Origin of the sequence: Plantibacter sp. CFBP 8798 (assembly GCF_014841195.1) — a bacterium.
In the GTDB taxonomy this organism is placed as follows: Bacteria; Actinomycetota; Actinomycetes; order Actinomycetales; family Microbacteriaceae; genus Plantibacter; species Plantibacter auratus.
In genome coordinates this window covers 910,878-1,023,145 of sequence record NZ_JACYTS010000002.1, presented here as the reverse complement: position 1 = coordinate 1,023,145, position 112,268 = coordinate 910,878, and the positions used below count along the sequence as shown (strand labels likewise).

110 protein-coding genes, 1 tRNA gene and 2 riboswitches (2 of these 113 cut by a window edge) are annotated in these 112,268 nt (G+C 69.2%); of the genes, 65 read left to right on the top strand and 46 right to left on the bottom strand.

Annotated elements, in window-relative coordinates; translation table 11 throughout:
* On the bottom strand, positions 1-1,221 hold the 5' portion of the coding sequence (gndA, locus tag IFU30_RS11860; protein ID WP_079001993.1) for an NADP-dependent phosphogluconate dehydrogenase. 240 nt of this gene lie to the left of the window's left edge; 1,221 of the gene's 1,461 nt are visible here — the first part of the coding sequence; the start codon lies at positions 1,219-1,221; its stop codon lies off the left edge, out of view.
* A 266-nt stretch (positions 1,222-1,487) separates the two neighbouring features.
* Between gndA and IFU30_RS11855 the strand changes: the two genes are divergently transcribed.
* From IFU30_RS11855 to pth, 3 genes are all read left to right on the top strand, one after another.
* A complete protein-coding gene (locus IFU30_RS11855) occupies positions 1,488-1,991 on the top strand; it encodes a gluconokinase (RefSeq protein WP_229938709.1) in 504 nt (167 codons plus the stop codon).
* A gap of 174 nt (positions 1,992-2,165) precedes the next feature.
* Positions 2,166-2,774, top strand: a complete 609-nt coding sequence (locus tag IFU30_RS11850; RefSeq protein ID WP_079705465.1) for a 50S ribosomal protein L25/general stress protein Ctc — start codon at positions 2,166-2,168, stop codon at positions 2,772-2,774.
* A 128-nt stretch (positions 2,775-2,902) separates the two neighbouring features.
* Positions 2,903-3,484: an aminoacyl-tRNA hydrolase gene (pth, locus tag IFU30_RS11845; protein ID WP_159878155.1), complete on the top strand. Its 582-nt coding sequence runs from the start codon at positions 2,903-2,905 to the stop codon at positions 3,482-3,484.
* 7 nt (positions 3,485-3,491) lie between these two features.
* Here the strand turns inward: pth and IFU30_RS11840 are convergent, their stop codons facing one another.
* From IFU30_RS11840 to folP, 3 genes are all read right to left on the bottom strand, one after another.
* Positions 3,492-5,510 (bottom strand): DUF7933 domain-containing protein, encoded by a 2,019-nt coding sequence (locus IFU30_RS11840; RefSeq protein ID WP_192005282.1) that lies wholly within the window; start codon positions 5,508-5,510, stop codon positions 3,492-3,494.
* A gap of 112 nt (positions 5,511-5,622) precedes the next feature.
* Positions 5,623-6,375 (bottom strand): pyrimidine reductase family protein, encoded by a 753-nt coding sequence (locus IFU30_RS11835; protein ID WP_192005281.1) that lies wholly within the window; start codon positions 6,373-6,375, stop codon positions 5,623-5,625.
* A 22-nt stretch (positions 6,376-6,397) separates the two neighbouring features.
* Positions 6,398-7,330 carry a dihydropteroate synthase gene (gene folP, locus IFU30_RS11830; protein WP_192005280.1) on the bottom strand — a complete coding sequence of 311 codons (933 nt, stop codon included), beginning with the start codon at positions 7,328-7,330 and terminating at the stop codon, positions 6,398-6,400.
* Between the two features lie 124 nt (positions 7,331-7,454).
* Here folP and mfd point away from each other — a divergent pair, with 124 nt between their 5' ends.
* The 7 genes from mfd to eno all read left to right on the top strand — a co-directional run bounded on the left by mfd (position 7,455) and on the right by eno (position 18,184).
* The gene (mfd, locus tag IFU30_RS11825) at positions 7,455-11,066 is read left to right on the top strand and encodes a transcription-repair coupling factor (RefSeq protein WP_192005279.1); all 3,612 of its coding nucleotides are present in this window, start codon (positions 7,455-7,457) and stop codon (positions 11,064-11,066) included.
* Between the two features lie 86 nt (positions 11,067-11,152).
* On the top strand, positions 11,153-12,097 hold the full coding sequence (locus IFU30_RS11820) for an alpha/beta fold hydrolase (RefSeq protein WP_192005278.1): 945 nt from the start codon (positions 11,153-11,155) through the stop codon (positions 12,095-12,097).
* A gap of 77 nt (positions 12,098-12,174) precedes the next feature.
* Positions 12,175-13,626 carry an aldehyde dehydrogenase family protein gene (locus tag IFU30_RS11815; protein ID WP_192005277.1) on the top strand — a complete coding sequence of 484 codons (1,452 nt, stop codon included), beginning with the start codon at positions 12,175-12,177 and terminating at the stop codon, positions 13,624-13,626.
* Positions 13,623-14,291: a MazG family protein gene (locus tag IFU30_RS11810; RefSeq protein WP_229938703.1), complete on the top strand. Its 669-nt coding sequence runs from the start codon at positions 13,623-13,625 to the stop codon at positions 14,289-14,291. Before IFU30_RS11815 ends, IFU30_RS11810 begins: the two co-directional genes overlap by 4 nt.
* 60 nt (positions 14,292-14,351) lie before the next feature.
* Entirely contained in the window at positions 14,352-15,659 is a 1,308-nt protein-coding gene (gene hisS, locus IFU30_RS11805) for a histidine--tRNA ligase (RefSeq protein ID WP_192005276.1), read from the top strand.
* Between the two features lie 198 nt (positions 15,660-15,857).
* Positions 15,858-16,787 carry an endonuclease/exonuclease/phosphatase family protein gene (locus tag IFU30_RS11800; RefSeq protein ID WP_192005275.1) on the top strand — a complete coding sequence of 310 codons (930 nt, stop codon included), beginning with the start codon at positions 15,858-15,860 and terminating at the stop codon, positions 16,785-16,787.
* A gap of 116 nt (positions 16,788-16,903) precedes the next feature.
* A complete protein-coding gene (eno, locus tag IFU30_RS11795; protein WP_056007454.1) occupies positions 16,904-18,184 on the top strand; it encodes a phosphopyruvate hydratase in 1,281 nt (426 codons plus the stop codon).
* Here eno and IFU30_RS11790 read toward each other — a convergent pair.
* Positions 18,174-18,551, bottom strand: a complete 378-nt coding sequence (locus IFU30_RS11790; protein WP_192005274.1) for a hypothetical protein — start codon at positions 18,549-18,551, stop codon at positions 18,174-18,176. The two genes, eno and IFU30_RS11790, sit on opposite strands and share 11 nt — an antisense overlap.
* A gap of 34 nt (positions 18,552-18,585) precedes the next feature.
* Between IFU30_RS11790 and IFU30_RS11785 the strand changes: the two genes are divergently transcribed.
* The 11 genes from IFU30_RS11785 (at position 18,586) to IFU30_RS11735 (ending at position 26,375) form a co-directional block, all read left to right on the top strand.
* The gene (locus IFU30_RS11785; RefSeq protein ID WP_192005273.1) at positions 18,586-19,035 is read left to right on the top strand and encodes a septum formation initiator family protein; all 450 of its coding nucleotides are present in this window, start codon (positions 18,586-18,588) and stop codon (positions 19,033-19,035) included.
* Positions 19,036-19,073: 38 nt separating this feature from the next.
* The gene (locus tag IFU30_RS11780; protein ID WP_124768964.1) at positions 19,074-19,595 is read left to right on the top strand and encodes a DUF501 domain-containing protein; all 522 of its coding nucleotides are present in this window, start codon (positions 19,074-19,076) and stop codon (positions 19,593-19,595) included.
* A 101-nt stretch (positions 19,596-19,696) separates the two neighbouring features.
* The gene (locus tag IFU30_RS11775; protein ID WP_342450854.1) at positions 19,697-20,938 is read left to right on the top strand and encodes a S8 family serine peptidase; all 1,242 of its coding nucleotides are present in this window, start codon (positions 19,697-19,699) and stop codon (positions 20,936-20,938) included.
* Between the two features lie 66 nt (positions 20,939-21,004).
* Entirely contained in the window at positions 21,005-22,555 is a 1,551-nt protein-coding gene (locus IFU30_RS11770) for an FAD-dependent oxidoreductase (RefSeq protein ID WP_192005271.1), read from the top strand.
* Between the two features lie 102 nt (positions 22,556-22,657).
* Positions 22,658-22,731: transfer RNA gene (locus tag IFU30_RS11765), tRNA-Leu, on the top strand.
* Positions 22,707-22,955, top strand: coding sequence for a hypothetical protein (locus IFU30_RS11760; protein WP_192005270.1), 249 nt, complete (start codon positions 22,707-22,709; stop codon positions 22,953-22,955). The genes IFU30_RS11765 and IFU30_RS11760 overlap by 25 nt, the downstream gene beginning before the upstream one ends.
* A gap of 297 nt (positions 22,956-23,252) precedes the next feature.
* Positions 23,253-23,588, top strand: coding sequence for a hypothetical protein (locus IFU30_RS11755; RefSeq protein WP_192005269.1), 336 nt, complete (start codon positions 23,253-23,255; stop codon positions 23,586-23,588).
* An 8-nt stretch (positions 23,589-23,596) separates the two neighbouring features.
* Positions 23,597-24,826 carry an NRAMP family divalent metal transporter gene (locus tag IFU30_RS11750; RefSeq protein ID WP_192005268.1) on the top strand — a complete coding sequence of 410 codons (1,230 nt, stop codon included), beginning with the start codon at positions 23,597-23,599 and terminating at the stop codon, positions 24,824-24,826.
* Entirely contained in the window at positions 24,823-25,254 is a 432-nt protein-coding gene (locus tag IFU30_RS11745; RefSeq protein WP_249404755.1) for a hypothetical protein, read from the top strand. Before IFU30_RS11750 ends, IFU30_RS11745 begins: the two co-directional genes overlap by 4 nt.
* Positions 25,241-25,588: a PRC-barrel domain containing protein gene (locus tag IFU30_RS11740; protein ID WP_192005267.1), complete on the top strand. Its 348-nt coding sequence runs from the start codon at positions 25,241-25,243 to the stop codon at positions 25,586-25,588. Before IFU30_RS11745 ends, IFU30_RS11740 begins: the two co-directional genes overlap by 14 nt.
* A 166-nt stretch (positions 25,589-25,754) precedes the next feature.
* The gene (locus IFU30_RS11735; protein WP_249404754.1) at positions 25,755-26,375 is read left to right on the top strand and encodes a CinA family protein; all 621 of its coding nucleotides are present in this window, start codon (positions 25,755-25,757) and stop codon (positions 26,373-26,375) included.
* A 369-nt stretch (positions 26,376-26,744) separates the two neighbouring features.
* Here IFU30_RS11735 and IFU30_RS11730 read toward each other — a convergent pair whose 3' ends face one another.
* Entirely contained in the window at positions 26,745-27,524 is a 780-nt protein-coding gene (locus IFU30_RS11730) for a M23 family metallopeptidase (protein ID WP_192005266.1), read from the bottom strand.
* Positions 27,525-27,642: 118 nt separating this feature from the next.
* Here IFU30_RS11730 and IFU30_RS11725 point away from each other — a divergent pair, with 118 nt between their 5' ends.
* The 3 genes from IFU30_RS11725 (at position 27,643) to IFU30_RS11715 (ending at position 28,795) form a co-directional block, all read left to right on the top strand.
* Entirely contained in the window at positions 27,643-27,858 is a 216-nt protein-coding gene (locus IFU30_RS11725; RefSeq protein WP_064296464.1) for a histone-like nucleoid-structuring protein Lsr2, read from the top strand.
* A gap of 95 nt (positions 27,859-27,953) precedes the next feature.
* Positions 27,954-28,208, top strand: coding sequence for a hypothetical protein (locus IFU30_RS11720; RefSeq protein ID WP_138946673.1), 255 nt, complete (start codon positions 27,954-27,956; stop codon positions 28,206-28,208).
* A 275-nt stretch (positions 28,209-28,483) separates the two neighbouring features.
* A complete protein-coding gene (locus tag IFU30_RS11715; RefSeq protein ID WP_064296463.1) occupies positions 28,484-28,795 on the top strand; it encodes a rhodanese-like domain-containing protein in 312 nt (103 codons plus the stop codon).
* A 62-nt stretch (positions 28,796-28,857) separates the two neighbouring features.
* Here the strand turns inward: IFU30_RS11715 and IFU30_RS11710 are convergent, their stop codons facing one another.
* Positions 28,858-29,295 (bottom strand): hypothetical protein, encoded by a 438-nt coding sequence (locus IFU30_RS11710; RefSeq protein WP_192005265.1) that lies wholly within the window; start codon positions 29,293-29,295, stop codon positions 28,858-28,860.
* Between the two features lie 107 nt (positions 29,296-29,402).
* Positions 29,403-31,589, bottom strand: a complete 2,187-nt coding sequence (locus IFU30_RS11705; RefSeq protein ID WP_192005264.1) for a hypothetical protein — start codon at positions 31,587-31,589, stop codon at positions 29,403-29,405.
* 206 nt (positions 31,590-31,795) lie between these two features.
* Here IFU30_RS11705 and IFU30_RS11700 point away from each other — a divergent pair, with 206 nt between their 5' ends.
* From IFU30_RS11700 to IFU30_RS11675, 6 genes are all read left to right on the top strand, one after another.
* The gene (locus IFU30_RS11700; protein WP_192005263.1) at positions 31,796-32,425 is read left to right on the top strand and encodes a TetR/AcrR family transcriptional regulator; all 630 of its coding nucleotides are present in this window, start codon (positions 31,796-31,798) and stop codon (positions 32,423-32,425) included.
* Positions 32,422-33,678, top strand: coding sequence for an MFS transporter (locus IFU30_RS11695; RefSeq protein ID WP_192005262.1), 1,257 nt, complete (start codon positions 32,422-32,424; stop codon positions 33,676-33,678). The genes IFU30_RS11700 and IFU30_RS11695 overlap by 4 nt, the downstream gene beginning before the upstream one ends.
* Positions 33,678-34,922 (top strand): alanine racemase, encoded by a 1,245-nt coding sequence (locus tag IFU30_RS11690; protein WP_124768974.1) that lies wholly within the window; start codon positions 33,678-33,680, stop codon positions 34,920-34,922. The genes IFU30_RS11695 and IFU30_RS11690 overlap by 1 nt, the downstream gene beginning before the upstream one ends.
* Positions 34,922-36,232 carry a D-arabinono-1,4-lactone oxidase gene (locus tag IFU30_RS11685; protein ID WP_192005261.1) on the top strand — a complete coding sequence of 437 codons (1,311 nt, stop codon included), beginning with the start codon at positions 34,922-34,924 and terminating at the stop codon, positions 36,230-36,232. Before IFU30_RS11690 ends, IFU30_RS11685 begins: the two co-directional genes overlap by 1 nt.
* A 134-nt stretch (positions 36,233-36,366) precedes the next feature.
* Positions 36,367-36,933: a LemA family protein gene (locus tag IFU30_RS11680; protein ID WP_064296457.1), complete on the top strand. Its 567-nt coding sequence runs from the start codon at positions 36,367-36,369 to the stop codon at positions 36,931-36,933.
* A gap of 19 nt (positions 36,934-36,952) precedes the next feature.
* Positions 36,953-37,837, top strand: coding sequence for a M48 family metalloprotease (locus tag IFU30_RS11675; RefSeq protein WP_079002033.1), 885 nt, complete (start codon positions 36,953-36,955; stop codon positions 37,835-37,837).
* Positions 37,838-37,916: 79 nt separating this feature from the next.
* On the opposite strand, the gene IFU30_RS11670 is transcribed toward IFU30_RS11675, so the two are convergent.
* Entirely contained in the window at positions 37,917-39,416 is a 1,500-nt protein-coding gene (locus IFU30_RS11670) for a proline-rich domain-containing protein (protein ID WP_192005260.1), read from the bottom strand.
* Between the two features lie 38 nt (positions 39,417-39,454).
* Positions 39,455-40,795, bottom strand: a complete 1,341-nt coding sequence (locus IFU30_RS11665) for a DNA glycosylase AlkZ-like family protein (protein ID WP_192005259.1) — start codon at positions 40,793-40,795, stop codon at positions 39,455-39,457.
* Positions 40,796-40,906: 111 nt separating this feature from the next.
* On the opposite strand from IFU30_RS11665, the gene IFU30_RS11660 reads away from it, so the two are divergent.
* Both IFU30_RS11660 and ilvA read left to right on the top strand, forming a co-directional pair.
* A complete protein-coding gene (locus IFU30_RS11660) occupies positions 40,907-42,229 on the top strand; it encodes an AI-2E family transporter (protein ID WP_192005258.1) in 1,323 nt (440 codons plus the stop codon).
* Positions 42,226-43,482: a threonine ammonia-lyase gene (gene ilvA, locus IFU30_RS11655; protein ID WP_079705493.1), complete on the top strand. Its 1,257-nt coding sequence runs from the start codon at positions 42,226-42,228 to the stop codon at positions 43,480-43,482. The genes IFU30_RS11660 and ilvA overlap by 4 nt, the downstream gene beginning before the upstream one ends.
* A gap of 86 nt (positions 43,483-43,568) precedes the next feature.
* On the opposite strand, the gene greA is transcribed toward ilvA, so the two are convergent.
* Together greA and IFU30_RS11645 are read right to left on the bottom strand one after the other, a co-directional pair.
* Positions 43,569-44,060, bottom strand: a complete 492-nt coding sequence (gene greA / locus IFU30_RS11650) for a transcription elongation factor GreA (RefSeq protein ID WP_229938696.1) — start codon at positions 44,058-44,060, stop codon at positions 43,569-43,571.
* Positions 44,061-44,216: 156 nt separating this feature from the next.
* The gene (locus tag IFU30_RS11645) at positions 44,217-44,651 is read right to left on the bottom strand and encodes a DUF4307 domain-containing protein (RefSeq protein WP_159878183.1); all 435 of its coding nucleotides are present in this window, start codon (positions 44,649-44,651) and stop codon (positions 44,217-44,219) included.
* Between the two features lie 168 nt (positions 44,652-44,819).
* Between IFU30_RS11645 and mca the strand changes: the two genes are divergently transcribed.
* Both mca and IFU30_RS11635 read left to right on the top strand, forming a co-directional pair.
* Positions 44,820-45,695, top strand: coding sequence for a mycothiol conjugate amidase Mca (gene mca, locus IFU30_RS11640; protein WP_079706259.1), 876 nt, complete (start codon positions 44,820-44,822; stop codon positions 45,693-45,695).
* Positions 45,692-46,015 (top strand): hypothetical protein, encoded by a 324-nt coding sequence (locus IFU30_RS11635; protein ID WP_079705496.1) that lies wholly within the window; start codon positions 45,692-45,694, stop codon positions 46,013-46,015. Before mca ends, IFU30_RS11635 begins: the two co-directional genes overlap by 4 nt.
* A gap of 43 nt (positions 46,016-46,058) precedes the next feature.
* Here the strand turns inward: IFU30_RS11635 and trhA are convergent, their stop codons facing one another.
* Entirely contained in the window at positions 46,059-46,775 is a 717-nt protein-coding gene (gene trhA, locus IFU30_RS11630) for a PAQR family membrane homeostasis protein TrhA (protein WP_192005257.1), read from the bottom strand.
* Positions 46,776-46,848: 73 nt separating this feature from the next.
* Here trhA and IFU30_RS11625 point away from each other — a divergent pair, with 73 nt between their 5' ends.
* The 4 genes from IFU30_RS11625 to IFU30_RS11610 all read left to right on the top strand — a co-directional run bounded on the left by IFU30_RS11625 (position 46,849) and on the right by IFU30_RS11610 (position 51,104).
* Positions 46,849-47,631 carry an isoprenyl transferase gene (locus IFU30_RS11625; RefSeq protein ID WP_085510483.1) on the top strand — a complete coding sequence of 261 codons (783 nt, stop codon included), beginning with the start codon at positions 46,849-46,851 and terminating at the stop codon, positions 47,629-47,631.
* Entirely contained in the window at positions 47,628-48,794 is a 1,167-nt protein-coding gene (locus tag IFU30_RS11620) for an aminotransferase class V-fold PLP-dependent enzyme (protein WP_192005256.1), read from the top strand. The genes IFU30_RS11625 and IFU30_RS11620 overlap by 4 nt, the downstream gene beginning before the upstream one ends.
* 344 nt (positions 48,795-49,138) lie before the next feature.
* Positions 49,139-50,422 carry a PhoH family protein gene (locus IFU30_RS11615; protein ID WP_370282231.1) on the top strand — a complete coding sequence of 428 codons (1,284 nt, stop codon included), beginning with the start codon at positions 49,139-49,141 and terminating at the stop codon, positions 50,420-50,422.
* A gap of 100 nt (positions 50,423-50,522) precedes the next feature.
* Positions 50,523-51,104, top strand: coding sequence for a prepilin peptidase (locus IFU30_RS11610; protein WP_192005255.1), 582 nt, complete (start codon positions 50,523-50,525; stop codon positions 51,102-51,104).
* Positions 51,105-51,176: 72 nt separating this feature from the next.
* Here the strand turns inward: IFU30_RS11610 and IFU30_RS11605 are convergent, their stop codons facing one another.
* The 5 genes from IFU30_RS11605 to xseA form a co-directional block, all read right to left on the bottom strand.
* Positions 51,177-52,580: a class II fumarate hydratase gene (locus IFU30_RS11605; RefSeq protein ID WP_079705502.1), complete on the bottom strand. Its 1,404-nt coding sequence runs from the start codon at positions 52,578-52,580 to the stop codon at positions 51,177-51,179.
* A 62-nt stretch (positions 52,581-52,642) separates the two neighbouring features.
* The gene (locus tag IFU30_RS11600) at positions 52,643-53,284 is read right to left on the bottom strand and encodes a carbonic anhydrase (protein ID WP_192005254.1); all 642 of its coding nucleotides are present in this window, start codon (positions 53,282-53,284) and stop codon (positions 52,643-52,645) included.
* Positions 53,281-53,976: a DUF4245 domain-containing protein gene (locus tag IFU30_RS11595; RefSeq protein WP_192005253.1), complete on the bottom strand. Its 696-nt coding sequence runs from the start codon at positions 53,974-53,976 to the stop codon at positions 53,281-53,283. The genes IFU30_RS11600 and IFU30_RS11595 overlap by 4 nt, the downstream gene beginning before the upstream one ends.
* A complete protein-coding gene (locus tag IFU30_RS11590) occupies positions 53,973-54,209 on the bottom strand; it encodes an exodeoxyribonuclease VII small subunit (protein WP_064296575.1) in 237 nt (78 codons plus the stop codon). Before IFU30_RS11590 ends, IFU30_RS11595 begins: the two co-directional genes overlap by 4 nt.
* Positions 54,210-54,218: 9 nt before the next feature.
* Entirely contained in the window at positions 54,219-55,478 is a 1,260-nt protein-coding gene (gene xseA / locus IFU30_RS11585) for an exodeoxyribonuclease VII large subunit (RefSeq protein ID WP_192005252.1), read from the bottom strand.
* A 134-nt stretch (positions 55,479-55,612) separates the two neighbouring features.
* On the opposite strand from xseA, the gene IFU30_RS11580 reads away from it, so the two are divergent.
* Together IFU30_RS11580 and IFU30_RS11575 are read left to right on the top strand one after the other, a co-directional pair.
* Positions 55,613-56,644 carry a 4-hydroxy-3-methylbut-2-enyl diphosphate reductase gene (locus IFU30_RS11580; RefSeq protein WP_071261248.1) on the top strand — a complete coding sequence of 344 codons (1,032 nt, stop codon included), beginning with the start codon at positions 55,613-55,615 and terminating at the stop codon, positions 56,642-56,644.
* On the top strand, positions 56,641-57,249 hold the full coding sequence (locus IFU30_RS11575) for a DUF6264 family protein (protein WP_192005251.1): 609 nt from the start codon (positions 56,641-56,643) through the stop codon (positions 57,247-57,249). The genes IFU30_RS11580 and IFU30_RS11575 overlap by 4 nt, the downstream gene beginning before the upstream one ends.
* A 62-nt stretch (positions 57,250-57,311) precedes the next feature.
* On the opposite strand, the gene fbaA is transcribed toward IFU30_RS11575, so the two are convergent.
* The gene (gene fbaA / locus IFU30_RS11570; protein WP_085510491.1) at positions 57,312-58,337 is read right to left on the bottom strand and encodes a class II fructose-bisphosphate aldolase; all 1,026 of its coding nucleotides are present in this window, start codon (positions 58,335-58,337) and stop codon (positions 57,312-57,314) included.
* Between the two features lie 76 nt (positions 58,338-58,413).
* On the opposite strand from fbaA, the gene IFU30_RS11565 reads away from it, so the two are divergent.
* Both IFU30_RS11565 and glpX read left to right on the top strand, forming a co-directional pair.
* Positions 58,414-59,409: a fructose-bisphosphatase class II gene (locus IFU30_RS11565; protein ID WP_192005250.1), complete on the top strand. Its 996-nt coding sequence runs from the start codon at positions 58,414-58,416 to the stop codon at positions 59,407-59,409.
* Between the two features lie 50 nt (positions 59,410-59,459).
* Entirely contained in the window at positions 59,460-60,458 is a 999-nt protein-coding gene (gene glpX / locus IFU30_RS11560; RefSeq protein ID WP_064296437.1) for a class II fructose-bisphosphatase, read from the top strand.
* Positions 60,459-60,537: 79 nt separating this feature from the next.
* Here the strand turns inward: glpX and rmuC are convergent, their stop codons facing one another.
* Positions 60,538-61,917: a DNA recombination protein RmuC gene (rmuC, locus tag IFU30_RS11555; protein WP_192005249.1), complete on the bottom strand. Its 1,380-nt coding sequence runs from the start codon at positions 61,915-61,917 to the stop codon at positions 60,538-60,540.
* A gap of 58 nt (positions 61,918-61,975) precedes the next feature.
* A complete protein-coding gene (locus IFU30_RS11550; protein WP_064296572.1) occupies positions 61,976-62,557 on the bottom strand; it encodes an exonuclease domain-containing protein in 582 nt (193 codons plus the stop codon).
* 132 nt (positions 62,558-62,689) lie between these two features.
* Here IFU30_RS11550 and ychF point away from each other — a divergent pair, with 132 nt between their 5' ends.
* The gene (gene ychF, locus IFU30_RS11545) at positions 62,690-63,763 is read left to right on the top strand and encodes a redox-regulated ATPase YchF (RefSeq protein ID WP_124768990.1); all 1,074 of its coding nucleotides are present in this window, start codon (positions 62,690-62,692) and stop codon (positions 63,761-63,763) included.
* Positions 63,764-63,832: 69 nt separating this feature from the next.
* On the opposite strand, the gene IFU30_RS11540 is transcribed toward ychF, so the two are convergent.
* Positions 63,833-64,171 carry a hypothetical protein gene (locus tag IFU30_RS11540; RefSeq protein WP_191940772.1) on the bottom strand — a complete coding sequence of 113 codons (339 nt, stop codon included), beginning with the start codon at positions 64,169-64,171 and terminating at the stop codon, positions 63,833-63,835.
* A 135-nt stretch (positions 64,172-64,306) separates the two neighbouring features.
* On the opposite strand from IFU30_RS11540, the gene IFU30_RS11535 reads away from it, so the two are divergent.
* Complete coding sequence (locus tag IFU30_RS11535; RefSeq protein ID WP_191940773.1) at positions 64,307-64,588, top strand: type II toxin-antitoxin system RelE/ParE family toxin; 282 nt, start codon at positions 64,307-64,309, stop codon at positions 64,586-64,588.
* A complete protein-coding gene (locus IFU30_RS11530) occupies positions 64,575-64,892 on the top strand; it encodes a HigA family addiction module antitoxin (RefSeq protein WP_079705513.1) in 318 nt (105 codons plus the stop codon). The genes IFU30_RS11535 and IFU30_RS11530 overlap by 14 nt, the downstream gene beginning before the upstream one ends.
* A gap of 90 nt (positions 64,893-64,982) precedes the next feature.
* Here IFU30_RS11530 and IFU30_RS11525 read toward each other — a convergent pair whose 3' ends face one another.
* Positions 64,983-65,501: a hypothetical protein gene (locus tag IFU30_RS11525; protein WP_192005248.1), complete on the bottom strand. Its 519-nt coding sequence runs from the start codon at positions 65,499-65,501 to the stop codon at positions 64,983-64,985.
* A gap of 134 nt (positions 65,502-65,635) precedes the next feature.
* On the opposite strand from IFU30_RS11525, the gene IFU30_RS11520 reads away from it, so the two are divergent.
* Positions 65,636-66,805, top strand: coding sequence for a hypothetical protein (locus tag IFU30_RS11520; RefSeq protein WP_192005247.1), 1,170 nt, complete (start codon positions 65,636-65,638; stop codon positions 66,803-66,805).
* Positions 66,806-66,818: 13 nt separating this feature from the next.
* Here the strand turns inward: IFU30_RS11520 and IFU30_RS11515 are convergent, their stop codons facing one another.
* Together IFU30_RS11515 and IFU30_RS11510 are read right to left on the bottom strand one after the other, a co-directional pair.
* Positions 66,819-67,166, bottom strand: coding sequence for a LysR family transcriptional regulator (locus IFU30_RS11515; RefSeq protein ID WP_064296432.1), 348 nt, complete (start codon positions 67,164-67,166; stop codon positions 66,819-66,821).
* A gap of 46 nt (positions 67,167-67,212) precedes the next feature.
* On the bottom strand, positions 67,213-68,433 hold the full coding sequence (locus IFU30_RS11510; RefSeq protein ID WP_192005246.1) for an ice-binding family protein: 1,221 nt from the start codon (positions 68,431-68,433) through the stop codon (positions 67,213-67,215).
* A 209-nt stretch (positions 68,434-68,642) separates the two neighbouring features.
* On the opposite strand from IFU30_RS11510, the gene IFU30_RS11505 reads away from it, so the two are divergent.
* A complete protein-coding gene (locus IFU30_RS11505; RefSeq protein WP_192005245.1) occupies positions 68,643-70,298 on the top strand; it encodes an ABC-F family ATP-binding cassette domain-containing protein in 1,656 nt (551 codons plus the stop codon).
* Positions 70,299-70,314: 16 nt separating this feature from the next.
* On the opposite strand, the gene IFU30_RS11500 is transcribed toward IFU30_RS11505, so the two are convergent.
* The 8 genes from IFU30_RS11500 to IFU30_RS11465 form a co-directional block, all read right to left on the bottom strand.
* The gene (locus tag IFU30_RS11500; RefSeq protein ID WP_192005244.1) at positions 70,315-70,884 is read right to left on the bottom strand and encodes a carboxymuconolactone decarboxylase family protein; all 570 of its coding nucleotides are present in this window, start codon (positions 70,882-70,884) and stop codon (positions 70,315-70,317) included.
* Positions 70,885-71,102: 218 nt separating this feature from the next.
* A complete protein-coding gene (locus IFU30_RS11495) occupies positions 71,103-71,318 on the bottom strand; it encodes a hypothetical protein (protein ID WP_079705518.1) in 216 nt (71 codons plus the stop codon).
* 135 nt (positions 71,319-71,453) lie between these two features.
* Positions 71,454-71,654, bottom strand: a complete 201-nt coding sequence (locus tag IFU30_RS11490; RefSeq protein ID WP_064296429.1) for a hypothetical protein — start codon at positions 71,652-71,654, stop codon at positions 71,454-71,456.
* 108 nt (positions 71,655-71,762) lie between these two features.
* On the bottom strand, positions 71,763-72,905 hold the full coding sequence (locus tag IFU30_RS11485; RefSeq protein WP_192005243.1) for a cysteine desulfurase family protein: 1,143 nt from the start codon (positions 72,903-72,905) through the stop codon (positions 71,763-71,765).
* Between the two features lies 1 nt (position 72,906).
* Positions 72,907-73,758, bottom strand: a complete 852-nt coding sequence (gene nadC, locus IFU30_RS11480; protein ID WP_192005242.1) for a carboxylating nicotinate-nucleotide diphosphorylase — start codon at positions 73,756-73,758, stop codon at positions 72,907-72,909.
* Complete coding sequence (nadB, locus tag IFU30_RS11475; protein WP_192005241.1) at positions 73,752-75,377, bottom strand: L-aspartate oxidase; 1,626 nt, start codon at positions 75,375-75,377, stop codon at positions 73,752-73,754. Before nadB ends, nadC begins: the two co-directional genes overlap by 7 nt.
* 1 nt (position 75,378) lies before the next feature.
* The gene (gene nadA, locus IFU30_RS11470; protein ID WP_064296425.1) at positions 75,379-76,686 is read right to left on the bottom strand and encodes a quinolinate synthase NadA; all 1,308 of its coding nucleotides are present in this window, start codon (positions 76,684-76,686) and stop codon (positions 75,379-75,381) included.
* Entirely contained in the window at positions 76,683-77,465 is a 783-nt protein-coding gene (locus tag IFU30_RS11465) for an NUDIX hydrolase (protein ID WP_192005240.1), read from the bottom strand. Before IFU30_RS11465 ends, nadA begins: the two co-directional genes overlap by 4 nt.
* A gap of 151 nt (positions 77,466-77,616) precedes the next feature.
* Positions 77,617-77,702, top strand: a riboswitch (glycine riboswitch).
* Position 77,703: 1 nt separating this feature from the next.
* Positions 77,704-77,807, top strand: a riboswitch (glycine riboswitch).
* Positions 77,808-77,863: 56 nt separating this feature from the next.
* Between IFU30_RS11465 and gcvT the strand changes: the two genes are divergently transcribed.
* From gcvT to gcvP, 3 genes are read left to right on the top strand one after another with little or no spacing between them, the layout of a single operon-like run.
* On the top strand, positions 77,864-78,988 hold the full coding sequence (gene gcvT, locus IFU30_RS11460; protein ID WP_192005239.1) for a glycine cleavage system aminomethyltransferase GcvT: 1,125 nt from the start codon (positions 77,864-77,866) through the stop codon (positions 78,986-78,988).
* Positions 78,989-78,991: 3 nt separating this feature from the next.
* Complete coding sequence (gcvH, locus tag IFU30_RS11455; RefSeq protein WP_124769004.1) at positions 78,992-79,366, top strand: glycine cleavage system protein GcvH; 375 nt, start codon at positions 78,992-78,994, stop codon at positions 79,364-79,366.
* Positions 79,366-82,287 carry an aminomethyl-transferring glycine dehydrogenase gene (gene gcvP / locus IFU30_RS11450; protein WP_192005238.1) on the top strand — a complete coding sequence of 974 codons (2,922 nt, stop codon included), beginning with the start codon at positions 79,366-79,368 and terminating at the stop codon, positions 82,285-82,287. The genes gcvH and gcvP overlap by 1 nt, the downstream gene beginning before the upstream one ends.
* A 75-nt stretch (positions 82,288-82,362) precedes the next feature.
* On the opposite strand, the gene IFU30_RS11445 is transcribed toward gcvP, so the two are convergent.
* Positions 82,363-83,175, bottom strand: coding sequence for a CPBP family intramembrane glutamic endopeptidase (locus IFU30_RS11445; protein ID WP_342450853.1), 813 nt, complete (start codon positions 83,173-83,175; stop codon positions 82,363-82,365).
* 336 nt (positions 83,176-83,511) lie between these two features.
* Between IFU30_RS11445 and IFU30_RS11440 the strand changes: the two genes are divergently transcribed.
* From IFU30_RS11440 to IFU30_RS11425, 4 genes are all read left to right on the top strand, one after another.
* Positions 83,512-85,131, top strand: coding sequence for a peptide ABC transporter substrate-binding protein (locus tag IFU30_RS11440; RefSeq protein ID WP_240555714.1), 1,620 nt, complete (start codon positions 83,512-83,514; stop codon positions 85,129-85,131).
* Between the two features lie 75 nt (positions 85,132-85,206).
* A complete protein-coding gene (locus tag IFU30_RS11435; RefSeq protein WP_153303412.1) occupies positions 85,207-86,139 on the top strand; it encodes an ABC transporter permease in 933 nt (310 codons plus the stop codon).
* Between the two features lie 13 nt (positions 86,140-86,152).
* Positions 86,153-87,091 carry an ABC transporter permease gene (locus IFU30_RS11430; protein ID WP_192005235.1) on the top strand — a complete coding sequence of 313 codons (939 nt, stop codon included), beginning with the start codon at positions 86,153-86,155 and terminating at the stop codon, positions 87,089-87,091.
* Positions 87,088-88,839, top strand: coding sequence for a dipeptide ABC transporter ATP-binding protein (locus tag IFU30_RS11425; protein WP_079002093.1), 1,752 nt, complete (start codon positions 87,088-87,090; stop codon positions 88,837-88,839). The genes IFU30_RS11430 and IFU30_RS11425 overlap by 4 nt, the downstream gene beginning before the upstream one ends.
* A gap of 82 nt (positions 88,840-88,921) precedes the next feature.
* Here the strand turns inward: IFU30_RS11425 and IFU30_RS11420 are convergent, their stop codons facing one another.
* From IFU30_RS11420 to IFU30_RS11405, 4 genes are read right to left on the bottom strand one after another with little or no spacing between them, the layout of a single operon-like run.
* Positions 88,922-89,539: a hypothetical protein gene (locus IFU30_RS11420; RefSeq protein WP_192005234.1), complete on the bottom strand. Its 618-nt coding sequence runs from the start codon at positions 89,537-89,539 to the stop codon at positions 88,922-88,924.
* Between the two features lie 47 nt (positions 89,540-89,586).
* Positions 89,587-91,692, bottom strand: coding sequence for a dipeptide ABC transporter ATP-binding protein (locus IFU30_RS11415; RefSeq protein WP_192005233.1), 2,106 nt, complete (start codon positions 91,690-91,692; stop codon positions 89,587-89,589).
* Positions 91,685-92,608 (bottom strand): ABC transporter permease, encoded by a 924-nt coding sequence (locus IFU30_RS11410; protein WP_192005232.1) that lies wholly within the window; start codon positions 92,606-92,608, stop codon positions 91,685-91,687. Before IFU30_RS11410 ends, IFU30_RS11415 begins: the two co-directional genes overlap by 8 nt.
* Positions 92,609-92,612: 4 nt before the next feature.
* Positions 92,613-93,596, bottom strand: coding sequence for an ABC transporter permease (locus tag IFU30_RS11405; RefSeq protein WP_079705532.1), 984 nt, complete (start codon positions 93,594-93,596; stop codon positions 92,613-92,615).
* Between the two features lie 296 nt (positions 93,597-93,892).
* Between IFU30_RS11405 and IFU30_RS11400 the strand changes: the two genes are divergently transcribed.
* From IFU30_RS11400 to IFU30_RS11390, 3 genes are all read left to right on the top strand, one after another.
* Entirely contained in the window at positions 93,893-95,617 is a 1,725-nt protein-coding gene (locus IFU30_RS11400) for an ABC transporter family substrate-binding protein (protein WP_159878240.1), read from the top strand.
* 161 nt (positions 95,618-95,778) lie between these two features.
* Entirely contained in the window at positions 95,779-97,686 is a 1,908-nt protein-coding gene (typA, locus tag IFU30_RS11395; protein WP_056007297.1) for a translational GTPase TypA, read from the top strand.
* 71 nt (positions 97,687-97,757) lie between these two features.
* Complete coding sequence (locus IFU30_RS11390; protein WP_192005231.1) at positions 97,758-98,189, top strand: hypothetical protein; 432 nt, start codon at positions 97,758-97,760, stop codon at positions 98,187-98,189.
* A 53-nt stretch (positions 98,190-98,242) separates the two neighbouring features.
* Here IFU30_RS11390 and efeB read toward each other — a convergent pair whose 3' ends face one another.
* The 3 genes from efeB to efeU form a co-directional block, all read right to left on the bottom strand.
* Entirely contained in the window at positions 98,243-99,640 is a 1,398-nt protein-coding gene (gene efeB / locus IFU30_RS11385) for an iron uptake transporter deferrochelatase/peroxidase subunit (RefSeq protein ID WP_192005230.1), read from the bottom strand.
* Positions 99,641-99,753: 113 nt separating this feature from the next.
* A complete protein-coding gene (gene efeO / locus IFU30_RS11380) occupies positions 99,754-100,965 on the bottom strand; it encodes an iron uptake system protein EfeO (RefSeq protein ID WP_124769013.1) in 1,212 nt (403 codons plus the stop codon).
* Positions 100,966-101,020: 55 nt separating this feature from the next.
* On the bottom strand, positions 101,021-101,869 hold the full coding sequence (gene efeU, locus IFU30_RS11375; protein ID WP_192005229.1) for an iron uptake transporter permease EfeU: 849 nt from the start codon (positions 101,867-101,869) through the stop codon (positions 101,021-101,023).
* A gap of 203 nt (positions 101,870-102,072) precedes the next feature.
* Here efeU and IFU30_RS11370 point away from each other — a divergent pair, with 203 nt between their 5' ends.
* The 4 genes from IFU30_RS11370 to IFU30_RS11355 all read left to right on the top strand — a co-directional run bounded on the left by IFU30_RS11370 (position 102,073) and on the right by IFU30_RS11355 (position 105,534).
* Positions 102,073-102,606: a hypothetical protein gene (locus tag IFU30_RS11370; RefSeq protein ID WP_192005228.1), complete on the top strand. Its 534-nt coding sequence runs from the start codon at positions 102,073-102,075 to the stop codon at positions 102,604-102,606.
* A 39-nt stretch (positions 102,607-102,645) separates the two neighbouring features.
* Complete coding sequence (fdxA, locus tag IFU30_RS11365; protein ID WP_079705538.1) at positions 102,646-102,969, top strand: ferredoxin; 324 nt, start codon at positions 102,646-102,648, stop codon at positions 102,967-102,969.
* Positions 102,970-102,973: 4 nt separating this feature from the next.
* Positions 102,974-104,095 carry a succinyldiaminopimelate transaminase gene (gene dapC / locus IFU30_RS11360; protein ID WP_342450852.1) on the top strand — a complete coding sequence of 374 codons (1,122 nt, stop codon included), beginning with the start codon at positions 102,974-102,976 and terminating at the stop codon, positions 104,093-104,095.
* Between the two features lie 179 nt (positions 104,096-104,274).
* A complete protein-coding gene (locus IFU30_RS11355) occupies positions 104,275-105,534 on the top strand; it encodes a citrate synthase (protein WP_064296340.1) in 1,260 nt (419 codons plus the stop codon).
* A 105-nt stretch (positions 105,535-105,639) separates the two neighbouring features.
* Here IFU30_RS11355 and dapD read toward each other — a convergent pair whose 3' ends face one another.
* Complete coding sequence (gene dapD / locus IFU30_RS11350) at positions 105,640-106,617, bottom strand: 2,3,4,5-tetrahydropyridine-2,6-dicarboxylate N-succinyltransferase (protein ID WP_192005227.1); 978 nt, start codon at positions 106,615-106,617, stop codon at positions 105,640-105,642.
* Positions 106,618-106,668: 51 nt separating this feature from the next.
* On the opposite strand from dapD, the gene dapE reads away from it, so the two are divergent.
* From dapE to IFU30_RS11335, 3 genes are all read left to right on the top strand, one after another.
* A complete protein-coding gene (gene dapE, locus IFU30_RS11345; protein ID WP_086473657.1) occupies positions 106,669-107,766 on the top strand; it encodes a succinyl-diaminopimelate desuccinylase in 1,098 nt (365 codons plus the stop codon).
* On the top strand, positions 107,756-108,979 hold the full coding sequence (locus IFU30_RS11340; protein WP_249404753.1) for a hypothetical protein: 1,224 nt from the start codon (positions 107,756-107,758) through the stop codon (positions 108,977-108,979). Before dapE ends, IFU30_RS11340 begins: the two co-directional genes overlap by 11 nt.
* Positions 108,980-109,082: 103 nt before the next feature.
* Positions 109,083-109,256: a DUF3117 domain-containing protein gene (locus IFU30_RS11335; RefSeq protein ID WP_079002123.1), complete on the top strand. Its 174-nt coding sequence runs from the start codon at positions 109,083-109,085 to the stop codon at positions 109,254-109,256.
* Positions 109,257-109,348: 92 nt separating this feature from the next.
* Here IFU30_RS11335 and IFU30_RS11330 read toward each other — a convergent pair whose 3' ends face one another.
* Positions 109,349-109,981 (bottom strand): O-methyltransferase, encoded by a 633-nt coding sequence (locus tag IFU30_RS11330; RefSeq protein ID WP_064296167.1) that lies wholly within the window; start codon positions 109,979-109,981, stop codon positions 109,349-109,351.
* A gap of 71 nt (positions 109,982-110,052) precedes the next feature.
* Here IFU30_RS11330 and IFU30_RS11325 point away from each other — a divergent pair, with 71 nt between their 5' ends.
* The gene (locus IFU30_RS11325; RefSeq protein ID WP_079705542.1) at positions 110,053-110,493 is read left to right on the top strand and encodes a Sec-independent protein translocase TatB; all 441 of its coding nucleotides are present in this window, start codon (positions 110,053-110,055) and stop codon (positions 110,491-110,493) included.
* A 35-nt stretch (positions 110,494-110,528) separates the two neighbouring features.
* Here IFU30_RS11325 and IFU30_RS11320 read toward each other — a convergent pair whose 3' ends face one another.
* The 3 genes in view from IFU30_RS11320 to IFU30_RS11310 are tightly spaced (each overlapping or abutting the next) and all read right to left on the bottom strand, a layout consistent with a single transcriptional unit that may run on beyond the window.
* Positions 110,529-111,719 carry an Mrp/NBP35 family ATP-binding protein gene (locus IFU30_RS11320; protein ID WP_240043920.1) on the bottom strand — a complete coding sequence of 397 codons (1,191 nt, stop codon included), beginning with the start codon at positions 111,717-111,719 and terminating at the stop codon, positions 110,529-110,531.
* Positions 111,712-112,254 carry a DUF1003 domain-containing protein gene (locus IFU30_RS11315; RefSeq protein ID WP_071261025.1) on the bottom strand — a complete coding sequence of 181 codons (543 nt, stop codon included), beginning with the start codon at positions 112,252-112,254 and terminating at the stop codon, positions 111,712-111,714. Before IFU30_RS11315 ends, IFU30_RS11320 begins: the two co-directional genes overlap by 8 nt.
* Positions 112,232-112,268 carry the end of a magnesium transporter MgtE N-terminal domain-containing protein gene (locus tag IFU30_RS11310; protein ID WP_079705545.1) on the bottom strand. Its footprint extends 1,277 nt past the window's final position, so only the last 37 of its 1,314 coding nucleotides appear in the window; its start codon lies off the right edge, out of view; its stop codon occupies positions 112,232-112,234. The genes IFU30_RS11315 and IFU30_RS11310 overlap by 23 nt, the downstream gene beginning before the upstream one ends.

Below are 112,268 nucleotides of genomic sequence, written 5' to 3'. Positions count from 1 at the left end.
CTGCGCCTCAGCGACGGCGTCGCTGAAGTAGGGCGCCGTCACGAGGGCGACCAGCTCGGGGTTCTCCTCGTAGGCCTCGGTGATGCGGTTGAGGAACTGTGCACGGATGATGCAGCCGCCGCGCCAGATCTTCGCGATCTCGCCCTTCTTGATGTCCCAGCCGTATTGCTCGGCACCGGCGACGATCTCGTCGAAGCCCTGCGAGTAGGCGATGATCTTCGACGCGTAGAGCGCCTGGCGCACGTCCTCGACGAACTGGTCGGGGTCGGCGACGGTCCACTCCTCGGACGGGCCCGCGAGCTCGCGGGCCGCTGCGCGCTGCGCCGGCTTCGACGACAGCGAACGGGCGAACACGGCCTCCGCGATGCCCGACACCGGGATGCCGAGGTCGAGTGCCGTCTGCACGGTCCACGCGCCGGTGCCCTTGGCGCCGGCCTGGTCGAGGATGACGTCGACGAGCGGCTGCCCCGTCTTCGCGTCGACCTGCTTGAGGACCTCGGCGGTGATCTCGATCAGGTAGCTCTCGAGCGTGCCGCGGTTCCACTCGGCGAAGATCTCCGCGATCTCGGCCGGCGACTTGCCGGTGCCGCGACGGATGAGGTCGTAGGCCTCGGCGATGAGCTGCATGTCCGCGTACTCGATGCCGTTGTGGATCATCTTGACGAAGTGGCCGGCGCCGTCGGTGCCGACGTGGGTGACGCAGGGTTCGCCTTCGGCGATCGCAGCGATCGACTTGAGGATGGGGCCGAGGGTCTCCCACGCTTCGGCGGAGCCGCCCGGCATGATCGACGGTCCCTTGAGGGCGCCCTCCTCGCCGCCGGAGATACCGGCGCCGACGAAGTTGATGCCGGTCTCGCGGACGGCCTTCTCGCGGCGGATGGTGTCGGTGAAGAGTGCGTTGCCGCCGTCGACGATGATGTCGCCGGGCTCGAAGACCTCGGTGAGCTGCTGGATGACGGCGTCGGTGCCCTTACCCGCCTGCACCATGATGATCGCGGTACGTGGCTTCGAGAGCGACGCGGCGAACTCCTCGATGGTCTTCGACGCGACGAAGCCGGCCTCAGGGTGCTCGCTCACGAGCAGGTCGGTGCGTTCGGGGGAGCGGTTGTACACGGCGACCGTGTTGCCCTCGCGGCTCGCCAGGTTGCGTGCGAGGTTGCTGCCCATGACGGCCAGACCGACGACGCCGATGTTGGCGCGAGCTTCGGCGGTGTTCACCATGTGGTTCTCCTTCAGAGTGGGTGATGCGGGAAGCGTTCCGAGTGCTCAGGAGTCGACGGGGCGGCTGCAGGACAGCGGCGACACCCTCGTCGATCCGGGCACGGCCCGTCCTGCAACCGTAGCAAAGGGAGGTGTCGCTCCACCTCTCAATGACCCCGCGTGCAGGTGAGGTCCGAGCGGACCGTGCGGAGGTGTCCGGTATCGTGCTGTGCGGGTCGGGCGAGCCGGCCGCCCGGCCATCGGCCGGAGACCACAGGGGGTTCCGTGTGAATGCACCGCTCGTCGTCGTCATGGGCGTGTCCGGGTCCGGGAAGAGCACGACCGGGGTGCTGATCGCCGACCGGCTCGGGGTGCCCTTCGTCGACGCCGACGCCCTGCACCCGCTCGAGAACGTGCGCAAGATGGCCGCCGGAACGCCGCTCGAGGACCCCGACCGCTGGCCCTGGCTGGCCCTCGTTGGCAAAGCACTCGCCGACGCCTCGGACACCGGGCTCGTGATGGCCTGCTCCGCACTCCGACGGGCCTACCGGGAGGCGATCCTCGCGGAGGCGCCAGGGGTGCGGTTCGTGCTCCTGCACGGCTCGCGCGAGGTGCTCGGACGCCGGATGGAGGGCAGGAGCGGTCACTTCATGCCGCCGTCGCTCCTCGACTCGCAGTTCGCACTCCTCGAAGACCTGGACGCCGACGAACCGGGCTTCGTGGTGGACGTCGACGCCACCGTCGACGAGATCGTGGACGAGGCGGTCGCGGGCCTCAGCGCGGTGCGATAGACTCTCCCACTGAACTTCGGCGAGGGAAGCGGCCCGTGGCAGCTTCCGTGATCGACGCGGTGGTCTGGCTTCCGGCTTTTCCTCACGCAGATACGCGTTCGAGTTGACTCATCCATTCCGCCGCGCATCGTCGCGGCACGACCAACCGGGTGCAAGACCCGTGAGGAGAACATCATGTCCGATGACCTGAAGGTCACCGCGGAACTCCGCGAATCGTTCGGCAAGGGCGCAGCCCGCAAGCTCCGTGCCCTCGGCAAGATCCCCGCCGTGCTCTACGGCCACGGCACCGAGCCCGTGCACGTCTCGCTGCCCGGCCATCAGATGCTGCTCATCCTCCGCAAGTCCAACGCGGTGCTCGAGCTCGATATCGCCGGCAAGGGCCAGCTCGCGCTGGTCAAGGACGTCCAGAAGGACCCCGTGCGCCAGATCATCGAGCACCTCGACCTCATCGTGGTCAAGAAGGGCGAGAAGGTCCAGGTCGACATCCCCGTGACCATCGAGGGCGAGTCCGCCGCCGGCACCATCCTCAACCAGGACGCCACCACGGTGAGCCTCGAGGTCGAGGCGACCCACATCCCTGAGCGCGTCACCGTCAGCGTCGAGGGCCTCGAAGAGGGCGCCCAGATCCTGGCCGGCGACCTCGAGCTCCCGAAGGGCGCTTCGCTCATCACCGAGGCCGACGTCCTCATCGTCGCGATCACCGTCCCGGCCGCTCCGGCGGACGAGGAGACGGAGGCCGCTGAGGCCGCCGCCGAGGAGACCGCAGCCGAGGCCGCGGAGTAGTCACCACTCCAGCAGACGAACCTGTCGCCCGCCCGCCCCGATAGTCTCGGTGCATGGCAGGCGGCAGGTTCGCTCGGTTTCTGGCCGGTCTCACCGGTCGAGCCGAGGCGTTCGATCAGGAAGGCAGCATGGCTGCAGACACGTGGCTCATCGTCGGGCTCGGGAACCCGGGCGAGCAGTATGCCCGCAACCGGCACAACGTCGGGCAGATGGTCCTCGACGAGCTCGCGAAGCGCATCGGCGGAACCTTCAAGACTCACAAGGGCAACGCGCGCGTGGCCGAGGGGCGGCTCGTGCCGGGCGGCCCGAAGCTCGTCCTCGGCAAGCCCAACAGCTACATGAACCTCTCCGGCGGCCCCACCGCAGCGCTCGCCCAGTTCTTCTCCGTCGACCCCGACCACGTCATCGCCGTCCACGACGAGCTCGACATCCCGTTCGACTCGATCAAGCTCAAGCAGGGCGGCGGGCACGGTGGGCACAACGGCATCCGCGACATCGCCTCAGCGCTGAAGACCCCAGAGTTCCTGCGCGTCCGCGTCGGGATCGGGAGGCCGCCGGGTCGGCAGGACGCCGCCGACTTCGTCCTCAAGGACTTCGCGGGAACCGAGCGGGAGCAGCTTCCCCTGCTGGTCTCCGACGCGGCCGATGCGGTCGAGCTCCTCGTGAACGAGGGCCTGCTGGCTGCACAGACCCGCTTCCACGGCGCCTGACGCCCGCTCAGCCGCGCGGTGAGCGGACGCGTCGGCCCTGGCGCGTGCTGGCGCCGACGAGCACCGCGCCCACCAGGAGCAGTCCGCTGATGAGCAGCGCAGTGGAGAGCGGGACCTCGGCTCCCGTCCGGACCAACGGCGCCTGCGGTTCGAGCGGTGCGACCCTCCACACGATGCCGAGCGAGGTGTGCAGCGCCCCAGTCGAGACGCGGGGTGCGTCCGGGAGTGGCAGGCGACCGGTGTCGGCGCGGTCCGATGCGCGCGAGTATCCGGTCAGGACCGCCTCGAGCGCGTGGACGAACGAGCCGTCGTCGAGGGCTTCCGGTGTCAGGACGAACGGCTCGCTGCTGGTGCATACCGTTGAGGCACCAGGCTCGATGAACTCGCTGCTGCAGGTGAGGCGGGTGTCCGGCGTCTCCGCGAGGGTGACGTCGCCCAGCGCGTTCTCGCCGGTGTTGGTGACCGTCGCGATGACACGCAAGCGGTCACCGGGGTCGGTCATCACGGTCTCGCCCCCGACCGGAACCCACGATCCGTCGGCACCCTGGATCTCGAGGCGGACGGTGCCCTCAACGGCCAGCGCGGGGACGATCACGCGGTAGGTGGTCTCGTCCGTGCTGCTGAGCCCCGCGGCGGTCTGCTCCACGCGCACGACCGCCTCGCCGGACTCGACGACCTCGGTGCTCGCGCAACTCCACCGGCCGGCCGGGTCCACGGTGGTCTCACACCGGGTGTGGCCCTCGCCGTCGCGCACGGTGATGCCGGCGCCCGGCTCGCCCGTTCCGGCGAAGATCGGTCGTGAGGACTCGACGAGGGCGCCCGATGCCGGGCTCTCGATCGCGACCCGGTCGATGGCGGTCAGGGCGGGCTGTGAGCCGAGGTCGAGCCCACGGACGGCGTCTCCCGCCACGGTGACGGTCAGCGCGCCGCGAGCGACCGGTGTTGCGTCGACCTCGATCGTGCAGGACTCCTCGCCCGCCGCGAGGTCGCCGGTGAACGCGATGTCGGCCCCGGACGCCGGAGCGGTCACCTCCGCCGAGCAGCTCGCGGTCACTCGCGGATCGGTGGCGACTGCGAGTCCACCAGGCAAGGCCGTCTGCACGGACCAACCGGCCTTCGCGGCGAGTTCCGGGGTGTTGCGCACGACGAAGCGGAGACGCATCGTGTCCCCGACGAAGGCGGTGTCCTGCGACAGCTCGACATCGAGGGTCGGGGTCACGTCGATGATGCTCAGATCGTCGAAGGCGTGGTCGTTGCCCGATCCGCCGCCGTGATCGTTGCGCATCACGACACCGATCGCCGCCGCGTCCACCAGCATCGAGGCATCGCCGGCGAAGTGCCCGGCACGAGCGGAGACGCCGCCGTGGCTGAGCGATTCGGCGCGGTCGTCCGTGCAGGGGTCGATCGTCTGCTCGGACACCGGGTGTTCGACGCCGTCGGGGGTCCGCAGCGCCAGCTGCAGTGCGGTCGGCACCGCTGCGAAGCAGTTCAGGGACGCGACGTTCACGGAGGCGGTCAGGAAGCGGCCGGTGCCGGTCGCCAGTGGGATCGGCGTGGTCGTCTCCAGTTCGACCGCGCCGTCGGGACCGTTCGTCTGGGTGTAGGCCGCAACGGCGGAGTTGGTCCCCGGATCGGTGCCGTTGAGGACGCCCAGTACTCCGGCGAGGGCACGGACGTTCGCCACGGCGCTCGCGGCGTCCAGGCAGTCACCGGGCTCGGCGCCCGTCATCGAGGCGGACAGGATGAAGCCGTTGCACGCCACTCGGTCCGTCCAGAAGTCGTCGGCGTCGAACCGGAGGTCCGAACGGCCCAGGTAGTCGCGCACCGACATGGGCGTACCGGTGTCGGGTGCGCGTTCGAAGTCCTCGTGGAAGACCTCACCGCGTGGAGTGCCTGCTGCGTCAGTCGGTGGCTCGGAGGCCGTCGCTCCTGCCGGCGCCGGTTGGATCATCGAGAGGGTCCAACCGACCGCCAGCACGAGTGCCGTGGTCAGGATCGGACGGAGTGGGCTGGTCGAAACGCGCATGCAGCATCCCAAGAAATCATCGGATGGGGGAGGCCGCCAGCGTAGCAGTGCTGATCTTCTGGGATATCAGACGATCGAGGGATGGAAGTCCGATGAGAGGGGAGCCGACGGCTCAGGCGCGTACGTACCGCGAGATCAGCAGCTCATCCGAGCGCAGGAGGTGCTGCAACCGCATCGGTCGCGGTGCTTCGGACGCGGGACCCGCGGAGACCCGGACACTCTCCCCGCCGACGAGCGACGGACTGATCGTCAGACAGAGTTCGTCGACGGCGTCGGCAGCGATGAACGAGCCGAAGAGTGCCGGACCACCCTCGCACAGGATCTGCCGCAGGCCGCGGTCGGAGAGTGCCTGGACGACACGCGCCGGTTCGACGTGTTCGTCGCCGCACGCCACCACGTCGGCGACCGCCTCGAGTGCCGCGCGCTTCGCGGGGTCGGCGCGGTCGGTCGTCACGACGAGCGGCCGGACCGGTGCCTGGGTGAAGACCTCCGAGCGGAGGTCGAGGTCGAGCGAGCCCGACACGATCGCGAACACCGGGTGCAGGGGGAGGTCGTGGTCGTCGCGCCACGCCGCGGCGTCGACGTCGAGCCGCATGGCACCGTAGCCCTCGTCGCGCACGGTTCCGGCACCGACGAGCACGACGTCGGAGAGTCGACGCAGGATGTCGAACACGGTCTTGTCAGCCGGGCCGCCGAGCCCGCCGGAGACGCCGTCGACGGTCGCTCCACCGTCAAGGCTCGTCACGAAGTTCACGCGGACGGTCGTGGCGGAGCGGTCCTCGACGGTGTAGGCCGCCACGAGCTCCTCGACCGACAGCGGTCGGTCCTGCGCGGGGACCAGGCTCGTGATGCTGGGGATGCTCATGTGACTCCTCGAGGGTTCCGGATCAGACATTGTGGACGGGCGCCACCGGTGCACGGAAGCCGAGGATCGCCTCGGTCATCCGCACGGTCGCGATCGACTCGGGCACGGCGTGCATCCGGACGATGCGGGCGCCGAGGAGGATGCACGCCGCAGCGGACACCAGGGACCCCTCGAGACGTTCCGACTTCGGGCGGTCGAGGGACTCGCCGATGAAGTCCTTGTTCGACACCGCGGCGAGCGTCGGCAGGCCGAGCGCGGCGATCTCGTCGAACCGGCGGGTGAGTTCGAGCGTCTGCACGGTGTTCTTGTTGAGGTCGTGCCCGGGGTCCACGATGAGCCGTGACTCGGGGACGCCGTGGGAGAGCGCGAGGTCGACGCGGGCCGTCAGGAAGGCGGCGACCTCACCGGCGACGTCGTCGTAGTGGGGGCGGGGATGCGGCTGCCTCGGCCTGGCCAGACTGTGCGTGATGACGAGGGTGGCCTCGCTCGCGGCGACGACGTCCGCGAGCGCCGGGTCGTGGATCCCCGTGGTGTCATTGATGACGGAGGCGCCCGCCGCGATGCAGGCCGCCGCCACCTCGGGGCGGAAGGTGTCGACGGAGATGACGACGTCGCTCCGTGCGGCGAGCGCCTCGACGACGGGGAGCACGCGGTCGAGTTCCTCGGCGGTGGGGATCTCCGGCCCGGGGGCGAACTTGGCTCCGCCGATGTCGACCCAGTCGGCGCCCTGTTCTGCGGCGGTCACGGCGGCGTCGACGGCTCGGTCGAGTGAGAACGTCGCGCCCTGGTCGAAGAAGGAGTCCGGGGTGCGGTTGATGATCGCCATGACCGCGACCTGCTTCGAGAAGTCGAACGTCCGCGCTCCGATCCGGCGGATCGGTTGGCGGATCGGGGGGAGCGGGAAGCCGCCGGTCCGTTCGGGGTGTCGGTCTGACCGGGGCTCCGTGCTCGTCATGGGTCAATCATGACGCGTCCGGCGCGAGAGGATGCCGCGTGACGCGTCGTCCGCAGCCGATTGACAGCGGTGGCCGGTGGGCGATGGGGTCATGGGTGTCGGTGGCTCGGCGTAGGCTGTCCCGGTGACGCTTCAGGGTTTGACTCACGCGCTTCGGCGCGCCGCAACGATCGACGATGCCCTCGCGTACGCGGGCAAGAGCGCGGACTTCTCCGTGATCGACGGGCTGCGTGCACCGCTCCTCGCGGCGCTCATGGATGAGCGCGGTCGGCAGGGTGCCGCCCAGGCGGCCCTCGTCGTCACCGCGACCGGCCGCGACTCCGAGCGGCTCCGCTCCGCGCTCAGCGACCTCATGCCAGAGGCCGAGATCGTCGAGTTCCCGGCCTGGGAGACCCTGCCGCACGAGCGCCTCAGCCCGAGCGCCGAGATCGTCGGCCGACGCCTGGAGGCGCTGCGGCGGCTCGGCGCCTGGGCGGGGGAGCGGCCGTTCCTCCTCGTCGCGTCGGTGCGCGCCGCGCTGCAGCCCGTGGCCGACAACCTCACCGAGACCGCTCCGATCGAACTCGTCCAGGGCGGTCGCGGACACGACCTCGCCGCGATCGCGCTGCGCCTCGTCGAACTCGCGTACACCCGGGTCGACATGGTGTCGCGGCGTGGTGAGTTCGCGCTGCGCGGTGGCATCCTCGACGTCTTCCCGCCGGTCGCCGACCACCCGTACCGGGTCGAGTTCTTCGGCGACGAGGTCGACGGCATCCGGGCGTTCTCGGTCGCCGACCAGCGTTCGCTGCCCGAGCCGGTCGACGCGATCCGCCTGCCGCCGTCCCGTGAGCTGCTCCTCAGCCCGGCCGTCCGGCAGCGCGCCGCGGAGATGCAGCACGAGTTCCCGAGCCTCACCGGGATCCTCGAGAAGATCGCGGAGGGCATCGCGGTGGAGGGCATGGAGTCGCTCTCCCCGGCCCTCGTCGACCGCCTCGTCCCGATCACCCATTACCTGCCGGATGGAGCGGCCATCGCCGTCGTCTCGCCGGAGCGCGTCGTCACGAGGTCGATCAGCCTCGCCGAGACGAACCGCGAGTTCCTCGCCGCCGCATGGAGCGCCGCGACCGTCGGTGCGAACGCGCCGATCGACCTCGCCTCCGGCGACTTCATCTCGCTGGGCGCCCTGAAGGAGTCCGTCACCTTCAGCGCTCCCGGCCAGCCGACGCCCGACCACCCGTGGTGGACGTTCAGCGGCTTCCGCGCCGGCCCCGACGTCGAGACGCTACCGGAACACCTCGAACTCGACGAGCTCCTCACCGTCACGGTCTCCGGCGACACCGTGCCGAGCTTCCACGGCAACGTCGAGGGCGCCATCGAACACGTCGCCGACCGCATCCGCGAGGGGTGGACGGTCATCGTCGCCGCCCGCGGGGTCGGTCTCGTCGAGCGTGCGGCGGACGTCCTCGCCGAGCACGAGATCGCGGCCCGCATGGTCGACGAGCTGCCGGCCGACCCGGAGCCCGGGGTCGCCTACCTGCTGCAGGCCGACGTCGAGGGCGGCTTCGAGCTGGAGACGTCGAAGCTCATGCTGCTCGGCGAGACCGAGTTCTACGGGCGCACCGCCGGGTACGACTCGCGCCTGGTCAAGAAGCTCGCCACCCGACGCAAGAACGTCGTCGACCCGATGCAGCTCCGGTCCGGCGACTTCGTCGTGCACCAGACCCACGGCATCGGCAAGTTCGTCGAGATGACCCAACGCGAGGTCTCGAGCGGTGGACGCAACCCGGTGAAGAGCACCCGCGAGTACCTCGTGCTCGAGTACGCACCCTCCAAGCGCGGCTACCCGGGCGACAAGCTGCTCGTCCCCACGGACCAGCTCGACCTCCTCACCCGCTACGTGGGCGGCGAGGCTCCGCAGCTCAGCAAGATGGGCGGCAGCGACTGGTCGCAGGCGAAGAGCAAGGCGCGCAAGGCCGTCCGCGACATCGCCGTCGAGCTGGTCAAGCTCTATTCGGCGCGCATGGCGTCGAAGGGGCACGCCTTCGGTCCGGACACCCCGTGGCAGCGTGAGCTCGAGGAGGCGTTCCCGTTCGCGGAGACCCCCGACCAGCTGCAGACCATCGACGAGGTCAAGGCCGACATGGAGCGCGAGATCCCGATGGACCGCCTCCTCTCCGGCGACGTGGGGTTCGGGAAGACCGAGGTCGCCGTCCGTGCCGCGTTCAAGGCCGTCCAGGACGGCAAGCAGGTCGCGATGCTCGTGCCGACCACCCTGCTCGTCAAGCAGCATTTCGAGACCTTCCAGGAGCGGTTCGCCGGGTTCCCCGTGCACCTGCGGCCGCTCAGCCGGTTCCAGTCCGACAAGGAGGCGCGGGAGGCGCTCGCCGGACTCGCCGACGGCACGGTCGACGTCATCATCGGGACGCACCGTCTGCTGACCGACAAGGTGCAGTTCAAGGACCTCGGCCTCGTCATCATCGATGAGGAGCAGCGGTTCGGTGTCGAGCACAAGGACGCCCTCAAGAAGCTGAAGACGAACGTCGACATCCTGGCGATGAGCGCGACCCCGATCCCGCGCACGCTCGAGATGGCGGTCACCGGCATTCGGGAGATGTCCACGCTTGCGACGCCACCGGAGGACCGCCACCCGATCCTGTCCTTCGTCGGTCCGTACAACGGCAAGCAGGTCGGTGCGGCGATCCGGCGCGAGCTCCTGCGCGAAGGCCAGATCTTCTTCGTGCACAACCGGGTCTCGTCCATCAGCCGCGTCGCGGCGGACCTCGCGGAGCTCGTCCCCGAGGCGCGCATCGCCATCGCCCACGGGCAGCTCGGCGAGGCCGCGCTCGAACAGGTCGTGGTCGACTTCTGGGAGCGCCGTTTCGATGTCCTCGTCTGCACGACGATCATCGAGACCGGCCTCGACATCTCGAACGCGAACACGATCATCATCGACCGCGCCGACAAGTACGGCCTGAGCCAGCTGCACCAGCTGCGGGGTCGTGTCGGTCGCGGCCGCGAGCGCGCCTACGCGTACTTCCTCTACGACGAGCACAAGCCGCTCTCCGAGACCGCCCACGACCGGCTCTCGACCATCGCGGCGAACAACGAGCTCGGCAGCGGCATGCAGGTCGCCCTGAAGGACCTCGAGATCCGCGGCGCGGGCAACATGCTCGGCGGCGAGCAGGCCGGCCACATCGCGGGCGTAGGCTTCGACCTCTATCTGCGCATGATCGGCGAGGCCGTGTCCACCTTCCGTGGCGACGTCGCCGAAGGGCAGACCGAGCTCCGGCTCGAACTGCCCGTCGACGCACACATCCCCGAGGAGTACGTCGACAGCGAGCGGCTGCGGCTGGAGGCCTACCAGAAGCTGTCGGCCGCGTCCGGACCTGCGGCCAAGGACGGCCAGATCGACCTCGTGATCGACGAACTCGCCGACCGATACGGCGAGCCGCCGGCGCAGGTGAGTACGCTCATCGCCGTGTCGCGGCTCCGTCAGCGTGCGCAGCGCTCGGGACTCAGCGACCTCATCGCCGTCGGACCGAACCTGCGGGTCACGCCCGCCGACCTCCCCGACTCCATCCAGACGCGGCTGCGACGCATGTATCCCGGCGCGAAGTACCTGGCCCAGACGAATACCGTCATCGTGCCGTTGCCGCGCGTCGGCGACGAACCGCTGGCCGACACCGACCTCATCGCCTGGGTGCAGCAGTTCCTGAACGCGATCTACCCGCTGCCGGAGGGCTCGACGTCGTCCTAGCGGGCAGCCGCAGATGGGCCCGCGGGACGACAGCGTCGGTACCCGCGGCCGATCCGACGGTCGTCGTCCATCCCTAGCGTGGAGGGATGAAGAAGTTCCTCCGCATCGTCCTCACCGGGATCGCAGCGCTCGTCGCGCTCGTGCTCGCCGGGCTCCTCACGACCACCATCGTCAACACCGCCGCATCGGCCTCTGAGGCCACGCGCATCGAGGAGTACGGGCAGCGGGTCGAGGTCGACGGCAAACGCATGAACGTGTCGATCACGGGGGAGGGTGATCAGACGATCGTCCTCCTGCCCGGCTTCGGCACCGGTTCGCCCGTGCTCGACTTCTCGCCGCTCGTCGGGGAGCTCTCGTCGTCGTACCGGGTGGTCGTGGTCGAGCCCTTCGGATACGGGCTGAGCGACCAGACCGACGTGCCGCGAACGACCGAGAACATCGTCTCCGAGATCCACGAGGCGGTCGCCGGGCTCGGCATCGACCGGTACGTGTTGATGGGGCACTCCATCGCGGGAATCTATGCGCTGGACTACGTCGAGCGGTTCCGCGGCGAGGTGACGGCGTTCGTCGGCATCGACAGCAGCGTGCCCGATCAGCCGGGCATGGATGCCGCGCTGCCGGTCGACGCCCTGCGCGCGGCGAAGGCACTCGGCATCACCCGGCTCGTCACGGCGCTGTCGGGCGACCCGTACCCGGATCCGCCGCACGACCAGCACACGCGTGAGCAGCTCGGGATGATCTCGCTGCGCAACACCTCGAGTGCGACGTCCTCGGACGAGATGTCGCGCATCGCGGCGAACTTCCGAGCGGCGAAGGGGAAGACCTTCCCGGCAGACCTCCCGGTGCTGCTCTTCGCCCAGCGGGACAACCCGACGGTGGAGGGGTGGCTGCCGCTCCATGAGGAGCAGGCTGCGAGCGTCGACCGAGGAGAGGTCGTGCCGCTCGACGCCGACCACTACCTGCACCACACGAAGTCCCGCGAGATCGCGGCGGACGTCGACCGCTTCCTCGCGACTCAGGGCATCGGGTAGCCGGTCGCCGGGCCCGGCCGTCGGTCTGCGGACGGACGTATGCTGGTGCCCACGATCCCGTCGAGTCGGAGGAACCCATGGCGACCAGCATCCGGACGAAGCAGGAGCCGAAGGTGGTCGTGGCCGACGCCGTGGCCCGGCTCCGACAGACCTTCGACCGCGGCACCACGAAGCCCGTCGCCTGGCGGCTCCGCCAGCTCCGTGCGCTGAAGCAACTGCTCCTCGAACGGGGCGGCGAGCTCGAGCGGGCGCTGGCGACCGACCTGGGCAAGAGCGGTACCGAGGCGCAGATCACCGAGATCGGCCTCCTCGTCGGCGAGATCGATCACACGCTGAAGCACCTGAAGCGCTGGGTGCGGCCCCGACGCGTCGCGGTGCCCCTCACCCTCGCTCCGGCGTCCGCTTCGGTCGTGGCGGAACCGGTCGGCGTCGTCCTCGTCATCGGCCCGTGGAACTATCCGGTCCAGCTCTGCATCGGTCCCGTCATCGGGGCGCTCGCCGCGGGTGACGCCGTCCTGCTGAAGCCGAGCGAGCTCGCCCCCGCCACGAGCGCCGCACTCGCGCGCCTCCTCCCGGAGTACCTCGACGACCGTGCCGTCGCGGTGGTCGAGGGCGATGCGGAGGTCGCCACCGCCCTCCTCGCCGAGCGGTTCGACCACATCTTCTACACGGGTGGAGCCGCCGTGGGCAAGGTCGTCGCCCGGGCCGCGGCGGAACATCTGACCCCGATCACCCTGGAACTCGGCGGGAAGTCGCCGGTGTACGTCGACGACACCGTTGACCTCGCGGACGCGGCCCGCCGGATCGTCTGGGGCAAGCTCATGAACGCCGGCCAGACCTGTGTCGCCCCCGACTACCTGCTCGCGACGCGCTCGGTCGCCGATCGGCTCGTCCCGTACCTGCGCGACGCGATCGCGGCGCTCTACGGCCCTAACCCCGCCGACAGTGCCGACTACGGCCGCATCATCTCCGACAAGCACTTCGCCCGGGTCAGCGGTCTGCTCGACGGTCTCGAACCGGCCCTGGGCGGAGGGGCCGACGCCTCGGAGCGGTACATCGCCCCGACGGTCGTGAACGGCGTCGACGCTTCGGCGTCGATCATGCAGGAGGAGATCTTCGGTCCGATCCTGCCGATCCTCCACGTGTCCGGCCTCGAACAGGCCATCGCGCACATCCGGGCGGGGGAGAAGCCGCTCGCGCTCTACGTCTTCAGCGACGACCGCGCGACGCGGAAGCGGTTCACGCGCGACACCTCCTCGGGCGCGTTGGCGTTCGGCGTGCCGGCCGCGCACCTCCTCGTGCCGGGTCTGCCGTTCGGCGGTGTCGGGGCCAGCGGAATGGGCGCGTATCACGGTCGCCATTCCTTCGACACGTTCAGTCACGCGAAGGCGGTGTTCTCCAAGCCGCTGTCCCCGGACACGCTGTCGCTCGTCTACCCGCCGTTCACCGAAGCGCGCGACCGGATCGCGCGACTGATCTCGAAGACCGGCAGCACCGACGACCGCCGCCCGTGGGGAGCCCGTCGGTGAGCAGCGAGCCCGTCGGCGACACCTCCGCTGAGCGCCTCGTCGACGCCATGCGGCAGATCCGCGACCGTTGCGTCTGGACGCAGGGCATCGACCACGAGATGCTCGTGCCGTACCTCATCGAGGAGAGCTACGAGCTCGTCGAAGCGGTCGAGGCCGGGACGCGCGACGAACTCGTCGAGGAACTCGGCGACGTGCTGTGGCAGGTCGTCTTCCATGCGGAGATCGCGTCCCGTGACGCCGATGCGCCGTTCGACTTCGACGACGTCGCCGAGGCCGTCACCCGCAAGATGGTCCACCGTCACCCACACGTGTTCGGCGACGAAGCAGCGCCGACCCCGGAGGACGTGGTGCGCGTCTGGAACGCTGCGAAGGCCGAGGAGAAGGCGAAGCGCAGCAGCGCGCTCGAGGGGATCCCGCAGGGGATGCCGTCGCTCGCCCTCGCCGACAAGGTGCTGGGCAGGGCCGTGCCGCTCGGGGTGGGCCCGACGGTCGACGCTGATGTCGTGGACGACGAGGACGCCCTGGGGGAGCAGCTCCTCGCCGTGGTCGCTGCAGCACGGGCGAACGGGCTCGACGCGGAACGGGCGCTCCGGGGTGCCGTCCGTCGGTTGAGCGTGCGAGTGCAGGACGCCGAGCGTCCGGTGGCGTCTCCGACCGACGGCTGAGCGAGGGGTCGCCGGGCGCCTGCTCACGGTGCCGGTTCCCCGCCATGCCAGAATTGAGGCATGGCAGCTCCAGTGAACCCGCCGCGCGGCATGCGCGATTTCCTCCCCGCCGACAAGGCCCGTCGGGAGCACGCGCTGGGCACCATCCGTCGGGTCTTCACCGCGCACGGTTTCGACGAGATCGAGACGCCGGTGGTCGAGGAGTACGACCGGCTGCACTCCGGGCTCGGCGGCGACAACGAGAAGATGGCGTTCAACATCCTCCGGCGCAAGCTCACCCCGGAGGCCATCGTGGCCGCGGCGGACAACCAGACCGAACTCACCGACCTCGGCCTGCGCTTCGACCTCACCGTGCCGCTCGCCCGGTTCTACGCGTCGCACCGGGCTGAGCTCCCGCCGGTGTTCCGTTCGATCCAGATCGCTCCGGTCTGGCGCGGCGAACGGCCGCAGCAGGGCCGGTACCGCCAGTTCGTGCAGTGCGACATCGACATCATCGGAGAGTCGTCGAACCTCGCCGAGACCGAGCTCATCATCGCGACCCTCGGTGCCCTCGCGGAGCTCGGCATCACCGGCTGCAGCGTGCGGATCAACGACCGCCGCCTCCTCATCGGCATGCTCGAGTCGCTGGGCTTCCCTGCCGACGAGCACGCGCAGGTGCTCATCACGATCGACAAGCTCGACAAGATCGGTCAGCAGGGCGTGGTCGCCGAACTGCGCGACCGTGGCGTCGACGCCACCGCCGTCGACGCACTCGAGGCCTTCTTCTCCCGTCCGCAGACGATGGAGTTCAACACCTTCGGCGAGCGGGCGATCCGGAAGGCGCTGCCGCTCGGTGCGGACGACGCCGTCGTCGCGGAGCTCGACGCACTCGGGAAGGCCGTCGCCGCGGCCACCTCCCTCCAGGGTCAGCCGGCCGACCCCTTCGCGAATCCGCTCGTGTTCGACCCCTTCCTGGTGCGGGGCATGGGGTACTACACGGGCGCCATCTTCGAGATCGCGCACCCCGACCTCGGGTACTCGCTCGGCGGCGGCGGTCGCTACGACGGCATGATCGGGCGCTTCCTCGGCCAGGACGTGCCGGCGGTCGGGTTCTCGATCGGCTTCGAGCGCATCGTCGACCTCATCGAGCTCCCCGCGGGCACGGCCGCGGATGCGGTCGTGCTCGTGCACGACCGCGACGTGCCTCCCGTGACGCTCGTGGCGTTGAAGGCCAAGCTCGTCGCCCAGGGGCGTCGGGTGCGCCTCGAAGCCCGCGTGAAGAACCTCAAGGCCCTCCTCGACCGCGTGTCGGCAGCCGGCTTCGGCGCCTTCGCGTTCGTCTCGGCCGACTCGACCCTCGAGTCGCTCGAGTTCAAAGCGCTCGACTGACGATTCCCGCACCTCGGCGCGCTTCCGAGCCGCTGCCCAGCTCGTCGGTGCAGGATGGAGCATTCGGCCGGATCCCCTCCCACGAGCGATCCGTCCGTTCTGCCCCCGATCGAAGAACTGGTTCCCCCGATGAGCGTCATGGCCCCTGCAGCGCGCCCTCGGCGCGCGCCGGAGTCGACCGGTCCCACGCGCCGCCGGGTGAGCCTCGTACGGCGCCGGGCGACCACGCTCGCGCTGGCCGTCGGTGTCCCGCTCGCCCTGCTGACGGCCGCTCACGCCCTCGTCCCCGACATCCTCGGCCTCGGACTCGTCTGGGACAACGCCCTGCCGTGGACGTGGGTCGTGCTGCCGGTGCTCTTCCTCGTCCTCCTCGTCGCCCGCACGCCGGGTGCCGTCCTCGGTCTCCTCGCGCCGACGCTCGTCTGGGCCTTCCTGTTCGGCCCCGGCGTCGTCCCCATGGGTGACGCACGTTCGGCGGTCCCGGCCGAGGCCTCCCTCACGGTCGCCAGCCAGAACCTCGGGCCGGAGGGCGACCCCGCGGTCATCGCGGCTTCCCTCCAGGCCAGTGGGGCGGATCTCATCGCGCTCCAGGAGATCGAGGACCACGACCGCGAACCGCTCGCCGCGACGCTCGACGAGCAGTACCCGTACTCCGTGCTCACGGGGACGGTGGGTCTCTGGAGCCGCTATCCGATCGCCGACTCGGTCGGGCTGAAGCTCGGCCTCGACTGGTACCGGGCGATCAACGCCGTCGTCGACACCCCGTCCGGAGCCGTGAGCGTCTACGTGATCCACGCCGACTCCGCGCGTCCGGGTGCCCACGCCGAACGGGACGTGATGCTCGCGGCGTTGGCCGACACCGTCGCGGCGAACACCCGTGATCGGATCGTCGTCATGGGTGACTTCAACGCCTCCGCCTCCGACCGGGCGCTCGCCGCACTCCAGAGCGAGGTGTCGGAGCCAAACCAGAGCGAGGGCGGCTTCGGACTCACCTGGCCGGCCGGGACACCGCTCATGCGACTCGACCACGTCTTCGTCCGCGGCATGACCGCGACCCACAACGCCGTCGGCGACGCCGAGGGCAGCGACCACCACGGCATCGTGTCGAGCTTCCGGCTCGACCGCTGACCGCGCGCCTCGGGCGACGATCCGCGGCTCTGCGCCCGTTCAGCCGATGTCACTAGACTGAGCGCGGGCGGCCGTCGTACCCGTCCCACGTCCCAATCCCCACAAGGAGAACATCAGTGGCACTCATCGAGGCAGTAGGCGCTCGCGAAATTCTCGACTCCCGAGGCAACCCGACCGTCGAGGTCGAGGTGCTCCTGGAAGACGGCACGGTCAGCCGTGCAGCAGTCCCGTCCGGCGCATCGACCGGTGCGTTCGAAGCGTACGAGCTGCGTGACGGCGATGCCGCGCGTTACCTCGGCAAGGGTGTCGAGAAGGCGGTCGACGCCGTCCTCGACGAGATCGGCCCGGCACTCGAGGGCATCGAGGCGGACGACCAGCGCCTCGTCGACCACACCATGATCGAGCTCGACGGCACCGAGAACAAGAGCCGCCTGGGCGCGAACGCGATCCTCGGTGCGAGCCTCGCGGTCGCCCGTGCCGCTGCGGACTCCGCAGACCTGTCGCTCTACCGCTACGTCGGCGGCGCCAACGCCCACGTCCTCCCGGTCCCGATGATGAACATCATCAACGGTGGCTCGCACGCCGACACCGGCGTCGACATCCAGGAGTTCATGATCCTCCCGATCGGCGCTCCGAGCTTCCGTGAGGCGCTCCGCTGGGGCACCGAGACGTACCACACGCTCAAGGGCCTGCTGAAGTCGAAGGGCTTCGCGACCGGCCTCGGCGACGAGGGTGGCTTCGCCCCCGACTTCGAGCACAACCGTGCGGCCCTCGACTTCATCGTCGAGGCCATCGAGCAGGCCGGCTTCACGGTCGGCACCGACATCGCGCTCGGCCTCGACGTCGCCTCCAGCGAGTTCTACAAGGAGGGCGCGTACCAGTTCGAGGGCAAGGCGCTCAACAGCACCGAGATGACCGCGTACTACGCCGACCTCGTCGCGAACTACCCGCTCATCACCATCGAGGACCCGCTGGCCGAGGACGACTGGGCGGGCTACGCCCACCTCACCCCCGAGCTCGGCTCCAAGGTCCAGATCGTCGGAGACGACCTGTTCGTCACGAACCCGAAGCGTCTCGCCGACGGCATCGCCAAGGGTGCGGCGAACTCGCTGCTCGTCAAGGTCAACCAGATCGGGACGCTCACCGAGACGCTCGACGCGGTCTCCCTCGCGCAGCGCTCCGGCTACACGACGATCCTGTCGCACCGCTCCGGCGAGACCGAGGACACCACGATCGCCGACCTCGCGGTCGCCACGAACGCGGGCCAGATCAAGACCGGTGCGCCTGCGCGCAGCGAGCGGGTCGCGAAGTACAATCAGTTGCTGAGGATCGAAGAGGAGCTGGGCCAGGCAGCCGTCTACGCCGGCCGCAGCGCCTTCCCCCGGTTCACCGCCTAAGCATCGTCACCTGAAGGCTCTCAGGGGTGCCGATCGGCACCCCTGAGAGCCTTCGTCGTGTGCGGGAGGCGCCTGTGAAGAAGCCATCGATGCCGGCCGGCGGCGAGTCGAAGTCCACGTCGTCCGGCAGCGGAGCAGCGTCCTCCTCGTCCTCCGGCTCGTCGAAGCAGCGACCGGCGTCGAAGCCCCGGTCGAGCTCCGCGGATGCCTCCGCCAAGCGCGCCTCATCGTCGTCCAAGCGCCCGGCGGGGGCCACCGCGAAGCCCGCACGCGCCGCAGGCACAGCCCCGCGGTCGACGACGAAGGCCTCGCGATCAGCGTCGGCCGGTTCCTCGGCGCCGCGCTCCCGGACCGGCTCGACACGCACCGCCCCGGCACGCCAGTCGGACGCCGGCGGCTGGTTGCGGAGTCTGCGACTGTCCGGGTTCAGCGTCCTGCTCCTCGGGATCCTCGTGCTCGGGGTCGTCGTCCTCGCGCCGAACCTCAAGACCTTCCTCGAGCAGCGGCAGCAGATCGCCGCGCTGGAGGCCGGTGTCGCCGACACCCAGAAGCAGGTGGACGCACAGCAGGCCGAACGCGAGCGCTGGAACGACCAGAGCTACGTCATGACGCAGGCGCGCGACCGCCTGTTCTACGCCCTGCCCGGCGAGGTCAGCTACATCATCATCAACGACGTCGACCCGGCCTCGTTGCCCACCACCGAGACACCCGTGAGCGACACGCTCGTCGACTCGCAATCCGACTGGCTCGACGGCCTGCTGTCCTCGCTCGTCGCCACCGGCTACTCGCCGGCCCCGGCCGCGACCGAGACCCCTGCTCCCACGCAGACGACGCCTCCCGCCGGCGGCTGACGTCCGGACGCAGTGGCGAACCCGGCGATAATGGAACCATGAGCACCCCTCCCTTCGGCCCCGTCTCCGAGCGCGACGTCGAGATCGTGTCGGCGCAACTGGGACGCCCGGCCCGAAACGTCGTCGGCATCGCGGCGCGCTGTGTCTGCGGCGCCCCGACCGTCGTCTCCACCGCTCCTCGCCTGGCCGACGGCACGCCGTTCCCCACGTTCTACTACCTGACCCACCCGGCCGCCACGGCCGCGGTCTCCTCGCTCGAGGCGACCCAAGTGATGAACGAGTACAACGAGCTCCTGGCCGAGGACGAAGCGGTCCGCGCCGACTACGCCACCGCACACACGGCCTACCTCGCCGACCGCACCTCCATCGCCGAGGTCGCCGAGATCGACGGGATCTCCGCCGGAGGTATGCCGGTGCGGGTCAAGTGCCTCCACGCGCTCGTCGGCCACGCCCTCGCGGCTGGTCCGGGCGTCAACCCCATCGGCGACCTCGCGCTCGACCGCGCGAGCTGGAGCCCCGAGGTGTGCGCATGCGCGGACGGCCAGGCGGGGCAGGGATAGGCCCCGCACGCGACGGGGGTCGCCTGTGGGGGAGTGACGGTCCGCGACGCGGAGACCGTCGTCGTCCGCACGGCCTCCGAGGTGCGCTGTCGGCGCTGTCCGTGGTGCTCCTGGCGTTCCTGCTCGTGGGGACGCAGGCGCTCCCGGCGTCGGCGGACACGGTGCGCGACATGCAGTACTGGCTCGGCGACTACGGCTTCACGATGGCGTGGGAGACGACGAAAGGCGCCGGTGTCACCGTCGCCGTGATCGACACCGGCATCGCGAGCGGTCCTGCGGAGTTGACCGGTGCGGTCGCGGGTGGCGTCGACGTCTCCGGGCTCGGGAGTCCCGACGGCCGGACACCGGTGGGCTCCGAGGGGAGCGAGCACGGGACGTTGGTCGCCTCGATGATCGCCGGACGTGGTCGCACGGGCGGTGCCGGGGTCATCGGTGTGGCGCCAGAAGCGCGCCTGCTCTCCGTCTCGGTCGGGTTCGGCTCCGACGGGTCGGCCGTCGTCCCCTGGGACGATCAGATCGCGACCGCCGTCCGGTGGGCGGTGGACAACGGCGCCGACGTCATCAACATGTCGCTGACGCGCAACAGCCTCGACTGGCCGACGAGCTGGGACGACGCCTTCCTCTACGCCTTCTCGCACGACGTCGTCGTGGTGGCTGCAGCGGGCAACCGGGGGAGCGGGACGGTCGAGGTCGGTGCTCCGGCGACGATCCCGGGTGTGCTGACCGTCGCCGGTGTGGACCGCGCGGGGTCGGCGAGCTTCGACGCCTCGAGCCAGGGCATCACGATCGCCGTCGCTGCGCCGAGCGAGCAACTCGTCGGGGTGACGCCCGCCGGGTCCTACGTGCAGTGGCAGGGGACGAGCGGGGCGGCACCGATCGTCTCCGGACTCGTGGCCCTCGTCCGCTCCGCCTGGCCGGAGCTCAGCGCCGCCGACGCCATCAAGCGCGTGACGGCAACGGCGAAACAGGTGGGCGACTCCGCACAGAGCCCCATCTACGGGGCAGGACTGATCGACGCCGCGAAGGCGGTCAGCGGTTCCGTCGGCCCGGCGGCGACCTCGCCGGAGCAGCAGCTGTCTGACTGGATCACGCTCTACCGACGGGCACCGCAGGTCCCCGATCCCGATCCGGGTGCCGAGCAGCCGTCGCCGACACCGGAGCCGGTACCCCCGGCGATCCCGGAGAACGAGGCCGTCGAGGTGCGCGCCAACCCGTTCCTCCCGACGCCGAGCACTCTGCTCTACGGCTCGCTGCCACTGGCGCTCCTCCTCGGAACTGGTAGCCTGGTCACGCTCGGTGTCATAGGCGCTACCAGGCATTTCAAGCGGGTGCTGCAGAAGTAGTACCCTGTTCCGATATTCTCAGACACTCATCTGAACCAATCGTCTTGACGTAGGAGATCGTTCGCCGTGCCCAAAATTCTGATCGTCGGTGGTGGTTACGCCGGGTTCTACACCGCATGGAAGCTCGAGAAGCAGCTTCGTCGTGGTGAGGCCGAAGTCACCATGGTCGACCCGCTGCCCTACATGACCTACCAGCCCTTCCTGCCGGAGGTCGCCGCCGGTTCCATCGAGCCGCGTCACGCGGTCGTCTCGCCGCGTCGCCACCTGAAGCACACCAACGTGATCACCGCCAAGGTCACGGGCATCAACCACGCCGAGAAGAAGGCGACCATCACGCCTGAGGTCGGTGAGCCCTGGGAGGTCGACTACGACATCATCGTCGTCACCGCCGGAGCCGTCTCCCGCACCTTCCCGATCCCCGGTGTCGCCGACACCGCGATCGGGCTCAAGACCATCGAAGAGGCCGTCGCGATCCGCGACCGCGTGCTCTCCAACTTCGACAAGGCCGCGAACCTGCCGGCCGGGCCCGAGCGCGACCGCCTCCTGACCTTCACGGTCGTCGGTGGCGGCTTCGCCGGTATCGAGGTCTTCGCCGAGCTGCGTTCGTTCGCGAGCTCGCTGCTGAAGTTCTACCCGCAGCTGTCCTTCGAGGACACGCACTTCCACCTCATCGAGGCCATGGGTCGCATCATGCCCGAGGTCAAGATCGAGACGAGCCACTGGGTCCTCAAGAACCTGGCCGAGCGCGGCGCGCTCGTGCACCTCGACACCCAGCTGCAGTCGGCTGTCGACGGCAAGATCGAGCTCTCGACCGGTGAGTCGTTCGAGTCCGACCTCATCGTCTGGACCGCCGGCGTCATGGCGAACCCGGGCGTCGTCCGCGGTGGCGACCTCCCCGTCGAGGAGCGCGGTCGCATCAAGACCCGCGCCGACCTCCGCGTCGGCACCGACGACGACATCGTCGAGGGTGCCTGGGCGGCCGGCGACGTCTCCGCCGTCCCCGACCTCAGTGGCGGTGGCGTCGGTGGCTTCTGCGTGCCGAACGCTCAGCACGCCGTCCGTCAGGGCAAGCTCCTCGCGAAGAACATCACCGCGGTCCTCCGTGGCGAGGAGCCGAAGAACTACTTCCACAAGAACATGGGTGCGGTCGCCGGTCTCGGCATCGGCGTCGGTGTCTTCCAGTCCGGCAACCTCGCGATCAAGGGCCTCCCGGCCTGGTTCGCGCACCGTGGGTACCACGGGCTGGCCATGCCGAGCTTCGAGCGCAAGTTCCGCGTGTTCGGTGGCTGGTGGAACAACTTCTGGCTGGGACGCGACATCGTCTCCCTGTCGGCCGTGCAGAACCCGCGTGAGGCCTTCGAGACCTTCGCGTCGCGCCCGAAGCCCCCGGCAGACGCTGCGGCCCCCGCAGCAGCTCCTGCGGCTCCCGCAGCGGCTGAGAAGCCCGCTCGCAAGGCTCCCGTGAAGCGCAAGCCGAAGGCCGCCCCGGCCGAGGCCGCGGCGCCCGCCGCCGAGGCACCTGCTGCCGCGGCTCCTGCTGCTGCTGGCGCCCCGACCGGTGCCGACGACGAGCAGGCCTACGCGACGCCCGCTGAGGAAGTCAGCGCGAACAAGTAGTCCGGTCCGGAGCCCAGCTCCGTTCCTCGAGAGGCGCATGTCATCCGGTCCGCCGGGGCATGCGCCTCTCGGCGTTCGACGCCTCGATACGATGAGGTGCACGCCCCCGTAGCCCAACTGGCAGAGGCAGGCGACTTAAAATCGCCGCAGTGTGGGTTCGAACCCCACCGGGGGTACTGCCCTGGGCCGCGAGATCACGCGGATCCGGGAGGAGTACATCGCGTCCATCAGCGATGTCTCCTCCGGCGTCATCGAGCTTGTCGTCCACGTCACCGCCGACCAGACCACCGATGATGAGGCGAAGCGGTTGTGGATCATGGTGTCGAGCCTCGTCGGAACCACCTGCCCTGAACTGCAGTCGGTGATGGTGCAGACGGCCGGCGATGTCACGAGCAACTGATGTCCAGCGGCTGTCCGAGGCGCGGCCAGCCAAGCTCACTGGACGCCTCAACGTGTCGACGTCGGCGGGCAGCACGCCGAACTGAGCAGAGTGGAACCTGGCAGGTCAAGGGCGTTTGCGTTGCAGCGACGAAGGAGTACCGTCTGGCTGGTGAATCTGGATGTGAGACGTCGAAACATCGCGCGGGGTCGCTCGTCGGTGAGGGTTCGGGTCGGTGCCATAGCCGTTCCCCTCGCCATGGTGGTGGTGTTGAGTGGCTGCTCGGGGGGTGCGGTCCCGGCGATCGGGGCGGCGGCGGTGCAGCTTGATTCCGCCGTGCAGACGGCATCCCTTGCGCTCCAGCAGGCGGACGCCGACATCACCTTCACGCCCGTCGCGGAGACGACGCTTGAGAACGCGATCACCGAGGTCGACGACGTCTCGACGCAGCTGAGCGAGACTCCGGTTCAGACCGGCCGCGAGCAGGATGCGAAGCGTGAGGCCACGGCCGTGCTGCAGGACGCCGTCGCAGTCCTCGACGACGCCCGCACGGCACTCCAGGCCGGCGACGACCTCCCCGACACCGTGGAGCAGCTGCAGCAGACGGCGAAGCAGACGGCCGAACTCCGCGAGCGGTGGGAGCCGTTCTCGTGAGCGGTGTGATGAAGCGTGTTCTCGGTGTCGCGCTCGGTGTCCTCACCGCGATCGGTGGCTTCCTCGACATCGGAGACCTCGTCACCAACGCGGTCGTCGGCTCGCGGTTCGGGCTGTCGCTCGCCTGGGTGGTGCTCGTCGGCGTCATCGGCATCTGCCTGTTCGCGCAGATGTCCGGGCGCGTCGCTGCGGTGAGTGGCCGGGCGACGTTCGAGATCATCCGGGAGCGCCTCGGGCCGAAAGCAGGGCTCGCCAACCTGAGCGCGTCGTTCCTCATCAACCTCCTCACGCTCACGGCCGAGATCGGCGGTATCGCCCTCGCTCTGCAGCTCGCGTCGAGCGTGTCTCCAGGCCTGTGGATCCCGGTCGCCGCGTTCGCCGTCTGGCTGGTGATCTGGAGGGTGAAGTTCTCGATCATGGAGAACGTCACCGGGCTCGTAGGTCTCTGCCTGATCGTGTTCGCCGTCGCCCTGTTCCTCCTCGGCCCGGACTGGTCGAAGCTCGCGGAGCAGGCGTTCGCGCCGTCCGTGCCGGGTTCGGAGTCGGCGGGCGCGTACTGGTACTACGCCGTCGCTCTCTTCGGAGCGGCGATGACACCTTACGAGGTGTTCTTCTTCTCCTCCGGTGCGGTCGAGGAGAAATGGACGAAGAGGGACATCGGGCAATCGCGCATCAACGTGCTCGTCGGGTTTCCCCTCGGCGGTGTGCTGTCGGTCGCGATCGCCGCCTGCGCCACCATCGTGCTGCTGCCCCGTGGGATCGAGGTGTCCTCGCTGTCGCAGATCGTCCTCCCGGTGGCGGAGGCCGGCGGCAAGCTCGCGGTCGCGTTCGTGATCGTCGGCATCGTCGCAGCGACGTTCGGCGCGGCCCTCGAGACGACCCTGTCGAGTGGCTACACGCTGGCGCAGTTCTTTGGCTGGTCGTGGGGCAAGTTCCGGAAGCCGGCGGAGGCGGCGCGGTTCCATGTCGCGATGATCGTCTGTCTGCTCGTCGGCCTCGCCGTTCTGGCGACCGGTGTCGACCCGATCCTCGTGACGGAGTATTCGGTGGTGTTCTCCGCGATCGCACTGCCGCTCACCTACTTACCGATCCTCATCGTGGCCAACGACGAGCAGTACATGGGCGATGCGCGCAACGGCAGGGTGACGAACGCGTTCGCGCTCGTCTATCTGGTGATCATCCTCGTCGCCTCGATCGCAGCCATCCCCCTGATGATCCTGACAGGAGCCGGAGCATGACCCGCCGATCCAAGCGCTTCGACGCACCATTGCCGGTGCTGGAACCGGCCGAACAGTACGCCGGACAGGTGCTCGACGCCCGGCTGCACCTCCTCGACCGGCAAGTACTCGACCGCGACGGTGTCCCGATGCAGGTCGTCGACGACCTCGAACTCAGTGACGTCCCCTTCGGCGAGTCGATCCCTTCGGAAACGCCGGCGCCGGTCATCGAGTCGATCCTCAGCGGCCCCGTCCTCGGCACACGAATATTCGGCGGACGTCCGCCCTCGAGTCGGTTCCATCGCGTGTCGTGGGACCGGATCGCGGAGATCGGCATCGCGATACACCTCGGCGTGGCAGGCTCGACGCTCGACGTGACGTGGGTCGAGCGTTGGGTGCGCGACCGCATCATCTCCCGCATTCCCGGAGGCCACCATGATCCTGAGTGACGTCCTGCGCTCGCGCGTCCTCGACGACGAGGGGCGGTCGGTCGGTATCGTCATTGACGCCCGGTTCGTGCTCGACGGCGTCCCGCATGGCCCGCTCGCCGACGCGCGCTTGGTCGGCTTCATCGTCAGTCCCCACACCGGTAGCTCGTTCCTCGGCTACGAGCGCCACGACGACGGCCGGCCGGCGCTCATCGCCCGCATCCTCCGCTGGCACCACCGAGGCTCGTTCCTCGTGCACTGGGAGGACATTGCGCGCCTCGACGATACACGCGTCATCCTCCGTCCAGGCTACCGACGGATCTCACCGGCGCTGCTCGGCACCCAGCGACGGTGAAGCCGCGGCAAGAGCCGTAACCGGGTGATGCCGTTCGAGCGCCAGGGGCGCTCAAGGTCGACCGAACAGTCCGAATCCGGTGTCGTGTCCGAGCAGGTGCTGCCCGGTGGGTCGTGAGCGGTCAAGGCCTTGGCGGTGCGTGTGGGCTGAAGTTAGCGTGCGAGGCATGGATCCGAAGGAGAACGCAGCACAGGGTGACGCGCTGATTGCGGTGCCGACGCCTCACGAGCTCGCCAGAGACGCGATGGACGGCTCCGCTATTCCCGTGGAGACCGTGGACAGTGCCGGCACGGAGAATCCGAGTGAGACACTAGCGGAACGCATAGCGGCCACCGCGCTGCAACGGGGTATTCATGTCGGTGTGGCCGAGTCTCTGACCAGTGGGGCGATCGCGGCGACGCTCGGCGCCGCGTCAGATGCAGGCGAGTGGTTCTCGGGTGGAATCGTGGCCTACCGACCCGAGGTGAAGTTCGACGTACTTGGTGTTCCGCCAGGCCCGGTCATCACAGCGACTGCCGCGCAGCGGATGGCGTCAGGGTGCGCGCGCGTGCTCGCAAGCACGGCGACTGTCGCGGTCACGGGCGCGGGGGGCCCGGGACCACAGGAAGGGCAGCGCGCCGGAACCGTGTTCATCGCCGTCCGTACTGAGCACGACGAAACCGTGCAGCAGTGCTGGTTCCCGGGCGATCCGAGAACGGTTGTGATGAAGACCGTCGAGGCCGCTCTGGAACTGCTGGCGACCACCCTGGAGAACGCCGCCTCCGGGGCGTCCCGCTCCGCTGAGTGAGCAGCCCGGCTTTTCCCACCGGACGATGCCGATGTCCGCATATGAGTTGGCGTACTTCTGCCCTGTGGGCGCTCTGGACTACACGATCCTCGTGTTCAGTCCACCTGAAGAGCTCGTAGCGGCGCGAGAGCCTCAGCGACGCTGCGGCTGGCAGCCATCGCGGTGACCGGACTCGACGTTGCGGAGCAGCGAGCCGTCGTCGGGGAGGGGGTTCCCGGGGTCGCTCGCGATGTGCCAGCCGTTCGCATTCTCGGCGATGTGCGTACACAGCAGACTGCCCCTTGCGACCCATCTCGTGATGGGCTGCAAGGGGCAGTTCTCCGGAGATCACCGCCACCCCGGCTTCCGCGGTGGCAGCGGTCCGAGGGTTTACGCGGTACGAGCGATGGCGCCTTCACCGTTGACGTGGATCGAGCGATAGAGGTCGAACTCACGCACGTTCCCCTTGACCGGGTCTCCGTAGAGGTTGACGGCGTAGGGCACCTCTTCGCCGGTCAAGACCTTGTAGTAGCCGGCGCCGACAACGGCGATCCCTCGTCCTTCGGCTTCGATGAGACGCATCGTTACTTCCTTTCGTGGTGGTGTTTCCGGGGTGGTGTCCGGGTTGTTGAGGCGATCGGTGATGAACGGGTACGGGTCGATGGTCGTGCCTGAGTAGTAGCCCCGGGCGGTGTCGCTGATCGTCAGATGAAGATGATTGCCGCGGCTGGCCGAACCGGTGTTTCCCACCTGACCGATGGTCCCTCCGCGAAGCACGGGGATGCCAGCCTGGACTCTGGAGCCGTCCAGGAGGTGCGAGTAGCCGGAGAACCAACCGTCGGGGTGCTCCACGACAATCGCATTACCAAGTTCCGCGGTGTATTCGCTGATGCGCACCACTCCTTCAGCAACACTGCCGACCGGGGTTCCACCGGGTTGCGGGAAGTCGAGCCCGCGATGAGGAGAGGTTCGGTCGATCATCGAACCCCAACCATCTGCCGTATCAGCGTTGGAGAACGGGAACTGGTACCGAAGCGCTGTTGCTGCGTGGGCAGGGGCTCCGTAGACCTGTGTCAAGAGCAGCGCGGCCAGTCCGGAGCCGCTGAGGAGGAGAGTGCGTCTGGAGATGCCGAAGAGGCGCTCTTCGATGGCATCGGCGTTTTCTGTCAAGCTCTGTCCAATCAGTGAGAGCCTTCAACGTATCGACTCCAAACGGTCGAATCAATACGGGCGACCGACTATTTCTTGAGTCCCTGTCATACCGCCACTCCCGTGGAAGGATGGACGCATGGCTACCCGCACGATCACGACGCTCGTCGACGACCTCGACGGTTCCGACATCCCTCGCGGGCTGGGGGAGACGGTCCGGTTCGGCATCGACGGCGAGAACTACGAGATCGACCTGACCGACGACAACGCGGCGGCACTGCGCGAGACCCTGGCGTCATACGTCGAGGCCGCACGACCCGTCATCGCATCGGCATCGCTCCGCCGCCTGCACTGAGCGGTCGCCCTCACGGCGGTCGTACCCCTCTGCACGTTCGCCCCGATCCTGCAAGGGTCCCTGCCGGGCTTGGGGGCGCGACTAGCGTGCTCAGCATGAGTACTCCGAGCGACCACGACCACGCCCTGAACGACGACGAGCAGACGAGCAAAGACCGCACGTACAGCCCCTCCAGCGAGGCGGAGACGGCGGCCAAGCAGGACGACGGGCAGCCCGTCGTCCGTGATCCCGACATCGCCTCCGGCATGATCAACGTCGCCCCCGGGACCGGTGGTCCGGACGACACCGGCGACGTCGACGTCGACCCGGGTGAGCTCCACATCCCTCGCGATCCCGACAGCGCGCACTGAGACAACGATGCCTCGGGCGTTGACCCCTGAACGGGGTTTACAAAACGCGCGACGCGAACGCGACACGGCGGTGTTGCGTCACGCAAGGTGCCTCCCGTCCGCTACCTTCGAGGTGGGGGCGTCACCCGTGAGCCGGTCCCGGAAGCCGCAAGCTTCTTGGTTGACCGGTTGCTAGACGCCTCAAGTGAGGGCGAGGTATTCGGGTTACCTCGCCCTCACGCTTGCCCGCCGCATCTTCCGGCCCGGCCGTACGTCCTCGACGGTAGGCTGAAACGATGCAGGAGATCACCCCAACCGAACTGAGCAAGCTCGAGCAGGCCGTCATCATCGATGTCCGCGAAGCCGACGAGGTCGCCGTCGCCAGCGTGCCCGGTGCCCGGCACCTGCCGATGTCGTCCTTCCTCGACCACCTCGACGAGGTGCCCCGCGAAGAGACCGTGTACGTCATGTGTCACTCCGGCGGCCGCAGTGCCCGCGTCACGGGCTACCTCGAACAGCAGGGCTATGACGCCGTGAACGTCACCGGGGGCATCTCCGAGTGGGCTGCCAGCGGCCTGCCGGTCGAGCGTCCTGCCGACGCCGGCTGATTCGTCCCCGACGAGCGGATCGCGATCGTCGCGCGCCGTGCCGTGCGGTGCGGGCGATCGGATCAGCGCCGCTTGCGTCTCGCGATCTCGTCCGCGAGCTGCTGCACCAGGGCGGGGTCCGCGTCGCGCGCGAGGGCGACGTAGTGGTCCATGACGTCCGGGCGGTAGCGCACGGGCAACGTCTGTCCGGGGGCGAGTCGAGTGAGCTCCGTGATCGTGAAGCTCTCGTCGGCGATCCCGCGGAATGAGCGGCCGTCGGCGGTCTCCACGTCGAGCATCAGGACCAGGCGTGGATTGTTGTTGACCTCCCGCCAATCGACGAGGACACCGAGCGCCAGCGTCCCCGTCCGCAGTTCGGCGTTCCGCTTGCGAGCATCTCCGCTGAGGACCGGATTCGGGGCGACGCCGGGGAATGCGGGCCCGACGCCCAGTGCTTCCCGACTCAGGTCAGGCCTGAGCTGCGCCATGAGATCGTCGAGCTTCCTCTTCGAACCGAACATCCCGCACCCTCCCGCACCTCGGCACCGGGTTCTCGACCCGGTGTGTGGCCTTCACCGAGATTGTAGGCCAGGGCCGTTCGCGACCGCCGTCGCCGGAGGAGTCTGGCCTAGCGCGCGTCGATGAGCGGCCGGAGGTGACGGTTCCAGGCCCACGTCCCAGCTCCGACCGCCGCGAAGGCGAGCGACCCCAGCAGGAGCCCGACGAGCGTGTCACCCGCACCCGGAACCGTCGCCGTCGGGCCCAGGAGTCCGAACAGCAGTGTGAATCCCACGAACGCGCTGCCGAGCCACACCGGCCTCGACCAGGCGAGGATGGCGCGTCCACCGAGCGGCCCGAGGGGGAGGAGTGCGATCGACGCGGATCCGATCCCCGCGATCGCGGTCAGGTTCACGGCCTCGACGAGCATCGCGCCCACGCCGCCGCTCGGCTCACCGGCCAGCGCCGACACGAGCCAGGCGACCGAACCGAGCCCGGCGGCCGCAGCGATCCGGGCCAGCGCGAGGCGACCCGCGATGCGTGGCGTGATGGCATCGGAATCGGTCTCCGTCGAGGATGTCGAGCCGGCTTCATGCGTTTCGGGTCTCCGTGTGGGTCGGAGTTCGGTCAGTAGCGCGAAGAGCAGAGCCGGCTGCACGGCCAGGAGGCGTGAGAGCGCGGTGACGACACCGACCGCCACCAGTCCGCCGACACGGACGCTGACGCGCATCGAGCCCAGCCTGGCTCGGCGGGCGACGACGAGCTGCGCGAGGAGGCCCACGACGTTGATCGCGACGACGGCGATGAGTGAGGCGAACCACAGCCGGAGGTACGCCGGCTGACCGGTCACTGGGTGCGCGAACATGAGGATGCCTGCCGCGAGCACGGCGGTGACGACGGCCATCGCCGTGCGATTCGGGAGCGGGACCGACGGGACCCGCTCGAACTCGTCCCTCGGTCGGTTGCGCCCGGTCACCGCTGCACGACGACGGTCGGCGATCGTGGCGCGCCAGGGGGCGATGGAGGTAGCGAGGAGTCGGGCCGGGATCGCGATGAGCGCCACCGCCGCGAGGGCGAGGAGTGCGGCGAGCCACCAGACCGGCTGGCCGCGGCCGTCGATGGTGGAGGCGAGGGTTTGCGTGAACGGCGTCGTCCCCGACCAGAGTCCGCCACCACCGGTGGGTGGAGCGGCGCCTGGTGCCGGTTCGCCGCTCGGCGACGGGGTCGGCTGCTGCGTCCCCGGAGCGGGTGTCCCCGGCGCGGGCGCGGGCTCGGTGCCGTCGGACGGCGATGGTGAGGCGGACGGTGCCGGCGTGGCGGGCGCGGCCGATGCGTCGCCGAACGTCAGGGTGATCGCCGTACTCGCCCCGCTCGTGTTGCCCGCGGCATCCTGTTGGATCGCGAGGACGACGTGCGCGCCCGCCGGTACGCCCCCGCCCGAGCAACTCCACCCGCCACCGGTGACGACCGCCGTGCAGACCGACGTCGAGTCGGCGAAGACGGTGACGGTCGCGCCCTCCTCGCCGGTGCCGGCGTAGCTTGCCGCCGAGGTCGGCATCGCCTGTCCGGCCGACGGTGAGGACATGACAGGCGGGGCCGGAGCGTCGCGGTCGATGGTGAGCACGACCGGGGCGGACGCGTCGGAGCGCTGATTGCCGCTGAACGAAGCCTGCTGCGTCGCCGATACGGAGACGTCGCCGGCCGGCAGCGGCTCGCCCAGCACGCAGAACCAGCTTCCGGAGCTGTCCGCCGCGAAACTGCAGGTGGCACCGGAGTCGGCGCGGACCGTCACCGTCGCTCCGGGGTGGGCGGTGCCGCGGACGCCGCCGTTGCTCGGCGTCCCCTCGGTGATGGTGGGCGGGCCGAGCGCGGACACGGAGATCTGCGCGGAGAGCGTCTCCGGGCCGCCGACCTCGACGGCGGTGATGAGCAGTCCGCCGCCGTCGGGCAGGTCGATCGAGCAGGACCACTCGGTGCTGTCGTCCTGCGGCAGGATGCAGACCGGCTCGAGACCGTCGCCGACCTGCAGCTGGACCCCCGTGCCGGCGTCTTTCGTCCCGGTGACCGTGGTGCTGCCGCTGCCGATGAAGGAACCGGAATCGGGGCTCGTGATGGTCGGCCCCTCGAGCGGCGGTGGTGTCGGCGTCGCAGCGCTCTCGCTCGGGGTGGGGAGCGGTTCGGGCGTCGCCGATGCAGGGCCCGCGACGGTCGTCGTCCAGAGTCCGGCCGAGAGGAAGACGGCGAGGAGGATCGCGACGCGTCCGATCGAGCGATTCGATCGGACTCCTGTTCCTGCGCGCGCGTGTTCCCCGGTCACCGTCTCCATTCCCCCAAGATCACCGCGGGAAGTCAACCTCCCGCGCCAGATCGGGTCACATTCTCGGCCGATCCGCACGGGAAAACCGTCGCGACAGGTGCGCTCGGGCCGGCGGTCCGCCATACTTGCGCGACTGGGTCATCCGTCCCAGTCGAGTCGACCGCGATGGAGCGGCACGACCCGTGGGCGCCCCGGGAAGGGTTGCGATGCCGAGGATCTCCGTTGTCGACCGACGAGCCGAGCTGATCAGCGCCGCCCTCCGCGTCGTCGCAGCCGAGGGCGTCGCCGCCGCCACGACCAGGGCCATCGTGGCCGAGGCCGGGATGTCGCTCGCCAGCTTCCACTACGCCTTCTCGTCCCGCGACGAGCTCCTCGCCGAACTGGTGGCACACGTCGTCGAGCATGAACGCGTCGTCCTCGACGTCGGCGAGCTGCTGACGGACGAGGAGGCCAGTCAGGAGCATCCGCCCACCCTCGAGGCCGTCGTCCGTGCCGGCCTCGAACGCTACGTCGACCTCCTCCGCGCCGATCCGGCTCGGGAGGCGGCGATGCAGGAGCTCAGCGCCTACGCGATGCGGACGCCCGGCCTCGAGCACCTCGCGCTCGAGCAGTACCGACGGTACGAGGAGCTCGCGTGTGAGGCGCTCGCGCTCGCCGCTACGGTCAGCGGCAGCACCTGGACGCAGCCCGTCGACGAGATCGCACGGACCGTCATCGCCTTCACCGACGGCCTGACACTCGGCTGGCTGGTGCGACGCGACGATGTCGAAGCCCGGCGACTCGTCGGGACGGTGGCGCACCTCGTCGCGACCCTCGCCGAACCGGGGCAGAGATGAGCGGCCTCGGCACCGCGGCCGTCGACCACCCGGCCGACCGACGGGTCACCGGGCGCTGGGTCGCCGCCTTCGCGGTCGCCTGGCTGGGCGTCTGGATGGCCCAGCTCGCCCCGTTGCAGCTCCTCTTGCCCGCGCAGATCGACGCGACGCTCGCTCCCGAACACTGGGTGGACAGCGTCGTCGCATTCGGTGTCGTCGCCGGGGCGGCCGGACTCTGCTCCATCGTCGTGTATCCGCTGACGGGCGCCCTGTCCGACCGCACACTGTCGCGGTTCGGGAGACGCCGACCGTGGATCGCAGCTGGTGCGCTCGTCTTCGCCCTGGGGCTCGTCCTCCTCGGACTCCAGACCGGCATCGTCGGCATCGGCGTCTGCTGGTGCCTCGCCATCATCGGCTTCTGCATCCTGGGAGCGGCGCTCACCGCGACCATCTCCGATCAGGTGCCCGTGGGGCAGCGCGGCTTCGTCTCGGGGTGGATCTCCGCTCCGCAGGCTGTCGGGGTCATCCTCGGCATCGCCCTCCTGCTCCTGCTCGGCACCCAGATGGTCGTGGGGTACCTGGCGCTCGCCGTCCTCCTGATCGTGCTCGTCGTGCCCTTCCTCCGGCTGCCTGATCCACTCCCGACGGGCGATAGACCCGTGCCACTCACCGTGCACGCGCTCCTGGAGAGCCTCTGGATCTCACCGCGACGCCATCCCGACTTCGCCTGGACCATGCTCAGCCGCGTCCTCGTGAACCTCGGCAACGCCTTCAGCACCTCGCTGCTGTTCTACTTCCTGCTCTTCGGGCTGGGGGACGCCGACGCCGAGAGCGACCTCCTGCTGGTCACGGTCGTCTACACGGTGTTCGTGGTCGGGTCCTCGATCCTGCTCGGCCGACTGTCCGACCGCATCGGCCGACGACGAGTCTTCGTCGTCGCGGCCTCCGCCTCACAGGCGCTCGCCGCACTCCTGCTCGCCATCTGGCCCTCGCTGCCGATGGGGTTCGTGTCGGCGGCGCTCATCGGGCTCGGCTACGGCTGTTTCATGTCGGTCGACCAGGCGCTCGCGACGCAGGTCCTGCCGGACCCGGCGTCGCACGGCAAGGACCTCGGCATCATGAACATCGCCCAGGCGGTGCCGCAGGCGGTCGCTCCGCTCATCGGCGCCTGCCTCGTCGCCTGGCTCGGCGGATTCGCCGGCCTGTATCTCGTCTCCGCGGCCTGCGCCGTCGCAGGGGCGGTCGCCGTCACCCGAGTACGAGGAGTGCGCTGATGAGCATCGAACTGACCGCAGGCGGCCGGGTGTCCGACCCGATGCCCTGGCTCGACCCGAGACGGTACTGGGGCGGTATCGAGCGGGCCGTGTCGGACGTCGACTCGCCCGTCGCCGTCCTGCAGCTCGGAGCCCTCCGCCACAACACGCACGACATGCTCCGACGGGCCGCGGGGAAACCGATCCGCGTCGCCAGCAAATCCATCCGTGTCCGAGCGGTGATCGACGCGCTCCTCAGACAACCCGGATACGCCGGCGTGCTGGCCTACTCCCTGTCCGAGGCGCTCTGGTTGTCCGAGACGGTGGACGACATCGTGGTCGGCTACCCGACGGCGGAGCGGGGTGCCATCGCGCGGCTGGCAGCCGACGAACGGGCGGCCTCGCGGATCACCCTGATGATCGACTCCCTCGACCACCTCGACCTCGTCGACGCGGTGACACCTCCGGAGCGACGTGCACGCATCCGCGTGTGCATCGAGCTCGACGCCTCGTTCCGCGCGCCCGCCCTCGGCCACGTCGGTGTCCGCCGCTCGCCCCTGCGCACGCCGGACGAGGTCCGGGCTCTCGCGGAGGCGGTCGTCGCCCGACCCGGTTTCAGCCTGGTCGGGATCATGGCCTACGAGGCGCAGATCGCCGGGCAGGGGGACGACCTCGCGGGTCGACCGGCGTGGTCGGCTGCGCTCCGCGCGATCCAGCGGCGCTCGTGGGCCGAACTCCGGGAACGTCGTGCCGCCGTGGTCGCGGAGGTGCGAGCGGTCGCGGAGCTGGAGTTCGTCAACGGCGGCGGGACGGGATCCCTGGAGCTCACCGCGTCCGACGACTCGGTGACCGAGATCGCCGCCGGGAGTGGCGTCTTCGGCGGACACCTCTTCGACCACTACCGGGCGTTCACCCCGGCACCGGCCGCGGCATTCGGTCTGTCGGTCGTCCGGAAGCCGTCGCCGGAGCTCGCGACGATCCTCGGCGGCGGATGGGTCGCCTCCGGTCCGCCAGGGCTCGACCGCCTCCCGCTCATCGCGTGGCCGGAGGGCCTCGAGATGCTCCCGCGGGAGATGGCCGGCGAGGTGCAGACGCCGGTCTCCGGGGCTGCGGCTGCGTCGCTCCGGCTCGGTGACCGCGTCTGGTTGCGGCACACGAAGTCCGGGGAGCTCAGCGAACGGGTGGACGCCTTCCACGTGGTCGGGGACGACGGGGTGGAAGCCGTCCTACCGACGTACCGCGGCGAAGGGCAGGGGTTCGTCTGATGGGGAAGACGACATCGTGGACGAACTGGGCGCGGACCGAGCGGGCATGGCCCGTGCGGGTCGAGCGGCCCGACGCGGTCGGCGCGGTGCAGCGCCTCGTGCGTGCTGCAGCGGGGGCGGGCCTTCCGATCAAGGCGGTCGGAGCCGGACACAGCTTCACCGGGATCGCCGTCGCGCCCGGTGTGCTGCTCGAGCTCGACGCCCTGAGCGGTCTGGTCCGGGTCGATCGGGAACGCAACCGCGTGACCCTCCGCGCCGGTACGCGCCTCCATGACATCCCGCGCCTCCTCGAACCGTACGGTCTCGCCATGCCGAACCTCGGCGACATCGACCGGCAGACTGTCGCCGGCGCGATCTCCACCGGCACCCACGGGACCGGGATGGCGTTCGGCGGCATCGCGACGCAGGTCGTCGGGGTGACGATGGTGACGGCGGACGGCGAGCTGCTGACGTCGGACGCCGAGCAGGAGCCAGAGCTCCTGCCGGCGCTGGCGCTCGGGCTCGGCGCGCTCGGGATCCTCGTCGAGGTCACGCTGCAGTGCGTCCCGGCGTTCGTCCTGCACGCGGTGGAGCGGCCGGAGCCGCTCGACGAGCTGCTGCCCGCGCTGCTCGACCGGGCCGCCGCCGTCGACCACTTCGAGTTCTACTGGTTCCCGCACACCGCGACCGCCCTCACCAAGACGAACCACCGGCTGCCGGGTGACGCGCCCACCAGGCCACTCCGCCCGGTCGCGAAGTGGGTCGACGACACACTCCTCGCCAACGGGGTCTACCGGGTCCTCTGCAACACGGGCGTCGTCGCGCCGGCCATCGTCCCGCGCGTGAACCGGCTCGCGGACCGCCTCGTCGGCGACCGTGAGTTCACCGATCGGTCGACGCGGGTGTTCACCACCAGCCGCACGGTGCGGTTCGTGGAGATGGAGTACGCGGTGCCGCTCGAGCACCTCCCGACCGCGTTCGCCCGGATCCGCGCGCTCATCGAGGAGCGGGGGTGGCGGATCTCCTTCCCCATCGAGGTCCGGGTCGCAGCGGCCGACGAGCTGTGGCTCTCCACGGCATCAGGACGAGCGACCGGCTACGTCGCCGTGCACCGCTTCTTCCGCGAGGACCCGGGGGAGTACTTCCGCGCCGTCGAGGCGATCATGATCGAGTTGGGCGGCCGGCCCCACTGGGGCAAACTGCACGGCCGTGACGCCTCGTCCCTGCGTGGCGCCTATCCTCGCTTCGACGAGTTCGTCCGCCTCCGCGACCGCCTCGACCCCGGCCGCCTGTTCGGCAACCGGTACCTCGCCCGCGTCCTCGGCGAGTGACGGCCCGCCGGGTGTCCGGTGCGTCCGCGCTGCACGCCTGCTGCGTGCTTCCTCCGAACTCCCCAAGGGCACCGGCGGGTCGCAGGTAGAATGAGCAGACCCGCTCTCCATCGACTCACAAGGAGCCCATCCTCATGGAATGGCTGATCCCAGTCCTCATCGTCGTCGCCCTGGTCGTCATCGTCGGCATCTACTTCTGGGTGACGTACAACTCGCTCGTGACGCTGAACGTGCGGGTCGAGGAAGCATGGAGCGACATCACCGTCCAGCTGAAGCGACGCGCCGACCTCATCCCGAACCTCATCGAGGCGGTCAAGGGGTATGCGGCGCACGAGAAGGCCGTGTTCGAGAACGTGACGAAGGCTCGTGCCGAGACGCTCACCGCGCAGGGGCCGGCGGCCGTGAGTGAGGCCGAGACCCACATGCAGCAGGCGCTGAAGAGCATCTTCGCCGTCGCGGAGGCCTACCCGCAGCTCCAGGCGAGCCAGAACTTCCTCCAGCTCCAGTCCGAGATCGTCGACACCGAGGACAAGATCCAGGCCTCGCGCCGGTTCTACAACGGCGGTGTCCGGGAGCTGAACACCAAGGTCAAGGTGTTCCCGAACAACCTGTTCGCCAAGGGCCTCGGGTTCTCGGAGCACGACTTCTTCGAGGTCACCGACAACGCGGCGATCGCCGAACCGCCGCGCGTCCAGTTCTGACGTGCGGTAGCGCAGTCCCATGTACCGCGCCATCGCCAGGAACAAGCTCAACACGGTCCTGATCTTCGTCGTCTTCCTGGTCATCATCGGCGGCCTCGGTTGGCTCGCGGGGTATCTCTACCAGAACCTGACGATCACGATCGTGGTGCTCGTCGTGGCCGTCGTGTACGCGGTGATCCAGTACTTCTTCGCCGGGCGGCAGGCCATCGCGATGACCGGTGCGCAGCGCATCGAGCTGGCCGACAACCCGAGGCTATACCGCATCGTCGAGAACCTCGCGATCACCACCGGGACGCCGATGCCCGAGGTGTACCTCATCGCCGACCCGGCGCCCAACGCCTTCGCGACGGGTCGCGACCCCCAGCACGCGATGGTGGCCGCGACGACCGGCCTCCTCGAGATCCTCAACGACGCCGAGCTGGAGGGGGTCATGGCCCACGAACTCGGTCACGTCCGCAACTACGACATCCGCGTGTCCATGGTCGTCTTCGGGCTCGTCGTCGCGATCGGGTTCCTCTCCGACATGCTCCTCCGGATGACGATCTGGGGTGGCGGCAACCGGAACAACAACAACGGCGGCAACCCCGTCATGCTCATCATCGGCATCGTGGCGATGCTCGTGGCACCGCTGCTCGCGACGCTCGTCCAGCTGTCCATCTCACGTCAGCGCGAGTACCTCGCCGACGCGACGGGCGCCCTCACGACCCGTCACCCGGAAGCGCTCGCGAGCGCACTGGGGAAGCTTGCCGCCTACGGTCGACCGATGGCGAAGCAGAACTCGTCCATGGCGCACCTCTGGATCTCCGACCCGTTGAAGCCCGGCGCGGTGGCCCGCTTGTTCAGCACCCACCCGCCGCTCGTCGAACGGATCAAGCGCCTGAGCACCATCGGCGGCGGCTTCTAGGCGAGGGCCTCCGGCCTCGGACACACGAATGGGGCGGCACCCGGAGGTGCCGCCCCATTCGGCGTTCAGGCGAGAACCGTTACTCGGTCTGCTCGTCGGAGTCGAACGTCACCGTGACCTTGTCGTCGGCGTCGATCGTGATCTTGCCGGGGAAGTTCAGGTACGTGTCCCACACCTGCTGACCCGCCACGGCGCTGCCGTACCAGGAGGCGTCGAACGAGCCGTCGATCCGGCCGTCCGAGGTGTAGAAGTACGAACCGCTCTCATCGACCTCGACGGTCGGGGGAGAGGTGAGCGTCCAGGTCACCGGGCCGACACTCGTGAACTGCTTCTGCTGCCAGTCAGGCATGACGCCACAGGTGGTGTCGAGCGTGGTGGCGTCGAGGCATTTCTCGATCATCGCGACGACCTGCTTCGTGACCTCGGTCGTGAGTGCCTCGGTGGCGGTCACGTCGATGTCGATGAAGGCCGAACCCTCGCCGGCGCTGTATGAGCTCAGCGTGATGGTCTGGGCATCGCCCTGCAGGAACTTGCTCTCCGGCGGTGCGACCGTGTAGATGGCCGGGTAGGCGAACAGGCTCTCGTCGGACGCGCCGTCGAAGTTGACGCCGTTGACGCTGAACGCCGTGCCACCGAGACCGGTGTAGACGTTGATGCTGCCGACGAGGGAGCTGGCGAGCTTCCACTGGTCGAAGAACAGGAACTGCTTGCCTTCGCTCTCGAGCGTGACCGAGTCCTCGTACTTCTTGCCACCGAGTTCGTACGTGACCTGCACGCGTGCCTCGCCGTTGCGGTTGTAGACGCGGCCGACCTCAGGGTTCTTGATGCGCTCGTCGGCACCCTTCAGGACCTCGTTGGTGAGCAGTGCGGTCGGCTTGACGGCGGCCGGAGCCTCGGCTTCGGCGTCCGCATCCGGATCGGCCGACGCGGACGGGTCCGGGGTGGCCTCGGGCTCTGCGGACTCGTCGTCGGTGCTGCCGACGATCGAGGGGTCCGGTGCGACGAGGCTCGTCGCGAGCTTCGCGTCGCCGGCGGCGATGGCCTTGAGGTATTCCTCGACCTTCGCCTGCGGGCCGAACGCCGTGGTGTTCAGCACGCTGATGGTGATGGCGGCGGCGGCGATGAGTACGAGTGCACCACCGGCGATCGACGACCACAGGATGATCCGCTTCTTCTGCTTCGGGTCCATCGGCTGCTTCGGAGCGCCGGTCGCGTACGGGTTCTGCGCCGTCGCGTACTGGCCGTTGGGCTGCTGGCCCTGCTGGCCCTGCTGGTACGGGTTCTGGGCGCCGGGCTGCTGACCGGTCTGCTGACCGTAGGGAGCCGGGGGCGCCTGGTTCGGCGTCTGCTGCTGCCCGGACTGGTACGGGTTCTGCTGACCCTGCTGGTACGGGTTCGGCGTCTGCTGCTGGCCCTGCTGGTACGGGTTCGGCGTCTGCTGCTGTCCGGACTGGTATGGGTTGGGCTGCTGCTGACCCTGCTGGTACGAGGGCTGCTGGTCGCCCTGGGACGGCTGGTTGTGCTGCTCGCCCGGGTTCGGTCGGCCTGGTTGCTGTGGTGTGGTGTCGTCGTTGCTCATGGGCGGGTTCCCCTCGTTTCGGACCATGAAGGTGCTCATCAACTTAGCAGTCGGTGTGCATCCCCTGAGAGTGATTGCGCCTCCTGAGCATGGGGAGTAGTACCCATCTCCGGCGCGCGCGAGCCGGGGACGAGCCGGGTGCCGACCGCATGCGCGAGGGGCGCCGCCAGCGTCCCGCGGTCGACGACGACCACCGCGTCGAGTCCCTGCCAGCGGGCCGTCTGTTCGAGGAGCTCCGCGAGGCGTCCTGCGATCGCGTCGTCGGCGACGGGACGAAGCCCTCTGGCGACGGCATCCTGGTGTCCACGCTCGAACCAGGCGGACTGGACCCGCAGGACCCCGGCCTGGCGGTCGCTCTTCAGATCGACGCGCGCGACGATCTCGCCGTCGATGAGAACCGGTAGCACGTAGTAGCCGTAGACGCGCTTGGGCTCCGGCGTGTAGATCTCGATCCGGTAGTGGAGTCCGAACATGCGGAGGGCGCGTTCGCGGAACCAGACGACGGGGTCGAACGGGCTGAGCAGCGCGGCCCCCTCGATCCGCCGCGGCCGTCGGGCGTCGCGGTGCAGCCACGCTTCCTGCGGCCCACCGCGTCGGTCCCAGCCGGCCACGGTCACGGGTTCGAGGACATTGGCGTCCACGAGCTCGTCGACAGCTCGGCGGACCGCGGTCTGCGGCTTGATCCGGAAGTAGTCCGCGAGGTCCGCGAGGGTCGCGACGCCCTGCGCTGCCGCTGCCTGCTCGACGAGCGCACGGATCGCGTCGGGCCGGGCGATGTCGAGGAGGTGCTGCGGCAGCACGTGCTCGGCCAGCGCGTACCGGCGCTCGAACCGGTCGCGACCGGCCGTGACCACCTCGCCGTAGAGGAACAGGACCTCCAACGCCCGTTTCACATCGGACCATCCCCACCAGGGTCCGCGTCGGACGTTCGCGTCGTGTTCGATCTCGCTCGCCTTCAGCGGCCCCTCGACGCGCAGGAGCGCTCGGACCCAGTCCAACATCTCCGTGTTCTGGCTCGCCCAGGTGGTCTCGTCGCCGACATGCTTCGCGCGGTGCGCGTCCATCCGCCACCGGAACAACGGCCACGAGTCGCGGGGGATGAAGGCCGCCTCATGCGCCCAGTACTCGAGGTAGGGCGCGTCGGCTCCGAGGGTCAGCCGATCCAGCAGCGTCTTGTCGTATCCGCCGAGCCTCGCGAACAGCGGCAGGTAGTGACTGCGCTCGAACACGTTGACGGAGTCGATCTGCAGGAGACCCAGGCGATCGATCGTCGAGCGCAGGGTGCGGGTACCCGCCGGGGTCGTGCGCTGCGGGGCGCCGAACCCTTGCGCACCGAGCGCGATCCGTCGGGCGAGGGCGGGGGAGAGGGAAGCGGACACGGCCCGACGCTAGCACCGGCGTCGGACACCCGCCGTGTACCGGCGGAAGCACCGCCGCCCGACCGGCGTCCGCATGCGCTCACCGGCATGTGCCAGCCATACACTTGAGCAATGGCGGACGACACTCCGAAGACCTGGTGGGGACGCTTCCTTCCCGAAGCGGCCTCGCCCGTGCGCGAACCGGACCTGAGCGGATCGAGCAGCGTCCCGCGCGGCATGCGCGTGGCCGCAGCGTGGTCCTGGCGGATCCTGCTGGTGGCCGCGGTCGTCGCGCTGCTCGTCTTCCTCGTCGTGCAGCTCCGCCTCATCGTGATCCCGCTGCTCATCGCCGTCCTCGTCTCCGCGCTCCTGAAGCCCGTGGTCGACATCCTGGTGCGTCACCGCTGGCCGAAGGGTCTCGCCATCGCGCTCGCGATGGTCGGCACGCTCTCCGTGGTGAGCGGGCTGATCTTCCTCGCGATCTCGCAGATCACCTCGCAGTTCGCCTCCGTGCAGGCCCGCACCATGACCGCCTACGGCGACTTCAAGGCCTTCCTGCTCGCCAGTCCGCTGCACGTGACCGAGACACAGCTCAACGATTTCATCGCCCAGGCGTTCGACTCGCTCCAGCAGGACAGCCAGGTCCTGCTCTCGGGCGCCCTGTCGATCGGTTCGACGCTCGGCCATGTCGCGACGGGCGTCTTCCTGACGCTCTTCTGTCTGCTGTTCATGCTCATCGACGGTCGGACGATCTGGCGTTGGACGGTGCGCGTCTTCCCGCAGCGGGCACGCCCCGCGGTCGACAGCGCCGGTCGCGCAGGTTGGCGGACGCTCGGCAACTACGTCCGCACGCAGATCCTCGTGGCCTCGATCGACGCGGTCGGTATCGGACTCGGCGCGTTCTTCCTCGGCGTCCCGCTCGCGATCCCGGTGGCCGTGCTCGTCTTCCTCGGCTCGTTCGTGCCGATCGTCGGCGCCGTGGTGACCGGCGCCGTGGCCGTCTTCCTCGCGCTCGTCTACAACGGTCCCGTCATCGCGCTGCTCATGCTCGGCGTCGTGCTCCTCGTCCAACAGCTCGAGGGCCACGTCCTGCAGCCGCTCATCATGGGTACGGCCGTCAAGGTCCATCCGCTCGCCGTCGTCCTCGCCGTCGCGGGCGGCACGCTCGTCGCCGGCATCCCCGGCGCCCTGTTCGCGGTGCCCGTGGTGGCCGTGATCAACGTGATGGTCCACACCATCGCCAGCGGCACCTGGCGGACCGGCGGCAGTGCTCCGCCGGAGCCGGACGCCGACGGCGCCATCTGGCAGACCGTCCCGAGCCCCAGGCGAATCCGTCCGGGCTCCCGCTCGTCCCACGAGCCGCAGGATCGCCCAGGCGATCAGGAGCCCCAGCACCCCAGCGAAGACCTCCGAGAGACCTCGTCCCCAGAAAGTCCAGGACCCCGCACACCATGACCGATTCAACGACCACCACACCCGTGTTCCCCGGCCCGTCGCTCGCCGCGTTCGAGCGAGCCAGGGACACCCTCGTCGGCACCGTCCAGCGCACGCCGATGGAGAGTTCGCGCTACCTCGCCGACGTCCTCGGCGTGCCCGTGCACCTCAAGTGCGAGAACCTCCAGCGCACCGGCTCCTACAAGATCCGCGGCGCGTACAACCGCATGTCCAGCCTGACCCCTGAGGAGCGCGCGCGCGGGGTCGTCGCCGCCTCAGCGGGCAACCACGCGCAGGGCGTCGCCTTCGCCGCCCGTGAGCTCGGCATCACCGCGACCATCTTCATGCCGGTCGGCGTCCCGCTCCCGAAGCTCGCCGCCACGCGCGACTACGGTGCGCACGTCATCCTGCGCGGCCACACGGTGGCGGAACCGCTGATCGCCGCCGCCGAGTTCGCCGCGGAGACCGGTGCCATCCTCATCCCGCCGTTCGACCACCCGGACGTCATCACCGGGCAGGGCACGCTCGGGCTCGAGATCCTCGAGGAGGTCCCCGACGTCGAGACGGTCATCGTGCCGATCGGCGGCGGCGGGCTCATCTCGGGTGTCGCGGGTGTCATGAAGCAGCGCGCGGCCCTCGAAGGACGCACCATCCGCGTGATCGGCGTGCAGGCCGCGAACGCGGCCGCGTACCCGGCGTCGCTGGAAGCCGGAACCCCGACGACCATCACCGTGCAGCCGACCATCGCCGACGGCATCGCCGTGGCCCGTCCCGGTGAGCTCAACTTCGAGATGATCAGCGCCCTCGTCGACGAGGTCGTCACCGTCAGCGAAGACGACCTCGCCCGGGCGATCGTCGTCCTCCTCGAGCGCGCCAAGCTCGTCGTCGAACCTGCCGGAGCCGCCGGTGTCGCGGCGATCCTGGCCGGGAAGATCGAACCGACCGGCACGACGGTCACCATCCTCTCCGGCGGCAACATCGACCCGCTCCTGCTCCAGCGGGTCGTCAGCCACGGCCTCGCGGCGTCGGACCGCTACCTGACGCTGCGCATCCCGCTGCCCGACCGACCGGGGCAGCTCGCGCGGACGGCGGAGCTCGTCGCGCAGGCCAACGCGAACGTCATCGAGGTGCTGCACACCCGACACGGCCACGGCTTGCAGATCAGCGACGTCGAACTCGAGCTCAGCATCGAGACGCGCGGGCCCGACCACCGCGACCTCGTCGTGCAGACGCTCCGCGAGGCGGGGTACGACCCGCAGATCGTCGACGACTGATCCGACCGACGGAACGCAGCAGGGCCCCGCCGTATCGGCGGGGCCCTGCTGCGTCTGGTCGGTCGCGAAGGACGCGACCTACCGGATCAGGAACCGGTGTAGGTCTCCACCGCGCTGATCGACACGGTGATCTCCTTGCCGTTCGGCGCCTCATAGGTGGTCTTCTCGCCGATCTTCAGACCGAGGATGGCGGCGCCGAGCGGGCTGCCCTCGCTGTAGACGTCGAGGTCGGTGTTGCCGGCGATCTCGCGGCTGCCGAGGAGGAACCGCTCCTCGCCGCCCGCGACGACGGCCGTGATGACGGTGCCGGACTCCACGACACCACTGGACTGCGGTGCCTCGCTCACCTTGGCGTCGCGCAGCATCTGCGTGAGCGTCCGGATGCGGGCCTCCTGCTTGCCCTGCTCGTCCTTCGCGGCGTGGTAGCCGCCGTTCTCCTTGAGGTCGCCCTCTTCGCGAGCCGCTTCGATGCGCTTGGCGATCTCCTCGCGGCCCGTCGTGCTGAGGTGCTCGAGTTCCGCCTGCAGCCGGTCGAAGGCCTGCTGGGTGAGGAACGTCTCCTGGATCTGCTCGGACACGATGGAACTCCTTTGCATGGTGGGTCCGCACACGACGGCCGAAACGCCCGTCATATGCCAGACGCCCCGGCGGAATGCCGGGGCGTATGAAGTACTGCCTTCGAGTATCGCACGATCGGCGCGCGAGTGCGGTGCACGCGCCGACGCCGTCGCGGGTCAGGAGCGGCGCTCGACCACCCAACAGGTGTCGACGACGCCGGTGTTGCTGAGCTCCGTGGTGCGGACGCTCTCCGTGAAGGTGCGGGTGCGCTGCTCGGACGGCGGCAGCTCGACGACCTTCCATCCGACGACCGCGAACTGCTCGTTGAGCGCCTGGACCGAGCAGGCCATGGGGGTGTCCTGCGGACCGGTGACCTCGAAGGACACGCTGACCATCGTGTCGTCGACGATCTCGTGCGCCGTGTTGCGCGACTCGATGCTCGGCCGACTGCCGTCGAGACCGGCCCACACGACCCACGCGATGAAGACGACGGCGAACGCGGCGGCGGCCAGCCAGATCAGGCGGCGGTCGCGGGCACGGTTGCCAGGGGTGCGTCCGTATCGCGCCGCGATGGCGTCCTGAGGGCCGGCATCCTGCAGGGGAGAGGTCACGTCACGGGCTCCGGTTCGAACGGTTAAGCTGGACCAGGAGTGCGAGACGCCTCGAGGTCGACACCTCAAGCGTATTGCCTCTTCCTGGATGCGGAGTCCCGACCGCGTCGTCACGTCACGAGTCGCGAAGCGGTCCCCTCGCGCAGACCAGCCGGAAGGCGGAGCACCATGACCATGAGACTGCTCGCCGTGCACGCGCACCCTGACGACGAGTCGAGCAAGGGTGCGGCGACCCTCGCGCACTACCGGAGCCTCGGCGCCGAGGTCATGGTCGTCAGCTGCACCGGTGGTGAACGCGGCGACCTCCAGAACCCCGGACTCGCCGATGTCGCGATGATCGAGCGCGACCTCCCCGGCTACCGTCGCCTCGAGATGGCCGCGGCGCAGGAGATCCTCGACATCGAGCACCGGTGGCTCGGCTATCAGGACAGCGGGATGGCACGCGACGACGGCACGGTCCCACCCGCGAGCTTCGCCGACATCCCCCTCGAGGTCTCGACCGGTGTGCTCGTGCGCATCGTCCGCTCCTTCCGGCCGCAGGTCATCATCACCTACGACGAGAACGGGGGCTACCCGCACCCCGACCACATCCGCTGCCACGAGGTGAGCGTCGCCGCGTTCGAAGCGGCGGCCGATCCCACGCGCTATCCCGAAGCGGGCGAGCCCTGGCGGGTCGACAAGCTGTACTACGACCGCTCGTTCAGCCCCGCCCGGCTCGAGGCCGTGTACGCCTACCTGTTGGAGCACCACCCCGACGACCCGGCGGTCGAGCGATTGGCCGAGATGCGCGAGTGGATGGCCGGCCGGCCCGATCTCGCGACGACGCACGTGCGCGTCGGCGACTTCTTCGAGGCGCGCGACGCCGCGCTCCGGGCGCACGGCAGCCAGGTGCCGCCAGACTCACCGTTCTTCTTCTGGCCCAACGACGTCCTCCGTGCCGCATGGCCGTTCGAGGACTACCAACTGGTCACGTCGCACGTCGCGTCGACCACCCCAGAGTCGGAGCTGTTCGACGGCATCGACACCAGCGAAGGAACCGCATGATGCACCACCTGTTCACCGAGGTCCTGTTGGCGGTCACGCCGTCGCCGTCGCCCTCGCCGGCGTTCGACGAGAACCAGGTGACGCCGGGACCGTGGGGCTTCGTGATCACCTTCGCCATCGCCGGCGTCGTCGTCTTCCTCGTCATCGACATGGTGCGTCGCGTGCGCCGGGTCAACTACCGCGCGGAGATCGACGAGCGGCTCCAGGCCGAGGTCGCCGAGCGGGCAGCCGCGGACCGCGCGGGGAGCGACACCGGTGAGGCGGCCCCCGCAGGCGTCGAGGACGACCCTCGCCCGCCGTCGGACCAGTCGGCCCGCTGACACCACCACCGCGACGACTCGCCGCGCGCCGGGTCGCCGCTCGTCAGCGGTAGTAGACCGGGTCGATCGCGATCAGCAGGATCCCGGTCCAGTGACAGAGGAACGCGAGCACCGTGCACAGGTGGAAGAGCTCGTGGAACCCGAACCGCCCCGGCCAGGGGTTCGGTCGCTTCATCGCGTACATGATCGCGCCGACCGTGTAGAACAGGCCACCGGCGGCGACGAGCACCATCGTGGCGAAGTTGCCGCGGGCGATGTCGCCGAGGTACGCGACCGCACCCCACCCGAGTGCCAGGTAGAGCGGGACGTAGAGCCACCGCGGGGCGTTGATCCAGAACACGCGGAAACCGATGCCGAGGAGCGCGCCGCCCCAGACGAGCACGAGCAGGAGGTTGCCCTGCGCCGGTGGCAGCGCGAGCACGGCGAGCGGCGTGTAGGTGCCGGCGATCAACAGGAAGATGTTGGCGTGGTCGATCCGCTTGAGGAGGAGCTTGACCGAGGGGCGCCAGGAGAACCGGTGGTACAACGCCGAGTTCCCGAAGAGCAGCATCGAGGTGAGCGCGAAGACCGTCGAACTCCACTTCGCGGCCGCACCCTGTGCGAGCACGACGAGGACGATCCCGGCGACGATCGAGATGGGGAAGATCCCGGCGTGCAGCCATCCGCGCCAGGTCGGTTTGACCTCCTCCGGTGCGGCGGCATCGTCGGCGGCAACCTCGAGCAACGGCAGCTTCGGCAGCTCGGGGTCTCCACTCGTCATGGGTCCAGGATACGGGGTGGCACGGAACGCGTACTGGGAGCGATGCAGGAAACTGCACTAGCGTTGCAGGGTGATGACGAGGCATTCCGCACCGGTGGACGGCTTCCTGTACGGCGTCTACGCACGGCGCCTCCGGAAGGCGCTCACTCCGCAGACGCTGCCGCACCATGTCGCGATGATCATCGACGGCAACCGGCGGTGGGCCAAGCAGCTCGGGTACGACACCGCGGCGCACGGCCACCGGGCCGGTGCGGCGAAGATGCGCGAGTTCCTGACCTGGTGCGACGACCTCGGCATCGGCGTAGTCACCCTGTACCTGCTGTCGAGCGACAACCTGGTGAACCGCGCACCGGACGAGCTGGACGACCTCGTCGACATCATCGCCGACCTCGCCGAGGGGCTGTCGCACTACCGTGACTGGCGCGTGAAGCACGTCGGTTCGAGCGACGGTCTCCCGGAGTCGCTGCGCACGGCGTTGACGAGCGCGGAGGAGCGCACGGCCGACCGTTCCGGCATGCACATCAACCTCGCGGTCGGCTACGGCGGTCGCACCGAGATCGTGGACGCGATGCGCGCGATCGTCGCCAAGCACCACCTCGAGGGTCGGAGCCTGGAAGACCTCGCAGCGCTGCTCACCCCCGATCTCATCGGCGAGCACCTCTACACGGGAGGCCAGCCCGATCCCGACCTCGTCATCCGCACCAGCGGCGAACAGCGGATGAGCGACTTCATGCTCTGGCAGAGCGCCCACAGCGAGTTCTACTTCGTCGAAGCGCTCGGACCCGACCTCCGCGAGGTCGACTTCCTCCGCGCCCTCCGCGACTTCTCCAGGCGGCAGCGGCGGTTCGGCGGATGAGCCGGTCCACGCCCGCCTCGGAGCCGGACGAGCCGGAGACGGCGTCCCGGTTGGAGGCCTTCCAAGCGGGATTCGGTGAGGTCGACGGCTATCTCAACTATGGCAGTGTCGGTCCGTTGGCGGCGTCCGTCGTCCTCGAGGGCAGCCGCTGGAACGACGTGCTCGCGAGTGCGACCCCCGGCACGCTCGGCGCGGTCGACGTGCAGGACGAACGGATGCGGACCGCCGTCGGGACACTCACCGGGTTCCGAGCCGACCAGGTCGTCGCCCAGCCCAACACCTCGCAGGGCTTGATGCACGCGATGTTCGGCCTGAGCGGCACCGTCCTGCTCTCCCGTCTGGAATACCCCACGCTGCCGCTCGCCGCGGAGCGGGCCGCCGAGCACCGGCACCTGCTCACGCCGAGATGGCTCGAGACGCGACGCGGGCACGTGACGGCCGAGAGCGTGCGCGAGCAGCTCGACGACGCCGTCACCGCCGTTGCCGTGAGCCTCGTCGACTACCGCACCGGCTACGTCTGCGACCTCGAAGCCGTCCGCGAGGTGATCGGCGACCGCCTCCTGATCGTCGACGCCATCCAGGGCTTCGGTGTGGTCGACGCCCCCTACGCCGTCGCCGACGTGGTCGCCTCGGGCGGGCAGAAGTGGATGCGGGCGGGCTGGGGCACCGGATTCCTCGCCCTGAGCGACCGCGCCGTCGAGCGACTCGAGCCGGTCTTCTCCGGCGTGACCGGCACCGACGAGCCCTGGCCGTTCAGCGCGACCCCGGCACCGAGCCGATCGGCGCGCGCGTACTCGATCACCAGGCCCGACCCGCTCGCGGCGGCGCGGTTCGCCGCGTCGCTGGAGGACACGGTCGCCGTCGGGACCGCGACGGTCCACGCCGCGATCGCCGAGCTCACGGCCGAGGTGATCGAGCTCGCGGACGAGTTCGGCGTCGCGGTGGTCTCCTCGCGAGACGAGCACGAACGCGCGGGCATCGTCGTCCTGGAGCCAGAGGAGTCCGTCCTCGACACGCTGTGGACCTCGCTCGAGAACCACGGCGTCACCGCGACGATCCGCGCCGGGGCCGTGCGGCTCAGCGTGCACGCCGGTACCAGCCGGCAGACGCTGGACCAGCTGCGCGGTGCGCTGCTGTCGTTCGCGACCGCCGCGAGCTACTGAGCCGCCGTCCGACCACCGGCGGGCCAGAAGACGGCCCCCATCTGTTCACCTCCCCGTAACAGGACACGGGGCGTGTCGTCGCGTCGATGTCGGCGGCCGGACGTACGTTCATCTCATCGGGCATGGAGCCCGGTCGAGACGGCCACACAAGTTCGGCTCGAAACCCTGCAGGCGGCCGTTTCGCACAGTGATCCGAGCATCAGATGCTCGGGGTGGGAGTGGTTGTGGCCTCGCGAGAAATCCAGAACACGTCAGCCGGGACCGAGACGCGGGACGCGTCGACGAGACGGAGCCGGCGACCCGCCGACCACACGGCGAGCGGGGGAGATCAGGCGCAGGCCGAGATCACCTACGTGCTCGACACCTCCGTGCTGCTGTCGGACCCCAAGGCGCTCTTCCGGTTCGCCGAGCACGCCGTCGTCATCCCGGTCGTCGTCATCAGCGAGCTCGAGGGCAAGCGCAACGACCCCGAGATCGGCTACTTCGCACGTCAGGCACTCCGCATCCTCGACGAGCTCCGCATCGAGCACGAACGCCTCGACTTCCCGATCCCCGTCGGTGACGGCGGATCCCTGCGGGTCGAACTCAACCACTCGAGCATGGCCTCGCTGCCGTCCGGTCTCCAGCTCGGCGACAACGACTCGCGCATCCTCGCGGTCGCGCTGAACCTGGCGAACGACGGCCTGACGGTCACGGTCGTGTCCAAGGACCTGCCGCTGCGCGTCAAGGCGGCCTCCATCGGTCTGCAGGCGGAGGAGTACCGGGCGGAACTCGCGGTCGACTCCGGCTGGACGGGCATGTCCGAGATCACCCTCGGCTCCGAGGACATGAGCACGCTGTGGGAGCGCGAGGAGGGGACGACGCCGATCATCGAGGACCTGCCGATCAACACGGGCCTCGTGATCCACTCGGACCGGGGATCCGCACTCGGGCGGGTCACGGGCAAGCGCAGCTACAAGCTCGTCCGCGGCGACCGAGACGTCTTCGGTCTGCACGGACGCTCGGCCGAGCAGCGGCTCGCGATCGACCTCCTGCTCGACCCCGAGATCGGGATCCTCTCGCTGGGAGGTCGAGCAGGGACGGGGAAGTCCGCGCTCGCCCTCTGCGCGGGTCTGGAGGCCGTCCTCGAGCGACAGGCGCACAAGAAGATCATGGTGTTCCGGCCGCTGTACGCGGTCGGCGGCCAGGAGCTCGGGTACCTGCCCGGCGACCAGGGCGAGAAGATGAACCCCTGGGGACAGGCGATCTTCGACACGCTCGGCGCGGTCGTCTCGCAGAACGTTCTCGACGAGGTGGTCGAACGGGGGATCCTCGAGGTGCTCCCGCTGACGCACATCCGCGGCCGGTCGCTCCACGACGCCTTCGTGATCGTCGACGAGGCCCAGTCGCTCGAGCGCAACGTCCTCCTCACGGTCCTCAGCAGGATCGGGCAGAACTCGCGGGTCGTCCTCACGCACGACGTCGCCCAGCGCGACAACCTGCGCGTCGGCCGACACGACGGCGTCGCCTCGGTGATCGAGACGCTCAAGGGGCACCCGCTGTTCGCGCACGTCACGCTGACGCGCTCGGAGCGCTCGGCCATCGCGGCTCTCGTGACCGAGATGCTCGAAGGGAACGAGCTGGCCTAGCGGCCGTCGGCGGGGCTGGCTCGCAAGGCCCGCCCCGCCGACCCTGGCCGCCTGTGGAGAACGCTGCAGGCCGGCACGAGGATCCTCCTATCCTGACGGGATGCCCTCGCGACCGACCTCCTCCGGCAGGCGGCTGCGCCCGCGTGTCGCCACCGCGGTGATGGCCGGCTCGACGCTGCTGCTCGTGGCCGTCACCGTGGCCCGGCTCGGCCCCGACCCGCGTCCGGTCGTCATCGTGCTCGTGTGGCTCGCCTGCATCACGCCGCCGCTCGTGTGGATCGACGTCGCGGAGCGGAGGCTCCCCAACCGTCTCGTGCTGCCGGCGCTCGCCATCGCGGTGCCGCTCACGGCGGTCGATGCCGCAGTGCGTCAGGTGGCCCCGCTCGAACCGCTCCTGATGGGGTTCGCGGTCGGCACCGTCCTGTACGTGTGCGCCCTCCTCGGCGGGCTGGGCATGGGGGACGTGAAGCTCGGCGCGCTGCTCGGCCTCGCGGTCGGCTGCTTCGGGACGTCCGCGGTGCTGCTCTTCGCGGTGGTGTCGGTCTCCTCGGCCGGCCTCGCGGGTGCGGTCGTCGTGTTCCTCGCACGCTCACGTGGCGGCTCCGCCGGTTGGCGCACGCGCATCCCGTTCGGCCCGTTCCTGCTCCTCGGCTGCTGGAGCGCGATCGCCGTCTCGGCGTGACCACACGGACGGAGACGGCCCCGGAACCGCGAGGGTTCCGGGGCCGTCCGGTCGTTCGTCGAGCGGGTCGACTCAGCCGGGGTGCGTCATCGAGAGGACGTCGAGCGCCGTGTCGAGCTGCTCCTCCGTGATCTCGCCGCGTTCGACGAACCCGAGGTCGACGACGGCCTCGCGGACGGTCAGACCCTTGGCGACGGAGTGCTTGGCGATCTTCGCCGCCGACTCATAGCCGATGATCTTGTTCAGCGGGGTGACGATCGAGGGCGAGGAGCCGGCGAGTGCCGCAGCGCGGTCGAGGTTGGCCTCGAGGCCGTCGACGGTCTTGTCGGCGAGGACCCGGGTCGCGTTCGACAGGAGACGGATGCTCTCGAGGAGCGCCGTGCCCATGACCGGGATCGCGACGTTGAGCTCGAAGGAGCCCGAAGCGCCGGCCCAGGCGATGGTCGCGTCGTTGCCGATGACCCGGGCGCCGACCATCAGGACGGCCTCCGGGATCACGGGGTTCACCTTGCCGGGCATGATCGAGGATCCCGGCTGGAGGTCGGGGATGTGCAGCTCGCCGAGACCGGTGTTCGGGCCGGAGCCCATCCAGCGGAGGTCGTTGCAGATCTTCGTGAGGCTCACCGCGATGACGCGGAGTGCGCCGGACGCGTCGACGAGTCCGTCGCGCGCTCCCTGCGCCTCGAAGTGGTCGGTCGCCTCCGTGATCGGCAGCTCGGTCTCCTGGGCCAGGAGTTCGATCACCAGCTGCGGGAAGCCCTTCGGGGTGTTGATGCCCGTGCCGGTCGCGGTTCCGCCGAGCGGGACCTCGGCGACGCGGGGGAGTGCCGTCCGCACCCGCTCGATGCCGAGCCGCATCTGGCGGGCGTAGCCGCCGAACTCCTGCCCGAGGGTGACGGGGGTGGCGTCCATGAGGTGCGTCCGGCCGGGCTTCACCGCGGTCTTCCACAGCTCGGCCTTGCGCTCGAGCGACACGGCCAGGTGGTCGAGGGCCGGGATGAGGTCGTCGATGAGGGCGCTCGTGACCGCGATGTGCACCGAGGTCGGGAAGACGTCGTTGGAGGACTGCGAGGCGTTGACGTGGTCGTTGGGGTGCACCGGGCTGCCGAGGCGCGCGCTCGCGAGCGTCGCCAGGACCTCGTTCATGTTCATGTTCGACGAGGTGCCGCTGCCGGTCTGGTAGGTGTCGACCGGGAACTGCGCGTCGTGCGCGCCGGTGATGACCTCGTCGGCCGCTGCGGCGATCGCGTCGGCGACACCCTGGTCGAGGACGCCGAGCTTGGCGTTGGCGAGTGCCGCGGACTTCTTGATCCGGGCCAGCGAGGCGATCTGCGCCGATTCGAGTCCGCTGCCCGAGATCGGGAAGTTCTCGACGGCCCGCTGCGTCTGGGCGCCGTAGAGCGCGTTCGCGGGGACCCGCACCTCACCCATGGTGTCGTGTTCGATGCGGTACTCGGTTGCTGAGGTGTCTACCACGCTGTTCGTTCTCCTTCGTGCGATTGCGATGGTGGGTGCTGCGCCGGACGGCGAGCGGATGGTTATTCGGGGACCGTGACGTCGCCGATGACGATGTCGGCCATGGCGGTCCCCTCGAGGAGCTTGTAGTTCGCGCCGATGATGGCCACCGTGCCGGCGGCGACCGCGTCGCTGATGAGCTCGGACCTCGAGACGACCTCCATGACGGTACGCCGCAGGTGGCGGCGACCGACCTCCGAGGAGTCCACCGCGGTCGCGTCGATCGGGGCAGGTCCGGCGACGGCGCTCACCGCGGGGACGATCTGCTGGATGAGCCGGTCGATGTACGGCGGGAGCGGGACGGCGTCCTCCGCCTGCGAGTCGATCGCCGCGCGGACGGCACCGCACTCGTCGTGCGCGAGCACGAGGATGAGCGGGACCTGCAGAACGCCGACGGCGTACTCCAGGGTGCCGAGCACCGAGTCGGAGACGATCTGGCCGGCGTTTCGGACGACGAAGAGGTCGCCGAGTCCCTTGTCGAAGATGATCTCGGCCGCGAGACGGGAGTCGGAGCAGCCGAAGATGACCGCCTCCGGGGCCTGGGAGTGCGCGAGCGTGGCGCGGCGTTCGACGTCCTGCCGGGGGTGTGCGGGCTGACCGGCGACGAACCGCGCGTTACCGCGCTGCATCTCGCGCCAGACGGCACCGGGGCGCTTCTGGGTCATTCTGAGTCCGTTTCTGCGGGGGCGCCCGACGGGGCGTCGAGGTTGGCGGTGACCCCGGTGCGCACAGAGCGTGCGACATCGAGGACGTACTCGGACTTCGCCGTGCCGAACACGGCGATCGTGCTCCGACCGGCGACGGTCGACAGGGCGTACGCGACGTTGCCGTCGTCGGAGCCGCTGCCGTTCGCATATTCGACCCACTCGACGCCGTCGATGGTGACGGTTCCGGTGGGCCGGGCTTCGTCGAGCTCGGCGAGGAGCCAGGTGTCGTTGGCGTCCACGCCTTGGACGAGGCCGACGAACTCGTCGTCGGGGGAGATGAGTCCGACGTTCCATGAGCGGATGTCGGGTGTGCCGGCGACCGGTGAGGCTGCGGTGCGGACGTCGGCGTAGTTGCTGCCCCAGTCGTCGCCGAGCTCGGGGGTGAGGAGTGGGACGGGGAGGTCGGGCTGCGCCTGACCGGCGAGCTGCGCGTAGTCGACGGTCGGGCGTTCCGGGGCCTCACCTCGGGGCACGGCCAGCACGATCACGACCACGAGGCCGACCGTGGCCAGGAGCGACAGGACGAGGTTGTTGACGGTCTTGCGCGAGCGGTACAGGCGGGAGTTCTCCGCCTTGCGGTCGGCGGTCTCCTGCGGCGTCTCGGGGCGGCCGAGCTCGGCCACGACGCGCGGCGGCTTGGTGTCCTTCACCGCGATGCGTCCGGAGTGCCGGATCCGAGCTGGGCGGCGCGAGCCGCGTCCAGCCGTGCCTTCGCGCCGATCAGCCACTCCTCGCAGCGCTGGGCGAGCTGTTCGCCGCGCTCCCAGAGCCGGAGGGAGTCCTCGAGCGACGCCGAGCCCTGCTCCAGTTCGGACACGACACGCACGAGCTCGTCGCGTGCCTGCTCATAGCTGAGCTCCTGGACATCGGAGGGGGTTGGCATGCTTCTATCCTATTCGTCGTCGGTCCGGGCGGCAGCCGTGGCCGGGCCGGTACTGGAGGCGCCGATCGCGCCGGAGGCGAGGGTGACCAGGAGCTCCGTCCCGGCGGGGGCGTCGCCCTCCGCGCGGATGACCGCGCCGCCCGGGACACCGGCCTCCGGGTCCGCTCGCTGGACGATGGCGTAGCCGCGGTCGAGCGTGCGCTGCGGCGACAGGGCGCGGAGGTGCGAGCGGAGCTCCGTCACCTCGCGCTGGGAGCGCTCGACGGCGCGGTCGATGAGCTCGGCCCCCCTCGCGACCGTGCGGGTCAGCTCGTCCGCCCGCGAGTCGACGATCCAGGACGGGTCGGCGAGCGCGGGACGCGTCCGGAGCGTCGCGAGCCGGTCGATCTCGTGACCGAGCAACGAGGTCACCCGGGAGGACAACCGGACGCGGGCCTGCTGCACGCGAGCGAACTCCTCCGCGACGTCGGGGACGACCCGCTTGGCGGCGTCGGTCGGTGTGGAGGCGCGGAGGTCGGCGACGTCGTCGAGCAGTGGGCGGTCCGCCTCGTGGCCGATGGCGCTCACGAGGGGCGTGGTGCAGGCGGCCGCGGCTCGGACCACGCGTTCGTCGCTGAACCCGAGGAGGTTCTGGAAGTCGCCGCCGCCACGCGCGACGATGATGACGTCGACCTCGGGGTCGGCGTCGAGCGTCTGGAGAGCGCTCACGACGTCGCCGGGGGTGCGGTCGCCCTGGACGGCTGCGTGGACGACGCGGAACCGGACTGACGGCCAGCGCAGCTCCGCGTTGCGCAGGACGTCCTTCTCGGCGTCGGAGTCCTTGCCGGTGACCAGCCCGATGCACTGCGGAAGGAACGGGAGCGGCCGCTTGCGCGACGCGTCGAAGAGCCCCTCGTCGGCGAGCTGCCGACGGAGTCGTTCGAGTCGCTCGAGGAGGTCGCCGATGCCGACGTGCTTCATCGCCATGACCTGCATGGTGAGCGTGCCGCCCTTGAGCCAGTAGTTCGGCTTGACGAGCGCGACGACGTGGTCACCCTGCTTGAGGTCGGCCGGGATCTTCGCGCGGACTGACGACCAGATGGTGAACCCGACCGTCGCATCGATCTCGAGGTCTTTGAGCTTGCCGTAGACGTTGCCGCCCGAGGCGCCCCACTGCGTGATCTCGCCCTCGACCCAGACCGTGCCGAGGCGGTCGATGTAGTCGCGGAGCTTCGTGCCGAGGAGCGCGACCGGCCAGGGGGCTTCCATGGTGGCCGGTGCATCGCTCATCCCTCAAGCCTAGCCGCGAGCACCGACGGCGCGGGGTCGCGGACCACCCGACCGTTCACGGCCGACTCCCGAGCGCTGCCGCGTAGAATCCACACGTGACCGATCTCCGCGACGCCCCAGCCATCGGCCTCGGCATGCCGAGGCTCCGACGCATCGCCGGACGCCTCGCAGACCTCCCCGTCGCCGGCGAGAAGCGCGTCCTGCTCGCCGCCCCTCGTGGTTACTGCGCCGGCGTGGACCGCGCGGTCGTCGCCGTCGAGAAGGCGCTCGAGCACTATGGCGCGCCGGTGTACGTCCGGAAGCAGATCGTCCACAACGTGCACGTCGTCGATCAGCTCGAGGCCCAGGGCGCGGTGTTCGTGGAGGAGGTCGATGAGGTGCCGTCCGGCGCGCACATCGTCTTCAGTGCGCATGGCGTCTCGCCAGCCGTGGTCGATGCCGCCGCCGACCGTGGGCTGCTCGCGATCGACGCCACCTGCCCGCTCGTCACCAAGGTGCACCGCGAGGCCGTGCGCTTCGCCCGCGACGACTACGAGATCCTGCTCATCGGACACGAGGGGCACGAGGAGGTCGAGGGGACGGCCGGTGAAGCGCCCGACCACGTCACGCTCGTGACGAGCCCGGAAGCCGTCGACGACCTCGTCGTCGCCGACCCCGACAAAGTCGTGTGGCTCTCGCAGACCACGCTGTCGGTGGACGAGACCATGGAGACGGTCCGCCGCCTGCGCGAGCGGTTCCCGAAGCTCCAGGATCCGCCGAGCGACGACATCTGCTACGCGACCCAGAACCGTCAGGTCGCCATCAAGAAGGTGGCCCAGGACGCTGACCTCGTGATCGTGGTCGGGTCGGCGAACTCCTCGAACTCGGTGCGCCTCGTGGAGGTCGCCCTCGAGTACGGCGCGAAGGCCGCCTACCGCGTCGACTACGCGCACGAGATCCAGCAGGCCTGGCTCGACGGCGTCGTCACGGTCGGTGTCACCAGCGGCGCCTCCGTGCCGGAGGTCCTCGTCGACGAGGTCCTCGAAGAACTCTCCGGAGCCGGCTACGGCGCGGTGCAGGAAGTCAAGACGGCCGAGGAGGACCTCATGTTCTCCCTGCCGAAGGAGCTGCGCAAAGACCTTGCCGGCACGACCGATCCGCGCGCCCTGGGAGGGCGTCGACCATGAGCGAATCCCGCCCCCGTCCGCAGTTCGGTGAGTACGCGTCCCCCGAGGAGCAGCGTGCCCGGATCGCCGAGCCCATCGACGAACAGCGGGCGGAGGAGCTCGGCATCGCACCGGTCGTCCCCGTCGAACGGCAACCGCGGCAGCAGCAGGAGCCGACCCTCCGCGAGCAGACGCGTGAGCAGGCGCATGAGCCTGGGGTGGTGCAGCCGGGCGCTCCGACCGTGGCCGCCCGACGACCCGTCGCCGGAGACCGGATCGCGACGTCGATCCTGCTCGGACTCGGCCTCGTCGGCCTGATCGTGACCATGCCGGGTCTGCTCGACCTCCCCGGCCTGATCCGCCCTGCACTCGTGCAGATGGGTGTCTCGGGGTACTCCTCGGACGGCCTCGCGAGCGCCATGGGCATCCTGGCGCTCGGTCTCCAGATCGCCCTGTGGGTGGGCGCCATCATCCTGTCGAGCCGGTCCCTCCGCGCGGGTCGACTGACCTTCTGGATCCCGCTCGTCGCCGGTGTCGCAGCGAACCTGGTCGTGGTGATCTGTCTCGCCGTGGCCATGGGTGCCGACCCGGCGTTCATGGAGTACGTCCGCTCGCAGCAGCCGTAGTCGTCCACGCACGAAGAACGGGCCCGGCAGCGATGCCGGGCCCGTTCTGTACGTGCAGGTGACTAGGAGGTGCTGGTGCCGTACGAGCCGAGCTGCTTCGTCGACTCCAGGACGCGAGCGGCCATCGCCGACTCGGCGACCTTACCCCAGGCGCGCGGGTCGTACACCTTCTTGTTGCCGACCTCGCCGTCGAGCTTCAGCACACCCTCGTAGTTCGAGAGCATGTAGCCGGCGATCGAGCGGGTGAACGCGTACTGCGTGTCGGTGTCGATGTTCATCTTGACGACACCGTTCGCGACGGCCTCGGCGATCTCGGCGTCGGTGGAACCCGACCCGCCGTGGAAGACGAGGTCGAGCGGCTTGGGGCCGTGGCCGTACTTGGCGGTGAGGCCGTCCTGGATGGTCTTCAGCAGCTCGGGCTGGAGCTTGACGTTGCCGGGCTTGTAGACGCCGTGCACGTTGCCGAAGGTGAGGGCGGCCATGTAGCGACCCTGCTCGCCGAGGCCGAGCGCCTCGACGGTCGCGATGGCGTCGTCGAGCGTGGTGTACAGGTGCTCGTTGATGTCGTGGCTGACGCCGTCCTCTTCGCCGCCGACGACGCCGATCTCGACCTCGAGGATGGCGTTGATGGCCTTGGTGCGCTTCAGCATCTCGGTCGCGATCTCGAGGTTCTCCGTGAGCGGGACCGCCGAGCCGTCCCACATGTGGGACTGGAAGATCGGGTTGCGACCGGCCTTCACCTCTTCTTCGGAGGCGGCGATGAGCGGCATGACGAAGCCGTCGAGCGCGTCCTTCGGGCAGTGGTCGGTGTGGAGCGCGACGGTGACGGGGTAGTTCTTGGCGACCTCGGTCGCGAACTTCGCGAAGGCGATCGCGCCGGCGGCACGGTTCTTCACGGTGTGGCCGGCGAAGTAGTCGGCGCCGCCCGTGGTGACCTGGATGATGCCGTCGGAACCGGCCTCGGTGAGGCCCTGGAGGACGGAGTTGATGGTCTGGCTGCTCGAGACGTTGAACGCCGGGTACGCGAACCCGTTCGACTTCGCCTTGTCGAGCATCGCTGCGTACTGTTCCGGGGTGGCGACGGGCATGTCTTCTCCTTGCGTGGGGACGATTCGCCTTGAAGTCTAGTGACTCGGGCTCCGAGGCATACGGCACGATGGGGACATGATCGAGCGCACTCCGGACACCGACCTCCTCGACGGCTTCCTCGACGCCACGAGGGCCGCGGCTGCCGCCGTCGCGGGTCTCGTCGGAGGTGGAGACGGCATGCGCATCGACGGGGTCGCCGTCGATGCGCTCCGCCGAGCGCTCGAATCGCTCCCGGTCGACGGGCGCGTCGTCGTGGGGGAGGGCGAGAAGGACCGGGCGCCCATGCTCTTCGTCGGGGAACGTTTCGGCACGGGAGCGGGGCCGGCGATCGACCTCGCCGTCGACCCCGTGGACGGCACGAAGCTCGCTGCCTCCGGGAAGCCGGACTCCGTCGCCGTGATCGCCATCGCCCCGCGCGGTGCGATGTTCGACATCGGCCCGGCGTACTACCTCGAGAAGCTCGTCGCCGCTGGCGGGGGACGCGAGTTGTCGCTGGCCGACCCGATCGCGGTGACCCTCGACCGGCTCGCGGCCCGGCTGGGGCGGCCGGTCGAGCAGCTGCGGGTCGCGGTCCAGGACCGTCCGCGGAACGCGGCGACCGCCCAGGCCGTGACCGCCGCCGGTGCCGAGCTCGTGAGCTTCATGGACGGCGACGTCGCCCTGTCCCTGCGGGCCGCGGCCGCCGACGGCGACCTCGATCTGCTCCTCGGTGTGGGAGGAGCCCCGGAGGGCATCCTCACGGCTGCCGCGGTCCGGGCCCTCGGCGGGTGGATGACGGCGCGCTTCGCACCGCAGTCGCCGGAGGAACGTGCGCGGCTCGTCGAGGCAGGGACCGATCTCGACCGTGAGGTCCCACTCGACGAACTCTGCCGCGATGACGCCTGGCTGCTGCTCAGTGCCGTCACGTCGACCGCGCTCGCCGCCGGAGCCGAACTCGCCGGAGTCCAGGTCGAAGCGGACGGCGGTGTCATGGTCGAGTCCGTCGTCGTCGGTCCCGGGAGCCCGCTGACGAGGTCACGGAAGCGCCTCGATCGAGACGCACCCAGCGGCCTTCCCAGCCCGGTTCGATAGGCTGAAACCCTCATCCACCGAAGCGTCGTGTCCCACGAGGCGAGCGATCCATGGAGGATCCAGTGACCCAGCCTGAAACCGGCTCCCACTATCTGCAGCCCGACCGCAACCTCGCCATGGAGCTCGTGAGAGCGACGGAGGCCGCCGCGATCCGGGCGGCGCCGTTCATCGGGCGAGGCGACAAGAACGCCGCCGACGGCGCAGCGGTCGACGCCATGCGAGCCTTCCTCGGCACCGTCAACTTCGACGGCGTGGTCGTCATCGGCGAGGGCGAGAAGGATGAAGCGCCCATGCTGTTCAACGGCGAGCACGTCGGCAACGGCCGCGGCCCGTCCTGCGACATCGCCGTCGACCCGATCGACGGCACGAGCCTCACCGCCGCCGGGCGTCAGAACGCCCTCTCCGTCATCGCCGTGTCCGACCGCGGCAGCATGTTCGACCCGTCCGCGGTGTTCTACATGGACAAGATCGTCACCGGCGCCGACGGCATCGGTGTCGTCGACATCAGCCAGTCCATCGGCGACAACATCCGCGAGCTCGCGAAGGCCAAGGGCAAGCAGCCCGAAGACATCCGCGTCGCCGTCCTCGACCGACCGCGCCACGCGCAGCTCATCGAGGAGATCCGCGCGGCCGGTGCCGGGACGCGACTGCTGCTCGACGGCGACGTCGCGGGTGGCATCAACGCCGCGCGCTACGACTCGCGGATCGACATGTGCGTCGGCATCGGCGGCACGCCTGAGGGCATCATCACCGCGTGTGCGGTGAAGGCGCTCGGCGGGCTCATCCAGGGCAAGCTCATGCCGAAGGACGACGCCGAGCGTGAGCGTGCGCTCGCGGCCGGTCACGACCTCGACCGCGTCCTCGGCGCGAACGACCTCGTCCGAGGCGACAACACGTACTTCGTCGCGACGGGCGTCACCCACGGTGAACTCGTCGACGGTGTGCAGCGCAAGGGTCCGATCATCCGCACCGAGAGCCTCGTGCTGCGGTCGCGTTCCGGCACCATCCGTCGCGTCGAGGCGGACCACCTCGCTGCGAAGTGGCTGTAGCCGCTCCTCCAGCAGAGCGAAGCGCCCGGTTCCACCTCACGGTGGTGCCGGGCGCTTCGTCGTGCGGTGCTCGTGCCGGTCAGTCCTGCAGCCGGTGCGCGAGTCGCGCCTCGAGCTCGCTCGGCTCGCTATCGGACGGCTCCGGCGAGGGCTGCGCCTCCGGTGCGGTGAGGCGCTTCGGTGAGGCGTCGCTCTGGCTCACCTGACCGATGACCGTCGCCTCGTCGAGGCCGTCGAGCTTGCGCGCCGTGACGAGCACGCGGGTCTCGAACGACGAGGCGAACTGGTTGTAGTTGGTGACCGTGCTCTCGATGGACCGGCGCAGGCGGTCGGCGTGGTCCGACAGCGTCGAGAGCCGCTGGTAGAGCTCCTTGCCGAGGTCGAACAGTCGCTTCGCGTCCTCGGTGAGGACGTCCTGCTGCCAGGTGAACGCGACCGTCTTGAGGACCGCCCACAGGTTGACGGGGGAGGCGAGGGCGACCCGTTTGCCGAAGGCGTAGTCGAGCAGGCTCGCGTCGGCCTCGAGTGCTGCGGCGAGGAGTGACTCGCTCGGGATGAAGCAGATCACGAACTCCGGGCTCGACTCGAGGCCGCGCCAGTAGCCCTTCGCCGCAAGGGCGTCGACGTGCGACCGCACGGCCTTCACGTGCTGCGCGAGGAGGGCGGTACGTCGTGCGGCTTCCTCGCCTGTCGCCGTGACGGGGATGGTGCTGGCTTCGAGGTACTGCGCGAACGGCACCTTCGCGTCGACCGCGATCGACTTGCCGCCGGGCAGTCGCACGACCATGTCGGGTCGGCCGATGCCGTTGTCGGACGTGATGCTCGACTGCAGGTCGAAGTCGACGCGCTGCGTGAGGCCCGCGGCTTCCACGACGTTCCGGAGCTGGGTCTCGCCCCAGACGCCGCGGGTGGCGTTGTTGCGGAGCGCCGAGGCGAGCGACTCCGTCGTGGACCGCAGGCGTTCCTCGGACTCCGAAGCCGTCTTCAGTTGTTGGGCGAGCTCACCGTGCTGGCGGCTGCGCTGCTGCTCGAGTTCCGCGACCTTCGCCTGCATGTGCTCGAGGCTGTGCTGCACGGGCGCGAGGGCCTGCAGGACCTGGCTCTCCTCGTGTTCCTGGCGCGATCGTCGTTCGGCGTCGGCGCGGTGGCGTTCGGCGAGCTCGCGGTACTGCTCGCGCTGGGCGTTCAGCTCGCGCCCGAGACCGTCGGCAGTGGCGTCGAGTGCGGCGAGTTCTGCGCGCAGCGCGGCCCGGAGTTCCGCCTCCCGGGCGGACGCATCGGCGAGGAGTTGCGCCTGCTGGCCGCGGAGGTCGGCGAGCTGGGCGGTGTGCCTGGCCTCGAGCAGCGCCGGGTCGACCGAACCCGTGCCGGTGCGCCGCTGCAGCAGGAGGACCGCCACGGCTGCGCCGATGACGAGTCCGATGAGGAGGCCGATCCCGAGGGCGAGTGCGCTGTCCATGCCCTCAGTGTGTCGCGGGCCGCCGACATCGCTCGGAGGCCGCGCGGCGACCGCGGTCTCAGGCGGCGACGGCTGTCCCGATCCGGCCGATCTTCACGCTCGTGAGCTGCGCGAGTTCGGCGATCGAGGAAGCTCCATGGCGGGCGGCGGCGTGGATGATGATGTGCGCGGAGGCCTCGGCGTCGCCGGTGGCGTCGTGGTGCTGGAAGTCGTCGAATCCGGCGGCGAGGGCCGCCACTGGGAGCCGGTAGGAGTCGAGCTGGTACGTCTTGCGGGCGACGTTGAGGCTGCACAGGTAGCTGAGGTCGGGGCAGTCGAGGCCGGTGGCGGCGCAGCCACCCCGGATGACGCCCATGTCGAAGCCGGCGTTGTGGGCGACGAGGGCGTCACCCTGGGCGAAGTCGAGGAGCGTGTCGAGCTGGTCCGCCCAGCCCGGCGCCCCGAGGACGTCGGTGGCGACGATCCCGTGGATGCGGGTGTTCCACTCGAGGAACGCGTCGTGTCCGGCAGGGGGCTGGATGAGCCAGCCCGCGCGGTCGACGACGATGCCGTCGCGGACCCTGACGAGGCCCACGCTGCAGGCGGAGGCGGATGACGAGTTCGCGGTCTCGAAGTCGATGGCGGTGAAATCCAGTGGCACGTCCTCACCCTCGCACCAGCGTCCGACACCGCTCGGGTGGCACGCCGTGGGCCGCTCGATCGACGGTGCCGATCCGTCCCCGGAGCGGAGGCGCGACCCACGGGGACGCGCGGCCAAGTACGATAGACCCTCGTGGCTCTTACTCTCGGCATCGTCGGCCTGCCCAACGTCGGCAAGTCCACCCTGTTCAACGCGCTCACGCGCAACAACGTGCTCGCAGCGAACTATCCGTTCGCGACGATCGAGCCGAACGTCGGCGTGGTCGAACTGCCCGACGCCCGGCTCGGCAAGCTCGCGGAGATCTTCGGCAGCGAGCGCATCCTGCCCGCCGCGGTGTCCTTCGTCGACATCGCCGGCATCGTCAAGGGCGCGAGCGAGGGGGAGGGTCTCGGCAACAAGTTCCTCGCGAACATCCGTGAGGCCGACGCCATCGCGCAGGTCGTCCGCGGCTTCGCCGACCCCGACGTCGTGCACGTCGACGGCGATGTGAACCCGGCCTCCGACATGGAGACCATCAACACCGAGCTCATCCTCGCCGACCTCGAGACGCTCGAGAAGGCCGTCACCCGGTTCGAGAAGGAGGTCAAGGGCAAGAAGCTCGACCCCTCCGTCCTCACGGCGGCGAAGGAGGCGCAGGACGCGCTGAACGCCGGCACCCCGCTCTCGGCGACGAAGATCGACCTCGCGCCCATCAAGGAGCTCGGTCTCCTCACGGCCAAGCCGTTCATCTACGTCTTCAACGTCGACGAGGACGTCCTCCAGGACCAGGCGAAGCTCGACGAGCTGGCGGCCCTCGTGGCGCCGGCGAAAGCCGTCTTCCTCGACGCCAAGCTCGAGTCGGAGCTCGTCGACCTCGACGAGGACGACGCCCGTGAGATGCTCGAGTCGACCGGCCAGACCGAGTCCGGCCTCGACCAGCTCGCACGCATCGGTTTCGCGACGCTCGGCCTGCAGACCTACCTCACGGCGGGCCCGAAGGAGTCGCGTGCGTGGACGATCCCGCAGGGTGCCAAGGCGCCCCAGGCGGCCGGCGTGATCCACACGGACTTCGAGAAGGGCTTCATCAAGGCCGAGGTCATCTCGTTCGACGACCTCGTCGAGACCGGCTCCGTCGCCGAGGCCCGCTCCAAGGGCAAGGCCCGCATGGAGGGCAAGGACTACGTCATGCAGGACGGCGACGTCGTGGAGTTCCGCTTCAACGTCTAGCCCGTCGAAAGCGCACGTCGCGTCGTCGACCAGCCCCAACGTCGACGGAATGAGCGCTCTCGGTCGTGGCTACCGCTTCCGCCGCTGTTCCGCGATCCACGTGTGATCGGCGATCGCGGCTGAGACGGCTTCGCGATACTGCGCGCCGTCTGCACTGCGGTACAGATCCCTGCTGAAGAACTGCGATGCAGGTCGGTAAGGCGCACTGTTGTGGACACGTCTGGCGAGGTCGGACAGGACATCGTGGTCGCCCGCGAGGTAGGCGGCGAGCTCGGTGTCGTTCAACCGGATGAGCGCGGAATCGTCGATGAGAGCGCTGTAGCTGTACCTCGCGTCGAGGTAGAGCGAACCCTCCTGCTCGACGAGGAACCACATTCCCGGTTCATGGTCGACGTAGCGCATGTCCATGCCTCGATTCTCCCGGAGGTCCGGAGGTCCGGAGGTCCGGAGGTTCGGGTAGGGGTGTTCCTACCATGAACGGGTTCATCGCAAGGAGTGTGTAACGACTCGCGTTATTAACGAGGTGCGTTATACCCTGCTACGATGATCAGGTCGTTCGGCAACCGGGATACCGAGCGATTGTGGCGTCGGGAACGAGTGCGGTCGATCGATCCTCGGATCCATCGGGTTGCGCTCCGGAAGCTTCGCCAGGTGGGTGCCGCAGAGATGCTCGACGATCTTCGGATCCCACCGGGCAACCGACTCGAGCCGCTCAAGGGCGATCGTGTCGGGCAGCACAGCATCAGGATCAATGACCAGTGGAGAATCTGTTTCGTGTGGACGGACACAGGGCCGGAGGAGGTGGAGATCGTTGACTATCACTGACTCGAGCGGCAAGCTCGCACCGATCCACCCCGGTGAAGTGCTCATGGAGGACTTCATCGAGGGGTTCGGCATCACGCAGAACAAGCTGGCGGTGTCCATCGGAGTCGCGCCACGTCGCATCAATGAGATCGTCCACGGCAAGCGGTCCATCACGGCAGACACCGCGCTCCGGCTTGCGAAGTACTTCGGCACTTCGGCGCAGTTCTGGCTCAACCTGCAGATGCGGTACGAGCTCGACCTCGCTGAGGATCGGCTTTCGCAACAGATCGCGGCGATCACGCCACTGAAGCCTGCTGCCGCGTAGCGTCATACTTCCACGCCGAGAGTGCGCGTTCTGTCGCCTGCGTAAGGGTTTCGGGACAGAACGCGCACTCCGGGTCGAGGCGATCGACCGTCACCACCACCGTCTGGCGCGAGGGACCAGGCCCGCGAGGGCTGCGAGCCCGGCGAACGCGCTGACCACCCCGAGGAAGCCCACGGGGGTGTCGCGGAGCGGTCCGATGACGAGTAGGGCGCCGACTCCGAGCGCTGCCACGCCGAAGCCGGTGCGCCAGTGTCGCCTGACCTTCGCCGCTGGGCGGCGGCCGGGCAGGTCGGTGGGTCGCGGGCGCGCGCGGCGCCGTTCACTCAGCGGCGGTCCGCCGTCGTCCGGCCCGTCGACGGCACGCCCGAACCCGTCGATCCACGGACCGGCACCGACCTCGGGGCAGCGGTCGTGGACGTTCGTGTCGCGGGTCGAGGCATCCGCCGGGTGGGTAGGCATGGCTGCGGCGAGATCCACGTCGAACCGGACGGAACCGTCCGGCAGGAGGGCGTCGTAGCCGACGAACCGCAGCGGCCGTCGGCGCCATCTCGACGTGCCACGGAACGCCGTCGCGCGGACGGCGACGGGACGGTCGGGCGATTCGCGCATGGATCGATGGTGGCACATCGGGTCACCGTCGTTCAGCACCCTGGTGCTTCCGACGTCTCTGCCGCCAGCGGGGTACTGCTCCGGCGGTACGCTCGATGAGGCGCCACCCGAACGGGCGCCACGGGAGGCACCGGGTGACGATCGATCTGGCGAGCATGCTGGTGGTGGCGGTGATCGTCTGCGCCGCGTGCGGGATCTTCTACGGACTCGACAGCGCGCGAACCCTCGCCGGACGCCACATGGCAGCATGGATGTCCGGATTCGCCACCACCCTGCTCTCCGCGGTCAGCTATCTCGCCGCCACGCTCAACGGCGACTCGGTATGGATCGTCGCCGTCGCCAACGCCGCCATGGTCGCTTCGATCGCCGCCCTGTGGGTCGGGTGCCGGCTGTTCAACGGTCGACGCAGCCTCGTGTTGCTCGGCACCCTCTTCGTCGGGGTGACGGCGATCTCCGCCGTCCTCGACCCCACCGACGACCCGGAGTGGGCCGGCACTATCGCCCGGCTCATCTCGCTCATCATGCTGTCGCTGTTGGTCGCCTACGAGGCGCGACGGGGGCGGATGCGAACCGCACCGGCGTCACTGGTGCTCGTCGTCGTCATGATCCTCCACGCGGTGTTCACCGCCGTGCGCCTCGCAGTGTACCTCGCGGCGGGTCCCCACTCGGAGATCTTCGAGCGGCTGTTCAGCACGCGCATCGTGACCTACATGAACCTCGTGTTCGTCGTCGCGATCGCCGTCGGCCTCGTCCTCCTGCGCTCCTGGGAGCGCAAGCAGCGCCTCTCCTCGGAGCGGGTGGGCGTCCGCGCGGTGGGGCGCCGGGCGTTCATCGCCGAGGCGACCCGACTCCGCGACAGGCAGCAGCCCGATCGTCGCCTCGCGATCCTCGTCGTGGCGATCGACGGCTACGGCGACCTCCGCCGCGCCTACGGGATGGCGACGGCGGGGGAGCTGGAGGCGCTGCTCGCAGCCGCGGTCTTCCGTGAGCTGCCGGCCGGGTCCGTCTGCACCCGCGTGTGGAGCGGGACGATCCTCGTGGCCACGTCGGTCGAATCGGGGCCGACCGGCCTCTCGGGTCTCCACGACCTCGCGGCGCCGATCGCCGCCGGCTACCGGGAGGCCGTGACGCAGCAGCTCGACGGTTTCGCCGGTGCTGCCAACCTCGGTGTCGCGGTCGATTCAGCCGCGCCGACGCCCGTCGAGACCCTCGTGTCGATCGCACGGACGGCCCGAGCCGACGCCGAGCGGCGAGGCGAATCGGTGCGGGTCGTCGAGTCCGCGTCGGAGACGCAGGACCGCTGACGGCGCGTGCGGCTCAGCGACCCTGGCGCTTCTTGTACGGCAGCGGCTCGCCCTTGACCTTCGGCGCGCGACCCTTGCCCTTGTTCGCCTTGGCTTTGCCGCCCGGCGCAGGAGCCGACTTCGCTGCTGCTGCCGCTGAGGCGTCGAGTTGGCGACGTGCCTCGATGAGGAACGCGTAGCCGGCGTCCGTCAGCTGCGTGGATTCCACGTCGCGAGCGAACAGTTCCGCTCCGACGCTCTCCTCGAGCTTCCGGACGTCGGCGACGACGGTGCTCCGCGGCACACCGAGCGCCTTGGCCGCCTTCGCGAAGTGGAGGGTCTCCGCGGAGGCGACGAAGGAGCGCAGCTGCTTGTGATCCATGCCCTCAGCCTACGGTCACGGCGTCAGGCTGCCGACCAGTGTCGCGTCAGCCACCCAGCTGGTCGCGTCGGCGACGCCGCACGATCACCGAGGCGATACCCGCGAGCAGGCCGAGGCCGAGCAGGGAGCCGGCTGCGATCGCCAGCGTCGATCCCTGGAACCCGGTGTCGGGAAGCCTCGTGATGTCTCCGGCCGGAACCGCCGGCTGACCGGGGACCTGCGGGGTGCCTGGCGGGACGATGACGATCGTCGATTCGATGGAGTCGTCGGGTGCGGTGCCGTTACTCGCGGTGATGGTGACCGTGTAGGTCCCGGGCGTCGTGGGCGTGCCGGTCACGCCACCGGTCACGCTGTCGAGGACGAGTCCCGGGGGCAGGGCACCCGAGGTGACCGTGTACGTCGCGTCGGGGCTGCCCGTAGAGGTGACGGTGCTGTCATACGTCGTACCGACGGTGCCGCCGGGGAGCGGAGCGGAGGTGATCTCCGGGCTCGTCGTCACGACGGAGCCGCTGCCGTCGTCGCAGCCTGCAGGACGGGTGATGACCGTGTTGTCGAGCGTCACAGCACCGGTGGATGCGAGCAGGCGACCCTCGACGACCGTGCCCGATTGCGTGGAGATGGACGCGTCGGCGAGGATCGTGCCGACGAAGGGCGCGCCTCCGCGGAGCGTGGCCGAGCTGCCCACTCGCCAGAACACGTTGCAAGCACTCGCGCCGCCGACGAGGGTGACCGAGGAGCCGACGGCGGTGTCCAGCGTGCTCGCGGCCTGGAAGACCCAGACGGACTCTGCTGCGCCGGTGAGCGTCACGTTGCCGGTGAGGGAGATCTCTCCGCCTGCATAGACGCCGGGCTCGAGGTTGAGGCCGGTGAGGTCACCGACCTGCTGCGGGGCCGGCGTGAGACTGGAGGCGGTACCCATCGCGATGAGGAGGTCGTTCTTGGCGGTGGCGGCGACCTCGTTGGTCACATCCTGGATGCCGTTGACGATGCCCGGCGGGAAATTGGTCACGGCGCTCCCCGGGCTCAGCCCGAGGTCGCCGTTGATCGTGGTCGGGGAGTCGGTGTTGGTGACGGTCGACCCTGCGAGCACGCCGTACTTGGCTGCCGTGCCCAGGTTGATCGGGCCGTTGATCGTGGTCGCGGCGTTCGCCGGTCCGGCACCGATGGCCAGGAGTCCGACGGTCACGACTGCCGCTGCGGCGAAGAGGCGAGAGCGAACGCGGCCGGGTCTGGCGCTGCGGGCGGGTGGAGAGAGTTCGAGGCGCATCAGGGCCCCTTCCGTGTGGGAGGGGCGCGAAGCCAAAGAACATGGCGACATCAACCGCAACTGCTCCCTGTGTAACACCTTCGGGGGGCGCCCAGTCGGTTAGTGCGGAACGCGTACCCGATCGTGATGTCGTGCTATTCGCGGGCGGGCGCGAGGGTGGCGCGGAATGAACGGTCTCCTGCGCCCGGTCCGAGTGAGACGATTGACCTATGACTGCAACGCTCGTGGCCCAAGGCCTGGCCGGAGGACACGGCCACCGCACCCTGTTCGACGGCCTCGATCTGACGGTGGCACCGGGTGACGTGATCGGCGTCGTCGGGATGAACGGCGCGGGGAAGTCGACCCTGCTCCAGCTCCTCGGCGGCTCCCTCGAACCGCAGGCAGGCACGATCTCGCTGTCGCCCTCCGACGCCTTCGTGGGCGCGCTCCCGCAGGAACACGAGCGCGTCGTCGGCGAGAGCGTCGCCGCTTACATCGCCCGGCGCACCGGCTGTGCTGCGGCGACCGAGGCGATGGATGCCGCCGCCGCGGCGCTCGCCGAACCCCCGCAGGCAGGCCCGGACCCCGCGGACGTCTACTCCGCCGCCCTCGACCGCTGGTTGGCGAGCGGCGCGGCCGATCTCGAGGAGCGGATCCCCGCGGTCCTCGCCGACCTCGGGCTGGACCTCGACGCGGATGTCACGACCACGATGATGACCTCGCTGTCCGGTGGGCAGGCCGCTCGCGTCGGACTGGCGGCGCTGCTGCTGTCGCGATTCGACATCGTCCTCCTCGACGAACCGACCAACGATCTCGACCTGGACGGCTTGGAGCGGCTCGAACGCTTCGTGCAGGGATTGCGCGGGGGTGTGGTGCTCGTCAGCCACGACCGCGAGTTCCTCGCCCGCTGCGTCACGCGCGTCCTCGAACTCGACCTCGCACAGCAGAGCAACCGCGTCTTCGGGGGCGGATACGAGGCCTACCTCGAGGAGCGTGAGGTCGCCAGGCGGCACGCCCGCGACGCCTATGACGAGTTCGCCGACAAGAAGGCCGATCTCATTGGTCGCGCCCGGGTGCAGCGGGAGTGGTCCAGCCAGGGCGTGCGGAACGCGATGAAGAAGGCGCCCGACAACGACAAGATCCGGCGGAAGGCCTCGGCGGAGTCCTCGGAGAAGCAGGCCCAGAAGGTCCGGCAGATGGAGAGTCGCATCGCCCGGCTGGACGAGGTCGAGGAACCGCGCAAGGAGTGGCAGCTGCAGTTCACGATCGGCAGCGCACCGCGTTCGAGCACGGTCGTCGCGACGCTGTCCGAGGCCGTCGTCCGGCAGGGCGACTTCCAGCTCGGCCCCCTGTCGCTCCAGGTGAACGTGGGCGATCGCATCGGCATCACCGGGCCCAACGGCGCCGGCAAGTCCACCCTGCTCGCGACGCTGCTCGGTCGTCGCGAACCCGACGCGGGCAGCGCGAGCCTCGGCTCGAGTGTGCGGATCGGCGAGATCGACCAGGCCCGCTCACTGCTCGTCGGCACGGAGCCGCTCGCCGACCGCTTCGAGGCGACCGTGCCCGACCTCAGTCCGGGAGAGGTCAGGACGCTGCTGGCGAAGTTCGGGCTGAAGGCCGACCACGTGAACCGGCCCGTCGACGAGCTGTCACCGGGGGAGCGCACCCGCGCCGGGCTCGCCGTGCTCCAGGCGACGGGGATCAACCTGCTGGTCTTGGACGAGCCGACGAACCACCTCGACCTCGCTGCGATCGAACAGCTCGAGGAGGCACTCGAGAGCTACGACGGAACACTCCTCCTCGTCACCCACGACCGCCGCATGCTCGACACCGTCCGGATCGAACGGCGGTGGGTCGTCGAGGCCGGCCAGGTCGCGGAGCGCTAGCCCGCGGCGGTACCGCTCAGAGGCCTCGGAGGAGCGCGTCACGGAGTTCGGGTCCGATGTCCTCGGGAACGTCGATCTCGACCGCGAGCGCCTGGATCGCCCGGCTGTAGTAGTTGCGAGCGGCCGCAGCGAGCGTGATGTCGAGGATCTCCCGGTCGGAGAAGCCGTGCTGGCGCAGGGTCAGGCTGTCGGCGTCGGTCATCCGGTCCGAGTCGCGACCCACCCGTTCGGCGTAGGCCATCATCGCGACCTCCGCGGGGCTCAGGCCGGCGTCGTGATAGTCCGCCGCGATCCGCACGAGTTGGTCCTCCTCGAACAGCGCAAGCGATCTCCGGCCGTGAGCGAGACGGCAATGCCGTGACCGCATCCCTCGCGCCGCGGCGAGCGTCACGAGCTCGTAGCGTCGCATGCCGAGCGGTCGGGCGATCTCACCGATCAGCGCCTCCCACGCGGCGTAGGCCCCGGGGTTCAACGCCATCACCTTCGTGTGCGCCGCGACGAAACCCTGGTCGGCGATGTCGTCGTCGTACATCGCCGCCGTCGTCGCATCGGCATCGGCTTCGGGGATGGTGTGGAGGATCGACATGTCGGCCACCTCGTCGGAACGGGCCGCGGGCCGGGCGTCCGCGGCTACCGTTCATGATGGCACTCGAGATCGGCGCTGTCAGAACCCTTTTCCGGTTGGTCTCGGCGATCACATCGGCATCACCGGCCCCGGTTGTCGCCGGGAAGACCCGCGCCCCGACAATGAGCGAGGACCCCGCGGCGTTCGCCAGGCGGGGTCCTCGTCGTTCAGAGGGCGCGTCAGTCGCGCAGCTGCTCCTTGTAGTCGTTCTTCGCCTCGGTGGTGTCGCGCTCGGCTTCGGCCTTCTTCACGTCGGCCTCCGCCTGCTTCACCTTCGCGTCGGCCTTGGCCTCGTCGACCTTGTCGCCGATCCGGTCCTTGGCGTCTTCGACGGTCTCGCCGATCTTCCGGCCGGTCGCCTCAGCAGCGTCCTTGGCGTTGTCCAGGAATCCCATGTCAGCTCCGTCTCTGATCCCGACTCTCGGTCACCGTTCCAGCCTCGCGGGCCCGCGCCCGCGAGGCAACCACTTGTGTTCCGAGGCGTGGACGGCTAGATCATGAGACGATCCGGCGCGCGGGGGCGCCGTCGCTCAGGGGGCGGGGGCGCCACCGTCGGTCGGGGTCGCGTGCGGCAGCCAGTCCTTGAGGATGACCTCCTCCGGGTCGACCAGACGTTCGGTGTGGAGGTCGTACTCCGGGTCACGCTCGGCGAGGAACCGGGTGACGGCGTCAGCGTCCTCGTTGTCGTGTCGACGTCGTGCGCGGTCTGCCGCGTCCTGCTCGGTGCTCATGGATCCCACCGTAGCTCAGCCTCCGGCGGAGGGTGCCGCCAGACACCCGGCGTCGGACAGCCGTCACCGAACGCGCGGCCGGATCCGTCCGGTCGGTCGTCGTGGGGTTCAGCGGAGACCCGCGACGGCCTCCACCGAGGCGACGACGGCGCTCGCCGTCCGGTCCAGCTCGGCCGCGGTGACGGCGGCGGTCCAACTGAAGCGCACGGCGGTCTGCGCGACCTCTGGAGCGATGCCGATCGCGAGGAGGACCGGTGACGGCTCGTCGCTGCCGGCGGCGCACGCGGAGCCGCTCGAGGAGATGACGCCCCGCCGTTCGAGTTCGAGGAGGACCGCCTCGCCGGAGGTCCCGGGGAACACGAACGATGCGATACCCGGTAGGCGTCGTTCCGGGTGGCCCGTCAACCGAGCACGCGGGACCTCGTTCAGGACCCTCGCGATGAACGCGTCACGCAGTCCGCTGACGCGGTCCACCGCTTCCACCCGATCACGCTCGGCGAGCTCCAGCGCCGTCGCGAGCCCGACGGCGGCGGCCACCTGTTCGGTCCCGCTCCGGCGACCGCGTTCCTGACCGCCACCGTGCAGGAGCGGTTCCAACGGCAGGGAGCCGCGCACGGCGAGCAGTCCGACGCCCTTCGGAGCACCGAGCTTGTGGCCGGCCAGGCTCAGCGCGTCCACGCCGAGGCGATCCAGTCCGAGCGGCAGCCATCCCGCCGCCTGCACGGCATCGGTGTGGAACGGGACGCCTGCGGCCTGGGCGACGCCTCCGAGCGCCGACAGGTCCTGGACCGTGCCGATCTCGTTGTTGGCCGCCAGCACCGAGACGAGCACTGTGTCCGGCCGCAGTGCAGCGGCGAGTTCGGCCGGGTCGACCAGGCCGGTCCCGTCCACCGGGAGGACGGTGGCCTCGACCCCGTGGAACCGCGTGAGGTACGCGACCGATTCCGCGACCGCCTCGTGCTCGATCGGCGAGGTGACGACATGGCGTCCGCGATCGAGGGCCGCCAGGGTGATGCCCTTGACTGCGAGGTTGTCCGCTTCGGTGCCGCCCGAGGTGAACACCACGTCTCCAGGTCGGACGCCCAGCACGGTCGCGACGCGTCGCCGGGCGTCCCGCAACGCCCCGGCCGCCGCCTCGCCGACGGTGTGATGGCTCGACGGGTTGCCGAAGGTGCTCGTCAGGTACGGCCACATCGCCTCGAGCACCTCCGGGCGCACCGGCGTCGTCGCGGCGTTGTCGAGGTAGAGCATCTCAGTCGACCGAGACGTCGAGCCCGAGGTCGAGGGACCGGACGCTGTGGGTGAGGGCACCGGAGGAGATGACATCGACGCCGGTCTCCGCGATGGCCCGCACCGTCGTCAGCGTCACGTTCCCGCTCGCCTCCACGATGGCGCGGCCGGCGATCAGCGCGACGCCCTCGCGGAGCTGGTCGACGGTGAAGTTGTCGAGCATGATCGTGTCGACGCCCGCCGCGAGCACCGCCTCGATCTGGTCCAGGCGGTCGACCTCGACCTCGATCGTCGTCGTGTGCGGGAGCTCCTCGCGAGCCCGCAGCAACGCCTCGGTGACCGTCAGGCCGCGCTCGAGGAGGACCGCCAGGTGGTTGTCCTTGACCATGACGGCGTCGGAGAGCGAATGGCGGTGGTTGTGCCCGCCGCCCGATCGCACCGCGTGGCGCTCGAAGACGCGCAGGCCCGGGGTCGTCTTCCGGGTGTCGACGATGCGGGCGCGGGTGTCGGACACGGCTTCGACGTACGCCGCGGTGATGGTCGCGATGCCGCTCATCCGCTGGACGAAGTTCAGGGCGACGCGCTCAGCGGTCAGGACGGCACGCGCCGGACCCGACACCATGGCGATGGTGTCACCCGCAGCGAACCGTTCGCCGTCGGCGACGAGGAACGCGACCGTGATGCGTGGGTCGGTCAGTCGGAACGCCGCCTCGAACACAGCCGAACCGCTGAAGACGCCCGCCTCGCGCGCGGTCAGGGAGGCCGAGGCCGTGGCGTCCTCCGGGATGAGGGTCGCCGCCGTCAGGTCGCCCCACGGGGCGTCCTCGACGAGGGCCGCGGTGACGGTGGTGTCGATGAGATGTGGGGTCAGCATGGTGCGAGCACGGTTCCGTTCACGGATGGGTGGGTGGTGGGCTGGGGCGCGTCGGCCGGCGTCGCGAGGGTGATCGCGATCGGCGACGCCTGATCCGGATCGACACCGGGATGGTCGTCCCTGGCGTGGGCGCCGCGTGACTCGGTGCGCGCGAGGGCAGCGGCGACAACGGCCCGGGCGAGCAGCAGGAGGTTGCGGTCCTCGGTGGCCGCGACCGACCGTGGCGCGGTGACGACGTCGTCGAGCTCGGTCGACCAACGGTCCAGGGTCCGGCGCGCGAGCTCGAGACCACGCGCGTCACGGACCAGCCCGGCATCCCGCCACATCACGGCGTGGAGCGCCGCGCGGCTGAAGGGCTCGACGGGGTCCGTTGGGAGTCGGAGGTCGTCATCGGCCGCAAGGGGATCGAGGACGACCCGCTCACCACCGAGCCCCGGGCGACCGGCGATCGGACCCGGTGCCGCATCGATCGCCGCGACGGCGCGGGCCGCGAAGACGGCACCCTCGAGGAGCGAGTTGGAGGCGAGGCGGTTGGCCCCGTGGACGCCCGTGCGAGCGACTTCGCCCACGGCGAGCAGCCCGGGCAGGGTGGTCCGGCCGTCGAGGTCCGTGGCGACACCGCCCATCCAATAGTGTGCGGCCGGGGCGACGGCGACCGGTGTGCGCGACCAGTCGACGCCGGAGGCTCGGAGGTGCTCGTCGATCCCCGGGAACCGCGCGGCGAGGCGGTCCGCGCCGAGCGCGGTCGCATCGAGCGTCACCGGGGCGCCGCCCTGCGCGGCCATGGCCCGGGCGATCCCTCGGGCGACGATGTCGCGTGGTGCCAGCTCGGCGTCGGGGTGCAGCGCCCGCATGAAGCGTTCACCGTTCGCGTCCCGGAGGACGGCCCCCTCGCCGCGGACGGCCTCGGAGACGAGGAAGCTGCCGGGTGCGGCGAGCGCGGTCGGGTGGAACTGGACGAACTCCACGTCGGCCAGCACCGCTCCAGCACGGAGTGCTGCAGCGGCGCCGTCGCCCGTCGCCACCGCCGGGTTGGTCGTGAACGGGTAGAGCTGCCCGACACCGCCGGTGGCGAGGATCACGTGGTCGGCGTCGACGGTGAACGCACCTCGCTCGGAGGACCGGAGGTGTGCACCGGTGACCGTCCCGGCGGTGACGACCAGGTCGACGAGGACGGTGTGCTCCAGCACGGTTACCCGCCGGGCCGCAAGCGTCTCGACGAGCGCCGTCTCGATCGCCGCGCCGGTCGCGTCGCCACCGGCGTGCAGCACCCGGGGGTAGGAGTGGGCCGCTTCGAGGCCCTTCGCGAAGCCGTCGCCGTCGCGGTCGAACGCCACACCGAAGGCGATGAGCTCGCGGATCCGTTCGGGCCCCTCGGTGCAGAGCACCCGGACGGCCTCCTCGTCGCACAGCCCCGCGCCGGCCAGCAGCGTGTCCCGGACGTGGTCCTCGACGCGGTCGTCGTCGAACATGACCCCGGCGATCCCGCCCTGCGCATAGCGCGTGTTGCTCTGGCCGAGGACGTCCTTGGTGGCGACCACGACCTCGTGCCGTTCACTCGCGTGGATCGCGGCCACGAGCCCGGCGATCCCGCTCCCGACCACGAGCACCGTCGCCATGTCAGCCGGCCTGGGTTCCGGCGGCGACCGGTGGCTTCGCGGCGAGCATGCGCTCGAGCGACAGGCGGGCCGGGACGGCCACGTCGTCGGAGACGGTGATGCGGTTGAGCACCTCGCCCGCGACGAGTCCTTCGAGCACCCAGGCCAGGTAGCCGGGGTGGATGCGGTACATCGTCGAGCAGGGGCAGATCACGTCGTCGAGGCAGAAGATCGTGTGCTGCGGGTACTGCGCGGCGAGGCGCTGCACCATGTTGATCTCGGTGCCGATCGCGAACGTGGTGCCGTCCGGCGCCGCCGCGATGGCCTTCTGGATGTAGTCCGTCGATCCCGCCTCGTCGGCGGCGTCGACGACCGCCATCGGGCACTCGGGGTGCACGATGACCCGGACGCCGGGGTGCTGCGCCCGGGCGCGGTCGATCTGGTCGACGGTGAACCGCTTGTGCACCGAGCAGAAGCCGTGCCACAGGATGACCTCGGCCTGCTCGAGGTCCGTCGCCTCGTTGCCGCCGAGCGGGCGGTTCGGGTTCCACATCGGCATGTGCTCGAGTGGCACGCCCAGCTTCTTGGCGGTGTTCCGACCCAGGTGCTGGTCCGGGAAGAACAGCACCCGCTGTCCGCGCTCGAAGGCCCACCGCAGGACCGTCTCCGCGTTGCTGGACGTGCAGACGATCCCGCCGTGCCGACCGCAGAAGCCCTTGAGCGCCGCCGAGGAGTTCATGTAGGTGACGGGGATGACCGGTACCCGGCCGTCGGCGTCCGGTTCGGTCCCGTAGAGCGCCTCGAGGGCCTCCCACGCCTCCTCGACCTGGTCGATGTCCGCCATGTCGGCCATCGAGCAGCCGGCGGCGAGGTTCGGGAGGATCACGGCCTGCTCGGGTCCGGACAGGAGGTCGGCCGTCTCGGCCATGAAGTGCACGCCGCAGAACACGATCGCCTCGGCCTCGGTGCGTGCCTTGGCCGCGTTCGCGAGCTGGAAGGAGTCGCCGATGTAGTCGGCGTGCTGGACCACCTCATCCCGCTGGTAGAAGTGCCCGAGGATCACGACGCGGTCTCCGAGGGTCTGCTTCGCGGCCACGATGCGGCGGTGGAGTTCATCGTTGGAGGCGTCGCGATAGGCGGCCGGGAGCTGGCCCTGCCGAGGCGAACCGGTCGGGATGACGTCGCCCATCGACGCGCCAGGGCCGTAGCTCGGCGGCTGCAGGTCGAACACCCAGGGCCCGGCCGCGAGCTCGGGCGCGCAGGTCGCGCCGTCGGACGCACCCTCGGTGATCTGCTGGATGGTGTCGTCGACGGATGCGGTGATGGTCATGCTGGCTCCTCGGACTGCTGACGGGTGGTCGGGGTGGACGTCGTGGGCCTGCGGCTCGTCGACCGCCCGGGCGACGGGGTCTCCGGTCGGGTGACGGGCTGGGTCCACCGATAGAGCCGCGCCGGGCGGTGGCGCCCACCGGTACGGAGCTCGTCGGTCTGCAGGACGAGACCGGAGGACTCGACCTGGCGTCGGAAGTTCGCGGGGTCGAGCTGCTTCTGCAACACCGCCTCGTGCACCTCCCGGAGTTCGGAGAGGGTGAAGGTCTCGCCCAGGAAGGCGTGCGCGATGTGGCTGTACTCCAGCTTGTTCCGGAGTCGCCACAGGGCGTACTCCACGATGTCGCGGTGGTCGAACGCCAACGGGGGGAGCGCGTCGGCCGGGAACCAGCGCACGTTCTGGCCGAGCCGCGTGCGCTTCGCCTCGTCGGACCCGACGAGCGCCCAGTAGACGATCGAGACGACCCGCTCGGCGGGGGAGCGGTCGAGGTCGCCGAACGCGTACAACTGCTCGAGGTACCGCGGGCGGAGTGAGGTGGTCGTCTCCAGGGTCGACGAGGCCGCGTCCGCGAGGGACTCCGCGGCACCGAGCGGGCCGCCCGGCAGCGCCCAGAGGCCGTCGTAGGGCTCACGGATGCGCCGGACGAGCGGGAGCCAGATGCCCGGCTGCGGGACGGTCGCGCCGAACCCGTCGTCGGCTCGGAGCGTGAAGATGACGGTCGAGACCGCGAGGCCGACCTGCGGGTCCGTCTGCTCCGCGGGAGTCGTCGATCGCTGCATGGGGGATCTCCGTGTTCCGGAGCACCGGCGGCACTTCAGGTAGAAATGACCTGTACTCGATACAGGCTTAGTGTACACCTGACTCGAACAAGGTCCTGCGCCGAGGCGACCACTCGCGATATGCTGGCGGCTCAATCGAACATCGGGCCGCAAACACGATGCGGGAGAGCCGGTACGCCGGCACCGAAGGAGCAAGCCTCCCCGCCAATCTCTCAGGTCCTGTACCGCATCGGACTGGCCACTCTGGAAAGCAGCGCACGTTCGTGGTGCGCTCGCCGACGGTGAAAGCAGTGTCCGCAGCAGCGGCGCTCGTGAAGCTCTCAGGCCAATGACAGAGGGGGAGTTCCCAACGGGCACCGTCAGGTGTCCGCAGCGCACCACGCGACCCCGGAGAACTCGTGACCGACCTCGAACGAACCAGCCCGCTCCATGCCGTCCACGAAGCCGCCGGCGCGAGCTTCACGGACTTCGCCGGATGGCAGATGCCCGTGCGGTACTCGAGCGACCTCGCCGAGCACCACGCCGTGCGCACCGCCGCCGGCATCTTCGACATCTCCCACATGGCCGAGATCCAGGTCGTGGGCGACGACGCCGCCGACTTCCTCGACCAGGCGCTCGCGGGCAAGCTGTCCGCCATCGATCTGCTCCAGGCCAAGTACTCCCTGCTGCTGAACGAGGCCGGCGGCATCATCGACGACCTCGTCGTCTACCGCAACGGTGAGCACGAGTACCTCGTCGTCGCGAACGCGGGCAACCACGACGCCGTCGTCGCAGCGCTCACCGAGCGGGCCGCGGCGTTCGAGCACGTGGTCGTCATGGACCGCAGCGACGAGATCGCGCTCATCGCCGTCCAGGGGCCCGCCTCCCGCGCCATCCTCCAGGCGACCGAGGGGCTCCACATCCTGGACGAACTGCCCTCCCTCGACGAGGTGAAGTACTACCGCGCGACGGGTGCCTCCTTCGAGAACGGCACGGTCTTCATCGGGCGCACCGGGTACACCGGCGAGGACGGGTTCGAGCTGTACGTCGACGCGGCCGACGCCGTGGAGCTGTGGAACGCCATCGTCGCCGCCGGGACACCGCTCGGACTGGTCCCCGCCGGGCTCGCCAGTCGCGACACGCTCCGGCTCGAAGCCGGCATGCCGTTGTACGGCCACGAGCTCGGTCCGGACATGCTGCCCGTGCAGGCCGGACTCGGTCGCGTCGTCGCACTCGGCAAGCACGGCACGTTCATCGGTCGTGACGCCGTCGAGGCCGGTCCGGCGGACGACGCACCGGTGCTCGTCGCCCTCGTCTCCGAGGGGCGTCGTGCCGGTCGTGCCGGTTACCGCGTCCTCGCCGGCGACACGACCGTCGGCGAGGTGACGAGCGGGGCGCTGTCGCCGACCCTCGGACACCCGATCGCCATGGCCTACGTGCACCCCGACCACGCCGAGCCGGGCACCGTGCTCGACATCGACGTCCGCGGCACGCGGATCCCCGCGACCGTCACCACGCTCCCCTTCTATTCGAGAGAGAAGTAACCCATGGCCGACAAGACCACCCTCAAGTACACCGCCGAGCACGAGTGGATCCGCGTCGAGGGCGATCTCGCCGTCATCGGGATCACCGACTACGCCGCCGAGAAGCTCGGTGACGTCGTCTTCGTGGACCTCCCCGCCGTCGGCGCGGCGCTCTCAGCCAGCACCGTGGTCGGCGAGATCGAGTCCACGAAGTCCGTCGGCGAGCTCTTCGCCCCGCTCGACGGCGAGGTCGTCGAGGCCAACGGCGCCGTCGTCGACGACCCGTCGCTCGTCAACAGCGACCCGTTCGGTGCCGGCTGGCTCGTCTCGGTGCGCTACGACGCGCTGCCCGACACGCTCCTGAGCTGGGACGACTACGCCGCGCTGGTGGGCGAGTGATGGCGGACCGCTTCGCAGAACGGCACATCGGAACCGACACCGCCGCCCAGGCGACGATGCTCGCCGCCGTCGGGTACGACAGCGTCGACGCTTTGCTCGCCGCGGCCGTCCCGTCCGCGATCACGGCCGCCGAACTCGCCTCGTCGAGCATCCCCGACCCCGCGACCGAGCGCGCGGCGCTCGCCGAACTCCGTGAGCTCGCCGGCCGCAACACGGTGAACCGGAGCCTGATCGGTCTCGGCTACTTCGACACGATCACACCGGCGGTCATCAAGCGGAACGTGCTCGAGAACCCCTCCTGGTACACGGCCTACACGCCGTACCAGCCCGAGATCTCGCAGGGCCGCCTCGAGGCGCTCATCAACTTCCAGACGATGGTCGCCGACCTCACCGGTCTCGACACGGCCAACGCCTCGATGCTCGACGAGAGCACCGCGGTCGTCGAAGGCATGCTCCTCGCGCGCCGGGCCTCGAAGCTCGCCGACGCGACGTTCATCGTCGACGCCGACGCGTACCCGCAGACGAAGGCGCTCCTCCGGAGTCGCGCGGAAGCGGTCGGCATCGACCTCGTCGAGCTGCCGTTGTCGACCACCTCGCCCGAGGACCTCCCGGCGGCGTTCGGTGTCTTCGTGCAGTACCCCGGTGCCTCCGGGCTCGTGTGGGACCCGTCGGCGATCATCGCGGCGGTCAAGGCGGCCGGCGGCGTGTCGGTCGTCGCGGCCGATCTCCTCGCCCTCACGCTCATCTCCTCGCCCGGTTCCCTCGGCGCGGACATCGCGGTCGGGACGAGCCAGCGCTTCGGCGTGCCGATGGGCTTCGGCGGGCCGCACGCTGGGTACCTCGCGGTCCGTAAGGGCCTCGAGCGCCAGATGCCCGGTCGCCTCGTCGGCGTCAGCCAGGACGCGGCGGGTCACCCCGCCTACCGGCTCACGCTGCAGACGCGCGAGCAGCACATCCGCCGTGAGAAGGCCACGAGCAACATCTGCACGGCCCAGGTCCTGCTGGCGGTCATGGCCGCGATGTACGCCGTGTACCACGGGCCAGACGGGCTCAAGCGGATCGCGCAGTCGGTGCACGCGACCACCGCGAGTGCAGCCCGTCTGCTGGGGTCGGCGGGTGTCGAGGTGCTCACGGAGCACTACTTCGACACCCTGCAGGTGCGCGTCGCCGACAGCGCAGCGGTGGTGTCGGGTGCGCACGACCGCGGCCTCCTGCTGTGGGCCGTCGACGAGACGACCGTCTCGATGAGCTTCGACGAGGTGAGCGCGGTCGAGAGCGTCGTCCCGACCCTCGTCGAGGTGCTCACGACCGCTGGGACCGCCACCGCCGGAGAGCCGTCGGCGTACGTCTTCGACGAGGGGGCGTCCGCCTCGGCGTTCGGTCCGAGCGCCGTGTCGGAGTACCCGGCCACGCTCGCCCGCGAGACCGAGTATCTGACGCACCCGGTGTTCAACACCCACCACTCGGAGACCGCCATGATGCGGTACCTCAAGCAGCTTGCCGACCGCGACTATGCGCTCGACCGGGGGATGATCCCGCTGGGTTCGTGCACGATGAAACTCAACGCCGCCACCGAGATGGAGGCCGTCACCTGGCCCGAGTTCGCCGGGCTGCACCCGTTCGCCCCGCGTGAGGACGTCGCAGGCTCGCTCGAACTCGTCGACCAGCTCGAGACCTGGCTGGCCGAGGTCACCGGGTACGACTCCGTGTCGCTGCAGCCGAACGCCGGCAGCCAGGGCGAGCTCGCCGGTCTCCTCGCCATCCGCGGCTACCACCGCGCGAACGGCGACGATCAACGGACGGTCTGCCTCATCCCCTCGAGTGCGCACGGCACGAACGCGGCCTCCGCCGTCCTCGCCGGCATGCGTGTGGTCGTCGTCGCGTGCGACGAGCAGGGCAACGTCGACCTCGACGACCTCCGGTCGAAGATCGAGGCCAACGCCGAGTCCCTCGCTGCGCTCATGATCACCTACCCGTCCACCCACGGCGTCTACGAGCACGAGGTGAAGACCATCACCCAGGCCGTGCACGACGCCGGCGGCCAGGTCTACGTCGACGGCGCGAACCTCAACGCGCTGCTCGGGTACGCGCGGTTCGGTGAGTTCGGCGGCGACGTCTCGCACCTGAACCTGCACAAGACGTTCTGCATCCCGCACGGCGGTGGCGGCCCCGGTGTCGGGCCGGTCGCCGCCAAGGCGCACCTCGCGCCGTTCCTGCCCGGTCACCCGCTGGCGCAGCGGGCCGAGCACCCGCTGCTCGGCGGCGGGACGGTCGTGCACGACGGCGGTCCGATCTCGGCGGCTCCCTACGGCAGCCCGAGCATCCTGCCGATCTCGTGGGCGTACGTCCGCATGATGGGTTCGGAAGGGCTCCGCGAGGCGACCGGGGCCGCGGTGCTCGCGGCGAACTACATCGCTGCGCGACTGCGCGACCACTATCCCGTCCTGTACACGGGCGACAGCGACCTCGTGGCGCACGAGTGCATCCTCGACCTCCGTCCGCTCAAGGAGGCGACCGGGATCTCCGTCGACGACGTGGCCAAGCGTCTCGTCGACTACGGGTTCCACGCGCCGACGATGTCGTTCCCCGTCGCGGGGACGCTCATGGTCGAGCCGACGGAGAGCGAGGACCTCACCGAGGTCGACCGCTTCGTCGACGCGATGATCGCGATCAAGGCGGAAGCGGACGCCGTCGCGGCGGGCGAGTGGCCTGCCGACGACAACCCGCTCGTCGGGGCGCCGCACACGGCCCAGTCGGTCATCGAGGGGGAGTGGACGCACGCGTACTCGCGCGAGCTCGCCGTCTACCCCGTACACACGCTCGTGCGTACGAAGTACTGGCCGCCGGTGCGTCGCATCGACCAGGCGTACGGCGACCGCAACCTCGTGTGCGCCTGCCCGCCGCCCGAGGCCTTCGCCTAGCCGGTCCATGAGCACTCCCTCGCCCATTCGTGGGCGAGGGAGTGCTCGTTCGCCCCGTGATGGGCGAACGGGTCGTCAGGAGGAGGGCGTCGCGGCGAAGATCTCCGGCCACCAGGCGACGGCGAGCGGGAAGCCCGCGAACGAGATGATGTCGATGACGGTGTGCGCGACGACGAGCGGCATCACCCGCCCCCAGCGCTTGTAGCACCAGCCGAACGCGATCCCCATGGCGACGTTGCCGAAGAACGGCCCGATGCCCTGGTACAGGTGGTAGCTCCCGCGGAGGACGGCGGTCGACAGGATGATCGTCCACCACCCCCACCCGATCTCGCGGAGCCTGGTGTACAGGTAGCCGACGATGATGACCTCCTCCTGGAGGCCGGCGCGGAGGGCGGAGAAGACGAGCATCGGGATCGTCCACCAGTACATGGTGTCGGGGAACGTCGAGACCGCGACCGTGACGCCGAGTGCGCGGCCCAACGCGTACACACCGATGCCGGGGACACCAATAGCGGCGACGAGGAGCAGACCGCGGCCGAGGTCGCGTCCGGGGGAGCGGAGGTCGAGTCCCATCCGCGCGAAGCCGCTGCGTCCGGGCTGCCAGAGCAGGTAGATGACGAGGGCGACCGGCGCGAGCTGGAAGAAGAGCCCGAGGAACTGGTAGCTGAAGTCGAGCCACTCCCGGGTGGCCTGGGTGGTGTTGATCGCCGCAGATTGATCGGAGAGCGGCGGCCCCGCGGTGAGCTTCGCGATGAGCGAGATGATCGAGTACACCGCCGACGCCCCGAGGCTCAGCGCGAGGACGACGCCGATCTCCCACCACCGACGGTTGTTTCCGGCGCCCTCGGGGAGGTCCGGTCCCCGCTCGGTGGTGTTCTGTTCGCTCACCGGTCCATTCTGCTGGCTGGTGGCTCCGAGCGCACCGCATACCATCTGCGCGTCCGCTCGGCGGATATCAGGAGACGAACGCCTTACGATTCGTATCCAGAACGACGAAGTGACTGCACGAGTTTTGCGATCATGATCGTTCTGTTGCGTCGTGGGCGGGATCCGTGCACGAAAAAGCATCCGTGAGCAACAATCCGGCGATTGGGTTACCGCTGTGTAACGTTTGGCGTCCCAGTTTGCTCGCCGTCCTGCTTCTGCTTATCGTCAGAGTATTCAAAGAGCGATCCAGCGCACACGATGCGCTGTTTTCGCTTGCCCTTTCCCCAAGGAGGAACTGTGAAGTTCAGTCGGTTCGGCTCTGCCGCCGCCATCATCGCAGCAGGGGCTCTCGTCCTCACCGGTTGTTCCGGTGGCGGTTCCAGCAGCGAGAGCACCAGCAGCGCATCATCCATCATCACGACCAACGGCTCTGAGCCGGAGTCGGGCCTCATCCCCAGCGACACCAATGAGGTCGGTGGCGGAAAGATCCTCGACGAGATCTTCGCGGGCCTCGTCTACTACGACGCCAAGGGCAAGCCGGTCAACGACCTGGCCGAGTCGATCGAGACCGACGACTCGATCACCTTCACGATCAAGATCAAGCCGGACCAGAAGTTCACCAACGGTGACCCGGTTGACGCCGAGTCGTTTGTGAACGCTTGGCAGGACGCCGCGCTCCTCTCGAACGCTCGCAAGAACAGCTACTTCTTCGAGGACATCAAGGGCTTCAGCTACGACGCCGACCAGCCCCTCACCGGCCTCAACGTCGTCGACGACACGACCTTCACGGTCGAGCTCAACGAGGCTCGCTCTGACTTCCCGCTGCGCCTCGGATACTCCTCGTTCTACCCGCTGCCCAAGTCGGCGTTCGACGAGGCTGGCAAGGTCACGGCCGAGTTCGGTCAGAACCCGATCGGCAACGGCCCGTACAAGCTCGATGGTGAGAAGGCCTGGAAGCACAATGAGTCCATCGCGCTCGTCACCAACGATGAGTACAACGGTGGCCGCAAGCCGAAGAACGGCGGCGTGACGATCAACTTCTACGCCAGCTTCGACGCGGCGTACGCCGACCTGCTCGGTGGCAACCTCGACGTCCTGGACCAGATCCCCGACTCGGCCATCTCCACCTTCCAGGACGACCTGGGTGACCGCGCTGTGAACCAGCCCGCTGCCGTCTTCCAGTCCTTCACCATCCCGTCCCGCCTCCCGCACTTCAGCGGCGAAGAGGGTCAGCTGCGTCGTCAGGCGATCTCCTACGCGATCAACCGCAAGCAGATCACCGACGTCATCTTCGAGGGCACCCGCACCCCGGCGACCGACTTCACCTCGCCCGTCATCGACGGCTACTCGAAGGACATCCCCGGCAACGAGGTACTGACCAACGACGACAAGAAGGCCAAGGAACTCTGGGCCGAGGCTGACGCCATCTCCCCGTGGGACGGCTCCTTCCAGATCGCCTACAACGCCGACGGACCGCACCAGGCCTGGGTCGACGCTGTGACGAACAACATCAAGAACACCCTCGGTATCGAGTCCTCCGGTGTCCCGGTCGCCGTCTTCGGTGACTTCCGCGAGAGCATCACGAGCCGTCAGATCCAGACCGCGTTCCGCAGCGGATGGCAGGCCGACTACCCGGGTCTGTACAACTTCCTCGGCCCGCTGTACGCGACCGGCGCTTCCTCCAACGATGGCGACTACTCGAGCCCCGAGTTCGACAAGCTGCTGAGCGAGGGTGCGAGCGAGTCCGACCTGGATGCTGCGAACAAGAAGTTCCAGGAGGCCCAGGAGGTCCTGTTCAAGGACCTGCCCGCCATTCCGCTCTGGTACCAGAACGTGAGCGGTGGATTCGGCGAGGGCGTCCAGAACGTCGAGTTCGGTTGGAACTCCGTGCCCCTCTACTACGAGATCACCAAGTAATCTTGTAGACGGCACAACTGGGTGGGTCCGGTTCTTCCGGGCCCACCCAGTTTTCACGAGTTCAGGAGTCCCGCTTTGGGCAATTACATCCTCCGCCGTATCCTGCAGGCCATCCCGGTCCTGCTCGGTACGACGTTCCTCATCTACTTCATGGTGTTCGCCCTCCCTGGCGATCCCATCCTCGCGCTCTTCGGCGACCGGACCCCCAGCCCGGCCGTCCTCGAACAGCTGCGCGCGGAGTACAACCTCGACAAGCCGTTCATCGTGCAGTACTTCCTGTACCTCGGCGGCATCCTCACCGGCGACCTCGGTACCTCGTTCTCCGGGCAGCCGGTCTCCGAGATCCTCGCGCAGACCTTCCCGGTCACGCTCCGCCTCGCTGTCCTCGCCGTCTTCTTCGAGATGGTCGCCGGCATCACGATCGGGCTCGTCTCGGGACTCCGCAAGGGCGGTATCTTCGATGCGTCCTTCCTGGTCGTCAGCCTCATCCTCATCTCGCTGCCGGTCTTCGTGGTGGCGTTCATCGCGCAGTTCGTCTTCGGCATCCAACTCGGTTGGTTCAGGGTGACCGTCGGTGCCGGTGCGCCGATACAGGACCTGTTACTTCCGGCGCTCGTGCTCGCGACGATCAGCTTCGCGCAGATCACCCGCCTGACCCGCGGCGCCGTGATCGAGACCCAGTCGCTCGACTTCGTGCGCACCGCGGCCTCGAAGGGCCTCAGCCGTCGTCGCATCATCCCGGTGCACATCCTCCGTAACTCGCTGATCCCGGTCGTCACCTACCTGGCCGTCGACTTCGGTGTGCTCATCGTCGGAGCAACGGTCACCGAGGGCATCTTCAACGTGCCCGGTGTCGGTCGCACGCTCTACCAGGCGATCATCCGCGGGGAAGGGCCCACCGTCGTGTCCTTCGTGACCGTGATGGTGCTCGTCTATCTGCTCGTCAACCTGCTGGTCGACCTGCTGTACGCCGTGCTCGACCCGAGGATCCGCTATGTCAAGTCATGATCAGGAACCACAGATGAAGCGTTCATCCACGCACTTCGTCGCCCCGCTAGAGGAGACGCCGCTCGCGGTGATCGATGCTGTCAAGGTCGACGAGAAGCCGAGTAACCTCTGGACCGACGCCTGGGCGTACATGCGCCGTCAGCCGATGTTCTGGATCTCGGCCGTGCTCATCGTCCTCGTCGTCGTCGTGTCGCTGTTGCCCGGCCTGTTCTCACACGTCGATCCACGGAGCTGCAATCTCGACAACAGCCTCGGCGACCCGTCGCTCGCGCATCCGCTCGGCTTCACGAAGCAGGGCTGCGACATCTACTCGCGGGTCATCTTCGGCGCCAACACGTCGCTCGCGGTCGGGCTCATCGTGACCGCGATCGTCTGCGTGCTCGGCATCAGCTTCGGTGCGTTGTCCGGCTTCTACGGCGGCTGGGTCGACTCGGTGCTCTCGCGCATCGGCGACATCTTCTTCTCGATCCCGTACATCCTCGCCGCGGTCGTGGTCATGTCGGCTCTCGCCGCATATCGCAGTGTCTGGACCATCTCCCTCGCGGTCGGACTGTTCGTCTGGCCGAGCGTCGCGAGAGTGCTCCGTGCTGAGATCCTGCGCGTGAAGAACGCGGACTACGTGCAGGCCTCCATCGCTCTCGGCGTCTCGCGGTTCCGGATCCTCGTGCGCCACGTCCTGCCGAACTCGATCGCCCCGGTCATCGTCGTGATCACGCTGTCGTTGGCCTCGGCCATCGTCGCGGAAGCCACGCTGTCCTTCCTCGGCGTCGGACTCGGCTCGGAATCGATCTCGTGGGGCGCGGACATCTCGCAGGCCCAGCGCGACCTTCGGACCGCTCCGCAAGTGCTCATCTACCCGTCCATCGCGCTCTCGCTCACCGTGCTCAGCTTCATCATGCTCGGCGAGGTTCTGCGCGATGCACTCGACCCGAAGGCGAGGGCACTCCGTTGAGCAGCCACACCCCATCGGCCGGCGCACGCACCGGGCAGCCGCTCCTCGAGGTCAAGGACCTCGAGGTCGGGTTCCGGACGCAGAGCGGTACCGTCCAGGCCATCCGTAAGACGAGTTTCACCATGATGCCCGGTGAGACGGTCGCGATCGTCGGTGAATCGGGTTCCGGTAAGTCGACGACGGCGCACGCCATCATCAACCTGCTCCCCGGGACCGGCAAGATCACGGGCGGCGAGATCCTCTTCGAGGGTCGCGACCTCTCCAAGCTCTCGCGCAAGGAGATCGAGGACGTTCGCGGACGCCTGATCGGTTTCGTGCCCCAGGACCCGATGTCCAACCTGAACCCGGTGTGGAACATCGGGTTCCAGGTCGAGGAGGCCATCCGTGCCAACGGCATCGCCCAGGGCAAGCAGGCCGTTCGCGCCAAGGCGATCGAGGTGCTCCAGCAGGCCGGTCTGTCCGACGCCGACCGTCGCCTGAAGCAGTTCCCGCACCAGTTCTCCGGCGGCATGCGTCAGCGCGTGCTCATCGGTATCGGTCTGTCCTCGAGCCCGAAGCTGCTCATCGCGGACGAGCCCACCTCGGCGCTCGACGTCACGGTGCAGCGGAAGATCCTCGACCACCTCGAGAGCCTGACTCGCGACAGCGGCACGGCGCTGCTCTTCATCACGCACGACCTCGGCCTCGCCGCCGAGCGGGCCGAGAAGCTCATCGTCATGTACAAGGGGCAGATCGTCGAAGCCGGTCCCTCGGTCGAGATCCTCCAAAACCCGGTGCACCCGTACACACAGCGTCTTGTCGCTGCGGCGCCGAGCCTCGCATCCCGTCGTATCCAGTCCGCGACCGGGTCGCTGGAGACGCTCGAGCACGAGGCCCCGGCCGGTTCCGAGGGGATCGACCTCATCGTCGCAGCGGAGCACCGTGCCGCCGCGCAGCTCGATCTCGCGAAGGTCGAGCCGGCGATCGTCGTCGACGACTTGGAGAAGGTGTACAAGATCCGTGGACAGAAAGGTCAGGCGAGCGAGCTGAAGGCTGTCGACGGTGTCTCGTTCCAGATCCCGAAGGGCACCACCATGGCCCTCGTCGGCGAGTCTGGTTCGGGCAAGTCCACGGTCGCGAAGCTGCTGCTCCAACTGGAGACTCCGACCTCGGGCAGTATCCGCATCGGTGGCAAAGTGATGGAGGGGCTCGATCGCAAGGGCCTCCTCGCGCTGCGCCGGAAGATGCAGCCGGTCTTCCAGGACCCCTACGGTTCCCTCGACCCGCTGCGGAACATCGGCAACACGATCGCTGAACCGCTCGTAACGCACAAGGTGGGCGACAAGGCCTCCCGCCGTGCTCGCGTGCTGGAGCTCCTCGACCAGGTCTCGCTGCCGCAGGCGGTCGCGACCCGGTACCCGAACGAACTCTCCGGTGGACAGCGTCAGCGCATCGCGATCGCTCGCGCACTCGCGTTGAAGCCTGAGATCGTCGTCCTCGACGAGGCGGTGTCCGCGCTCGACGTCCTCGTCCAGGCGCAGATCCTGCAGTTGCTCGCCGACCTCCAGTCGGAGCTGCAGCTGACGTACCTCTTCATCACCCACGACCTCGCGGTCGTGCGCGTGATCGCCGACAACGTCGCGGTCATGCAGAAGGGGAAGATCGTGGAGGCGTCGACCACGGACGACGTCTTCGAGAACCCGAAGCAGCAGTACACGCGCGAACTCCTCGACGCCATCCCCGGCGCCGGGATCGAGCTCGCGCTGTAACCGGCGCACCACGTCGAAGGGCGGTGCCGCGGAGTGATCCGGGACACCGCCCTTCGACGTTGCGGGAGGCGTCCGCCGGTCGCTAGCCGAGGAGCGCCGAGGCGACGCCCCAGAGGACGAGTGCGGCCGTGACGCCGAGGGCGACGACGTCCCAGCGCGAAGTGGCGAGGCGGTCGTCCTTCGGGTCGATCCGGCCCCAGCGTTCGTGCGCACGGTCGATGAGGTCTACGGCCGTCGGACCCTCGTTCCCGGCGCGACCGGGTCGGCGGACACCCGCCGCGCGGTCCTGGTGGTCGACCCCGCGTCGTCCGGCGCGTCCGCCGATCATCGACGGGCGGTCGAGACCGGCGCTCGGCGCGCCCCAGCTCGTGATCTTCCGACCGTCGCGGAGGAGCACCGTGAGCTGGTAGCGGCTGGTCGCCTCCTCCATGCGCGACCACGGGATGTCGTGGAGACGCCCCACGTTCACGATGGTCAGCTGCGACGGCTCGATGACGATGCAGGGGCGGACGAGGACGAGGTAGACCAGCCACACGACGAGGAGCTCCCACGGGAGCGCCTGGACCGCGAAGTTCCAGGCCCCGCGGCCGACGGCGTCGATGATGAAGAAGACCATGAGCAGGGCGGTGACCCCGAGGATCCAGAAGCCGCTCGTGCTCCGCAGAGTGGTCCGATTGCCGGCGTTCGTCGCTTCGTTCACGTCCACCATCCTTCCAGGCCGCCGACCCGCGGGGCCGCACGGCTCGATCAGGCGGTGACGAGCCGGTCGCTCTCCGCATGGTGACACGCCACGAGCCGTCCGTCGACGGGGCGCTCTCGCGGATCGTCGCGTTCGCAGACCGCCTGCTTCTCCGCCGGCAGCAGCTGGAACAGCGGGCAGCGGCTCCGGAAACTGCAGCCGACCCGGTCGTCGCTGGGGGAGGGGAGGTCGCCGTTCAGCAGGATGCGCTGCCGGCTGCGTTCGATCTCGGGGTCCGGGACCGGCACCGCGGAGAGGAGCGCCTGCGTGTACGGGTGCTTCGGGTCGTCGAAGATCGTGGCACTGGGTCCGTACTCGACGATGCGCCCGAGGTACATGACCGCCACGTCGTCGGCGATGTGCCGGACGACGGCGAGGTCGTGGGCGACGAACAGGTACGAGAGTCCGAGCCGCTGCTTGAGGTCTTCGAGCAGGTTGATGACGCCGGCCTGGACGGAGACGTCGAGCGCGGAGACCGGCTCGTCGAGCACGAGGATCTTCGGTTCGACGACGAGCGCCCGGGCGATGCCGATGCGCTGTCGCTGGCCACCCGAGAACTCGTGCGGGTACCGGCCGGCGAAGGACGGTTCCAGGCCGACGAGTTCGAGCATGGCACCGACGCGGGAGCGGATCTCGGTGGGGGAGACCCCGTGGACGGTCAACGGTTCGCCGATGATGTCCTCGATCGTCATGCGCGGATCGAGCGAGGCCATCGGGTCCTGGAACACCACCTGGATGTCGCTGCGCAGCTTCCGGCGGTCGGGCTTCGACAGCGTCGCGGTGTCGACCCCGTTCACGTGGATGCTGCCGCCCTGCGTCCTGGCGAGTTCGAGGATCTCCATGATCGTCGTCGTCTTCCCGCAGCCGGACTCCCCGACGAGGCCGAGGGTGCGTCCGCGCTGGACGCTGAACGAGACCCCGTCGACCGCGCGGACGGTGCCGATGTGGCGACGGAACACGACGCCCTTCGTGAGCGGGAAGGCGCGGGTCAGGTCGCGGACGTCGAGGACGGTCTCCGGAGCGACCTCGGCGACGAGCTCCTCCGGTACCTCGTCCGGCCGAGGGAAGATCTCCGGGCGGCGCAGCGACCCGTCGGCGATCTCGCCGGCGCGGATGCACGCCGCGGTGTGGTTGACCGAGGTCGTCGGGTCCTCGACGGGACCGTCGAGGACGGGGAGCAGCGCCGGTTCACCCTCGAGGCAGGCGGCCACGGCGATCGGGCAGCGCGGGGCGAAGGGGCAGCCGGTCGGCACGGTCGTCAACAGCGGTGGGCGTCCCTCGAGCGGGACGAGTCGCTCCTGCTGGTTCGCGGCCATGTTCGGCATGGAGCGCAGCAGACCGATCGTGTACGGCATGAGGGGTTCGCGGAACAATGGGACGACGGGTGCCGTCTCGACGATCCGACCCGCGTACATCACGGCCACCCGGTCGGCGTTGCCGGCGACGACACCGAGGTCGTGCGTGATGAGCACCACGGCGGCACCGGTGATGTCCTTCGCCTTCTGGAGCACCTCGAGGATCTGCGCCTGGATGGTGACGTCGAGCGCGGTGGTCGGCTCGTCGGCGATGATCAGCTGCGGGTCGTTGGCGATGGCGATCGCGATCATGGCCCGCTGACGCATGCCACCGGAGAACTCGTGCGGGAACGACTTGGCACGCCGCTCCGCGTTCGGGATGCCGACGATCTTCAGGAGTTCGACGGCCCGGGTCTCGGCGGCGCGCTGCGAGAGCGCGGAGTCGTGGAGACGGAGGCCCTCGGCGATCTGCTGACCGATCGTGTAGACGGGCGTGAGGGCCGAGAGCGGATCCTGGAAGATCATGGCGATGTCGCGCCCGCGGATCTTCGACAGTTCCTTGTCGGACTGGCCGAGCAGCTCGACGCCGTCGTAGCGGATGCTGCCGCTCACCTGCGCATTGGTCGGGAGCAGTCCCATGACGGCCATCGAGGAGACGCTCTTGCCGGAGCCCGACTCGCCGACGATGCCGAGGAATTCGCCTCGCCGCACCTCGTAGGAGACACCGCGGACGGCGTGCACCGGCGTGCCGGCGTTGGGGAAGGTGACGCTGAGGTCGTCGACCTTGAGGAGCGGCGCGGTCGCCTGGGGGTCAGTCACGGTTGGCTCCTGAGGTCGGGTCGATGGCGTCGCGGAGGGCGTCGCCGAGGAGGCTCGAGGCGAGCACGGTGATGACGAGGATCGCTGCCGGGAAGACGAACAGCCAGGGCCGCGTCACGGCCGCACTCGCACCGGCGGCGAGGAGAGTACCGAGCGAGACGTCGGGCGCCTGGACGCCGAAGCCGAAGAAGCTCAGCGTCGTCTCCGACAGGATCGCCGCGCCGATGCCGAGCGTCGCGTCGATGATGAGGAGGCTCGCAACGTTCGGGATGATGTGCCGACGGATGATCGTGAACCCGGGGACGCCCATGAAGCGCGCGGCCTTGACGTACTCGCGTTCGCGGAGCGACATCGTCTGCCCGCGGATGACGCGGGCGAGCACCATCCAGCCGAACAGGACGAGGAAGACGACGAGGGCGAGCCAGGAGAGCGACTTGAACGCCGGGCTGAGGAGCACGAGGAGGAAGAATCCGGGGATGACGAGGAGCAGGTCGATGAGCCAGACGATCGCCTTGTCCCAGACACCGCCGACGTAACCGGCGATGGCCCCGATGAGTCCGGCGATGATCGCCGCCCCCGGGCCGACGATCAGGCCGATGACGATGGACTTCTGCAGACCGACGAGGGTCTGCGCGTACACGTCCTGGCCGATGTTGTTCGTGCCGAACCAGTGCGACAGCGAGGGCGGCTGGCTGAAGGCGAGGCCGTCCTGGTCGGTGAAGGACCAGGGGGAGAGCAGCGGGCCGATGAAGGCCCAGAGGATGATGAAGAGGAGGACGCCTCCACCGATGCGGGCGCGCTTCGTGGCGAGCACCTTCCGGAGGATCGTGCGTCCGCGGGACTGCGGCCGCTTTGGTGCATCCCGCATCGTCTCGGGTTCGCCGACGGTGAGGGTCGATGGGTCGGTCAGTGCCATGTCGTTACACCCGCACTCTCGGGTCGAGCGCCGCATAGATCACGTCGGAGAGGGTTCCGGCGATCAGGACGAGGATGGAGGTGAAGAGGATCGTTCCGGCGGCGGCGTTGATGTCCGAGTTCGAGACGCTCGTGAGGAGGTACTCGCCCATGCCGTGCCAGCTGAAGACGTTCTCCGTCACACTCGCGCCGGTGAGGATGAGTCCGAACGAGTAGGCGAAGAACGTCGACATCGGGATGAGCGCGACGCGGACGCCGTGTCGGATGATCGCGGAGCCGCGGGTCCGGCCCTTCGAGCGGGCGGTCCGGATGTAGTCGGCGCTCATCACGTCGAGCATGGCGCTGCGCTGGTACCGCGAGTACGAGGCGACGGCGCCGACGGTGAGGGTGATGGTGGGCAGCAGCAGATGCATCGCCCGGTCGCCGAACTGTGTCCAGAACCCGCCCTGTAGGCCGGCGGTGTACTCGCCGGTGAAGTTGATGACGTTCGTGCCGACCGCCTGGTTGAGCGACGTCGCGAGGATCATGAGCACGACGCCGATGACGAAGACGGGCATCGCGAGGATCGTGAATGAGGCGTAGGTGATGATCTGGTCGCTGGCCCGGTACTGCCGGACGGCGCCCCAGACGCCGAGGGCGACGCCGATGACCGCGCCCAGGATGGTGCCGATGACGAGGAGTCGGAGGCTCGTGCCCGAGCGCTCGAAGATGTCGGCCGTGACCTGGGTGCCGCGGGTGCTGACGCCGAGGGACCCGGTGGTCACGAGCTGGGTGACCCAGTCCCAGAGGCGTTCGAGCAGCGGCACCTTCGGGTTGACGCCCATCTTGTCGAGCGCCGCATCGATCGAGGACTGCGGAATGGGCGGGTTCTTCCCGAGGAACCGGGCCGAGGGCTGGAGCGTCATGCTCACGAGCACGTAACCCAGCATGGTGGCGATGGCGGAGAGGAACAGGTAGTTGACCAACCGCCGTGCAATGAACCCGATCATGTACCAGCCTTGCGAAGTCGTTGTGCGGGACCGCGTCGTCCCGTCAGCTGTGCTCCCCTCGTGGGGTGGAGACACTGTAACCCCCAAGTGTCGGGAATCAGAAAACGACGCGTGTTCCCAGGAAACGAAACGTATGTTTCCGGCACGTGTTGCCGATAAATCGAAACGGTAACAATTCGTGCCCACTTGTGGGGGATCCCCGGAGCGGGTGCAAGATGGTGCACATTGGCCTGCGCGCCTTCCGCTCCGCATCGGTGCGGCGTTGCGCAGTTACACGTCACGAAAGGTGGATCTCGATGAGTTCCAGAACACAGGGATCGAAGCGGCGCGGCGGGATGATCCTCGCCGGCGTCTCGATCGTCGCCCTCGCATTGACGGCTTGCACCGGAGGCGGTTCAGGCGGTGGCGGCTCGACGTCGAAGCCCGCCGAGCTGTCCGGCACCGGCTGGGAGCGCGCCGACGCCGACCAGATCGCCCAGGGCGGCACACTCAACCTCGCGGTCGACACGATCCCGGCCAACTGGAACCTCAACAACCTCGACGCCGGTACGGTCGACGACCAGTTCCTCACGAACCTGTACACCCCGTCGTTCGTCAAGATCAAGGAAGACGGCTCCTGGGAGGCGAACCCCGACTACGCGACCTCGGTCGAGCTGAAGAGCGAGGACCCGCAGGTCGTCGAGATCAAGATCAACCCCGACGCCGTGTGGTCCGACGGCACCGCGATCAGCGTCGACGACGTCGCTGCGACGTGGCAGTCCCTGAACGGCGCGAACGAGGCGTACGCACCCACGTCCACGAACGTGTGGAAGGACATCGAGTCCGTCACCGCCGGCGACAGCCCGCAGGACGTCCTCATCACGTTCAAGAACAAGAACGCCGACTGGCCGTCCATCCTCGGCAACATCTGGCCGAAGTGGCTCGGCGCGACGCCGGAGTCGTTCAACACCCTCTGGGCGACCGGACCGTACGCGGCAGACGGCACGACCTACGTGTCGGGTGGCCCGTACATCGTCAGCAAGATCGACCAGACCGGTGCCGTCGTCACCTTCGCGCCCAACCCGAAGTGGTGGGGCGACAAGCCGAAGCTCGACAACATCATCTTCAAGCAGATCTCCCGCGCCGGGCTCGCCCAGGCGTTCTCCAACAGTGAGATCGACGTCTTCAGCGTGGGTTCCAACGCCGACAACTACCAGACGGCTCAGAAGCGCAGCGACGCCGAGATCCAGCGTTCGCGCGGCACCACCTACAACCACATCACGCTGAACGGCACGTCCGAGGTCCTGAGCGACCCCGAGGTCCGCCAGGCGTTCGCCAAGTCGATCAACCGTCAGACCATCGCCGAGGCCCGCCTCGCCGCGATCGACGCACCGACCGACCTGCTGAACAACCTCATCTTCCTCCCGGGCCAGGACGGCTACGAGGACGACGCCTCCAAGGTGCTCGGCTACGACATCGACGCGGCCAAGAAGCAGCTCGAGGACGCCGGTTGGAAGGAAGGCAGCGACGGCATCCGCGAGAAGGACGGCCAGAAGCTGACCGTCCGCTACGTCATCGACTCCGACAACCCGGTCTCCGCCGAGACGTCGCAGCAGGTGCAGGCCATGGTCAAGGAGTCGGGCTTCGACCTCCAGATCGACACCGTCCCCTCGGATGACTTCTTCACGAAGTACGTCACCACCGAGACCCGCGACTTCGACGCCGTGAGCTTCGCGTGGCAGGGCACCGCCTTCCCGATCTCCAGCACCGAGTCGATCTTCTACCCGGCCGACTCCGGGCAGAACTTCCCCGGCGTCACCGACGACTCCCTCGGTGACCTCTGGGCGAGCGCCAACGCGGAGCTCGATCCCGACAAGCGCCTCGAGATCGCGAAGGAGATCGACAAGAAGATCGTCGCCCTCGCGACCACGCTCCCGCTGTTCCCGGTGCCGTACACCTACGGCGTCAAGACCGGCCTCGTGAACTACGGGCCGACCCAGTTCGAGACCATCGACTGGAAGAACGTGGGCTGGAAGAAGTAAGCGACACGACGGGTTCCTCCTGAACCCTGAGGACGACGGGCATCGGCGGGAAACCGCCGGTGCCCGTCGCCGTTCAGCCCCCGGCCAGGACTCCTGCGGTATGATGGTCCGTCGGCACCATCGTGCCCGAATCCCATCCACTTGAAGGAAGCCACCCTTTTATGGCGCTCGCCACTCGTTCCGATCTGCGCAATGTCGCGATCGTGGCCCACGTTGACCACGGCAAGACGACCCTCGTCGACGCCATGCTGCGACAGACCAACTCTTTCGCCGAACACGCCCACCTCGAAGAACGCGCCATGGACTCGAATGAGCTCGAGCGCGAAAAGGGCATCACCATCCTCGCCAAGAATACGGCGATCTCGTACAAGGGCGAACACGCCACCGACGGCCCGATCACGATCAACGTCATCGACACCCCGGGCCACGCCGACTTCGGTGGAGAGGTCGAGCGCGGCCTGTCCATGGTCGACGGCGTCGTCCTCCTCGTCGACGCGTCCGAGGGCCCCCTGCCGCAGACCCGGTTCGTGCTCCGCAAGGCGCTCGAGGCCAAGCTGCCGGTCATCCTCCTGGTCAACAAGACCGACCGCCCCGACGCGCGCATCGACGAGGTCGTCGTCGAGAGCCAGGACCTCCTCATCGGTCTCGCCAGCGACATGGTCGACGACGTCCCCGACCTCGACCTCGACGCCGTCCTCGACGTCCCGGTCGTCTACGCCTCCGGTAAGGCCGGCCGCGCGTCGTCCAACAAGCCCGCCAACGGCGAACTGCCCGACAGCGAGGACCTCGAGCCGCTGTTCGCAGCCATCCTCGAGCACATCCCGGCTCCGCAGTACGACGACGAGCACCCGCTCCAGGCGCACGTCACGAACCTCGACGCCTCGCCGTTCCTCGGTCGCCTCGCGCTCCTGCGCATCTTCAACGGCACGCTGAAGAAGGGCCAGACGGTCGCCTGGGTCCGCCACGACGGCGACGTCCACAACGTCCGCGTCACCGAGCTCATGATCACGAAGGCCCTCGACCGCTACCCGGCCGAGAGCGCCGGCCCCGGCGACATCGTCGCCGTCGCCGGTTTCGCCGACATCATGATCGGCGACACCCTGGCCGACCCCGAGGACGTCCGCGCGCTGCCGGCCATCACGGTCGACGACCCGGCCATCTCGATGACCATCGGTACCAACACCTCGCCGCTCATGGGCAAGGTCAAGGGCCACAAGCTCACCGCGCGCATGGTCAAGGACCGCCTCGACCGCGAGCTCATCGGTAACGTCTCGCTCAAGGTCCTCGACATCGGTCGACCCGACGCGTGGGAGGTCCAGGGCCGTGGAGAGCTCGCGCTCGCCATCCTCGTCGAGCAGATGCGTCGCGAAGGCTACGAGCTCACCGTCGGCAAGCCGCAGGTGGTCACGAAGCGTATCGATGGCAAGGTCCACGAGCCGTACGAGCACCTGACCATCGACGCTCCCGAGGAGCACCTCGGCGCGATCACCCAGCTCCTCGCCGCTCGCAAGGGCCGCATGGAGAACATGGCGAACCACGGCACCGGCTGGGTCCGCATGGAGTTCATCGTCCCGTCGCGCGGCCTCATCGGTTTCCGCTCCGAGTTCCTCACCGCCACGCGCGGTACGGGTATCGCCAACGCGTTGGCGCACGGATACGGCGAGTGGGCCGGCGCGATCACGACGCGCAACAACGGCTCGATCGTCGCCGACCGCTCCGGCGTGGTCACGCCCTTCGCGATCATCGCGCTGCAGGAGCGCATGTCGTTCTTCGTGCAGCCGACCGAAGAGGTCTACGAGGGCATGGTCATCGGTGAGAACTCGCGCAACGACGACATGGACGTCAACATCACCAAGGAGAAGAAGCTGACCAACATGCGTCAGTCTTCGGCCGACAACTTCGAGTCGATGACGCCGCCGCGCGTCCTCACGCTCGAGGAGAGCCTCGAGTTCGCCCGCGAGGACGAGTGCGTCGAGGTCACGCCCGAGCACGTGCGCATCCGCAAGGTCGAGCTCGACGCTCAGGCCCGCCAGCGCAGCTACTCGCGTCTCAAGAAGCAGTCCGAGTAGGCAGCAGCCGCTCCAACCCGATGCCCGGTCCTCTCAGGAAGACCGGGCATCGGGTCGTTAAGCTCATGGGCATGCGCCGACCCGCCTCCCTCGCCCTGCTGGCCGCCCTCGTCCTCGCTCCGACGCTCGCCGGGTGCAGCGTCATCGAGTCCACCGTCAAGGACTCCGTCGAGCAGGGCATCCGCGACGCCACCGGTGGCGACTTCGACGTGAACCTCGACGAGGGGCTGCCGGACGGATACCCCGTCGACGCGGTCCCGGTGGTCGACGGCACGGTCAACGGCGGACGTGGAACGGTCGACGGCAAGGACACCTTCGTCGTCACGGTCCAGGCGACCGACGCGGCCACCGCAGCGAAGGACGCGCTCGTCGCGGCGGGCTTCACGGTCGACGCGGAGATCGCGAACGGAGACGGTTCGATCGTGACGATGTCGACGACGGCCTACGACGTGAAGCTCGTCGCCTCGGCGGACAGCATCCTCTACACGGTGACGGTCAAGTAGCACTTCGACAGGCTCAGTGACCGGGCAGGGAGGGTTCAGAGACCGGGCAGGTCCTACGCGAAGAGCGTCTCGCCGACCCAGCCGTCCTTGCTCGCGCCCGGCGGCACCGCGAAGATCGCCGACCCGACGTGCTTGATGTACTCGTTGAGCGCATCGGTGGCCAGCGCGCGCTGCACGTCGATGAACTGCTTCGGCGATCGCTGGTACGACATGAAGAACAGTCCGGCGTTCAACCGCCCGAGGTCGTCGTTGCCGTCGACGAAGTTGTATCCGCGTCGCAGGAGCTTCGTGCCCTTGAGCTGGGTCGGGTGCGCCAGGCGCACGTGCGAGTGCTTGTCGATGAGCGGCTGATCCGTTGCGCCGACCGCGTCGAAGTCGGGCTCAGTGAACTCCTTACCGCCCGACAGCGGTGCGCCCTCGCCCTTGCTACGACCGATGACGCGCTCCTGCTCCTGGAGCTGCGCGCGGTCCCATGTCTCGATGATCATGCGGATCTTCCGGACCACGAGGTAGGAACCACCGCTCAGCCAGGCGGCGCTGTCTCCGTCCTGAACCCAGACCTGCTCCTCGACCGTCTTGGTCTCCTCGGACTTGACGTTCGCGGTGCCGTCTTTGAAGCCGAACAGGTTGCGCGGGGTGACCTGGCTGGTGGAGGTCGAGGAGGTACGACCGAAGCCGAGCTGCGACCAGCGGATGGAGGCGCGTCCGAACGCGATGCGGCTCAGATTGCGGATCGCGTGCACGGCGACCTGCGGGTCGTCGGCGCACGCCTGGATGCAGAGGTCGCCGCCGGTGAGGCCCGCCTGGAGGTTGTCGCCCGTGAAGCGGGGGAGCTTCTCCAACTCGGCCGGGCGCCGGTCGGCGATGCCGAACCGGTCCGTGCCGTCCTCGGCGGTGAAGAGCGTGGGTCCGAACCCGAAGGTGATCGTGAGCCCGCTGGCGGGCAGTCCGAGCGCTTCTCCGGTGTCGACCGGGGGAGCGAGCGGGGAGCCGTCGACGGCACCGCCGTCGGCGACCTCCTTCCCCTGCGTCATGCGCGCCGCGGCGACACTCCAGTCCTGGAGCAACTCGATGAGCTCCTCCCGGGTGGTCCCAGCCGACACGTCGTACGCGGCGAAGTGCAGGCGGTCCTGCGCCGGCGTCGTGATCCCGCTCTGGTGGGCCCCGTTGAACGGGTAGACCGTCGTGACGCCCGCGGCACTCGCCGAGGCGCTGACGGCGGCGGTGATGGCCGCGGTCGCCCCGGCTCCGGCCGCCAGCCCTGCGGCGCCCGCTCCGGCGAGGCCGAACAGCGCCCGGCGCGACAGCCCGCGCCGCGGGGCGTCGTTCGGTGGTGCGGACGCGGCGCCGGGTTCAGGCGCGGTGGGCGTGGACCCTGCCTCGGGTCCAGACGCGGTGGGCGTGGACCCTGCCTCGGTTGCAGGAGTCGTGGGGGGAGTGTGCTCGGTCATCGGACCTCATGCTATTCAGGGATGGCTGGAAGGCCGCAGGGCCGGAACCCCCAGAATGCTCTGAGCGGTTCCGGCCCGGCGCGCCGCGGAGGCGGCGGTGGATCCGTTCGGTGCTACTCGGCGACGCCGAGCACCGTGTGGGTGAGCTGCGACAGCGGCTCGGCGAGGGCGTTCACCTGGTCCGAGAGCTCCTTGCGCTGCTCCTCGGTGACGGTGTCGTAGCTCACGAAGCCGCTGTCGAGGCTGCCGTACTTCGCGAGCAGGTCCTGCAGCGCCGTGAACTCGGTCTCGATCTGGCCGACGAGCTTCGTGCCCGCGTCACCCTTGCTCGCGGCGATGTCCTTGACGTTGCCGAACGCGACCTCGGCTCCCTGCACGTTGGCCGCGAAGTCGTAGAGGTCGGTGTGGGACCACCAGTCCTCCTCGCCGGAGATCTTGCCGACGGCGACCTCGTCGAGGAGACCGATGGCACCGTTCGAGATGTCGCCGAGGCTCACGGTGAAGTCCTTCTCGGAGACGAGGTCGAACAGCTGCTGCACGTCGTCGACGAGTCCGGTGGCGAACTGCTGACGCTGTTCCGGCGTCGACGGCGTCCAGTCCGTCAGCGCGCTCGTGCCGTCGGAGTTCAGCGCGTCGGCTGCCGGCGGCCAGAGGTCCTTCTCGATCCGGTGGAAGCCGGTCCAGTCGAGTCCTTCAGCCACGGCGTCGACCTCGCGGTAGTCGATCTTCGGGTCGAGGTCGCCGAACGCCTCGGCCGTCGGCTCGATGCGTTCGTACGAGACGCGCGTCGTCGCGAAGAGCTGACGGGCGGTCTCATCGTCGCCGGCGGCGTACGCGTCGGTGAAGGCCTTCACCTGCGGCACGAGTTCGGCCACCTGCGACTTGATGTACGCGACATAGTTCGTCACGGCCTGGTCGGTGAGCGCCTGCTCGTCCTTCGAGACGGCCGCGTTCTCACCGGTGACGGTGAACTCCGCGAGACCGACGGGCGCACCGACGAGCTGGAACTTGCAGGCGGTGTAGTACGTGCCGGGGTTCAGCTGTGCGACGTAGGACACCGTCTGGCCCGGCGTCACGTTCTCCTTCTCGCCGACGATGCGCAGCTTGTCCGAGGCGAGGATCTCGAACTCGTTGACGTCGGTGCCGTTGTTGGTGATCGAGAACGTCACGGCACCGGCCGTCGCCTTCGCGACGGACACCGAGCACGAGTCGTCGGTGATGGCGACGGTGAGTGCGTCGCTTCCCGTCTTGTTCGGGACGCATCCCGTGAGGGCGAGGGCGAGGACGCCCGCGCCGGCGAGGCCGGCGATGATGCGGTGCTGCATGGAGACTCCTGTCGGAAGGTGCTGGTGCTTGGTTCGTGGTGGGGCGGGGACCGGGTCAGGCGTTCGTCGCGACCGGGGTCGTGACCGCCGTCGGGCGCCGACGGCCGAGACCCGAGACCCGGATGAAGCAGACGAGCGTGACGATCAGGTACAGCAGCCACGCACCGAACTGCGCCCAGGTCGGGGCAGGGGTGAAGTTGAAGAGTCCGCCGAGGACGGTGCCGTACCAGCTCGTTGGAGGGATGATCGCGCTCAGGTTGAACGCGGCCTGCCCCCAGCCGGGGATGACGCCCGCTTCCTGGAGGTCGCCGACGCCGTAGGCGAGGACGCCGGCAGCCACGACGACGAGGAAGAGCCCCGTCCACGTGAAGAAGGTGCCGAGGTTGATCCGGACGAATCCGCGGTAGATGAGATACGCGATGACGACGGAGGTGAGGATGCCGAGGAGCGCGCCGATCGAGCCGACGACGGCGCTCTCACCGGAGTTGACGCTCGCCCAGATGAAGAGGGCGGTCTCGATACCCTCGCGGCCGACGCTGATGAAGCCGAGGACGACGATGCCGATCGCCGATCCGGCGACGGCGGCGTCGAGTCGTGACTCGAGGTCGTGCTTGAGCTCTCGGGCGTTGCGCCCCATCCAGAAGATCATCCAGGTGACGAGCCCGACGGCCAGGATGGAGAGTCCGCCGCCGAGGATCTCCTGCGCCTGGAAGCTCAGCCCGTACGGTCCCCAGGTGAGGATGGCACCGACACCGAGCGAGACGACGATCGCGACGGCGACGCCGAGCCACAACCGGGGGAGGACGTCGCGGCGGCCGAGCTTGTTCAGGTAGGCGACGAGGATGCCGACGATGAGGCCTGCTTCGAGGCCTTCGCGGAGGCCGATGAGGTAGTTCGCGAGCACGTGACCGGACTTTCGGGCGTCGAGCAGGCGGTCGCCCAGGGGAGGCCGTCGTCTGCGGGGTGGGGATGCATCCGAGGGCGCGCCGGGCGGGGACCGTGGTCCGGGCGGGGCGCTGCGACTTCGGAACGCGGTTGGGTAAGGCTAACCTTATCCGACGTCGACCATAGCGCCTGATGCTGAGGCTGTCCAGATACAATCGGCGGATGACCGATCCGGCCTCCGACCCCAGCCTCCCAGACGGCCGCACGGTCGGCGACGACCGCTGGTTCCCGCCGACACCGCCGCAGCAGGACGCACCGCACGAGCAGTCCACGGCGTCGCGGGTGATCGGGATCGTCCTCGCGTTCCTCGTCGGTCTGGCGTACGGCGCCATCGGCACGGTCGCGCACGCCTGGGTGCCCTCCGTCCTCGGTGTCGCCCTCCCGGTCGGACTGGTGCTCGGGATCCTCGGCGTGGCCATGCTCCTGGTCGGACTCCGCATCGTCCTGGGAGACCGGCTCGCAGCGTCGGCAGCGGCGCTCGGGGTCATCCTCATGATCGGGATCCTGCTGCTCGAGAGCACCGGCGGCTCCGTCCTCATCCCGCAGAGCGTCTCGGGCCTCGTCTGGACCATCGCGCCCGGTCTCATCGCCGTCCTCGTCGTCGCGTGGCCGAAGCTCCCGGAGCGCGCCCGCACGCGCGACGAGCGCCCCGCGGGACCGGCGCCCGAACCGTTCCCCGTCTCGCCGCAGGCGTAGACTGGACAACTCAGTGCTCGTGAAGGGAGCCACCCGCCCGTGACCTACGTGATCGCCCTGCCGTGCGTCGATGTGAAGGACCGCGCCTGCATCGACGAATGCCCCGTCGACTGCATCTACGAGGGTGAACGGTCGCTCTACATCCACCCCGACGAATGCGTCGACTGCGGTGCGTGCGAGCCGGTCTGCCCGGTGGAGGCCATCTACTACGAGGACGACCTTCCCGAGGAGTGGGCGGACTACTACAAGGCCAATGTCGAGTTCTTCGACGAGATCGGTTCCCCGGGTGGGGCCGCGAAGGTCGGCGTGATCCCCTCGGACCACCCGCTCATCGCCGCGCTGCCGCCACAAGCCCACGAGTAGTCGCGTGGCACTGCAGCCGCTGCCCGACTACCCGTGGGACCTCATGGTCCCGTATGCGGAGCAGGCCCGTCGGCACCCCGACGGCATCGTCGACCTCTCGATCGGTTCGCCGGTCGATCCGACTCCCGGCCTCATCCGGGATGCGCTCCGAGCGGCCACGGACGCACACGCGTACCCGACCACGGTCGGCACGCCCGAACTCCGGCAGGCGATCGTCGACTGGTTCGCGCGCCGTCGTGGTGTCGAGGGGCTCACCCTCGACGCGGTCCTCCCGACGATCGGCTCGAAGGAACTCGTCGCGCTGCTCGCCTTCCTCCTCGGCCTGGGCGCCGGCGACACCGTGGTCCACCCGGTGGCCGCCTATCCGACGTACGCGGTCGGCGCGGCGATCGCAGGAGCCGAGGCGTTCGCCTCCGACGACCCCGCCGAATGGCCGGAGAGCACCCGGCTGGTCTGGCTGAACTCCCCAGGCAACCCCGACGGTCGTGTCCTGTCGGTCGACGAGCTGCGCGCAGCCCGAGCCAGAGCCCGCGAACTCGGCGCCGTCCTCGTGGGCGATGAATGCTACGCGGAACTCGGCTGGGAGGGGGAGTGGTCCGACACCCCGACCCCGTCCGTGCTCGATCCACGCGTGACCGACGGCGACACCGAGGGTGTCCTCGCGATCTACTCCCTGAGCAAGCAGTCCAACCTGGCCGGCTACCGTGCCGCGTTCCTCGCGGGCGACGAGCGCCTGGTGCGTCGGCTGGTCACCGTCCGGAAGCACGCGGGTCTCATGCTGCCGGCCCCGCTGCAGGCCGCCATGGTCGCGGCGCTCGGCGACGACGCCCACGTGGCGGAGCAGAAGGCCCGGTACCGCGCCCGACGCGAGGTGCTGCTCCCGGCCGTCCGCGAGGCCGGGTTCCGGGTCGACCGCAGCGAGGCGGGACTGTACCTGTGGATCACCGAAGGCCAGGACGCCTGGGTGAGTATCGACCGCCTGGCGTCGATCGGTGTCCTGGCGGGTCCAGGGGTGTTCTACGGCGAGGCCGGACCGCAACACGTGCGGCTCTCCCTGACCGCCACCGACGAGCGCATCGCGGCCGCCGCGGCCCGACTTCGGGGACTCCGCCCGATTTCGGGGTGAACTCCAAGGAAGTCGCCGGATCACTGTGGGAAACAGCAGTAGGGTCCGAAGCCGATTAGGCTGTATGTGACACGCCGTCGTATCGGAGGGCGATGTCGAGTCCCTATCGCACAAAGATATGAGGAGGCGCCGTGGGCGACGTCGAGAAACAGGCTTCCACCGAGACGCAGCAGGTCACCCTGAACTACCCCGGCGGAACGGCCGAATTCCCGATCCACCAGTCAGCCCAGGGCGCGTCGAGTATCGACATCTCCTCGCTCACGCGGCAGACCGGCCTGACCACGCTCGACTACGGGTTCGTCAACACCGCGGCGACCAAGTCGGCGATCACGTACATCGACGGCGACCAGGGCATCCTGCGCTACCGCGGCTACCCGATCGAGCAGCTCGCGAAGCAGTCGACCTTCCTCGAGGTCGCCTGGCTGCTCATCCACGGTGAACTCCCGACTGCGGACGAACTCGGCGGATTCGACGAGAAGATCCGGCGCCACACGCTCCTCCACGAGGACCTCAAGCGGTTCTTCTCGGCGCTCCCGCACACGGCGCACCCGATGGCCGTCCTGTCGAGCGCCCTGCAGGCCATGTCGACCTACTACGAGTCGGACGCCAATCCGCACGATCCCGACCACGTCGAGCTCACGACGGTCCGCATGCTCGCGAAGCTCCCGGTGATCGCCGCCTACGCGCACAAGAAGTCGGTCGGGCAGGCGTTCCTCTACCCCGACAACTCGCTGAGCTTCGTCGACAACTTCCTCAAGCTGAACTTCGGCAACCTCGCCGAGCCGTACGAGATCGATCCCGTCCTGTCGAAGGCGCTCGACCTCCTGCTCATCCTGCACGAGGACCACGAGCAGAACGCCTCGACCTCTACGGTCCGCCTCGTCGGATCCACCGGAGCGAACCTCTACGCCTCCGTGTCCGCCGGTATCAACGCCCTGTCGGGTCCGCTGCACGGTGGCGCGAACGAGGCTGTCCTGCAGATGCTCGGCCGGATCCAGGAGTCCGGCGAGGGCGTGCAGCGCTTCGTCGACCGCGTGAAGAACAAAGAAGACGGCGTGAAGCTCATGGGCTTCGGGCACCGCGTCTACAAGAACTACGACCCGCGCGCCAAGCTCGTCAAGGAGAGCGCCGGCGAGGTGCTCCGGGCGCTCGGCATCAACGACCCGCTGCTCGACCTGGCTCAGGAGCTCGAGCAGATCGCCCTGGAGGACGACTACTTCAAGGAGCGCAAGCTCTACCCGAACGTCGACTTCTACACCGGCGTCATCTACAAGGCGATGGGCTTCCCGACGCGGATGTTCACGGTGCTCTTCGCCATCGGACGCCTGCCCGGGTGGATCGCCCACTGGCGTGAGATGAACCTCGACCCGCAGACCAAGATCGGGCGCCCGCAGCAGCTGTACACGGGTTCGCCCGAGCGTCCCTTCCCGACGCGCTAGTCCCGTCGGTTCTTGAGCCTGTCGAAGGGCGGTTCCTGAGCCTGTCGAAGAACGGCCCCGCATCCACCTCGGATGCGGGGCCGTTCTGCGTCCCGGGAGCCCGGGTCAGGCGTGCAGTGCCGCGTTCAGCTCGACGCCCGAGCCCGAGCGGGGGAGCACCTCGACGGCACCGGTGAGTGAGTTCCGACGGAACAGGAGGTTCTGGACACCCGACAGCTCGACCGCCTTGACCGTACGCGGCGCGCCTTCGGCCGTGGCCGCAGCACCCGCGAGGACGACCTTGGTGCCCGCGGTCACGTAGAGACCCGCCTCGACCACCGAGTCGTCGCCGATCGAGATGCCGATGCCGGAGTTGGCGCCGAGGAGGGCGCGCTGACCGATCGCCACCCGCTGCGTCCCGCCGCCGGAGAGCGTCCCCATGATCGACGCACCACCCCCGATGTCGCTGCCGTCACCGACGACGACGCCCTGCGAGATGCGTCCTTCGACCATCGACGCGCCGAGGGTCCCGGCGTTGAAGTTGACGAAGCCCTCGTGCATGACGGTGGTGCCCGGTGCCAGGTGGGCGCCGAGCCGGACGCGCGAGGCGTCGGCGATCCGGACCTTGTCGGGCGTCACGTAGTCGAGGAGTCTCGGGAACTTGTCGATGCCGGTCGCGTGGATGCCGGCGCGGAGGAGCGACGGTCGGAGGCGGTCGAAGTCCGCGGGGTGGACGGGGCCGGCGTTGGTCCAGACGACGATGGGGAGGTGCGCGAAGACACCGTCGAGCGAGATCGTGTTCGGCTGGACGAGCAGGTGGCTGAGCAGGTGCAGCCGCAGGTAGGCGTCCGGGGTGCTCTGCGGAGCGGCCTGCAGCTCGATCTCGACCGTGACGATGTCGATGCGGACGGCCCGGCGCTCGTCGTCGGTCGCGAGGGCCTCGAGGTCTGCGGGGGCGATCCAGCGGTCGCGGCCCTCGGGGATCCGTCCGAGCGAGGGCTCGGGGAACCAGGTGTCGAGCACGGTGCCGTCGGCGGCGATGGTCGCGAGGCCGGAGCCCCAGGCGTGAGTCGGAACAGGGGTCTCGGCAGGCGCAGCGGTCATGGCTCCAGGGTACCGGCCAACACTCAGGTCGACGGCCAATACACTGGTGCCATGCCAGCCGAAGTCCCCGTACTCGACCTGTCCGTCTCCTCGGTGGAACTCACCCAGCAGCTGTGCGACATCGCCTCCGTCTCGGGGGATGAAGCCCGCATCGCCGACGCGATCGAGGCGTCGCTCGAGGGTCTCGAGCACCTGACGATCGTGCGCGACGGCGACACGGTGGTCGCTTCCACTTCGCTCGGACGTGCACAGCGGGTCATCATCGCCGGCCACATCGACACCGTCCCGATCAACGGAAACGTCCCGACCCGGTTCGAGGAGCGCGACGGCGAGGCGGTGCTCTGGGGTCGAGGGACGGTCGACATGAAGGGCGGCGTCGCGGTCCAGCTGAAGCTCGCGGCTGAGCTCACCGATCCCATCGTCGACATCACCTGGATGTGGTACGACAACGAGGAGGTCGCATCCGACCTCAACGGCCTCGGGCGTCTCGCGCGGAACCGTCCCGACCTCTTCGTCGGTGACTTCGCGATCCTCGGCGAGCCGAGCAACGCCGGCGTGGAGGGTGGCTGCAACGGAACGCTGCGTGTCCACGTGAGCGCCCACGGCAAGCGCTCGCACGCGGCCCGGAGCTGGGTCGGCGTCAACGCGATCCACGCGATCTCCCCGGTCCTCGCGACGCTCGCCTCGTACACGCCACGGGAGGTCGAGGTCGACGGGCTCGTCTACCGGGAGGGCGTCAACGCGGTCGGGATCACCGGCGGCGTCGCCGGGAACGTGATCCCGGATTTGGTCACCGTCGAGGTGAACTACCGCTTCGCTCCGAGCCGGACGGGTGCCGAGGCGCTCGCCCACCTCGAGGAGCTCTTCTCCGGCTTCGAGGTCGTGCAGACGGACGTCGCAGAGGGCGCTCGTCCCGGGCTCGACGCGCCGATCGCCCAGGATTTCCTGGCCGCGGTCGGCGGCACACCGGCCCCGAAGTACGGCTGGACGGACGTCGCACGCTTCTCCGCACTCGGCGTCCCCGCCGTCAACTACGGACCGGGTGACCCGCTCCTCGCCCATGCCGACGACGAGCGCGTCCCGCTCGCGCACATCGAGGACTGTGAGCGCGGGCTCCGCGCCTGGCTGACCGGGCCCGATGGACGCTGACACGGCCCACTCGACCGAGGTCGAGGAGCGGCTATCGATGCTCCGGCGCTGGGCCCGCCTGCCCTGGTGGGGGCGGATCACCATCGTGTACGTGGTGTCCCGCCTGGTGACGACCGCGATGTTCGCGGTCGCGAGTCTGCTGCAGGCGCCGGACTCCCGGTTCGGCGCGTTCCCCTCGCTCGGCACGCTCGCCGCCGGCTGGGACGGACAGTGGTACTGGTGGATCGCGACGTACGGTTACCCGACCCAGCTGCCGCTCGATGACGCCGGCCGGGTCGCGGAGAACGCGTGGGCGTTCATGCCGGTCTATCCGGGGGTCGTGAAGGCGCTCTCGGTCGTCACCTTCCTGCCGTGGCCGGTCATGGCCGTGATCGTCTCGCTGTGCTGCGGCTTGGGGGCGGCCCTGCTGTTCCACCGGCTCCTGCGCATCCGCCTCGGCGATGAACGGGCGATGTTCGCCGTCGTGCTGTTCTGCATCGCCCCGCTCAGCGCCCTGTTCCAGGTCGCCTACGCGGAATCGATGTTCCTGCTGCTGCTGACGCTCGCGCTGCTCCTGCTCGTGACTCGCCGGTACGGCTGGCTCCTCGCGGTCATCCCGATCATGGCGTTCACCCGCCCCGGAGTCCTGGCCTTCTCGCTCCTGCTGGGCCTCCATCTCATCGTGCGGATCGTCACGCGACACCGCGACCCGCTCGCGCGCCGCGAGGTCGTCCTCATCCTCGCGGGCGGGGCCCTCGCCGCCGTCGCCGGATTCTCGTGGATGGTCATCGCAGGCCTCGTCACCGGGACGCCGGAGGCGTACCTCGAGACGGAGCTGGCGTGGCGGGCCGCCTTCATCGGGGAGCAGCCCCTGGTCCCGTTCTCCGCCTGGATCCAGGGAGGCCAGTTCTGGTTCGGGGATGGTCCGGGCATCGCCGTCGTCGCCGCCATCTTCGTCGGCTCCGTCGTGCTCCTGTTCCTCCCACCGGTGCGCCGGCTCGGTGCCGACCTCCGGTTGTGGGTGGGGTCCTACCTCCTCTACCTCTTCGCGGTGTTCTTCCCGCAGACGAGTGTCTTCCGGCTGCTCGTACCGGTCTTCCCGCTCCTCGGCGCGGTCGCCGTCCCACGGAACCGCTGGTACCGCGGTGGCGTCGTCATCGTCTCGCTGGCGTTGCAATGGTGTTGGATCTTCGTCATGTACGGCCTCGCGAACGCGTATTGGACCATTCCCTGAGCGCAGATCCGGCGTCATCCTGCGCCTCGCCGCGCTCAGGATTATCACGAGCCCCCGTGATACGAGATAATGGGGGTCAGTCGAATAACGAGAGGGGACTCGCATGGCCGCAATGAAGCCACGCACCGGAGACGGGCCAATGGAGGCCGTGAAGGAGGGTCGGCTCATCATCGTGCGAGTGCCTCTTGAAGGGGGAGGGCGTCTCGTCGTGTCGGTCAACGACGCAGAGGCTCAAGAACTGCATGATGCACTCGCGGGTGTGGTGAGCGCGGGCTGAACCCCGTCACCGACGCCGCATGAGCCGAGAACCGGCCGTCATCACTGCTCTCAGAGTCAGGATGGCGGCCGGTTCGTCGTCGTACGGAGGGCTCAGAGGTTCGGTTTGGTGATCTGCAGGAGGCCGTCGCCGGCGGGGGACAGGGCGCTGACGACCGCGTCGGACGCGGAGATCTCCTGGACGAGCGAGCGGAAGAGTCCTGTGGTCTCGTCCCGCTGAGCCGGATCGGCCACGCGGCCCCGCCAGAGCGCGTGCGGGACGAGCACGGTGCCGCCGGGGCGCACCAGACGGAGTCCGTGCTCGACGTACTCGATGACCGATCCCGGGTCTCCGTCGACGAGGACGAGGTCGTAGGAGTTCTCGTTCATCCGCGGCAGGACGTCGAGCGCGCTGCCGGTGATGAGGCGGATACGGTTGGTCGTGATGCCGGCCTCCGTGAACGCCGCGCGTGCCTGCTGCTGGTGCACGATCTCGGTGTCGATGGACGTCAGCACCGCGCTCGTGGCACCGCGGAGCAGCCAGAGCCCGGAGACGCCGGTGCCGGTCCCCACCTCGACGATGGACTCCGCGCGGGTGGCCGCGGCCACCACCGCGATCTGCGCGCCGATCGCCGGGGAGATCGGTTCGACGCCCAGTTCGTGCGCGTGAGCGCGCGCCGTGAGCATCGCAGCGCTTTCGACGACGACGTCGCCCGCGTACTTCCAGTTGAGATTGTGTTCTGACACCTTGCCTCCGGATCCCAGCGTATGGCCTGCAACTGCTCCGACAGCTGAGGCTCGCGCGGTAGTCTGATGTCGTGTTCGGTCTGACCTTCGACAAACTCCTCATCATCGGGGTCATCGCCGTGTTCCTGCTGGGTCCGGAACGGCTGCCGTACTACGCCTCGCAACTGGCGCGACTCGTCCGCACCCTCCGCGACCTCGCCTCCGGCGCCAAGGACCGGATGCGCGAGGAGATGGGACCGGAGTTCGACGAGGTCGACTGGAAGAAGCTCGACCCGCGTCAGTACGATCCGAGACGCATCATCCGCGAGGCGCTCCTTGACGACGAGCCTCCGGTGACGCCGACGGTCGCGACGACCGCTCCGCTCGACGCGGCTCCCGCTGCCGCGGCCGCCGCTGCAGCCGTTCCGTCGCTCGAGAAGCCGAAGTCGATCCAGGCGGCGACCGACGAGCGCCTGCGCCGACTCGCCGCCGGAGAGACCGCCGCGCCCCCGTTCGACCTCGAGGCCACCTGAGTCCGCTTCGGTCGCACACGTCCGACCCGGACGGCTCAGCTCGTGCTGACGCCGAGACGACGACCGGCGAGGCCACGAGGTCTCGCAGCGAGCTGACCGGCCAGCCGGAGGATCTCGGCAGCCGCGGGATCCGTCGGATCCGAGAGGACGATCGGCAGCCCGGCGTCCCCGCCCTCCCGAAGCGGAACGCTGAGCGGGACCGAGGCGAGGAGCGGTACCGGGGCGTCCTGGCCGATCGACAGCCGCGCCGCGAGCGCCTCGCCACCCCCTGAGCCGAACAGCTGCAGGACGCTGCCGTCGGGCTGGGGGAGACCCGCCATGTTCTCGATGACGCCGTGGACGCGCTGCCCGGTCTGGCGCGCCACCACGCCGCTGCGCTCGGCCACCTCGGCGGCGGCCGGCTGCGGTGTCGTGACGACGAGCACCTCGGCGTGGGGGAGCAGCTGGCCGATGGAGATGGCGACGTCCCCGGTGCCGGGCGGGAGGTCGAGGAGCAGCACGTCGAGGTCGCCGAAGAACACGTCGGTCAGGAACTGCTGGATGGTGCGGTGGAGCATCGGTCCGCGCCAGGCGACGGCGACGGCGGTGGTGCCGTCCGTCGGTGCGTCGATGAACATGCCGATCGAGACGACCTTCACACCGTGGGCGACGGGCGGCAGGATCATGTCGCCGACCTGCGTCGGTTTGACGGCCAAGCCGTTCTCGACCAGTCCGAGGAGCCCCGGGATGGAGAACCCGTGGACGTCCGCGTCGACCAGGCCGACCCGCAGGCCGCTGGCGGCGAGTGCGACGGCCAGGTTCGCGGTCACCGTCGACTTCCCGACACCGCCCTTGCCGCTTGTGACGGCGTACACGCGGGTCAGTGAGTCCGGGCCGAACGGGATGCCGCGGGCGCTGCGGCCGCCACGCAGGCGCTCCGTGAGCGCCTGACGCTCCGCCGTCGTCATCACCTGGACGTCGACCGCGACGCTCGTCACCCCGGGGGTCGCCGCGGTGGCCTCACGCACGTCGCGCTCGATGCTCGCCGCTGCCGGGCAGCCGACGATCGTGAGCTTGATGGTGACGTCGGCGGCACCGGTGTCGTCCACCGTGATCGGGCCGACCATGTCGAGTTCGGTGATCGGTTTGCGGATCTCCGGGTCGATGACTCGGGCGAGCGCGGTCCTGATCCGCTCGGCGAGGCCGGTGTCAGCCGCGCCGGTGTCAGCCGCGCCGGCGTCAGCCACGCCGACGCTCGGGCCCGTCGTGTTCGGGCTGGTCGGTGCGATCCCGATCGAGTTCCTCGAGGAGGGAGCGCAGCTCGGCGCGGATGAAGTCCTTCGACGCCATGTCCTTGAGGGCCAGTCGCAGGGCGACGACCTCACGGGCGAGGTACTCGGTGTCGGCGAGGTTGCGTTCGGACCGCTGCCGGTCCTGCTCGATCTGCACGCGGTCGCGGTCGTCCTGTCGGTTCTGGGCGAGCAGGATCAGCGGCGCGGCATACGAGGCCTGGAGCGACAGCACGAGGGTCAGGGCGACGAAGCCGATGTCGACGGAGTCGAACCGGAGGGCGAGTGGACCGTAGGTGTTCCACGCGATCCACAGGATGACGAAGAGGGTGAGGCCGAGGAGGAACCACGGCGTGCCCATCGCCCGGGCGATCCACTCGGTGAACCGGCCGAAGCGGTCGCGCGAGGCCGGGGCGCGGCGGATGGAACGGACGGAACTCCGAAGCCCCTTCGGAGCGTCGAGCCGGACCTCATTGCGGGGAGCTCGTGCCACGACCTGCCCTCCTT

Excerpts from the sequence above, each read along its gene's own strand:
- IFU30_RS11850 (WP_079705465.1), top strand. The coding sequence starts at position 2,166 with ATGTCCGATGACCTGAAGGTCACCGCGGAACTCCGCGAATCGTTCGGC.
- pth (WP_159878155.1), top strand. The coding sequence starts at position 2,903 with ATGGCTGCAGACACGTGGCTCATCGTCGGGCTCGGGAACCCGGGCGAG.
- IFU30_RS11840 (WP_192005282.1), bottom strand. The coding sequence starts at position 5,510 with ATGCGCGTTTCGACCAGCCCACTCCGTCCGATCCTGACCACGGCACTC.
- IFU30_RS11835 (WP_192005281.1), bottom strand. The coding sequence starts at position 6,375 with ATGAGCATCCCCAGCATCACGAGCCTGGTCCCCGCGCAGGACCGACCG.
- folP (WP_192005280.1), bottom strand. The coding sequence starts at position 7,330 with ATGACGAGCACGGAGCCCCGGTCAGACCGACACCCCGAACGGACCGGC.
- IFU30_RS11820 (WP_192005278.1), top strand. The coding sequence starts at position 11,153 with ATGAAGAAGTTCCTCCGCATCGTCCTCACCGGGATCGCAGCGCTCGTC.
- IFU30_RS11815 (WP_192005277.1), top strand. The coding sequence starts at position 12,175 with ATGGCGACCAGCATCCGGACGAAGCAGGAGCCGAAGGTGGTCGTGGCC.
- hisS (WP_192005276.1), top strand. The coding sequence starts at position 14,352 with ATGGCAGCTCCAGTGAACCCGCCGCGCGGCATGCGCGATTTCCTCCCC.
- IFU30_RS11780 (WP_124768964.1), top strand. The coding sequence starts at position 19,074 with ATGAGCACCCCTCCCTTCGGCCCCGTCTCCGAGCGCGACGTCGAGATC.
- IFU30_RS11750 (WP_192005268.1), top strand. The coding sequence starts at position 23,597 with ATGAAGCGTGTTCTCGGTGTCGCGCTCGGTGTCCTCACCGCGATCGGT.
- IFU30_RS11745 (WP_249404755.1), top strand. The coding sequence starts at position 24,823 with ATGACCCGCCGATCCAAGCGCTTCGACGCACCATTGCCGGTGCTGGAA.
- IFU30_RS11740 (WP_192005267.1), top strand. The coding sequence starts at position 25,241 with ATGATCCTGAGTGACGTCCTGCGCTCGCGCGTCCTCGACGACGAGGGG.
- IFU30_RS11735 (WP_249404754.1), top strand. The coding sequence starts at position 25,755 with ATGGATCCGAAGGAGAACGCAGCACAGGGTGACGCGCTGATTGCGGTG.
- IFU30_RS11725 (WP_064296464.1), top strand. The coding sequence starts at position 27,643 with ATGGCTACCCGCACGATCACGACGCTCGTCGACGACCTCGACGGTTCC.
- IFU30_RS11720 (WP_138946673.1), top strand. The coding sequence starts at position 27,954 with ATGAGTACTCCGAGCGACCACGACCACGCCCTGAACGACGACGAGCAG.
- IFU30_RS11715 (WP_064296463.1), top strand. The coding sequence starts at position 28,484 with ATGCAGGAGATCACCCCAACCGAACTGAGCAAGCTCGAGCAGGCCGTC.
- IFU30_RS11710 (WP_192005265.1), bottom strand. The coding sequence starts at position 29,295 with ATGTTCGGTTCGAAGAGGAAGCTCGACGATCTCATGGCGCAGCTCAGG.
- IFU30_RS11700 (WP_192005263.1), top strand. The coding sequence starts at position 31,796 with ATGCCGAGGATCTCCGTTGTCGACCGACGAGCCGAGCTGATCAGCGCC.
- IFU30_RS11695 (WP_192005262.1), top strand. The coding sequence starts at position 32,422 with ATGAGCGGCCTCGGCACCGCGGCCGTCGACCACCCGGCCGACCGACGG.
- IFU30_RS11690 (WP_124768974.1), top strand. The coding sequence starts at position 33,678 with ATGAGCATCGAACTGACCGCAGGCGGCCGGGTGTCCGACCCGATGCCC.
- IFU30_RS11685 (WP_192005261.1), top strand. The coding sequence starts at position 34,922 with ATGGGGAAGACGACATCGTGGACGAACTGGGCGCGGACCGAGCGGGCA.
- IFU30_RS11680 (WP_064296457.1), top strand. The coding sequence starts at position 36,367 with ATGGAATGGCTGATCCCAGTCCTCATCGTCGTCGCCCTGGTCGTCATC.
- IFU30_RS11675 (WP_079002033.1), top strand. The coding sequence starts at position 36,953 with ATGTACCGCGCCATCGCCAGGAACAAGCTCAACACGGTCCTGATCTTC.
- IFU30_RS11670 (WP_192005260.1), bottom strand. The coding sequence starts at position 39,416 with ATGAGCAACGACGACACCACACCACAGCAACCAGGCCGACCGAACCCG.
- IFU30_RS11660 (WP_192005258.1), top strand. The coding sequence starts at position 40,907 with ATGGCGGACGACACTCCGAAGACCTGGTGGGGACGCTTCCTTCCCGAA.
- ilvA (WP_079705493.1), top strand. The coding sequence starts at position 42,226 with ATGACCGATTCAACGACCACCACACCCGTGTTCCCCGGCCCGTCGCTC.
- mca (WP_079706259.1), top strand. The coding sequence starts at position 44,820 with ATGACCATGAGACTGCTCGCCGTGCACGCGCACCCTGACGACGAGTCG.
- IFU30_RS11635 (WP_079705496.1), top strand. The coding sequence starts at position 45,692 with ATGATGCACCACCTGTTCACCGAGGTCCTGTTGGCGGTCACGCCGTCG.
- trhA (WP_192005257.1), bottom strand. The coding sequence starts at position 46,775 with ATGACGAGTGGAGACCCCGAGCTGCCGAAGCTGCCGTTGCTCGAGGTT.
- IFU30_RS11625 (WP_085510483.1), top strand. The coding sequence starts at position 46,849 with ATGACGAGGCATTCCGCACCGGTGGACGGCTTCCTGTACGGCGTCTAC.
- IFU30_RS11620 (WP_192005256.1), top strand. The coding sequence starts at position 47,628 with ATGAGCCGGTCCACGCCCGCCTCGGAGCCGGACGAGCCGGAGACGGCG.
- IFU30_RS11610 (WP_192005255.1), top strand. The coding sequence starts at position 50,523 with ATGCCCTCGCGACCGACCTCCTCCGGCAGGCGGCTGCGCCCGCGTGTC.
- IFU30_RS11600 (WP_192005254.1), bottom strand. The coding sequence starts at position 53,284 with ATGACCCAGAAGCGCCCCGGTGCCGTCTGGCGCGAGATGCAGCGCGGT.
- IFU30_RS11590 (WP_064296575.1), bottom strand. The coding sequence starts at position 54,209 with ATGCCAACCCCCTCCGATGTCCAGGAGCTCAGCTATGAGCAGGCACGC.
- xseA (WP_192005252.1), bottom strand. The coding sequence starts at position 55,478 with ATGAGCGATGCACCGGCCACCATGGAAGCCCCCTGGCCGGTCGCGCTC.
- IFU30_RS11580 (WP_071261248.1), top strand. The coding sequence starts at position 55,613 with ATGCCGAGGCTCCGACGCATCGCCGGACGCCTCGCAGACCTCCCCGTC.
- IFU30_RS11575 (WP_192005251.1), top strand. The coding sequence starts at position 56,641 with ATGAGCGAATCCCGCCCCCGTCCGCAGTTCGGTGAGTACGCGTCCCCC.
- fbaA (WP_085510491.1), bottom strand. The coding sequence starts at position 58,337 with ATGCCCGTCGCCACCCCGGAACAGTACGCAGCGATGCTCGACAAGGCG.
- IFU30_RS11565 (WP_192005250.1), top strand. The coding sequence starts at position 58,414 with ATGATCGAGCGCACTCCGGACACCGACCTCCTCGACGGCTTCCTCGAC.
- glpX (WP_064296437.1), top strand. The coding sequence starts at position 59,460 with ATGGAGGATCCAGTGACCCAGCCTGAAACCGGCTCCCACTATCTGCAG.
- rmuC (WP_192005249.1), bottom strand. The coding sequence starts at position 61,917 with ATGGACAGCGCACTCGCCCTCGGGATCGGCCTCCTCATCGGACTCGTC.
- IFU30_RS11540 (WP_191940772.1), bottom strand. The coding sequence starts at position 64,171 with ATGGACATGCGCTACGTCGACCATGAACCGGGAATGTGGTTCCTCGTC.
- IFU30_RS11535 (WP_191940773.1), top strand. The coding sequence starts at position 64,307 with ATGATCAGGTCGTTCGGCAACCGGGATACCGAGCGATTGTGGCGTCGG.
- IFU30_RS11525 (WP_192005248.1), bottom strand. The coding sequence starts at position 65,501 with ATGCGCGAATCGCCCGACCGTCCCGTCGCCGTCCGCGCGACGGCGTTC.
- IFU30_RS11515 (WP_064296432.1), bottom strand. The coding sequence starts at position 67,166 with ATGGATCACAAGCAGCTGCGCTCCTTCGTCGCCTCCGCGGAGACCCTC.
- IFU30_RS11510 (WP_192005246.1), bottom strand. The coding sequence starts at position 68,433 with ATGCGCCTCGAACTCTCTCCACCCGCCCGCAGCGCCAGACCCGGCCGC.
- IFU30_RS11505 (WP_192005245.1), top strand. The coding sequence starts at position 68,643 with ATGACTGCAACGCTCGTGGCCCAAGGCCTGGCCGGAGGACACGGCCAC.
- IFU30_RS11500 (WP_192005244.1), bottom strand. The coding sequence starts at position 70,884 with ATGTCGATCCTCCACACCATCCCCGAAGCCGATGCCGATGCGACGACG.
- IFU30_RS11495 (WP_079705518.1), bottom strand. The coding sequence starts at position 71,318 with ATGGGATTCCTGGACAACGCCAAGGACGCTGCTGAGGCGACCGGCCGG.
- IFU30_RS11490 (WP_064296429.1), bottom strand. The coding sequence starts at position 71,654 with ATGAGCACCGAGCAGGACGCGGCAGACCGCGCACGACGTCGACACGAC.
- IFU30_RS11485 (WP_192005243.1), bottom strand. The coding sequence starts at position 72,905 with ATGCTCTACCTCGACAACGCCGCGACGACGCCGGTGCGCCCGGAGGTG.
- nadC (WP_192005242.1), bottom strand. The coding sequence starts at position 73,758 with ATGCTGACCCCACATCTCATCGACACCACCGTCACCGCGGCCCTCGTC.
- nadB (WP_192005241.1), bottom strand. The coding sequence starts at position 75,377 with ATGGCGACGGTGCTCGTGGTCGGGAGCGGGATCGCCGGGCTCGTGGCC.
- nadA (WP_064296425.1), bottom strand. The coding sequence starts at position 76,686 with ATGACCATCACCGCATCCGTCGACGACACCATCCAGCAGATCACCGAG.
- IFU30_RS11465 (WP_192005240.1), bottom strand. The coding sequence starts at position 77,465 with ATGCAGCGATCGACGACTCCCGCGGAGCAGACGGACCCGCAGGTCGGC.
- gcvH (WP_124769004.1), top strand. The coding sequence starts at position 78,992 with ATGGCCGACAAGACCACCCTCAAGTACACCGCCGAGCACGAGTGGATC.
- gcvP (WP_192005238.1), top strand. The coding sequence starts at position 79,366 with ATGGCGGACCGCTTCGCAGAACGGCACATCGGAACCGACACCGCCGCC.
- IFU30_RS11430 (WP_192005235.1), top strand. The coding sequence starts at position 86,153 with ATGAAGCGTTCATCCACGCACTTCGTCGCCCCGCTAGAGGAGACGCCG.
- IFU30_RS11410 (WP_192005232.1), bottom strand. The coding sequence starts at position 92,608 with ATGGCACTGACCGACCCATCGACCCTCACCGTCGGCGAACCCGAGACG.
- IFU30_RS11405 (WP_079705532.1), bottom strand. The coding sequence starts at position 93,596 with ATGATCGGGTTCATTGCACGGCGGTTGGTCAACTACCTGTTCCTCTCC.
- IFU30_RS11400 (WP_159878240.1), top strand. The coding sequence starts at position 93,893 with ATGAGTTCCAGAACACAGGGATCGAAGCGGCGCGGCGGGATGATCCTC.
- typA (WP_056007297.1), top strand. The coding sequence starts at position 95,779 with ATGGCGCTCGCCACTCGTTCCGATCTGCGCAATGTCGCGATCGTGGCC.
- IFU30_RS11390 (WP_192005231.1), top strand. The coding sequence starts at position 97,758 with ATGCGCCGACCCGCCTCCCTCGCCCTGCTGGCCGCCCTCGTCCTCGCT.
- efeB (WP_192005230.1), bottom strand. The coding sequence starts at position 99,640 with ATGACCGAGCACACTCCCCCCACGACTCCTGCAACCGAGGCAGGGTCC.
- efeO (WP_124769013.1), bottom strand. The coding sequence starts at position 100,965 with ATGCAGCACCGCATCATCGCCGGCCTCGCCGGCGCGGGCGTCCTCGCC.
- IFU30_RS11370 (WP_192005228.1), top strand. The coding sequence starts at position 102,073 with ATGACCGATCCGGCCTCCGACCCCAGCCTCCCAGACGGCCGCACGGTC.
- dapD (WP_192005227.1), bottom strand. The coding sequence starts at position 106,617 with ATGACCGCTGCGCCTGCCGAGACCCCTGTTCCGACTCACGCCTGGGGC.
- dapE (WP_086473657.1), top strand. The coding sequence starts at position 106,669 with ATGCCAGCCGAAGTCCCCGTACTCGACCTGTCCGTCTCCTCGGTGGAA.
- IFU30_RS11340 (WP_249404753.1), top strand. The coding sequence starts at position 107,756 with ATGGACGCTGACACGGCCCACTCGACCGAGGTCGAGGAGCGGCTATCG.
- IFU30_RS11335 (WP_079002123.1), top strand. The coding sequence starts at position 109,083 with ATGGCCGCAATGAAGCCACGCACCGGAGACGGGCCAATGGAGGCCGTG.